Below are 110,113 nucleotides of genomic sequence, written 5' to 3'. Positions count from 1 at the left end.
GGCCGGCGGAAAACAGGTCGGTGAGGAAGTGGTCGGCGAAGGCGTTCATCGCGTAGGCCAGTTCCAGCTGCTTGTCGTCCGCGGTTTTGCCGGCCAGAGCGGCTTGCTGCAGGGCTGCGGTGTGCCCGGCGACATAGGCTGCCAGGGCCCATTCGCCAAAGTGGTCGGCGTTGTTGGCCGCCAGTTTCAGGTAGCGGCCCAGGGGAAACAGGGCGGACACCACGCTGCCGCCACCGGTTATCCGGTTCCACTCTTCGGACAAGGTATCGCCCAGGGCGTCGTAGGCTTCATGGGGCTGTTTGCCATCGCGGATCGCCTGATTGGCGGCGAGGACTTCCTTCTGCATCACGGCCAGGATCTGCCGGGCCTCGTCCCTGGACGCCGGCAGCACCGCGAGGGAATTGAAGGCGGCGTTGAAACGCTGCACCCGCTCGGCGGCGGTGGCGCCTTCGCAGATGGGTTGCTCGGGAATGCCGTAGAAGTCGCCCCCCAGGGCCACCACCTGGCCGTAGGTCAGGGCCAGGCCGTTGGGCAGGTGCAGTTCCACCTGCCAGGCCGGAATGGCCGGGCCATCCTTGACGAAGCGCAGCAAGGTGCTGTCACCGATGGCGGTGTGTTCGCCTCCCTCGAAGCGCAATTGAGGCAAGGCCTTGCGGGCGTTGGGCGTCGGCTGGGGAGGGTCTTGTGGGCGGTGGTACTTGACGGTGTGGTGGCCGTCGGCTGTCAGTACCAGGGTGTCGCCATCGCCGTTGATGGCGATGCCCTGTTCGCTGAACAGGCGATCCAGGTCGGCAATGATCTGGCCCGCCGGTTGTGATTGTTGCTGCATCTGTGCAGAGATTCCTGACATTTCTAGCTCCTTGATATGTCATGGTTATGCTTGGATTGACTGTATGTATATACAGTTGTTTTTCAGCATAATTGAAAATCATCGGGCGTCAAGAAGCCCATTGCGACGGCGTTGCTCGATTGGATTATCATTAGCGCCCTAACGACAGGCTCAAGGTCCCCCCGCGCATGCTGGCAATCTTCTTCGAAACCTTGAGCATCACTGCGCCGGTCTTTGCCATGTTGTTTCTTGGGCTGATGCTCAAGCGGGTCGGCTGGATCAACGACAACTTCATTCATACGGCGTCGGCCCTGGTCTTCAATGTCACCATGCCGGCGTTGCTGTTTCTCGGCATCGTTCACGCCGACCTGCATGCCTCGCTAAAACCCGGGGTGCTGATCTACTTTTGTGTGGCCACCCTGGTCTGTTTCGTCCTGGCCTGGTGCTGGGCCATCTGGCGCTGTCCCAAGGAGGATCGGGGGATCTATACCCAGGGGGCATTTCGCGGCAATAACGCGATCATCGGCCTGGCCCTGGCGGCCAGCATGTACGGGGATTACGGGATTTCCCTGGGGGCGTTGCTCGCGGCGCTGGTGATTCTGTTCTACAACACCCTGTCGACCGTTGTCCTGGCGGTCTACAGCCCGGTGATCAAGTCCGATCCCTGGAGCATCTGCAAGAGCGTGTTCAGCAATCCGTTGATTGTCAGCGTGCTGGTGGCCGCGCCGTTCGCCTATTGGCAGATCGGCCTGCCCGGCTGGCTGGAAACCTCGGGCCGCTATCTGGCGCAGATGTCACTGCCGCTGGCGTTGATCTGCATTGGCGGCACCCTGTCCCTGGCGGCCTTGCGCAACAGCGGGCGGATGGCCATGAGTTCGAGTTTGCTGAAGATGGTCAGCCTGCCGACGCTGGCCACCTTCGGTGCGTGGCTGTGCGGTTTTCGCGGCGCGGAGCTGGGGATTCTGTTTCTGTATTTTGGCAGCCCCACCGCGGCGGCGAGCTTTGTCATGGCCCGGGCGGCCAATGGCAATCATGAGCTGGCGGCGGCCATTATCGTGATCACCACAGTGATGGCGGCGGTGACCACCAACATCGGGATCTTTGTCTTGCAGTGGGGCGGTTGGATCTGAGGCTGTTCGCCGCCAAGCCGGCGCCTACTGGGCGGGGGTAGGAGCCGGCTTGGCGGCGAATAGCGGGTTCACTGCGCTTGCTGATAGGTGTCTATCACTTCCTGGGCCGCGCGAAACGCATCGATGGCCGCCGGCACTCCGGCGTACACCGCGCAATGCAGCAAGGCTTCACGGATCTCTTCCACGCTGCAACCATTGTTCAAGGCCCCGCGTACATGGCCTTTCAACTCCTGCGGACACTTCAAGGCGGTCAGGGTGGCCAGGGTGATCAGGCTGCGGGTTTTCAGCGGCAGTCCTTCACGATTCCACACCCCACCCCAGGCATGCTCGTTGACGAAGTCCTGCAGTGGTTGGGTGAACTCGGTGGCATTGCCCAGGGCGCGATCGACGAAGGCATCGCCCATCACCTGGCGACGCATTTGCAGTCCGCTTTTCTTGTTCTCGCTCATGGCGCTTCTCTCTTGTGTTGGCGGCGCCAGGCCCGTAGCGAACTGAACAGCAGAAACGCTACCAGCGCTGGCAGGACGAAAAACAGCATCAAGTGTTCCAGCTTGCCGGCCAGGGGCATGCCGGTGGTGAAGGACACCACGTGCAGCCCGTAGGCGAGGTACAGCCCGAGAAACAGCAGGCCTTCGGCGCGGGTGATGCGATACCCCGAATAGAACACCGGCAGGCACAGCACGGCCACGGCGAGCAGCACCGGCAGGTCGAAGTCCAGGGCATTGGGCGAAACCGAGAGCGGGCTCGGCGCGACCAGCGCCGTGAAGCCCAGTACGCCCAGCAGATTGAACAGGTTGCTGCCGATCACGTTGCCCACGGCAATGTCCCGCTGGCCCCGCAGGGCGGCGAGCAGCGAGGTGGCCAGTTGCGGCAGGGAGGTGCTGACCGCGATCACGGTCAGTCCCATGACCCGTTCCGACAAGCCAAGGTCGTCGGCTACGGTGACCGCAGCCCCCAGGAGCAAGTGACCGGCGAACACCAGCAGCCCCAGACCGAGCAGCACCAGCAGCATGCTGCTCAGGCGCGGGGCGCTACCGCGGCGGTTGGTGGCGCAAGGCAACGGCGGGCGAGCCGGGTGCCTGGATTGGCGCAGCAGCAGAACCAGGTAAAGCAGCAGGGCCGCCAGCAGGATCAGGCCGTCGGAGGGGGTGAGGCGTTCGTTATAGGCCAGGACGAACACCAGCACACTGGCACCGATCATCAGCGGGATATCCAGGCGCACCAGCTGTCGCGACACCCGCAGGGGAATGATCAAGGCCGAGAGGCCAAGGATCACCAGGATGTTGAAGATGCTGCTGCCGATCACGCTGCCGACGGCGATATCGGTGTTGTCGGCCAGGGTCGCCTGCAGGCTGATGGCCATTTGCGGCGCGCTGCTGCCGAAGGCGACGATGCTCAGGCCCATGATCAGCGGGCGCACCCGCAGGCGTGCCGACAAGCGCACGGCGGCGCGTACCAGCAGTTCGGCTCCGGCGATCAGCATCACCAGGCCGCTGATGAGCTGGATCAGGCTGAGCAGGGGCAATTCGGCAAAGGCGGTAATGGCTTGGGCTCCGTCGGTCAGTCGCTGAGGGCCTGGACCCGTACTTTGGCGGTACCGCTGCGCAGCATGTCCAGCTGTTGCGCGGCAGCGCGGGATAGGTCGATCAGGCGGCCGCGGGTGTGCGGGCCACGATCGTTGATACGGACCACGACGCTCTTGTCGTTGCTCAGGTTGGTGACTTGCACCCGGGTGCCGAAGGGCAGTTCGCGGTGGGCGGCGCTCAGGCCGTTCTGGTCGAAGGGTTCGCCGCTGGCGGTGCGATTGCCGTGGTGGCGAGCGCCGTAATAGGAGGCCGTGCCGGTTTCGTCATAGCCCCGAGGGTCGATGACGTGGCTGGTGGCGCAGCCGGTGAGCAGAGCGAGCAGGGCGCTAGTGGCAACCAGACGCTTCATTCGGGGGCTCCGATGGTTGATGTGGCGAGGGAGCGGGCTCGCGCCGGTCTGTTTGGCAGACCGCAAGCCGGCGGCGATGTTCCTTGGGGGAATGGCGCCGGCCGGTATGCCGTTGCTGCGCGACCGAGCGGGAGCCCGCTCCCTCGTCACACGCAAGCGGCCCGAGCCGCTTGCGGTTGAACCGCGATCAGCCTTCGAGCTTGCTTTTCAGCAGTTCGTTGACTTGTTGCGGGTTGGCCTTGCCTTTGGATGCCTTCATCGCCTGACCGACGAAGAAGCCGAACATCTTGCCGCGCTTGGCCTCATCGGCGGCGCGGTATTGTTCGACTTGCTCGGCGTTGGCCGCGAGCATTTCATCCAGCACCGCGGAGATCGCGCCGCTGTCGGTGACCTGCTTGAGGCCGCGCTGGTCGATGATCTCGTCCGCCGTGCCTTCGCCATTGGCCATGGCTTCGAACACGGTCTTGGCGATCTTGCCGGAGATGGTGTTGTCCTTGATCCGCAGCAGCATGCCGCCCAGCTGTTCGGCCGAGACCGGGGCTTCGTCGATTTCCAGGCCCTGCTTGTTCAGCAGGCTGCCCAGCTCGACCATGACCCAGTTGGCGGCGAGCTTGGCGTCACCGGCGATGCTGGCGACCTTCTCGAAGTAGTCCGCCTGCTCGCGGCTGGTGGCCAGGACGTTGGCGTCGTAGGCCGACAGGCCGAACTGCGCCTGGAAGCGCTCGCGTTTCTGCGGTGGCAGTTCTGGCAGGGTGGCGCGTACCTGGTCGAGGAAGGAATCCTCGATAACCACCGGCAGCAGGTCCGGGTCGGGGAAGTAACGGTAGTCGTTGGCTTCTTCCTTGCTGCGCATCGGACGAGTTTCGTCCTTGTTCGGGTCGTACAGGCGGGTCTGCTGGATCACCTTGCCGCCGTCTTCGATCAGCTCGATCTGGCGCTGGATCTCGGAGTTGATGGCCTTCTCGATGAAACGGAACGAGTTGACGTTCTTGATCTCGCAGCGGGTGCCGAACTCGACCTGGCCCTTGGGCCGGACCGAGACGTTGCAGTCGCAACGCAGCGAGCCTTCGGCCATGTTGCCGTCGCAGATGCCCAGGTAGCGCACCAGGGCGTGGATCGACTTGACGTAGGCCACGGCCTCCTTGGCGCTGCGCATGTCCGGCTCGGAGACGATTTCCAGCAGCGGCGTGCCGGCGCGGTTCAGGTCGATGCCGGTGGCACCGTTGAACTCTTCGTGCAGGCTCTTGCCGGCGTCTTCTTCCAGGTGCGCACGGGTGATGCCGACGCGTTTCACGGTGCCGTCTTCCAGAGGGATGTCCAGGTGGCCCTTGCCGACGATCGGCAGCTCCATCTGGCTGATCTGGTAGCCCTTGGGCAGGTCCGGGTAGAAGTAGTTCTTGCGGGCGAACACGTTGTGCTGGCCGATCTCGGCGTCTACCGCGAGGCCGAACATCACCGCCATGCGCACCGCTTCCTGGTTCAGCACTGGCAGCACGCCGGGCATGCCCAGGTCGATCAGGCTGGCCTGGGTGTTGGGCTCGGCACCGAAGGCGGTGGAGCTACCGGAGAAAATCTTCGATTGAGTGGTGAGCTGGGTATGAATCTCCAGCCCGATCACGACTTCCCATTGCATGTGTGTCTCCTCAGAAGCCGGTTGGGGTGCGGGTGTGCCAGTCAGTGTTCAACTGATACTGGTGCGCAACGTTGAGCAAGCGGCCTTCCTGGAAATACGGGGCGAGCAGTTGCACGCCGACCGGCAAGCCGTCGACGAAACCGGCCGGCATCGACAGGCCCGGCAGGCCGGCGAGGTTGGCGGTGATGGTGTAGACGTCTTCCAGGTACGCAGCGACCGGATCGCTGCTCTTGGCGCCGAGCTTCCAGGCCGGGTTGGGCGTGGTCGGGCCGAGGATGATGTCGACTTCGTTGAACGCGCTCATGAAGTCGTTCTTCACCAGGCGACGGATTTTCTGCGCCTTGAGGTAGTACGCATCGTAGTAGCCGGCGGACAGCGCGTAGGCACCGACCATAATCCGGCGCTGCACTTCGCTGCCGAAGCCTTCGCCACGGGAGCGCTTGTACAGGTCTTCAAGGTTGGCCGGGTTCTCGCAACGGTAGCCGAAGCGCACGCCGTCGAAACGCGACAGGTTGGAGGAGGCTTCCGCCGGGGCAATCACGTAGTACGCAGGGATGGCGTGCTGCATGTTCGGCAGGCTGATTTCCTTGATCACCGCGCCGAGCTTTTCCAGCTCCTTGATGCTGTTGTGGATCAGTTCGGCGATGCGTGGGTCGAGGCCGGCGCTGAAGTATTCCTTCGGCACGCCGATGCGCAGGCCCTGCAGCGAGCCGTTGAGGCCGGCGCTGTAGTCCGGCACCGGTTCATCGATGCTGGTGGAATCGTTCGGGTCGAAGCCGGCCATGCCTTGCAGCAGGATTGCGCAGTCTTCGGCGGTACGGGCCAACGGGCCACCCTGATCGAGGCTGGAGGCGTAGGCGATCATGCCCCAGCGGGAAACGCGACCGTAGGTCGGCTTCAGGCCGGTGAGGTTGGTGAAGGCGGCCGGTTGGCGGATCGAGCCGCCGGTGTCGGTGGCAGTGGCGGCTGGCAGCAGGCGCGCAGCGACCGCCGCGGCGGAACCACCGGACGAACCGCCGGGCACGTGTTCCAGGTTCCACGGGTTTTTCACCGCGCCGTACCAGCTCGACTCGTTGGCCGAGCCCATGGCGAATTCGTCCATGTTGGTCTTGCCCAGGGTCACGGCCCCGGCTGCGGCCAGCTTGGCGACCACGGTGGCGTCGTAGGGCGCCTTGAAATTGTCGAGCATCTTCGAGCCGCAGCTGGTGCGGATGCCCTGGGTGCAGAACAGATCCTTGTGGGCGATCGGCGCGCCCAGCAGGGCACCGCTCTCACCGTTGGCGCGACGCGCGTCGGCGGCCTGGGCCTGGCTCAGGGCCAGGTCCTGGGTGAGGCTGATGAAGCTGTTGATCTTGGGATCCAGCTGGGCGATGCGCGCCAGCAGGGTCTGGGTCAGTTCTACGGAAGAGAATTTCTTGTCGGCGAGTCCGCGGGCGATCTCGGCCAGAGTCATGTGATGCATTGCAGGCTCTTTCCCTTTAGTCGATGACTTTCGGAACCAGATACAGGCCGTTTTCGACCGCTGGTGCGATGGACTGATAAGCCTCGCGATGATTGGACTCGGTCACAACGTCTGCGCGCAGGCGCTGGCTGGCTTCCAGAGGGTGGGCCAGGGGCTCGATACCGTCGGTATCGACTGCCTGCATTTCATCCACCAGCCCGAGAATGCTGTTCAGGGCGGAGGTGATGTGTGGAAGATCGCCTTCATTGAGCTTGATGCTGGCCAAATGGGCGATTTTTTCCACGTCGGAGCGTTCAAGCGCCATGGGATTCTCCAGTGGAAAACAAAAACGGATTTCGTCCGCGTGTTAGATTGTCGGAACACTACCGCATTTCTACGGTCTTATGGCCGCGATTGTGGGGTTTGGTGCACAGAAAAGCGGCCAATTTAACATATTGGCGCCTTGCCCAAAATCCCTGTCGTTGTTAGAGTTTGCCGCACTTTTTTACCCACGCGTTGCCTAGGGTCCCTTTCCCATGTTCAAGAAACTGCGTGGCATGTTTTCCAGCGATCTTTCCATTGACCTGGGCACTGCCAACACCCTTATTTACGTGCGCGAGCGCGGTATTGTCCTGAATGAACCATCGGTTGTGGCCATTCGGACCCACGGTAATCAGAAAAGTGTTGTTGCGGTTGGTACCGAGGCCAAGCGCATGCTCGGTCGTACTCCGGGCAACATTGCCGCCATTCGTCCGATGAAGGACGGCGTGATCGCCGACTTCAGCGTCTGCGAAAAGATGCTGCAGTACTTCATCAACAAGGTTCATGAAAACAGCTTTCTGCAGCCCAGCCCTCGTGTGCTGATCTGCGTTCCATGCAAGTCCACCCAGGTTGAGCGTCGCGCCATCCGTGAATCGGCCCTTGGTGCCGGTGCCCGTGAAGTGTTCCTGATCGAAGAGCCCATGGCCGCTGCCATTGGCGCTGGCCTGCCGGTTGAAGAAGCCCGCGGTTCGATGGTCGTGGACATCGGTGGCGGTACCACTGAAATCGCCCTGATCTCCCTGAACGGCGTGGTCTATGCCGAATCCGTGCGGGTTGGCGGCGACCGCTTCGACGAAGCGATCATCACCTACGTGCGTCGCAACTACGGCAGCCTGATCGGCGAATCCACCGCCGAGCGCATCAAGCAGGAAATCGGCACCGCCTACCCGGGCGGCGAAGTGCGCGAAGTCGATGTGCGCGGCCGTAACCTGGCCGAAGGCGTGCCACGTGCCTTCACCCTGAACTCCAACGAAGTGCTGGAAGCTCTGCAAGAGTCCCTGGCGACCATCGTTCAGGCGGTGAAAAGCGCCCTGGAGCAATCGCCGCCGGAACTGGCTTCGGACATCGCCGAGCGTGGCCTGGTGCTGACCGGTGGTGGCGCCCTGCTGCGTGATCTGGACAAGCTGCTGGCCCAGGAAACCGGTCTGCCGGTGATCGTCGCCGAAGACCCGCTGACCTGTGTCGCTCGCGGCGGTGGCCGTGCATTGGAAATGATGGACAAACACACCATGGACCTGCTCTCCAGCGAATAACGTCGCGGCGGGCATCTATGCTGTTGCGCTCACAGGCAGCACTTTGCAGTGCTGCCTGTGGCGTTTATCTTCTGTCAATCTGCATCCAGGCCGGTTTGATGCCGTATGAATAAACACAACATTTGCCTGGGAGGAGCGGCTTATTAAACCGCTTTTCGCCAAAGGCCCCTCATTAGGCGTGCGCCTCCTGGTGCTGGTCGTGCTGTCGGTCGCACTGATGGTGGTCGATGCCCGCTTCACACTGCTCAAGCCAGTGCGTAGCCAGATGTCGCTGGTGCTGATGCAGTCCTACTGGATCACCGACCTGCCGCAGCGGCTATGGCAGGGCGTGGCCAGTCAGTTCGGCAGCCGTACCGAGCTGGTCGCTGAAAACGAAAAACTCAAGACCGAGAACCTGCTGCTGCAGGGGCGCCTGCAAAAGCTCGCGGCCCTGACCGAGCAGAACGTGCGCCTGCGCGAACTGCTCAACTCCTCGGCACTGGTCAACGAGAAGGTCGAAGTGGCCGAGTTGATCGGCATGGACCCGAACCCCTTCACCCACCGCATCATCATCAATAAAGGTGAGCGCGATGGCGTCTTTCTCGGTCAGCCGGTGCTCGATGCCCGTGGCCTGATGGGCCAGGTGGTGGAGTTGATGCCCTACACCTCCCGCGTCCTGCTGCTCACCGACACCACCCATAGCATTCCGGTACAGGTCAATCGCAACGGTCTGCGCGCCATTGCCAGCGGCACCGGCAATCCGGAGCGGCTGGAACTGCGCCATGTCGCCGACACCGCGGATATAAAGGAAGGCGACCTGCTGGTCAGCTCCGGCCTCGGCCAGCGTTTCCCGGCCGGCTACCCGGTGGCCACGGTCAAGGAAGTGATCCACGACTCCGGCCAGCCATTCGCCATTGTGCGGGCGGTGCCCACGGCCGCGTTGAACCGCAGCCGCTACCTGCTGCTGGTGTTCAGCGATCCGCGTACCGCCGAGGAGCGGGCCAACGATGCCGCCCAGGCCCAGGAAGCCCAGGATCAGCAAGGTGGCAACGCGGCGCCGGCGGTGCCGGCCACGGTGCCCAAGCCTGCGGCGAACGCTGCTGCTCCCGCCAGCGCTGCTCCTGCTGCGCCTGTGACTCCGGCCAAGCCTGCGGCCCATGCTCCGGCCAAGCCGGTCCATAAACCTGTGGTGAAGCCGGCGGCGACCAAGCCTGCGGCCACAGCACCGGCCACCACCGGAGGAAGAGAATAATGGCGGGCACTCCCTATTCACAAAACGGCTGGATCGTCTGGCTGACGTTCCTGATCGGCATGTTGCTCAGCGTGTCGCCACTGCCTCAGTTCATGGAAGTCCTGCGCCCGTTGTGGCTGGCCCTGTTGCTGGCTTTCTGGGCCCTGGCCCTGCCGCACAAGGTCGGTATGGTCACCGCTTGGTGCCTGGGGCTCGCGGAAGACGTGCTGTACGGCACGCTGCTGGGACAGAACGCGCTGATTCTGACCCTGATCACGTTCCTCGTGCTGTCCTTGCAGCAGCGCCTGCGGATGTTCCCGATGTGGCAGCAAAGCCTGGTGATCCTGGTGATCTTCGGCCTGGCGCAGCTGGTCCAGCTCTGGCTCAGCGCCCTGACCGGCAATCGCCAGCCAACCCTGGCGCTGGTGCTGCCGGCCCTGGTCAGCGCCTTGTTGTGGCCTTGGGTCAGCTTCGGCCTGCGTGGCTTGCGTCGACGTTTCAAAATCAATTAATTCGGTCAGGCATTGGCCCGCACCTCGACAGGGAGATGTCTTGATGAATCCGCTTTACCTCGCCTCCGGTTCGCCCCGCCGACGTGAGCTGCTCACCCAGATCGGTGTGCCGTTCACCGCCATCAGCGCTGACATCGATGAAACGCCGCTGGCCGACGAATCCCCGGCCGCCTATGTCGAGCGCCTGGCTCGGGGCAAGGCGGCTGCCGGCCGTGCCCTGATCACCAGCAGCGAATCCCAGGCTCCGGCCTGCGTGCTGGGTGCCGATACCGCCGTGGTGCTCGATGGACGGATCCTGGGCAAGCCCCGGGACCAGGCCGACGCCCAGGAAATGCTCATGGCGCTGTCCGACCGCGAGCATGAAGTGTTGACCGCCATAGCCCTGCTCGACGGCGAGCGCTGCGAATCGCGAGTGGTGCGCAGCCTGGTGCGTTTTCGCCCCATTTCGGCGGCGGAAGCGGCGCTCTACTGGGCCAGCGGCGAGCCTCGGGACAAAGCCGGCGGCTATGCTATCCAAGGGCTTGCGGCGGTATTTGTCGCCGGGCTCAATGGCAGTTATTCCGCCGTGGTCGGCTTGCCGGTATGCGAAACCGCAGAATTGCTCGGCCATTTCGGCATACCCTGTTGGCAAAACCTTCCAGTGCGCTAAAGCGCCGTGTAAGACAGCTGCGGCCTTCTATGAACACGCCTGAACGAGACACTGCCATGAGTGAAGAGATTCTGATCAACATCACGCCGATGGAATCGCGGGTGGCGGTGGTCGAAAACGGAGTGCTGCAAGAGGTTCACGTCGAGCGCACCCAGCGCCGTGGCATTGTCGGCAACATTTACAAAGGCAAGGTGGTACGGGTCCTGCCCGGCATGCAGGCGGCCTTCGTCGACATTGGCCTGGATCGCGCGGCCTTTATCCATGCGTCGGAAATCTCCACCCGTGAAGGCACGGCGGTGGAGAGCATCAGCGCCCTGGTCCATGAAGGGCAGAGCCTGGTGGTGCAGGTCACCAAGGATCCCATCGGCACCAAGGGCGCGCGCCTGACCACCCAGCTGTCGATTCCGTCGCGTTATCTGGTGTACATGCCGCGCACCGCCCATGTCGGCATTTCGCTGAAGATCGAGGACGAGGCCGAGCGCGAGCGCCTGAAACAGGTGGTCAGCGACTGCGTGGCCCAGGAAGGCATCAAGGAAGCCGGCGGTTTCATTCTGCGCACCGCCGCCGAGGGCGCCGGGGCCGACGAGATCCTCATGGACATCCGCTACCTGCGCCGGCTGTGGGATCAGATTGGCGCGCAGATCAAGACCATCGGCGCGCCCAATGTGATCTACGAAGACCTGGGCCTGGCCTTGCGCACCCTGCGCGACCTGGTGAACCCGAAGATCGAGAAGATCCGCATCGACTCCCGGGAAACCTTCCAGAAGACCACGCAATTCGTGGCTGAACTGATGCCGGAAATTGCCGATCGCCTGGAACACTATCCCGGCGAGCGGCCGATCTTTGACCTGTACGGGGTCGAGGATGAAGTGCAAAGGGCGCTCGAACGCAAGGTGCCGCTCAAGTCCGGCGGCTATCTGGTGGTGGACCCGGCAGAAGCCATGACCACCATCGACGTCAATACCGGTGCCTTCGTCGGTCATCGCAATCTTGAGGAAACCATCTTCAAGACCAACCTCGAAGCCGCCACCGCCATTGCCCGGCAACTGCGCCTGCGCAACCTGGGCGGGATCATCATCATCGACTTCATCGACATGGAAGACGAAGAACACCAGCGCCAGGTGCTGCGGACCCTGGAAAAACAGCTGGAGCGCGATCACGCCAAGACCAACATCATCGGCATCACCGAGCTGGGCCTGGTGCAGATGACCCGCAAGCGCACCCGGGAAAGCCTGGAACAAGTGCTTTGCGAGCCCTGCAGCAGTTGCCAGGGACGGGGCAAGCTGAAGACCCCGGAAACCATCTGTTACGAAATATTCCGCGAAATTCTCCGTGAGGCCCGGGCTTATCAGGCAGAAGGGTACCGAGTGCTGGCCAATCAGAAAGTGGTGGATCGCCTGCTGGACGAAGAGTCGGGCAACGTCGCGGAGTTGGAAGCTTTTATCGGCCGGACCATCAGGTTCCAGGTCGAAACCATGTATTCCCAGGAACAATACGACGTGGTGCTGCTCTGATTCCCCGTGTCTTACCTCAGTGGAAACGGCTGGCTTCAGCTTTCTGCATGACTTTTGCCGTGGGAGCCAACTGAAATGGAGCGGCTGATCCGTCTATTCGCCACGCTGACTCGCTGGGGCTTGGGCCTCTGCGCCTTGCTGCTGGTGGTGATTGCCTTGTACGTCAGTCTGGGCCGGGAGCTGACGCCACTGGTGGCCGAGTACCAGGCCGAGGTCGAGGCCAAGGTGCAGCAGGCCGTCGGCTTGCCGGTGCAGATCGGCAGCCTGGAGGGCCGCTGGAGCGGCTTGTCACCGATCCTGCTGGCCCACGATGTGACGGTGGGCGAGGGGGCCAATGCCCTGCGCCTGGATCAGGTCAGCGTGGCCCCGGACATGCTCGGCAGTCTGTTGGCCCGGGACCTGCGCATAGGACGCCTGGAACTCAGTGGCCTGAGCCTGAGCCTCAAGGAAGGCGCGGACGGCCAGTGGCAATTGCAAGGCCTGCCGATGCAGCAGGACCAGCCCATGGACCCGGAGCAACTGCTGACCCGCTTGCAGCAAGTCGCCGAATTCTCCCTGCTGGACAGCCAGGTCACCTTGCTGCCGCAGGATCACTCGCCGCTGGCCCTGACCTATGTCGGCCTCAACCTGCGCACCGGCCCCAGCCGCCAGCGCCTTGACCTGCGCCTGACCCTGCCGGACGGGCAGCCCCTGGCCGTCAACCTGCGCACGCGGATCCAGGCGCAGGCATGGCGCGACGCCCAGGCCGAGCTGTACCTGAGCCTGCCGCAGAGCGACTGGTCACGCTGGCTGCCGGCGCGTGTCACTCAGCAATGGAAACTCTCCGAACTCAAGGCCGGCGGCGAGCTGTGGCTGAATTGGGCCAAGGGCGACGTGCAAAGCGCGGCGTTGCGCCTGAATGCGCCCCAGCTCACGGGCGCCTATGCCGAGCGCACGCCGGTCACCCTGAAGAACCTGGCGTTGAACGCTTTCTTCCAGCGCAGCGATCAGGGCCTGCAGGTGCAACTCGACTCCCTGGCGCTGAGCCTTGGCGAAACCCGCTGGGAATCGCGCCTGCAACTGCAGCAAACCCAGGCCGGCGACAACCGCGAAGAACTCTGGCATCTGCAGGCCGATCGCCTGGACCTGACGCCGCTCACGCCGATCCTCAACGCCCTGGCCCCTTTGCCCGAAGGCCTGGCCACCACCATCGAACGCCTGAAGGTCACGGGTGGGCTGCGCAATGTGCTGCTCGACTACTGCCCGCAGAACAGCGGCGACCAGCGCCTGAGCTTTGCCGCCAACCTTGATCGGGTCGGCTTCGACGCCTATCACGGCGCTCCGGCGGCGCGCAATGTCAGCGGCAGCATCAGCGGCGACCTGGGCCAGGGCGAGCTGCGCATGGACAGCAAGGATTTCTCCCTGCACCTGTTCCCGATCTTCGCCAAGCCCTGGCAGTACATCCAGGCCAACGCCACCCTGACCTGGAAACTGGACAAGCAGGGTTTCACCCTGATCGCTCCGTATCTCAAGGTGCTGGGGGAAGAGGGCAAGATTGCCGGCGATTTCCTGATCCGGCTGCACTTCGACCACAGCCAGGAAGACTACATGGACCTGCGGGTCGGCCTGGTGGAGGGCGATGGCCGCTACACCGCCAAGTACCTGCCCCAGGTGCTCAGTCCGGCGCTGGATGAATGGCTGCGCACGGCGATTCTCAAGGGCGCGGTGGATGAGGGCTTCTTCCAGTACCAGGGCTCGCTGAACCATGACGCCATCGAAGCGGCCCGTAGCATCAGCCTGTTTTTCAAGGTGCATGACGCCGAACTGGCGTTCCAGCCGGGCTGGCCGCACCTGAGCAAGATCAGTGGCGATGTGTTCGTCGAAGACAGTGGCGTGCGCATCGTCGCCAGCAAGGGCCAGCTGCTGGACACCAAGGTGCGGGATGTTTTCGTCAACATTCCCCATGTGGCCAGCGGGCAAAGCAGCCACATGTTGATCGACGGCGGTTTTGCCGGCGGCCTGGGCGACGGGGTGAAGATTCTGCAGGAGGCGCCGATCGGCACCGCCTCGACCTTTGCCGGCTGGCAGGGCGAGGGCGATTTGCAAGGCAAGCTGAATCTGGACATCCCTCTGGTCAAGGGCGAAGAGCCGAAGATCGTGGTGGATTTCAAGACCGACAAGGCACGCCTCAAGCTCAGTGAGCCGTCACTGGAGCTGAGTCAGCTCAAGGGCGACTTCCGCTTTGACAGCAGCAAGGGGCTCAGTGGCGAAGGCATCAGTGCCCAGGCTTTTGACCGGCCGGTGACCGCGCAGATCTTTGCCGATGGCAAGCCCGGCAAGCCCAATACGCGGGTGGTGGCCAAGGGGCAGGTGGCGATCAAGAAACTCACCGACTGGCTGCAAGTCAGCCAGCCGCTGCCGGTATCCGGCGAGTTGCCTTATCAGTTGCAGCTGAACCTCGATGGCGCCGACAGCCAGTTGATGGTCAGTTCCAGTCTCAAGGGGGTGGCGGTGGACCTGCCGGCGCCGTTCGGCATGAGCGCCAGCACCGGCCGCAACAGTGTGTTCCGCATGACCCTGCAAGGGGCCGAGCGCCGCTACTGGTTCGATTACGGCGAGCTGGCCGACTTCACCTTCGCCGCCCCCAGCGGCAAGCTCGCCGAAGGCCGTGGCGAACTGTTTCTCGGTGACGGTGCGGCCTTGCTGCCCACCAGCAAAGGGCTGCGGGTGCGGGGGATCTTGTCCGAGCTGGATGTCGAGCCCTGGAAAAACCTGGTGGACCGCTATGCCGGGAAGGACCCGGGCGGCAGCGCCAAGCAGTTGCTCAGCAGCGCTGACTTCAAGGTCGGGACGCTCAGCGCCTTTGGCACCCGTCTGGATCAGGTCAACCTGCAGCTGACCCGGCAGTCCGCCGCCTGGGCATTGCAGATTGACAGTCAGCAGGCCAAGGGCAATGTCGCCATCCCCGATGCCAAGGCGGCGCCGATGGCGATCAATATGCAGTACGTGCGCTTGCCGGCCGCGGACCCTACGGCGCAAGCCGACGACAATGCTCCCGATCCGCTGGCTTCGGTGGACCCCAAGAATGTGCCGCCGCTGGACATCGCCATCGAGCAGCTGTTCCAGGGCCCGGACCTGATCGGCCGCTGGGCGCTCAAGGTGCGTCCTACCGCCAAGGGCATGAGCTTCAATAGCCTGGACCTGGGGCTCAAGGGCATGCAGCTGCAAGGCGAGGGCGGTTGGGAAGGCCAGGCCGGTGCCAGCAACAGCTGGTACCGCGGGCGCATTGGCGGCAAGAACCTGGCCGACGTGCTCAAGGGCTGGGGCTTTGCGCCCACGGTCACCAGTGAGGACTTTCACCTGGATGTCGACGGTCGCTGGCCGGGCTCGCCGGCCTGGGTCGGTCTCAAGCGCTACTCCGGCAGCCTGGACGCCACGTTGCGCAAGGGCCAGTTCGTGGAAGTCGAGGGCGGCGCCCAGGCGCTGCGGGTGTTCGGTCTGCTGAACTTCAACTCCATTGGCCGGCGCCTGCGCCTGGACTTCTCCGATCTGTTCGGCAAGGGGCTGAGCTACGACCGGGTGCGTGGCGTGCTGGTGGCGAGCAATGGTGTCTATGTCACCCGCGAACCCATCACGCTGACCGGGCCGTCGAGCAATCTGGAGCTCAATGGCACCCTGGACATGGTGGCCGACCAGGTGGACGCCAAGTTGCTGGTGACCTTGCCGGTGACCAACAACTTGCCGATCGCCGCGCTGATTGTCGGCGCACCGGCAGTGGGTGGGGCGCTGTTTTTGATCGACAAGCTGATCGGTGACCGCGTGGCGCGCTTCGCCAGCGTCAAGTACAACGTCAAGGGCCCGTGGAAAGAGCCGAAAATCACCTTCGACAAGCCGTTTTGAGAATCCTCGATTCGTGCCTTTGGAGTAGCATGGCGGCCTACCCAACACGGAGTACGCCATGTCTCTTGCGGTGATTCAAATGGTCAGCCAGAGCGACGTTCTGGCCAATCTGCAGCAGGCCCGCAGCCTGCTCGAGCGCGCCGCCGAGGGTGGCGCCAGGCTGGCGGTGCTGCCGGAAAACTTCGCCGCCATGGGCCGGCGCGACATGGCCGCCATCGGTCGCGCCGAGGCTTTGGGCGAGGGACCGATCCTGCCGTGGTTGAAACAGACCGCCCGCGACCTCAGGTTATGGATTGTCGCCGGCACCCTGCCGCTGCCACCCGAGCATGAGCCCGATGCCAAGTCCAACGCCTGTTCGTTGCTGGTGGATGACCAGGGACAGTGCGTGGCGCGCTACGACAAGTTGCATCTGTTCGACGTCGACGTGGCCGACAATCGCGGCCGCTATCGCGAATCCGATGACTATGCTCATGGAAACCGCGTGGTGGTGGCGGATACGCCGGTGGGTCGCCTGGGGCTGACGGTCTGTTATGACTTGCGCTTTCCCGAGCTGTACAGCGAGTTGCGCGCCGCCGGCGCTGAATTGATTACCGCGCCCTCGGCGTTTACCGCGGTGACCGGTGCCGCGCACTGGGAGGTGCTGATCCGGGCCCGGGCCATCGAGACTCAGTGCTATGTGCTGGCGGCGGCCCAGGGTGGCGTGCACCCGGGCCCGCGGGAAACCTACGGCCACGCCGCGATCGTCGACCCTTGGGGGCGAGTGCTGGCGCAGCAGGATCAAGGTGAGGGTGTGCTGCTGGCCGAGCGCGACAGCAGTGAACAGGCGTCCATCCGGGCGCGGATGCCGGTGTTCAGTCACCGGCGCATTTTCTCGCAAGGCGTTCAACGGCTTGCATAAGTACGACGAATTTAAGGCCAAAGCATATGAGCGGGTTGTTGTCCTCAGTCAGTGAACATCTTCTAGCCCCTGGCGGCGTGACCATCGAAAGCCTGCAGGGCGTGCTGGGGGATCTGGCCGGCCCGGGCATCGATGCCGCCGACCTGTATTTCCAGGGGCAGATTTCCGAGTCCTGGTCCCTGGAAGACGGGATCGTCAAGGAAGGCAGTTTCAACCTCGACCAAGGGGTCGGGGTGCGCGCGCAGTCGGGTGAGAAGACCGGCTTTGCCTACAGCAACGCCATCACCCTGGAAGCCCTGGGCCTTGCCGCCCGAGCGGCGCGTTCGATCTCCCGGGCCGGGCAGAACGGCACGGTGCAGGCGTTCTCGACTCAGGACGTGGCGCAACTGTATGCGCCGGACAACCCTCTGGAAGTCATCAGCCGCGCCGAGAAGGTCGAGCTGCTCAAGCGCGTTGACGCGGCGACTCGCGCCCTGGACCCGCGTATCCAGCAGGTCAGCGTGAGCATGGCCGGGGTCTGGGAGCGAATCCTGGTGGCCTCCACCGACGGTGGCCTGGCCGCCGATGTGCGGCCGTTGGTGCGCTTCAATGTCAGCGTCATCGTCGAGCAGAACGGGCGCCGCGAGCGCGGTGGCCACGGCGGTGGCGGGCGCACCGACTACCGGTATTTCCTCAGCGAGGACCGGGCCATGGGCTATGCCCGTGAAGCGCTGCGCCAGGCCCTGGTCAACCTGGAGGCGATTCCGGCACCGGCGGGCACTTTGCCTGTGGTGCTGGGTTCCGGCTGGTCCGGGGTGCTGCTGCACGAAGCCGTGGGCCATGGCCTGGAAGGCGACTTCAACCGCAAGGGCAGCTCGGCCTACAGCGGCCGCATGGGCGAGATGGTGGCTTCCAAGCTTTGCACCATCGTCGACGACGGCACCCTGGCTGGGCGTCGCGGTTCCCTGAGTGTGGACGACGAAGGCACGCCGACCGAATGCACCACCCTGATCGAGAACGGCGTGCTCAAGGGCTATATGCAGGACAAGCTCAATGCCCGCCTGATGGGCGTGGCCCGCACCGGCAACGGGCGTCGCGAGTCCTATGCGCACCTGCCGATGCCGCGCATGACCAACACCTACATGCTCGGTGGTGAAAGCGATCCGGCGGAAATCATCGCCTCGGTGAAGAAGGGCATCTACTGCGCCAACCTCGGCGGTGGCCAGGTGGATATCACCAGCGGCAAGTTCGTGTTCTCCACCAGCGAGGCCTACCTGATCGAAGACGGCAAGATCACCGCCCCGGTCAAGGGCGCGACCCTGATTGGCAACGGCCCCGAGGCCATGAGCCGGGTGTCGATGGTGGGCAATGACCTGTCCCTGGACAGCGGTGTTGGCACCTGTGGCAAGGATGGGCAATCGGTGCCGGTGGGCGTCGGCCAGCCGACCCTGAAGATCGATGCGATCACCGTGGGTGGCACTGGGGCATAAGGAAGGAGGGCGTCGGGTGAGCTGCCGGGCAGCTCACCCCGTGGAGGGCTCAGCGCAGGCCGCGTTGAGTCTCGTCCAGTTCGCGGATGTACTTGAAGATTTTACGGCTGGAGGCCGGCGCCTTGTTATGGGCCACCTCATGCTGGGCCTGACGGATCAGGGAGCGCAGCTGTTGGCGATCGGCATCCGGGTACTCGTTGACGAACTTTTCCAGCACGTCATCGCCGCCGCCGATCAGGCGGTCACGCCAACGCTCCAGGTTATGGAAGCGTTCGTTGTACTGCCGGGTGGAGGCATCGAGTTGATCAAGCAGTTGCAGAATCGCGTCGGTGTCCTGGTCCCGCATCAGCTTGCCGATGAATTGCAGGTGGCGTTTGCGGGCGATATGGGCGACGTGCTTGGGCGCATCCGCCAGGGCCCGGCGCAAGGCGTCGGTCAGAGGCAGTTTGTTCAGCAGGTCGGGCTTGAGGGTGGTAAGGCGCTCGCCGAGATCAACCAGAGCATGCAGCTCGCGTTTGACCTGGGATTTGCTTTTCTCCCCATCGAGGGAGTCGTCGTAAGAATCAACCATGGTGGCAGTCCGCAAAGAAACGCCGCCATGATAACCAGTCGAGGGCCGCTTGTCCGGCTCGGTCGCTCGCCGGCCTTAATCGAAAGCAGAATTTGAGTGGAGAACAGCATGAGTGCAGCACAAAGCGTCGGCCCACAGGCTTTGCCGGCCCTGCAGGAGCAAGTCGAGCAGATCGTCGCCGAGGCCAAGCGCCAGGGGGCCAGTGCCTGCGAAGTGGCGGTGTCCCTGGAGCAGGGGCTGTCGACCTCGGTGCGCCAGCGGGAAGTGGAAACCGTCGAGTTCAACCGCGACCAGGGCTTTGGCATCACCCTTTATGTGGGCCAGCGCAAGGGTTCGGCCAGCACTTCCGCCAGCGGCCCGGAGGCCATTCGTGAAACCGTGGCCGCGGCTCTGGCGATTGCCAAGCACACTTCAGAAGATGAAGCTTCGGGCCTGGCCGATGCCTCCCTGATGGCCAAGGACCTGCAGGATTTCGATCTGTTCCATGCCTGGGACATCACCCCCGAGCAAGCCATCGAGCAGGCCCTGGCCTGTGAAGCGGCAGCCTTTGCCGCCGACAGCAGAATCAAGAATGCCGACGGCACTACCCTGAGCACCCACCAGGGCTGCCGGGTGTATGGCAACAGCCACGGTTTCATCGGCGGTTACGCGTCCACCCGCCACAGCCTGAGTTGCGTGATGATCGCCGAGGCCAATGGCCAGATGCAGCGTGACTACTGGTACGACGTCAATCGCCAGGGCCAGTTGCTGGCGGATCCGGCGAGCATTGGTCAGCGTGCCGCCCAGCGCGCAGCCAGCCGGCTGGGTGCCCGTCCGGTGCCGACCTGCGAAGTGCCGGTGCTGTTTTCCGCGGAGCTGGCTGGTGGCCTGTTCGGCAGTTTTCTCGGCGCGATTTCCGGCGGCAATCTGTACCGCAAGTCATCCTTCCTTGAAGGTGCCTTGGGCCAGCAGTTGTTTCCCCAGTGGCTGACCATCGACGAGCGGCCGCACCTGATGCGCGCCATGGGCAGTTCGGCGTTCGATGGTGACGGCCTGGCCACTTACGCCAAGCCTTTCGTCAAGGACGGCGAGTTGGTGTCCTATGTGCTGGGCACCTATTCCGGGCGCAAGCTGGGCATGCCGAGCACCGCCAACGCCGGTGGCGTGCACAACCTGTTCGTCACCCATGGCGACGAAGACCAGGCCGCGCTGTTGCGGCGCATGGGGCGTGGCCTGCTGGTGACCGAGTTGATGGGCCATGGCCTGAACATGGTCACTGGTGACTACTCCCGTGGTGCGGCAGGCTTCTGGGTCGAGAACGGCGAGATCCAGTTCCCGGTGCAGGAAGTGACCATTGCCGGCAATTTGCGCGACATGTTCAAGCAGATCGTGGCCGTGGGTAATGACCTGGAACTGCGCAGCAACATCCGCACCGGCTCGGTGCTGATCGAGCGCATGACCGTCGCCGGCAGCTGACCGCCGTCCTGAGTCACCCCAACGCGCCACCTCCCCGGGTGGCGCGTTTTTTTATGCCTGGCGCTTTATAGGAGCTGGCTGGCCAGCGAAGGCGTCCGGACGCCCGGCATAAGGCTCAAGGGCTCATTCGCCGGCAAGGCGGCTCCTACGAGAGCTGGGCAAAAATCGTACAAGTCAGATTGATTTGATTCTCAATATCATTTAATAATGAAAATCATTATTCAATGAGCCCAGGTCATGAGTTCTGCCTTGCACGAGCAGCCCTACCTCGAAAGCTGGCGCTGGATGAGTCGCCAGATCCGTTGCGCACTGGAGCCGGATGAACCGCGTCTGATTGAGCACTACTTGGCCGAAGGGTGCTATCTGGCGTGCTGCACGTCCATGTCGGCCTGGACCGTTGCTGAAACTTCCTTCCGTTTATTGCTCGATACCGCTACCGATACCGCGTTGCCCTGGCACTGGCGCAGCCTGTGCCTGGATCAGGCCTGGCGCCCATTGCGCGACATGGAGCGGTTGTCGTTGTGCAAGTGTCGGCTCAAGCGCTGGCAAAGCCATGCCTGGCGGTTGGCGACCGTGTCGCTGCTGCCTTCCATTCCTCTGATTGAACTGGTGCAAGGATTTCCCGATGAGTAACTTCCGTATCGAACGCGACAGCATGGGCGAACTGCAGGTCCCGGAGCAGGCGTTGTATGGCGCGCAGACCCAGCGCGCGGTGGATAACTTTCCCATCAGCGGCCAGCGCATGCCGGCGGCCTTTATCCGTGCGCTGATCCTGGCCAAGGCCGCCGCGGCCAGGGCCAACGTCGAGCTGCAGCAGATCAGCGCCGCCCAGGGCAAGGCCATTGTCGATGCTGCTCAGGGCCTTCTTGAAGGCGATTTCATGCAGCACTTCCCGGTGGATATCTTCCAGACCGGTTCCGGCACCAGTTCCAACATGAACGCCAACGAAGTGCTGGCGACCCTGGCCAGTCGCTTGTTGGGCGAGCCGGTCAATCCCAACGACCACGTCAACTGTGGCCAGAGCAGCAACGACATCATTCCCACCACCATTCATGTCAGCGCCGCCCTGACCCTGCACGAGCGCTTGTTGCCGGCACTGGTGCATCTGGTGGAGGTCATCGAACGCAAGGCGGTAGAGGTGCATCCCTTCATCAAGACCGGGCGTACCCACCTGATGGATGCCATGCCGGTACGCATGAGCCAGGTGCTGGAGGGCTGGGCACAACAGCTCAAGGCCAACATCGCTCACTTGCAGGACCTGCTGCCGAGCCTGCAAGCCCTGGCCCAGGGCGGCACCGCGGTGGGCACCGGGATCAACGCCCACCCCGAGTTCGCCGCGCGCTTTTGCCAGCAGTTGAGCCACCTGACCCAGGTGCAGTTCACCCCGGGCAAGAACCTGTTCGCCCTGATCGGCTCCCAGGACACCGCGGTCACGGTATCCGGCCAACTCAAGGCCACCGCGGTGTCGTTGATGAAGATCGCCAACGACCTGCGCTGGATGAACTCCGGCCCGCTGGCGGGGCTTGGCGAGATCGAGCTGCAAGGGTTGCAGCCGGGTTCGTCGATCATGCCGGGCAAGGTCAATCCGGTGATTCCGGAGGCGGTGGCGATGGTTGCCGCCCAAGTCATTGGCAACGACAGCACCATCACCGTGGCCGGCCAGTCGGGCAACTTCGAGCTCAACGTGATGCTGCCGATCATCGCCCAGAACCTGCTGGGCAGTATCGAGCTGCTGGCCAACTCCAGCCGCTTGCTGGCTGACAAGGCCATTGCCAGCTTCAAGGTCAACGAAGCCAAGCTCAAGGAAGCGCTGTCACGCAACCCGATCCTGGTTACCGCCCTGAACCCGATCATCGGTTACCAGAAGGCCGCGGAAATTGCCAAGACCGCCTACCGGCAGGGACGGCCGGTGATCGATGTGGCGTTGGAACTCACCGATCTGCCGCGTAGCCAGCTGGAAACTCTGCTGGATCCGGAAAAACTCACCGCCGGCGGCGTGTAACCCTCGACACCGTTTTGGAGGCGCACCATGGAGCACTGGAAACGCACGATCGAAAGGGCCAATCGCCTCTTTATGCAGGGCGAACTGGTGGATGCTCGCGAGTTCTACCTACAGGCGCTGGCGCTGGCCCAGGTGTTGTTCGAGCGCTGGGCGGATGCCGACGAAGCGGTGGCGGCCTGCGTGATTTCCCATCACAACCTGGCGGACCTGCATCTACACCTGAACCAGCCTGAGGAGAGCGCGGAATACCTCTGCGCGATCCATCAGCGCCTGCTGCAGACCATGCAGGACGGTCGCCTGGCCCCGGCCTTGCGCGAGGCGGCCTGGCGCCAGAGCAGCAAGACCTACGTCGAGCTGCTGAATTTCATCGGCGAGCACGGTGAATATCCCCGCACTCATCGCTTGCTGGGCGGCAACGTCACGGGGCTGTCGAGCGATAGCCCGCGCGCCGACGGCGCCCTTTTCGGAGTTCATTGATATGTCCTTTAACTTGCCTGCACTGCCTTACGCCTACGACGCCCTGGAGCCGCACATCGATGCGCAGACCATGGAGATTCACTACAGCAAGCACCACCAGACCTACATCAACAACCTCAATGCCGCAGTGGAGGGCACCGAATGGGCCGGTTGGGAGATCGAGAAGCTGGTGGCCAGCGTCCAGCAACTGCCTGAGCAGCTTCGTGCTGCCGTGATCAACCAGGGCGGCGGTCATGCCAACCATTCCCTGTTCTGGGCCGTCATGACCCCGACAGGCGGCGGCAGGCCCGACGGTGCCCTGGGGCAGGCCATCGAGCAGCAACTGGGCGGTTTCGAACGCTTCAAGGAGGCCTTCACCAAGGCCGCGCTGAGCCGTTTCGGCAGCGGCTGGGCCTGGCTCAGCGTGACCCCGGAGAAAAGACTGGTGGTGGAAAGCAGCGCCAATCAGGACAGCCCGCTGATGAACGGCAATACGCCCATTCTTGGTCTGGACGTGTGGGAGCATGCCTATTACCTGCGTTATCAGAACCGGCGGCCGGAATACATCAACGCCTTCTACAACGTGATCAACTGGCCGGAAGTGGCTCAGCGCTACCGGGCGGCGATGGCTTGATCCCTTCTCCTGCAAACAAGATCTAAGGCCGACTATGGGCACGGAAACACTGGCGATCAGCAGCGGACGAATGTTTCGCTATGCCTTCGGTTCGTTGTTGCTGTTGGCGGGTACGGCTTTGCTGGTGGCTCAAGGGTTGAGCTGGCTGAACCTGGAGCCGCGCTTGCTGCGTGCCTTGCAGGGCGGTTCCATTTGCGCGCTTGGCACGGCATTGGGGGCGGTCCCGGTGCTGGTGATCCGGCAAATGCCGGTGGCCGTAAGCGACACCCTGCTGGGTTTTGGTGCCGGAGTGATGCTGGCGGCAACGGCGTTTTCACTGATTGTCCCCGGGATTGCCGCGGCCCAGGACCTGGGCTTGTCTGCCTGGGGCTCCAGCGGCCTGATCTGCGCCGGCATCATGCTGGGGGCCTGTGTTCTGTTTTTGGTGGATCGCAAGATTTCCGGGGGCAGCCCGGAGCTGCTGGTGGGTACGTCGGAGCATCCGGTGATTGCCCCGCGTATCTGGCTGTTCGTCTTCGCGATCATTGCCCACAACATTCCTGAAGGGATGGCGGTGGGGGTGTCGGCCGGAGGTGGCATGCCGGATGCGGACAGCCTGGCCATGGGCATTGCCCTGCAGGATGTACCGGAAGGACTGGTGATTGCCCTGGTGTTGGCAGGGGCGGGGATGTCGCGGGTCAAGGCGTTCCTGATCGGCGCCGCTTCAGGCCTGGTGGAGCCGGTCTTTGCCTTGCTCTGTGCCTGGCTGGTGAGCCTGGCGCAGGTGCTGCTGCCCTTGGGGCTGGCCCTGGCGGCGGGGGCGATGCTGTTGGTAGTCACTCATGAAGTGATTCCCGAGTCGCGTCGCAATGGCCATGACAAGCTTGCCAGCCTCGGGCTGTGTATCGGTTTTTGCCTGATGATGGTGATGGACACGGCACTCGCCTGATTGCCGTGTGGCTCGCTCGTGCTTACTCGCCTTCGTCGAAGTAGTTGTTGATCAGGGCAACCAGTGCATCCAGTGCTTCCTGTTCCTGCTCGCCTTCGGTCTTGAGGTGGATCTTGGTGCCCTTGCCGGCGGCGAGCATCATCATGGCCATGATGCTTTTGCCGTCGACCATGGAGTCCGGGGTCCTGCCGGCGCGGATCTGGCAGGGGAACTGGCCGGCCACGCCGACGAACTTGGCCGAGGCACGGGCGTGCAAGCCCAGTTTGTTGATGATCTCGATTTCCAGAGCTGGCATCGCGGGGTAGATCCTTTCAGCTAAGGTCGCGGTGGCGAACCTGGACGTTCTTCAGGGTTTTTTGCAACACCTTGCCCAGGCGCTCGGTCAGGTACACGGAGCGGTGGTGCCCGCCGGTGCAGCCAATGGCAATGGTTACGTAGGCGCGGTTGCTGGCGGCGAAGCGCGGCAGCCACTTGAGCAGATAGCTTTCGATGTCCTGAAACATCTCCTCGACATCGGGTTGCGCGGCCAGGTATTCCGCCACCGGGGCGTCCAGTCCGGATTGGGCGCGCAGTTCGGGCTTCCAATACGGGTTGGGCAGGCAGCGAACGTCAAACACCAGATCGGCGTCCACCGGCATGCCGCGCTTGAAACCAAAGGACTCCACCAGAAACGCGGTGCCGGGTTCCGGCTGGTTCAACAGGCGCAGCTTGATGGTGTCCCGCAGTTGGTAGAGGTTCAGATTGGTGGTGTTGACCTTGAGGTCGGCCAGATCGACGATCGGGCCCAGCAGTTGGGTTTCATCGTGGATGGCTTCGGCCAGCGAGCGATTGGCACTGCTCAGCGGGTGACGACGACGAGTTTCCGAGAAGCGCTTGAGCAGGGTTTCCTCGTCGGCATCCAGATACAGCACATCGCACTGGATATGCCGGCTGCGCACTTCTTCCAGCAGCTCGGGAAAGCGTGACAGATGGCTGGGCAGGTTGCGGGCGTCGATGGACACCGCCACCAGCGGTTGCGCCAGTTCAGTGTGAATCAATGCACGTTCGGCCAGCTCGGGCAGCAAGCCTGCGGGCAGGTTGTCGATGCAGTAGTAGCCGTGGTCCTCGAGAACATCGAGGGCGGTGCTTTTACCTGAGCCGGAACGGCCGCTGACGATGATCAAGCGCATGATTACTGACCGTTTTGCTCGTCCAGGACAACCTGATACAAGGCTTCGTTGCTGGAGGCACTGCGCAGGCGATCACGGACTTCCTTGCGATCGAGCATGCTGGCGATCTGCCGCAGCAGTTCCAGGTGAGCATCGGTGGCGGCTTCCGGGACCAGCAGGACAAACAGCAGGTCGACCGGGGCGCCGTCGATGGCGTCGAAATCGATGGGGGCGTCCAAGTGCATCAGTGCACTGATGGGCGACTCACAGCCTTTGAGGCGGCAGTGGGGAATAGCGATGCCGTTGCCAAAACCGGTGGAGCCGAGTTTCTCGCGGGCGATCAGGCTCTCGAAGACGTCCTGCATCTCCAGATCAGGCACTTCACGGCTGATCAGGTTGGCAATTTGTTCGAGGGCGCGTTTTTTACTGCCGCCCGGCACGTTCACCAGGGAACGGCCGGGGGTCAGGATGCTTTCAAGTCGGATCATGGGAGGGGAGTGTTAGCGACCCGTGCCTTGGAGAAGGTGGAGTTGCTTTTCCTTATGCTTTTTCAGTTGGCGGTCAAGCTTGTCCGTGAGCAGGTCGATTGCGGCATACATATCGTCATGTTCTGCATTGGCGACGACCTCCCCACCGTGGATGTGCAGCGTGGCTTCGATTTTCTGCTTCAGTTTTTCGACGGCCATGGTGACCTGCACATTGGTAATCTTGTCGAAATGCCGCTCCAGCCGGTCGAGTTTTTCGCCGATGTAAGCGCGCAGAGGTTCAGTCACTTCGAGTTGGTGTCCACTGATGTTGACTTGCATACAGCTTCTCCTTCGTTGCCAGTGCATAACGCGGCAGGCTGAGGTGCCTGCCACCTAGACCATGCCTGCAATCACTGGCTCAGCCAGCTTGCAGGCACGCTCTGAAACGCTGTGGCCGGCCCGGCGGTTACATCAACCGCTTCCGTTCGCTGGAAGGCGCGATCCCAAGGGATTCGCGGTATTTGGCGACGGTCCGACGGGCTACCTGAATGCCTTGTGCCTCCAGTAAACCAGCGATCTTGCTGTCACTCAACGGCTTTTTCTGATTTTCCGCGGCCACCAGTTTTTTGATGATCGCGCGGATTGCCGTGGACGAGCATTCGCCGCCTTCCGAGGTGCTGACGTGGCTGGAGAAAAAGTATTTCAGTTCATATATGCCCCGAGGGGTATGCATGAATTTTTGCGTGGTCACCCGGGAAATCGTTGATTCGTGCATGCCTACCGCTTCGGCAATGTCATGCAGAACCAGGGGTTTCATGGCTTCGTCGCCGTACTCTAGGAAGCCCCGTTGGTGCTCGACGATCTGGGTGGCGACTTTCATCAGGGTTTCGTTGCGGCTCTGCAGGCTCTTGATGAACCAGCGGGCTTCCTGCAACTGATTGCGCATGAAGGTGTTGTCGGCGCTGGTGTCGGCGCGGCGAACAAAGCCGGCGTACTGTGCGTTGACCCGCAGGCGTGGCACGGATTCCTGGTTCAACTCCACCAGCCAGCGCTCGTTGTCCTTGCGCACGATGACGTCCGGGACCACGTACTCGGCTTCGCTGGATTCGATCTGCGAGCCGGGACGCGGATTGAGACTTTGCACCAGTTCGATGACCTGGCGCAGTTCGTCTTCCTTGAGCTTCATGCGGCGCATCAATTGGCTGTAGTCGCGACTGCCCAGAAGGTCGATGTAATCGCTGACCAGGCGCTGGGCCTCGCTAAGCCAAGGGGTTTTCGCCGGCAGTTGGCGCAGTTGCAGGAGCAGGCATTCACCCAGGTTGCGTGCACCGATACCGGCAGGTTCGAATTGCTGGATGCGATGCAGGACGGCTTCGATCTCGTCCAGCTCGATGTCCAGCTCCGGATCGAAGGCCTCGAGGATTTCCTCAAGGGTTTCGTCCAGGTAGCCCTGATTGTTGATGCAATCGATCAGGGTCACGGCGATCAGGCGATCGGTGTCCGACATCGGGGCCAGGTTCAGTTGCCAGAGCAGGTGGCTCTGCAGGCTTTCACCGGCCGATGTGCGAGTGGTGAAGTCCCACTCGTCGTCATCGCTGCTGGGCAGGCTGCTGGCGCTGGTCTGGTAGACGTCTTCCCAGGCGGTGTCCACGGGCAGTTCGTTGGGGATGCGTTCGTTCCACTCGCCTTCCTCGAGGTTGTCCACCGTGGGGGCGGTTTCCTGATAGGAGGGTTCCTGGATTTCGGTATTGGGTTTGGACTCGGTGTTGTCGGCCAGGGGGTCACTGTTGTCGAAGTCGTCGCCGTCTTCCTGGCGTTCGAGCATCGGGTTGGACTCCAGGGCTTCCTGGATTTCCTGTTGCAGGTCCAGGGTCGACAATTGGAGCAGGCGGATGGCCTGTTGCAGCTGCGGTGTCATCGTCAGCTGCTGGCCCATTCTCAGGACTAGCGATGGTTTCATGGCAGGGGCTTAACACCTTATTTGCCGGCGCACATGCGCCATCCACTACAGGGCGCCGGAGCGCCAAACATAAGCAAATTATATGCCTGAAACTGAAGTGTTTGCCTAGAGCGCTGTAACAATAAAGTTTGTGGGGATTTATCGTTTCCGGCGCTCTGGCGTCTGGCCCGACACCTCAGCCGTTACAGGCGGAACTCATGGCCCAGATAGACTTCCTTGACCAGTTCATTGGCCAGGATAGTCTCGGAGTCGCCTTCGGCGATCAGTTGCCCGTCGTTGACGATATAGGCGGTCTCACAGATGTCCAGGGTTTCCCGGACGTTGTGGTCAGTGATCAGCACACCGATGCCTTTGGCCTTCAGGTGATGGATGATCTGCTTGATATCGCCGACCGAGATCGGGTCCACACCGGCGAAGGGTTCGTCCAGCAGGATGAACTTGGGGGCGGTAGCCAGCGCTCGGGCGATTTCCACGCGGCGGCGCTCACCACCGGACAGGCTCATGCCGAGGTTGTCGCGGATGTGGTTGATGTGGAATTCCTGCAGCAGGCTTTCCAGCTCCTGGCGACGGCCGGCCTTGTCGAGCTCCTTGCGGGTCTCGAGGATGGCCATGATGTTGTCGGCCACCGACAGCTTGCGAAAGATCGAGGCTTCCTGGGGCAGGTAGCCGATACCGGCGCGGGCGCGACCGTGCATCGGTTGGTGGCTGACGTCCAGATCATCGATCAGCACGCGGCCCTGATCGGCCTGGACCAGGCCGACGATCATGTAGAAGCAGGTGGTCTTGCCGGCGCCGTTGGGGCCGAGCAGGCCGACGATCTGACCGCTGTCGATGGACAGGCTGACATCACGCACGACCTGGCGGCTATTGTAGCTCTTGGCCAGGTGCTGAGCTTTCAGAGTTGCCATTACTGGGCCTTTTGCTCGTCGGTTTTCTTTTTCGGCTGGATGACCATGTCGATCCGCGGACGTGGCGCGGTGACCGAGCTGCCATTGGCGCGACCGGCGTTAGCCACTTGCTTGACGGTGTCGTAGACGATTTTCTCGCCTTCGGTGGTGTTGCCGTCGTTGATCACCTTGGCCTTGTCGATCAGCACGATGCGGTTCTGCTGGGCATGGTACTGGATGGTCACGGCGTAGGCCTGGACCGGTTTCGGGTCGGTCTGCTTCTGCAGCTGCTCGAAGTAGGCCAGGTTGCCCACCGAAGTCACGACATCGATTTCGCCAGTCTTGGATCGGGTGATGGTCACGGTGTTGCCGGTGATCTTCATCGAGCCCTGGGTGATGATCACATCGCCCTTGTAGGTGGCCACGCCGTTCTTGTCGTCCAACTGGGCGTCGTCGGCCTGAATGCGGATCGGCTGTTGGCTATCGTTCGGCAGAGCCCAGGCGCTCACGCTTCCCAGTGCTGCGCCCAGACTGAGCAAAATAGGGAGGGTTTTAACGAGCCTCATACTGTCCTCTTACGTTCGATAGCAGGTTCATCCTGCCGTCTTTCAAATACGCTTTCATTCCCTTGGCAGTGGTCACGCCGTCGGCGCCGTCGATTCTAACGGCTTGCTCGGTCTGCGCATATTGCTTCTGCGGGAATACTGTCATGCGGCTGGTGGTGATCAGCAGGTTGCGGTTGTGCTCATCGGTGCGGGAAACCCGGACCGAATCGATCAGCTCGACCTCGGTGCCGTCCGGATTGACTTCGCCGCGCTCGCTCTGGACGTGCCAGGGATAAGTGGTGCCGCGGTACATCTGCAGGTCGGGCTTGGTCAGCAGCGTCACTTCGCTGGCCTTGATGTGCTCGACCTTGTCCGAGGTCATTTCGTACTGCAGTTTGCCGTCGGGCAGGTACTGCACGCTGCGGGCGTTGATCGCGTAATAGTCGATGGCGCTCTCGTCGACCTGCACCACAGGCTTGTCGAGGAAGCGTTCCGGGCTGATGTTCCAGTAGCCGACCGCCGCGAACAGCAGGGCGATGGTCCCGAAGATCAGGATGGTGCGAATCTTTTTACTCAGCATGGGAGGGCTCTATAAATAAGCGGCATTGGCTGCTTCAAGGCGATCCTGGGCGCGCAGGATCAGCTCGCAGAACTCCCGTGCGGCGCCTTCGCCGCCACGGGCGAGGGTAATGCCGTGGGCGTGTTCGCGGACAAAGCCGGCGGCGTTGGCCACCGCCATGCCCAGGCCGACACGGCGGATCACCGGCAGGTCGGGCAGGTCGTCACCCAGGTAGGCGACCTGTTCATAGCTTAGGCCCAGTTGGCCAAGAAGTTCGTCCAGTACCACCAGCTTGTCTTCGCGGCCCTGGTACAGGTGGGGAATCCCCAGGTTCTTGGCCCGACGCTCCACCACCGGGGTCTTGCGCCCGCTGATGATCGCGGTCTGCACCCCGGCGGCCATGAGCATCTTGATGCCTTGGCCGTCGAGGGTGTTGAAGGTCTTGAACTCGCTGCCGTCTTCAAGGAAGTACAGGCGACCGTCGGTCAGGACTCCGTCGACGTCGAAGACCGCCAGCTTGATGTGTTTACCGCGTTGCAGCAGGTCGGCACTCATTTACATCACTCCCGCGCGCAGCAGGTCGTGCATGTTCAAGGCGCCGATCGGCCGGTCTTCCTTGTCCACCACCACCAGGGCGCTGATTTTATGGTCTTCCATGATCTTCAGGGCTTCGGCGGCCAGCATATCGGCACAGGCGGTCTTGCCATGAGGGGTCATGACCGAATCGATGGTGGCGTGGTGGATATCGATGGCGCGATCCAGGGTGCGGCGCAGGTCGCCGTCGGTGAAGATCCCGGCCAGGCGACCGTCGGCTTCCAGGATCACGGTCATGCCCAGGCCCTTGCGGGTCATTTCCATGAGCGCATCCTTGAGCAGGGTGCCCCGTTGCACCTGTGGCAGGTCGCTGCCTTCGTGCATCACGTTCTCGACCTTGAGCAGCAGGCGGCGGCCCAAGGCGCCTCCGGGATGGGAGAACGCGAAGTCTTCGGCGGTGAACCCGCGAGCTTCCAGCAGGGCCACGGCCAGGGCATCGCCCATGACCAGGGCGGCAGTGGTCGAGGAGGTCGGCGCCAGGTTCAGCGGGCAGGCCTCGTGTTCGACATGCACATTCAGGTTGACGTCGGCGGCCTTGGCCAGCGGCGACTCGGGGTTGCCGGTGAGGCTGATCAGCTGGATGCCCAGGCGCTTGATCAGCGGCAGCAGGGTGACGATTTCGTTGGTGGAGCCGGAGTTGGAGAGGGCCAGGATCACGTCGTCGCGGGTGATCATGCCCATGTCGCCATGACTGGCTTCGGCCGGATGGACAAAGAAAGCCGTGGTTCCGGTGCTGGCCAGAGTCGCCGCGATCTTGTTGCCGACGTGCCCGGACTTGCCCATGCCCACCACGACCACGCGGCCTTTGCTGGCCAGAATCATCTCGCAAGCGCGTACGAAATCTGCGTCGATATGGGGCAGCAAGCCTTCTACGGCCTGAAGTTCGAGGCGGATGGTGCGTTGTGCTGATTGAATCAGGTCGCTGGATTGGCTCATGTCTGAAATCGTATAGCCCGATGAAAAGGCGGCGATTATAGCGGTAATGAACAAATCCCTCACGCAAGTTCGTCAGCCTTTGTCCGTCCGGTATCAGGATTCCTCCGATTTCGCCTGTCCTGGACCTGAACGTTGACGGCTTCGGCCTTGGGGGCGCCGTATCAGCAGTGATATAGTTCGCCGCCAGTTCGGCCTGCCCAGGGGCACGTACTCCCGGCAGGGAGCCAAGCGTCCGAGTGATAGGCTGCATCGCAAGGAGTTTAGATGAGTGCCGATAACGCCTACGCGGTCGAGCTGAAGGGACTGTCCTTCAAGCGCGGTGCGCGCAGCATTTTCAATAACGTGGATATCCGTATTCCGCGGGGCAAGGTCACCGGCATCATGGGGCCTTCCGGCTGCGGAAAAACCACCCTGTTGCGCTTGATGGGCATGCAGTTGCGGCCCAGCAGCGGCGAAGTGTGGGTCAACGGCCAGAATCTGCCGACCCTCTCGCGCAGCGATCTGTTCGATGCACGCAAGCAGATGGGCGTGCTGTTTCAGAGTGGCGCGCTGTTCACCGATCTGGATGTGTTCGAGAACGTGGCCTTTCCGCTGCGGGTGCATACCGAGCTGCCGGACGAGATGATTCGCGACATTGTCCTGCTCAAGCTGCAGGCGGTGGGCCTGCGCGGTGCCGTCGACCTGATGCCCGACGAGCTGTCCGGCGGCATGAAGCGTCGGGTCGCCCTGGCCCGGGCCATCGCCCTGGACCCGCAGATTCTCATGTACGACGAGCCCTTCGTGGGGCAGGACCCGATTGCCATGGGCGTCCTGGTGCGCTTGATTCGCCTGCTCAACGATGCCCTGGGCATTACCAGCATCGTGGTGTCCCACGATCTTGCGGAAACCGCGAGCATTGCCGATTACCTCTATGTGGTTGGCGATGGCCAGGTATTGGGGCAGGGAACTCCTGACGAACTGATGGACTCCGACAATCCGCGTATCCGTCAATTCATGAAGGGCGATCCCGACGGCCCGGTGCCGTTTCACTTTCCAGCGACGGATTACCGCGCAGATCTTCTGGGGAAGCGCTGATGCGCAAAATATCGCTAATCGAGAGGGTTCGCCTCTTCGGTCGCTCAGGCATCGATGTCCTGGCGGTACTGGGGCGTTCCACCCTGTTCCTGTTTCACGCGCTGCTGGGACGCGGCGGCATCGGCGGCAGTTTCGGCCTGCTGATCAAGCAACTGCACTCCGTGGGCGTGATGTCCCTGGTGATCATCGTCGTGTCCGGGGTCTTTATCGGCATGGTGCTGGCGCTGCAGGGCTTCAACATTCTCTCCAGCTACGGTTCGGAGCAGGCGGTAGGGCAGATGGTCGCCCTGACCCTGTTGCGCGAGCTGGGGCCGGTGGTCACCGCGCTGCTGTTCGCCGGTCGCGCCGGTTCGGCGCTGACGGCCGAGATCGGCAACATGAAATCCACCGAGCAGCTCTCCAGCCTGGAGATGATCGGGGTCGACCCGCTCAAGTACATCATCGCGCCGCGCCTGTGGGCCGGCTTCATTTCCCTGCCGCTGCTGGCGATGATTTTCAGTGTGGTGGGGATTTGGGGCGGTTCCTGGGTTGCCGTGGACTGGCTGGGGGTCTATGAAGGTTCCTACTGGTCGAACATGCAGAACAGCGTGACCTTCAGCGGTGACGTACTCAACGGTGTGATCAAAAGTATCGTTTTTGCGTTTGTAGTGACCTGGATCGCCGTATTCCAAGGCTACGACTGTGAGCCCACTTCAGAGGGGATCAGCCGTGCCACTACCAAGACCGTGGTGTACGCCTCGTTGGCCGTACTGGGCTTGGACTTTATTCTGACCGCCTTGATGTTTGGAGATTTCTGATGCAAAACCGCACCCTGGAAATCGGTGTCGGCCTTTTCCTGCTGGCCGGCATTCTGGCTTTGCTGTTGCTTGCCCTGCGAGTCAGTGGCTTGTCTCCGAGCGCAAGCACCGATACCTACAAGCTTTACGCCTACTTCGACAATATCGCCGGTTTGACGGTCAGAGCTAAGGTGACCATGGCCGGGGTAACCATCGGCAAGGTCACGGCGATCGATCTGGACCGTGACAGCTTCACCGGTCGGGTGACGATGCAACTGGAAAAACGTGTGGATAATCTGCCGACCGACTCCACTGCATCTATTCTGACGGCTGGCCTGTTGGGTGAGAAATACATCGGTATCAGCGTGGGCGGGGAAGAAGCCTTGCTCAAGGATGGTGGAACCATCCACGACACCCAGTCGTCGCTGGTGCTGGAGGACCTGATCGGTAAATTCCTGCTCAATACCGTTAGCAAAGACGCCAAATGAGGAGTTTTTCGATGATCTCTATCTTGCGACGTGGCCTGTTGGTGCTGCTGGCGGCCCTGCCGTTGCTGGCTAACGCGGCCGCTGCACCTTCCGCCCACGATCTGGTGCAGGACACCACCACCCGCCTGCTGGCGGATCTGGCGGCCAACAAGGAAAAGTACAAGCAAAGCCCGAACGACTTCTACAACGCCCTGAACGGCATTGTCGGTCCGGTGGTGGACGCCGACGGCATCTCCCGCAGCATCATGACCGTGAAGTATTCGCGCAAGGCCACGCCGGAGCAGATGGCGCGCTTCCAGGAAAACTTCAAGCGCAGCCTGATGCAGTTCTATGGCAACGCCTTGCTCGAGTACAACAACCAGGGCATCACCGTTTCTCCGGCCAAGGATGAAAGCGGCACCCGTACCAGCGTGGACATGCAGGTCAAAGGCAACAACGGCGCGATCTATCCAGTGTCCTACACCCTGGAAAAGATCAACGACGAGTGGAAAGTACGCAACGTGATCATCAACGGCATCAACATCGGCAAGCTGTTCCGTGATCAGTTCGCCGACGCCATGCAGCGCAACGGCAACAACCTGGACAAGACCATCGACGGCTGGGCCGGCGAAGTGGCCAAGGCCAAGGAAGTCACCGAAGACGCTGCCCATAAGGCGGCACAATGAGCGAGTCGGCCGTGCGCCTGGGTGACGCCGGGGAGCTGCTGATCAGCGGCGTGCTGGACTACCGCAGCGGCCCGAGCCTGCGCAAGCAGGGCCTGGCGCTGATCAAGTCGAGTCCGGGCACGGCCCTGGTACTCGACTGCTCGGCGGTGGAAAAGTCCAGTAGCGTCGGTCTGGCCCTGTTGCTGGCCTTCATTCGCGACGGTCAGGGCCTTGGCAAGACCGTGAGCGTTCGTGCCCTGCCCGACGACATGCGAGAAATCGCCGAGGTATCCGGGGTCACCGAGATCCTCCTCCATCCGTAGTCACCCACATCCATAGAGAAGCCCCCCGTCAGAGTCCTGCTATGCGGGGTTCGCAGGCGCGGGGCTTTTTTGTATGATGTCCGACCCGCGCGCACAGGGCGCCGATTGAGGTTGAGCATGCAGGCCAACGAAGTGAAGAGCTTTCTTGAGGGAAAGCTGCCCGGAGCTCAGGTAGAAGTTGAGGGCGAAGGCTGCAACTTTCAGCTGAACGTGATTAGCGACGAACTGGTGGCCTTGAGCCCGGTCAAGCGTCAGCAGAGCATCTATGCCCATTTGAATCCATGGATTGCCGATGGCAGCATCCATGCGATCACCATGAAATTTTTCAGCCGCGCGGCCTGGGCCGAGCGCACCTGAGCCCAAGGGCGTCGAGACTGTTATGGATAAATTGATTATTACCGGCGGCGTTCGCCTTGATGGCGAGATCCGCATTTCCGGGGCCAAGAACTCCGCGCTGCCGATTCTGGCGGCAACCCTGCTGTGTGATGGCCCGGTCACCGTGGCCAACCTGCCGCACCTGCACGACATCACCACCATGATCGAGCTGTTCGGCCGCATGGGCATCGAACCGGTGATCGACGAGAAGCTCAGTGTCGAAATCGACCCGCGCACCATCAAGACCCTGGTAGCGCCCTACGAGCTGGTGAAAACCATGCGCGCCTCGATCCTGGTACTGGGCCCGATGGTTGCCCGCTTCGGTGAGGCCGAAGTGGCCCTGCCAGGCGGTTGCGCCATCGGCTCGCGTCCGGTCGACCTGCACATCCGCGGCCTGGAAGCCATGGGCGCGGTGATCGACGTCGAAGGCGGCTACATCAAGGCCAAGGCCCCTGAAGGCGGCCTGCGCGGCGCGAATTTCTTCTTCGATACCGTGAGCGTGACCGGTACCGAGAACATCATGATGGCCGCGGCCCTGGCCCGTGGCCGCAGCGTGCTGCAGAACGCCGCCCGCGAACCGGAAGTCGTCGACCTGGCGAACTTCCTGATCGCCATGGGCGCGAAGATTTCCGGCGCCGGCACCGACACCATCACCATCGATGGCGTCGAGCGCCTGCATTCGGCGACCTACAAGGTCATGCCCGACCGTATCGAAACCGGCACCTACCTGGTGGCGGCTGCCGTCACTGGCGGCCGGGTCAAGGTCAAGGACACCGATCCGACCATCCTTGAAGCCGTACTGGAAAAACTCAAGGAAGCCGGCGCTGAAGTCACCACCGGCAGCGACTGGATCGAGCTCAACATGCACGGCAAGCGCCCCAAGGCGGTCAACGTGCGTACCGCTCCGTACCCGGCTTTCCCGACCGACATGCAGGCGCAGTTCATTTCCCTGAACGCGATTGCCGAAGGCACGGGCGCGGTCATCGAGACCATCTTCGAAAACCGCTTCATGCACGTGTACGAGCTGCACCGCATGGGCGCCAAGATCCAGGTCGAAGGCAACACCGCGATCGTTACCGGCACCGAGATCCTCAAGGGCGCGCCGGTCATGGCCACCGACCTGCGGGCCTCGGCCAGCCTGGTGATCTCGGCCCTGATGGCCGAAGGCGACACCCTGATCGACCGCATCTACCACATCGACCGTGGTTACGAGTGCATCGAAGAGAAGCTGCAGATGCTCGGCGCCAAGATCCGCCGCGTACCGGGCTAGTTGCATGACGGGCACAGGGAGGTGCCCACTGCCGAATCTGTTCCACGTCGAGCCTGTCTTCAGGCTCGACGCATGTCTGGCGCCGTTTGCGTCCGGGCATCAGTCGCCGCATAAGGACTTACGTTACTCATGTTGACCATCGCACTGTCCAAGGGCCGTATCCTCGACGACACGCTGCCGCTTCTGGCTGAAGCGGGCATCGTGCCAACCGAGAATCCGGACAAGAGCCGCAAACTGATCATCCCCACGACCCAGGACGATGTTCGCCTGCTGATCGTGCGCGCCACCGATGTGCCGACCTATGTCGAACATGGCGCCGCCGACCTTGGGGTGGCTGGCAAGGACGTCCTCATGGAGTACTCCGGCCAGGGCCTGTACGAACCGCTGGACCTGCAGATTGCCCAGTGCAAGCTGATGACCGCCGGTGCGATTGGCGCCGTCGAACCCAAGGGCCGCCTGCGCGTGGCCACCAAGTTCGTCAACGTGGCCAAGCGTTACTACGCCGAGCAGGGCCGTCAGGTCGACATCATCAAGCTCTACGGCTCGATGGAACTGGCGCCGCTGATCGGTCTGGCGGACAAGATCATCGACGTGGTCGACACCGGCAACACCCTGCGGGCCAACGGTCTGGAGCCCCAGGAACTGATCGCCACCATCAGCTCCCGTCTGGTGGTCAACAAGGCATCGATGAAGATGCAGCACGCCCGTATCCAGGCGTTGATCGACACCCTGCGCAAGGCAGTGGAATCGCGACACCGCGGCTGATTCACATGCGTGGCCTTGAGCCGCGCCCATCTATCCGCGTCATAGCCAGAATGCTCAGGTGCCCACGCGGATGGCTTGGTAGTCTTGCGGCGCCTGAGCTTTGCAAATCCAAGCTTGCCCTTTTGTGCACTCGCCAATCATTGAGGCCTTCGCTATGACCGCTCCGACTGCAATTCGCCGACTCAACGCTGCCGACCCGGATTTCGCCCGTCATCTGGATCATCTGCTGAGCTGGGAAAGTGTCTCTGACGATTCGGTCAATCAGCGGGTGCTGGACATCATCAAGGCCGTGCGCGAGCGCGGTGATGCGGCGCTGGTGGAATTCACCCAGCGTTTCGACGGCCTGCAAGTGGCCTCCATGGCCGACCTGATCCTGCCGCGCGAGCGCCTGGAGCTGGCTCTGACCCGAATCACCGTGGCCCAGCGCGAAGCCCTGGAAAAGGCCGCGGCGCGGGTGCGCAGCTATCACGAGAAACAGAAGCAGGATTCCTGGAGCTACACCGAGGCCGACGGCACGGTGCTGGGCCAGAAGGTCACGCCGCTGGACCGCGCCGGCCTGTATGTTCCGGGGGGCAAGGCGTCTTACCCGTCGTCGGTGCTGATGAACGCGATCCCGGCCAAGGTGGCGGGCGTGACCGAGGTGGTGATGGTGGTGCCGACCCCACGTGGCGAGGTCAACGAACTGGTGCTGGCCGCCGCCTGCATTGCCGGGGTCGACCGGGTGTTCACCATCGGTGGCGCCCAGGCTGTCGCGGCGCTGGCCTACGGCACCGAAAGCGTGCCCCAGGTGGACAAGGTGGTCGGCCCGGGCAACATCTATGTGGCCACCGCCAAGCGCCACGTGTTCGGCCAGGTGGGGATCGACATGATCGCCGGCCCGTCGGAGATCCTGGTGGTCTGCGACGGCCAGACCGATCCGGACTGGATCGCCATGGACCTGTTCTCCCAGGCTGAGCACGACGAAGACGCCCAGGCGATCCTGGTCAGCCCGGACGCCGAGTTCCTCGACCAGGTGGCGGCAAGCATTGCCAAGCTGCTGCCAACCATGGAGCGCGCAGAGATCATCAACACCTCGATCAATGGCCGTGGCGCGCTGATCCAGGTTCGCGACATGCAGCAAGCCATGGACGTGGCCAACCGCATTGCCCCCGAGCACTTGGAGCTGTCGGTGGCCGACCCGCAAGCCTGGCTGCCGCAGATCCGCCACGCCGGGGCGATCTTCATGGGCCGTCACACCTCCGAGGCCCTGGGCGATTACTGCGCCGGGCCGAACCACGTGCTGCCGACGTCCGGCACCGCGCGTTTCTCTTCGCCGCTGGGGGTGTATGACTTCCAGAAACGCTCGTCGATCATCTTCTGTTCCGAGCAGGGCGCGTCCGAGCTGGGCCGCACCGCCTCGGTGCTGGCCCGTGGTGAGTCGCTGACCGCCCACGCCCGCAGCGCCGAATACCGCATCGTCGACGACCAAGATCAGGGGCAATGAACATGAGCAAATTCTGGAGTCCGTTCGTCAAGAACCTGGTGCCCTACGTGCCGGGCGAACAACCCAAGCTGACCAAGTTGGTCAAGCTCAACACCAATGAAAACCCCTATGGTCCGTCGCCCAAGGCCCTGGCGGCGATGCAGGCCGAACTCAACGACAACCTGCGCCTGTACCCGGACCCCAACAGCGACCTGCTCAAGCAGGCGGTGGCCGGTTACTACGGCGTGCAGGGCAACCAGGTGTTCCTCGGCAACGGTTCCGACGAAGTCCTGGCGCACATTTTCCACGGCCTGTTGCAGCAGGATAAGCCGCTGCTGTTCCCGGACATCAGCTACAGCTTCTACCCGGTGTACTGCGGCCTGTACGGCATCGATTACCAGGCGGTGCCCCTGGACGAGCAGTTCCAGATCCGTGTGGCCGACTACGCCCAACCCAACGGCGGGATCATCTTCCCCAACCCGAACGCGCCCACCGGCTGCCTGCTGGCCCTGGACGCGGTGGAGCAGATCCTCCAGGCCAGCCCGGATTCGGTGGTGGTCGTGGATGAAGCCTATATCGACTTTGGCGGCCAGACCGCCATCAGCCTGGTGGACCGCTACCCCAACCTGCTGGTGACCCAGACCCTGTCCAAGTCGCGCTCCCTGGCCGGCTTGCGGGTGGGCCTGGCGGTGGGCCATCCGGACCTGATCGAGGCCCTGGAGCGGATCAAGAACAGCTTCAACTCCTACCCGCTGGATCGCCTGGCGATCGTCGGCGCGGCGGCGGCCTTCGAGGACCGCGAGTACTTCGCCAAGACCTGCCAGTTGGTGATCGACAGTCGCGAGTGGGTGGTGGCGCAGTTGCAGGCCAAGGGTTTCGAAGTGCTGCCGTCGGCGGCCAACTTCATCTTTGCCCGCCACCCGCAGCACGATGCGGCGGGGCTGGCGGCCAAGCTGCGCGAGCAAGGGGTGATCGTGCGTCACTTCAAACAGCAGCGGATCGCCCAGTTCCTGCGGATCAGCATCGGCACCCCGGAGCAGAACCAGGCACTTATCGACGGGTTGGGGCCGCTCTAAGCCACGAGCGGCAAGCTGCAAGTCAGAAGCCCGGAGCAATGCTTGGCGCCTCTCGCTTGCAGCTACAAGCTTGCCGCTTGTAGCTGCAGCCCCCGGCTGCTCTTACTCGTGGTGCGGGTTGCCGAGGAAGGTCAGGGAGCTGAACAGGCCGCGTGAAGCCACATCCGGGTCGTTCTTGAGCGGCACTTCAAGCTCTGCGGCAATCACGTTCAAGCCTTCATTTCTCACCAACACTTGCGCGCGTCCCTGGGCATCGGTCTCGGTGCTCAGGGTGCTTGGTGCGTTGCGATAATCGCCGATCAACTTGACTCCAGCCACGGGCTGCCCATCCAGCAGTACCCGCACCGGCAGGCTGTTGCCCTGGCCCACGGTCAGCGGGTCGACTTCCGGCAGGATCAGCAGTTTGAGCTGTTCCAGCTTGGGCAGCTTCGCCCCTGCTTGATAGATCGCCAGGCTGTACTTGAAGGTGTGGGTCGAGGCGATGGCCCCCGGGACTTGGCTGCGCCCCTGGTTGACCCAGCCTTTGTCCGCCGTTTGCGACCACGGGCCGTTGTCCAGCGCCACGGCCAGCACCGCCGGTGGCTTGAGTGGTTGCAGGCGCGCATGGTCAGCCAGGCGTTGCACGGTCACTGGAATCATCCTGGCCGCGGCGTCGTAGGCCCAGGCACCGCTGACCTTCTTGGATTTGAAGGCATCGTCTTCGGCGCCGTGGCCGTAGATCACTTCGATATTTCCGCGGCGCTGCTCGGTCCATAGACCGTGGGCCGTGGCCTGGGTTGTGCCCAGCGTGATGAGCAGGCCCAGCAGCGTGATTGACTTGAGGTGGTGCATGGCGATTCTCGGCTACAGGTTGAGTGTCAGGCTGACGGTGAAGTTGCGCGGCTCGCCTGGAGTGACCCAGTAGTTGCTGTAGGAGCGCTCGTAGTACTTCTCGTCGAACAGGTTGTTCAGGTTCAGGCCCAGGGTCAGGTTGTCGCTGGCCTTGTAATGGGCCAGCAGATCCAGGGTGCGATAGGCGGGCAACTCGAAACTGCCGCCAGCCTCGCCGGAGCGATCGCCGACATAGGTCAGGGCGGCGCCGATGTCCGAGCCTTTGAGCCGGCCGTCCTGGAACTCATAGACGCCCAGCAGGCTGCCACTGTGCTTGGCCACGCCGAGGATGCGGCTGCCGGCGGGGATCGCCCGATCACCCTTGGTGACCTCGGCATCGATCAGCGCATAGGCACCGATCACCCGCACCGCGTCGGTCAACTGGCCGCTCACTTGCGCATCGAAGCCCTGACTGCGGGCCTTGCCCACGGCGCGGCTGGCGTCGCTGCCGGGGTCCAGGGCCAGGACGTTTTCCTTGTCGATATGGAAGGCGGCCAGGGTCGCGCTCAGGCGTTCGTCGAACAGCTCGCTCTTGATCCCCACTTCATAACCGACCCCTTCCTCGGGCTTGAAGGTCTTGCCGGCCGCATCCAGCCCGTTGTTGGGCTTGAACGAGGTGGAGGCGTTGGCGAACAGGCCCACTTGCGGAGTCAGTTGATAGAGTAGGCCGGCGCGCTGGGTCAGGGCGTCGTGAGTCTGGCGGCTGCGCTTGCCGGTGGTGTGGTCGTCGATCTTTTGCTCGAAGTGTTCAAAGCGGGCGCCGAGCATGCCGCGCAGGCGGTCAGTGAAGACGATCTGGTCCTGCAGGTTGAGGGCCCGGCTTTCGACATGCTCGAAAAAGTCCGTGCCGGAACGCTTGCCGTTGGGCTTGGCCTGGCCGTAGATCGGGTCGTAGATATCAATGGCGTAAGGGCCGCCGGCGAGGGTGGTGACCCGCTCGTTCTTGCGGTAGTTCTCGTATTCGCTGCCGATCAGCAGCTCGTGCTGCCAACTGCCGATGTCGAACAGGCCGCGCAGTTCCAGCTGGGTGATGCTGTCGTGCCAGTTGTTGTCCCGTTCGCGGTAGCGCCGATTAACCGTGTGCTGGTCGGCATTCAGCGGGCGGGTTTCCGATGCGAAGCCCCACAACTGGCCTTCCTTGTAGTGGCTGGCCAGGCGCAGCTTCCAGCTGTCGTTGAGGTGATGTTCCAGGGCGGCCTGGAGCATGTTGTTGTGGTTGTCGATGTTGCCGTCGTTGGGTTCACCGAGGAAGGTCGAGCGCGAGACGCCGCTCCAGCGGTTGTTGGGGGCGACGATGCCGCGGTCGAAGGTCGAGCTGTGGCGCACCAATTCGCCTTCCACCAGCAGGCTGGTGTCCGGGTTCAGTTGCCAGCTGAAGGAGGGGGCGACGAACACCCGGCGGCTGTCGACGTGGTCGCGAAAGCTGCGGTTGTCCTCCACCGCCAGATTGACCCGGGACAGCAGGTCGCCTTGAGCATCCAGCGGGGTGTTGATATCCAGGGCGGTGCGGTAGCGGTCCCAGCTGCCGGCGCTGGTCTGCAGGGTGGTGAAGGCTTCGGGCTGGGGCTTTTTGGTCACGATGTTCACCGTGCCGCCGGGGTCGCCGCGGCCATAGAGGCTGGCGGCCGGGCCCTTGAGCACCTCGATGCGCTCGATATTGGCCGCGTCCGGGGTGCTGGGGTAACCGCGATTGGCGCTGAAGCCGTCCTTGTAAAACTCCGAGGTGGTGAAGCCGCGCACGCTGTATTCATACAGGGTCAGGCCACCGAAATTGTTCTGCTTGGAGACGCCGCCGGCAAACTCCAGGGCGCGTTCGACATTGCTGCTGCCCAGGTCCTTGAGCACGCTGGCGGGGATCACGCTGATGGATTGCGGGATATCGCGGATCGCCGTGTCAGTCTTGGTGGCGCTGGCCGAGCGCGTGGCCCGGTAGCCTTTGACCGGACCGTTGGCGGACTCGTATTCGCTGGTGATGCGGGTGGCTTCGAGCTCCAGGGGCTGGGGTTCTTCGGCGAGCAGGGGATCGGCCAGCAGGCCCAGGGCCAGGCCGGCCAGGGGGAGGATTTTTCGGGACGTCATGGGGCTGTTCCAATAGCAATATTGAAACAATATAACATGACCGATGAGAATGTATGCTGTTAGCCCGGCATCGCCGGGCGCAGCGTTACTCTTCTTCCTTGACCGGCGCGGGTGGTGGGCGCAGGCCGATTTCCGCCGTCAGCTTGATTTCCTTGCCGTTGCGCATCACCAGGATTGCGACTTTCTCCATCGGCTTGATGCGCGCCACCTGGTTCATCGAGCGGCGGCCGTCACCGGCAGGTTCGCCGTCGATGCTGAGGATCACGTCACCCAGCTGCATGCCGGCTTTCTGTGCCGGGCCATCGCGGAAGATCCCCGCCACCACGATCCCGGGACGTCCGGCCAGGCCGAAGGACTCCGCCAGTTCCTGGGTCAGCGGTTGCACTTCGATCCCCAGCCAGCCACGGATGACCTGGCCGTGTTCGATGATCGACTTCATCACTTCCATGGCCAGCTTGATCGGAATGGCAAAGCCGATGCCCTGGGAGCCGCCGGACTTGGAGAAGATCGCGGTGTTGATCCCGGTCAGGTTGCCATTGGCGTCCACCAGGGCGCCGCCGGAGTTGCCCGGGTTGATCGCGGCGTCGGTCTGGATGAAGTCTTCGTAGTTGTTCAGGCCCAACTGGTTGCGCCCGGTGGCGCTGATGATGCCCATGGTCACGGTCTGGCCGACCCCGAACGGGTTGCCGATGGCCAGGGCGACGTCGCCGACGCGGACGTTTTCCGAGCGGCCGACAGTGATCGAAGGCAGGTTCTTCAGGTCGATCTTGAGCACCGCCAGATCGGTTTCCGGATCGCTGCCGATGACCCGGGCCAGGGTTTCCCGCCCATCCTTGAGCGCCACCACGATCTGTTCGGCGCCGGAGGTCACGTGGTTGTTGGTCAGCAGGTAGCCTTCGGGGCTCATGATCACCCCGGAACCCAGGCTCGACTCCATGCGTTGCTGCTTGGGCAGGTTGTCGCCGAAGAAGCGGCGGAACTGCGGGTCTTCAAACAGTGGGTGGGCCGGTTTGTTGATCACTTTGGTGGTGTACAGGTTGACCACCGCCGGCGCGGCGATCAGCACCGCATCGGCATAGGACACCGGTCCCTGCCGGGTGCTGGTGGTTTGTGGCGCTTGCTGCAGGTTGACGTCCAGGCTGGGCAGGCCGACCCACTGGGGGTAGCGCTGAATAATCAGCAACGCGATGAGCACGCCGGCCAGAAGCGGCCAGCCAAAAAAACGCAGAGCCTTGAGCATTGAGCAAGTCCTGGGTGGTTACGAAGGGCTGCGCACGGCCCATAATGTCGCGCATTATACGAGGCCGCGCGCGCCTCTGAACGGGATATTTAGGAGTCATTTATGGCCGTTGCTCTGAGCACATTGGTGGAAGAAGCGGACCGCTATCTGGGCAGTTCCCGCATCGCCGACTACTGCCCCAATGGCCTGCAGGTCGAAGGGCGCCCGCAGGTGATGCGTATCGTCAGTGGCGTGACCGCCAGCCAGGCTTTGCTGGACGCTGCGGTGGAGGCCAAGGCCGATCTGGTGCTGGTGCATCACGGCTATTTCTGGAAAGGCGAGAACCCCTGCATCACCGGCATGAAGCAGCGTAGGTTGAAAACCCTGCTCAAGCACGACATCAGCCTCTTGGCCTATCACCTGCCCCTGGACCTGCATCCTGAGGTGGGCAACAACGTGCAGTTGGCCCGGCAGTTGGATATCACCGTGGAAGGCCCATTGGACCCGGAGAACCCCAAGGTTGTCGGTCTGGTCGGTTCCCTCGGCGAACCCATGACGGCGCGGGACTTTGCCCGGCGGGTGCAGGAAGTGATGGGTCGCGAACCCTTGCTGATCGAAGGCAGCGAGATGATCCGCCGGGTCGGCTGGTGCACCGGCGGCGGCCAGGGCTACATCGACCAGGCGGTGCAGGCCGGTGTCGACCTGTACCTGAGTGGCGAGGCCTCGGAGCAGACCTTCCACAGTGCCCGGGAAAACGACATCAGCTTCATCGCCGCCGGCCATCACGCCACCGAGCGTTACGGCGTCCAGGCCCTGGGCGACTACCTGGCCCGGCGCTTTGCCCTGGAGCACCTGTTCATCGACTGCCCCAACCCGATCTGATCCCGTGCAGGAGCCGGCTTGTCGGCAAAAAGATCTTCAGCCCGAAGGTGCGCCTGAAAGCGCCTTCGCTGGCAAGCCAGCTCCTGCACAGGGGCGTTTGCGGGCTAACGGAGCGGTATATTCATATACCGTTTCGTTCTAGTTGGCTCCCTGATTAGAAGCAGGTCGCTGTGCTAGCATGCCCCGCTCGAACACGGCCCGATGGCCGTCCATAAGAAAGCTTTCGTGAGTAGCCATGGTCGACAAACTGACGCATCTGAAACAGCTGGAGGCGGAAAGCATCCACATCATCCGCGAGGTGGCCGCCGAGTTCGACAACCCGGTGATGCTGTACTCCATCGGTAAAGACTCCGCCGTGATGTTGCATCTGGCCCGCAAGGCGTTCTTCCCCGGCAAGTTGCCGTTCCCGGTGATGCACGTCGATACCCAGTGGAAATTCCAGGAAATGTACAAGTTCCGCGACCGCATGGTCGAAGAACTGGGTCTGGAGCTGATCACCCACGTCAACCCGGATGGCGTGGCCCAGGGCATCAACCCGTTCACCCACGGCAGTGCCAAGCACACCGACATCATGAAGACCGAGGGCCTCAAGCAGGCCCTGGACAAGCACGGTTTCGACGCCGCTTTCGGCGGTGCCCGTCGCGATGAAGAGAAGTCCCGCGCCAAGGAGCGCGTCTACTCGTTCCGTGACAGCAAGCACCGCTGGGACCCGAAGAACCAGCGCCCCGAGCTGTGGAACGTCTACAACGGCAAGGTCAACAAGGGCGAGTCGATCCGCGTGTTCCCGCTGTCCAACTGGACCGAGCTGGACATCTGGCAATACATCTACCTGGAAGGCATCCCGATCGTGCCGCTGTACTTCGCCGCCGAGCGTGAAGTGATCGAGAAGAACGGCACCCTGATCATGATCGATGACGAGCGCATCCTCGAGCATCTGTCCGATGAAGAGAAAGCCCGCATCGTCAAGAAGAAAGTGCGTTTCCGTACCCTTGGCTGCTACCCGTTGACGGGCGCGGTGGAGTCCGAGGCCGAGAGCCTGACGGACATCATCCAGGAAATGCTCCTGACGCGAACTTCCGAGCGCCAGGGCCGGGTCATCGACCACGATGGCGCCGGCTCAATGGAAGATAAAAAACGTCAGGGTTATTTCTAAGGGGCTGTCATGTCGCATCAATCTGATTTGATCAGCGAGGACATCCTCGCTTACCTGGGCCAGCACGAACGCAAAGAGCTGCTGCGCTTTCTCACCTGCGGCAACGTCGATGACGGCAAGAGCACCCTGATCGGGCGCCTGCTGCACGACTCGAAGATGATCTACGAAGACCATCTGGAAGCCATCACCCGGGATTCGAAGAAGGTCGGCACCACCGGTGACGATATCGACCTGGCGTTGCTGGTGGACGGTCTGCAGGCCGAGCGCGAGCAGGGCATCACCATCGATGTCGCCTATCGCTATTTCTCCACCGCCAAGCGCAAGTTCATCATCGCCGACACCCCCGGTCATGAGCAGTACACCCGCAACATGGCCACCGGTGCGTCCACCTGTGACCTGGCGATCATCCTGGTGGACGCCCGCTACGGCGTGCAGACCCAGACCCGTCGCCACAGCTTCATCGCCTCGCTGCTGGGCATCAAGCACATCGTCGTGGCCATCAACAAGATGGACCTCAAGGGCTTCGATGAAGGCGTGTTCGAGTCGATCAAGGCCGACTACCTGAAGTTCGCCCAGGGCCTGAAGCTGCAGCCCACCAGCCTGCACTTCGTGCCGATGTCGGCGCTCAAGGGCGACAACGTGGTGAACAAGAGCGAGCGTTCGCCCTGGTACACCGGGCAGTCGCTGATGGAGATCCTCGAAACCGTGGAAGTGGCCGGTGACCGCAACTTCACCGATCTGCGTTTCCCGGTGCAGTACGTCAACCGTCCGAACCTGAACTTCCGTGGTTTTGCCGGCACCCTGGCCAGCGGCATCGTGCACAAGGGTGACGAAGTCGTGGTGCTGCCGTCGGGCAAGAGCAGCCGGGTCAAGTCCATCGTCACCTTCGAGGGCGAGCTGGAGCAGGCCGGTCCAGGCCAGGCCGTAACCCTGACCATGGAAGACGAGATCGACATCTCCCGTGGCGACCTGCTGGTGCATGCCGACAACGTGCCGCCGGTCACCGACAGCTTCGAAGCCATGCTGGTGTGGATGGCCGAAGAGCCGATGCTGCCGGGCAAGAAATACGACATCAAGCGGGCTACCAGCTACGTGCCGGGCTCGATTGCCAGCATCATCCACAAGGTCGATGTGAACACCCTGGAAGAGGGCGCGGCCAGCGCGCTGCAACTGAACGAGATCGGCAAGGTCAAGATCAGCCTCGACGCGCCGATTGCCCTGGATGGCTATGAAAGCAACCGCACCACCGGGGCTTTCATCGTCATCGACCGCTTGACCAACGGCACCGTCGGCGCCGGCATGATCATCGCCCAGCCGGTGGCCCATGGCAGCGCCACCCACCATGGCAAGCTGGCCCATGTCGCCACCGAAGAGCGTGCCCAGCGCTTCGGCCAGCAACCGGCCACCGTGCTGTTCAGCGGCCTGTCGGGCGCGGGCAAGAGCACCCTGGCCTACGCCGTGGAGCGCAAGCTGTTCGACATGGGGCGTGCGGTGTATGTGCTCGATGGCCAGAACCTGCGTCATGACCTGAACAAGGGCCTGCCACAGGATCGTGCCGGACGTACCGAGAACTGGCGTCGTGCGGCTCACGTGGCCCGTCAGTTCAACGAAGCCGGCCTGCTGACCCTGGCCGCGTTCGTGGCGCCAAGTGCCGAAGGGCGCGAGCAGGCCAAGGACCTGATCGGCAGGGATCGTCTGCTGACGGTCTACGTCCAGGCATCGCCTGCGGTGTGCGCCGAGCGCGATCCGCAAGGCCTGTACGCGGCTGGCGGGGACAACATCCCGGGCGAATCCTTCCCCTATGACGTACCGCTGAATGCCGATCTGGTGATCGACACCCAGGCGCTGTCGGTGGAAGAAGGCGTCAAGCAGGTGCTGGATCTGTTGCGTAAACACGGCGCGATCTAAGCCGTAAGAAAAAGCCCGCAGTCGAGTGATCGGCTGCGGGCTTTTTTGTGCGCTTGAATTAGCCTTCCCCGGCCAGGACGGTACAGCTCCGTAGGAGCTGGCTTGCCAGCGAAGAGGCCCTCAGGGTTTTGCCGGATACTCTCGATGCAGCACTTCCAGCAGCGCATCCTTGGCCAGCCACTGCTGGTTGATCCAGCCCTGGAATTCCTGGCGATAGGCCGTGTCCTGTTCATAGTTCTTGCCAATGAACTGCGGCGGAATCCGTACCTCTTCAAAGCGCACCACCACATCCTTGACCCTGCCGCACAACAGGTCCCAGAAACCGGGCCGGCCAGCGGGGTAGTGCAGCGTCACATCGATGATCGATTGCAGTTGCTCGCCCATGGCGTCCAGGACAAAGGCGATACCACCGGCCTTGGGCTTGAGCAGGTAGCGGAACGGCGATTGCTGCTGGGAGTGCTTGGCTTCGGTAAAGCGCGTGCCTTCGACGAAGTTGAAGATGCCCACCGGGTTGTTGCGAAACTTCGCACAGGTCTTGCGCGTGGTTTCCAGGTCCTTGCCTTTCTTCTCCGGGTGCTTTTCCAGGTAGGCCTTGGAGTAGCGCTTCATGAACGGAAAGCCCAGTGCCCACCAGGCCAGGCCAATCACCGGCACCCAGATCAGTTCCTGCTTGAGGAAGAACTTCAGCGGCCGGATGCGCCGGTTGAACACGTACTGCAGGACCATGATGTCGACCCAGCTCTGGTGGTTGCTGGTGACCAGGTAGGAGTGCTGATAATCCAGGCCTTGAAGGTCCTGCACGTGCCAGCGGGTGCGGCACACCAGCTGCATCCAGGCCTTGTTGTTGCTGATCCAGGCTTCGTGGGTGTGGTTCATCAGCCAGTGAGTCAAGCGCTGGGTGAGGGCGAAGGGCAGGGCCTTGCAGATCGCCACGCAGAACAGGAACGAGCACAGCAGGATAGTGTTCAGCGCCAGCAGGATCGAGGCGATGATCCCGCGCACGGCGGCAGGTAGAAATTCCAGCATTTAGACATCCATGGGTCGGTTGGCGGCTTGAATCGCGGTCAGGGCGATGGTGTAGACGATGTCGTCCACCTGGGCGCCCCGAGGCAGGTCGTTCACGGGTTTGCGCAGGCCTTGCAGCATTGGGCCCAGGCTCACGCAATCGGCGCTGCGCTGCACGGCCTTGTGGGTGGTGTTGCCGGTGTTCAGGTCGGGGAACACGAACACCGTGGCCTTGCCCGCCACCTGGCTGTTGGGGGCCAGCTGCCGGGCGACGTTTTCGTTGGCCGCGGCGTCGTATTGCAGCGGGCCGTCGATCAGCAGCGAACGCTGGGCTTCGTGGGCCAGCAGGGTCGCCTCGCGGACTTTCTCCACTTCTTCGCCACTGGCCGAATCGCCGCTGGAGTAGCTGATCATGGCCACCCGCGGGGTGATGCCGAAGGCCGCCGCCGAGTCAGCGCTCTGCAAGGCGATTTCCGCCAGCTCGCTGGCGCTGGGGTGCGGGTTCATCACGCAGTCGCCGTAGACCAGCACCTGCTCGGGGAACAGCATGAAGAACACCGAAGACACCAGGGTGCAGCCCGGGGCGGTCTTGATCAGTTGCAGGGCCGGACGGATGGTGTTGGCGGTGGAGTGGATGACTCCGGACACCAGGCCGTCCACTTCATCCAGGGCCAGCATCACGGTGCCGATCACCACCGGGTCTTCCAGTTGCTGCTCGGCCATGGGCGCATTCAGGCTCTTGCTCTTGCGCAGGGCCACCATGGGCTCCACGTAGCGCTGGCGAATCAGGTCCGGGTCGAGAATCTCCAGGCCTTCGGGCAGCTCGATGCCCTGGGCCCGGGCCACCGCATGCACTTCCTCCGGCTTGGCCAGCAGCACGCAGCGGGCAATGCCGCGAGCCTGACAGATGGCGGCGGCCTGTACGGTCAGCGGCTCGCTGCCTTCGGGCAGGACGATGCGCTTGTTGGCCTGCTGCGCGCGCTGGATCAACTGGTAGCGGAATACCGCCGGCGACAGGCGCATTTCCCGCGGGGTGCCGCAGCGCTGGTGCAGCCAGTTGGCGTCCAGGTGGCTGGCGACGAAATCGGTGATGATCTCCGCGCGCTCGCGGTCATCGATGGGGATTTCCTTGTTCAGGCCATTGAGCTGGTTGGCGGTGTCGTAGGACCCGGTGCTGACCGACAGCACCGGCAGGCCGGCATTCAGGGCGCCACGGCACAGCTCCATGATCCGCGGGTCGGGCAGGGTGTCGCTGGTCAGCAGCAGGCCGGCCAGGGGCACGCCGTTGATCGCCGCCAGGCTCACGGCGAGGATGATGTCGTCGCGGTCCCCTGGCGTCACCACCAGCACGCCGGGCTTGAGCAGCTCCACGGTGTTGCGCATGGTGCGGGCGCAAATGATGATCTTGGTCATGCGCCGGCTTTCGTAGTCGCCGGCATTGAGCACCTGGGCGCCCATCAGCTCCGCCACGTCGCGGGTGCGTGGGGCGTTGAGTTCCGGCTGGAAGGGAATGCAGCCCAGCAGACGGAAGTCGCCGCTGCGCAGCAACGGCGAATGCTCCTTCAAGCGCGCGGAGAAGGCCTCCATGCTTTCATCGGTGCGCACCTTGTTGAGGATCACCCCCAGCACTTTCGGGTCCCGTGGGCCGCCGAACAGCTGGGCCTGCAGTTCGACCCGGCCGGACAGCTCGGTGAGCACTTCGTTTTCCGGGGCGGACACCAGGATCACCTCGGCATCCAGGCTTTTGGCCAGGTGCAGGTTGACCCGGGCGGCGTAGCTGGCGCTGCGGGTCGGCACCATGCCTTCGACGATCAGCACGTCCTTGCCGATGGCGGCCTGCTGGTAGAGGGTGATGATTTCTTCCAGCAGTTCATCGAGCTGGCCGTCGCCGAGCATCCGCTCGACATGGGCCAGGCCCAGGGGTTGCGGCGGTTTCAGGCCGTGGGTGCGGGCTACCAGCTCGGTGGAACGCTCGGGCCCGGTATCACCGGGGTGCGGCTGGGCAATGGGCTTGAAAAAGCCGACCTTGAGGCCGGCCCGTTCCAGGGTACGCACCAGCCCGAGGCTGATGGAGGTCAGACCCACACCAAAATCGGTGGGCGCGATAAAAAAAGTTTGCATGCGAATTCTCGGAAGGTGCATGGCAAGGGCGACGGTCTAAGGCCGTCTGCCGAATCGTCAGGCGCTAAGGTTATCGCTTCCCGGGGCTTGAGCACACCAGCCGCAGGCAAAGGGCTGGCCTATTTTTTCTGCCCGCTGCTGTGGGTCGAGGACCCAGGCCCGGGATTGCCAGGGCGGCTGGTGGCGCAGGTGCTGGGTATGGCCGCAGGACAGCTGCGCCACCCAATGGCCGTCTTCATCCTGATGAAATCCACGAATTGTCGACGGGGTTTTCCCGTTCCGTTGGTCCGGGTTCCGTTCGCTTTCGAGCGATTGCTTCGCTAAACTTCGACCCTCTTCATTCTTATGCAAAAGGTCCCACCCCATGCTGATCGCCGCCAATAAGGCTGTCTCCATCGACTATACCCTCACCAATGACGCTGGTGAGGTCATCGACAGCTCTGCCGGCGGCGCCCCGCTGGTTTACCTGCAAGGCGCAGGTAACATCATTCCTGGTCTGGAAAAGGCTCTGGAAGGCAAGCAAGTCGGTGACGAGCTGAACGTGTCCGTAGAACCTGAAGATGCCTACGGCGAATACGCTGCCGAACTGGTCAGCACCCTGAGCCGCAGCATGTTCGAAGGCGTCGACGAGCTGGAAGTGGGCATGCAGTTCCACGCTTCCGCTCCGGACGGCCAGATGCAGATCGTGACCATCCGTGACCTGGACGGCGACGACGTCACCGTCGACGGCAACCACCCGCTGGCCGGCCAGCGCCTGAACTTCCAGGTCAAGATCGTGGCCATCCGTGACGCCAGCCAGGAAGAAATCGCCCATGGCCACGTCCATGGCGAAGGTGGTCATCACCACTGATTTTCTGCGCTAAGCTCAAGTTTGCTGGAGAGGCGCCCGAGGGCGCCTTTTTAGTCCGCGGCTTTTGGCTGTACTGTCGAGAGGCTGTTTTCTGTAAGAACACAGGAATTTGGAGTTCGTCATGAGTGCTTTTCACGACCTTAAATTGAAAGCCCTGGATGGTCAGGAGCTACCGCTCGCGCCCTTCAAGGGGCAAGTCGTGCTGGTGGTCAACGTCGCCTCCAAATGTGGTCTGACACCACAATATGCGGCGTTGGAAAATCTCTACCAGCAATACAAGGGCCAAGGGTTCAGCGTACTGGGCCTGCCCTGCAATCAGTTCGCCGGGCAGGAGCCGGGCACCGAGCAGCAGATCCAGGAGTTTTGCAGCCTCAACTACGGGGTGACCTTTCCCCTGAGCAGCAAGCTCGAGGTCAACGGTCCCGAGCGTCATCAGCTGTACCGCCTGCTGGCGGGCGAGGGCGCCGAGTTTCCCGGGGATATCACTTGGAATTTCGAGAAATTCCTCCTCGGCAAGGACGGTCGGGTGCTGGCGCGTTTTTCGCCGCGCACCGCGCCGGATGATCCCACCGTGGTCCAGGCTATCGAGAAGGCCTTGAGCTGACGCGGCCAGCCGGGTCCATCCGCCCGGCCCATTGTTCCTGCCTGCCCCGCGCCGCTCTCATGCGGCGTTTTTGCATCTAAATCACTTAAATCAATAATGCTGTGCAGGGCTTGGGGTGATGAATATTATCCCCATCATAAGTGCGCTGGAGCGGGTAACCGGCGCAGTCTTGTGGGTCGACTATCGACTCAAGCCTTTTTGTCGGAGTGCAGCATGCCTGTTCAAGCCTTGTTCAAACCCTTCCAACTCGGCGCGCTGGAGCTGCCGACCCGCGTGGTGATGGCGCCCATGACCCGGTCGTTTTCCCCGGGTGGGGTGCCCAACTCCAAGGTCATCGAGTATTACCGGCGCCGCGCCGCCGCCGGCGTGGGCCTGATCATCACCGAAGGCACCACGGTCGGACACAAGGCCGCCAACGGTTATCCCAACGTGCCGCAGTTCTATGGCGAAGCGGCCCTGGCCGGCTGGAAGAAGGTGGTGGACGCGGTTCATGCCGAGGGCGGCAAGATCGTCCCGCAGCTGTGGCATGTGGGCAATGTGCGGCGCCTGGGCACCGAGCCGGATGCCAGCGTGCCCGGCTACGGCCCCAGCGAGAAGCTCAAGGATGGCAAGGTGGTGGTGCATGGCATGACCCACGAGGATATCCGGGAGGTGATCGCCGCTTTCGCCCAGGCCGCCAAGGATGCCCAGAGCATCGGCATGGATGGCGTGGAAATCCACGGCGCCCACGGTTACCTGGTGGACCAGTTCTTCTGGGAAGGCAGCAACCAGCGCAGCGACGAATACGGTGGCGACCTGGCCCAGCGTTCGCGTTTCGCCATCGAGCTGATCCAGGCCGTGCGTGCCGTCGTTGGCCCGGATTTCCCGATCATCCTGCGTTTCTCCCAATGGAAGCAGCAGGACTACAGCGCTCGCCTGGTGCAGACCCCGCAAGCCCTGGGCGCCTTCCTCAAGCCGCTGGCGGAGGCCGGTGTGGATATCTTCCATTGCTCGACCCGGCGCTTCTGGGAGCCGGAGTTCGAAGGTTCCGACCTCAACCTGGCGGGCTGGACCCGCAAGCTCACCGGCAAGCCGACCATCACCGTGGGCAGCGTCGGCCTGGACGGCGAGTTCCTGCAATTCATGGTCAACACCGACAAGGTGGCGCAGCCGGCCAGTCTGGAGAACCTGTTGCAGCGCCTGAACAATGACGAGTTCGATCTGGTGGCGGTGGGCCGGGCCCTGCTGGTGGATCCGGATTGGGCGCAGAAAGTCCGTGAAGGTCGTGAGCAGGACATTCTGCCGTTCAGCCGCGAAGCCCTGATGACCCTGGTCTAACGTCCGGCTCCAGGCGGTGAGGGGGGCAGCCCTCTCACCGCCTGGAGTGTCTTGACCGTACCTGGCGTTTTTTGCAGCGCCGCTTCGATCATTGCCTCGTAGTCCCCGGCCGGAGCCGGCTGGCAGGCGTTGCGCAACTGATCTTCAAACTGCTCGATCACCGCGGGCCATCCTTGGCGGCTGGCGTGTTGCCGGGCGTTGAGGCGCACCCGGCGCAGGGTTTCCGCCTCCTCCAGCAGCCAGCCGGCGGCCTCACAGAACGCGCCTTCATCCCCGGGCATGGCCAGCACGCCGTTGTAGCCATGGCGGATATGCTGGGCTGCAGCGGCCTGATCGTAAGCCACCACCGCCAACCCTGACGCCAGGGCTTCCAGCACCACATTGCCGAAGGTTTCGGTCAGGCTGGGAAACAGGAACACATCCCCCGAGGCGTAATGGGCCGCCAGTGCCTCGCCGCGTTGGCAGCCGCAGAACAGGGCCTCGGGCAGGCTTTTTTCCAGGGCGGCGCGTTGTGGGCCGTCACCCACCACGATCAACTTCATCCGACGCTGTGGATAAGTGGCCTGGAGCCGTTCGAAGCAGCGCTTGAGCAGCCCCAGATTCTTCTCCGGTGCCAGGCGTCCGACATGGATCACCGCCAGATCATCGTTGCCCAGGCCCCAACCGCTGCGCAGCTCATTGAGGCGCTTGGCCGGATGGAACAACTGGCTGTCGACGCCTCGGGACAGCAGGGCCAGACGTTCGAAGTGGCGGCGTTCCAGCTCCAGGCGCTGACTGACACTGGGCACCAGGGTCAGCTTCGAACGGTTGTGGAACCAGCGCAGGTAATGGGTCAGCAGGCGGGTCAGTAAACCCAGGCCGTATTGGCTGGAATACTGCTGGAAGTTGGTATGGAAGCCGCTGACCACCGAGATCCCCAGGCGCTTGGCAGCCCGCAGTGCAGACAGCCCCAGGGGGCCTTCGGTGGCGATGTAGAGCACGTCCGGGCGCTGGCGTTTCCAGCGCCGCAGCAGTTTGTGCATCGACGACTGGCCCCATTGCAGCCCCGGATAACCCGGCAGCGGCCAGCCGCGGCACAGCAGCAGGGCTTCATCGCTGGGCCGACTCTGATCGCAGCCCTGGCGCGGGCGCACCAGTTCCACCTGATGCCCGCGAGCACGCAGGCCATCGCACAGGCGGCCAAGGGTATTGGCCACGCCATTGATTTCCGGTGGGAAGGTTTCCGTGATGAGGGTGATATGCAGAGCGGTCGTCATGGCCTCAGTGTCGACTGAGGCCATGTCGCCATTGTGACGTGCGGATGATGGATTTATGACGCCGGGGTCCTATTGGCCCGGCAGCTTCTCCACCCCGCGTTCACGCACCCAGAACAGCGTGGCCCCGGCCACGGCGGCCGGCATCATCAGGATGTTGACGAAGGGGATCATCAGCGCCAGGTAGACGATGCCGCCAAAGCCCAGGCTCTGCCAGCGCTTCTGCCGCAGCCAGGCGAGCATGTCCTGCCAGCTCATCTTGTGGTTGTCCGCCGGGTAGTCGATGTACTGGATGGCCATCATCCAGATGCCGAACAGCAGCCACAGCGGCGCGGCCACCAGGTTGACCACCGGGATCAGCGAGAGGATGAACAGGCCGATGGCCCGGGGCAGGAAGTAGCCGAGCTTGCGCATTTCCCGGGACAGGGTGCGGGGGATCATGGCGATCAGTTCGCCCCAGCTGAAGGGCGGGAAATCGTCGGTGCCACGGACCACGGTTTCGACCTTTTCCGATAGAAAGCCGTTGAAGGGCGCGGCGATGATGTTGGCCAGCATGGTGAAGGTGAAAAACACCATCAGCGCCACCAGCACCATGAACAGTGGCCAGAGGATGTAACTGAGAAAACTCAGCCAGTCCGGCAGGGTTGGCATCAGGCTGTCGATCCACAGGCTGAACTGGTGGCCGGCGAAATAGATCAATCCGACGAACAGTATCAGGTTGATCGCCAGGGGCAGGAGCACGAACAGGCGCAGGCCAGGGCTGAGGACCAGCTTCAGGCCTTCGCGCAGGTATTGCGGTCCGGACAGTACGGGGGCGGGCATAGAACGCTCCGAGCAGATGGAAAACGCGCCGACCTTACCGGCTTTGCCCAAGGGGCGAAAGCAGCACCATCAGGTCGACATCAACGGTAACAAAGACCCTTTCAAATGAGTCCGCTGGGGATAGAGACCGCCTATGAGCTGGATTGTTAAACCGTATTTCCTTAATCTTCGCCCCCTCTATACGCTTCACCCATTATTTTTGGGACGGACGAGTCAAAGCCTTCCCCGAGGTTTCGCCGTCCTTTTTTATTCCAGCCGGCAATCCGGCGTTCCGTGCCAGGTCACCCGGGCCGGTCGATAGGAGTGAGTCATGTCTGAAGTACGTCATTCGCGTGTGATTATTCTCGGTTCCGGCCCTGCCGGTTACAGCGCCGCCGTCTATGCCGCCCGGGCCAACCTGAAGCCGCTGCTGATCACCGGCATGCAGGCCGGCGGCCAGCTGACCACCACCACTGAAGTCGACAACTGGCCTGGCGACGTGCACGGCCTGACCGGTCCGGCACTGATGGAGCGGATGCGCGAGCACGCCGAGCGTTTCGAAACCGAAATCGTCTTCGACCACATCAATGCCGTGGATTTTGCCGCCAAGCCTTACACCCTGACCGGCGACAGCGCGACCTACACCTGCGACGCCCTGATCATCGCCACCGGCGCCAGCGCCCGTTACCTGGGCCTGCCTTCGGAAGAAGCCTTCATGGGCAAGGGCGTTTCCGCCTGCGCCACTTGCGACGGTTTCTTCTATCGCAACAAGCCGGTGGCCGTGGTCGGCGGTGGCAACACTGCCGTTGAAGAGGCCCTGTACCTGGCCAACATCGCCAGCACCGTGACCCTGATCCACCGTCGCGAAACCTTCCGCGCCGAGAAGATCCTGATCGACAAGCTCAACGCCCGCGTGGCCGAAGGCAAGATCATCCTCAAGCTCAATGCCAACCTCGACGAAGTCCTGGGCGACAACATGGGCGTGACCGGTGCCCGCCTGAAGAACAACGACGGCAGCTTCGAAGAGCTGAAGGTCGACGGCGTGTTCATCGCCATCGGCCACACCCCGAACACCTCGCTGTTCGAAGGCCAACTGACCCTCAAGGACGGTTACCTGGTGGTGCAGGGCGGTCGTGACGGCAACGCGACCGCGACCAGCGTCGAAGGCATCTTTGCCGCCGGTGACGTGGCCGACCACGTGTACCGCCAGGCCATCACCTCGGCCGGCGCCGGCTGCATGGCGGCACTGGACACCGAACGTTACCTGGACGGTCTGCAGAACGCTGCACACTGATCCCCAGGCAATAAAAAAACCGGCGCAAGCCGGTTTTTTTATGGGTGTTGCACACCAGGAGCAGGCTTGCTGGCGAACAGGCCTTCGAGCCTTGCGCCGCCTGTGCTGACGCCTTCGCTGGCGAGCCAGCTCCTACAGAGTACGGGTCAGCGGCTGGGCGGCGAACTTGACCCCGGCCAGACCGTGGGCGATCAGCGCGCGGATGTTGCCGTGATCGCTGCCTTCGGGCGTGGCCAGTACCGAGCGGTAGTGTTCGCCAAAGGCCAGCAGCGCCTCTTGGTCGCTCAGGCCTTCCAGCAGGGCCAGGCCCAGGGTCTTGCACGAACCTTCGTTCTGCCCGGCAGCGTTTTCCACGCCGCCATTGTTGAACGCCTGGGGCTGGTAGTCGTAACCGGCGGCGACAAAGGCCAGGGTGTCGGCAAAAGCATGTTCACCGCTGTTCAGGCTGGCGCGCAGGGTGTTCAGGTCAGTCATGGGTTTTTCCTTTGGCAAACGCCGCTTGCTGCTCGGCGCTGGCTTCTTTCTGGTAGAGATTTTTCCATTCGGCGTAGGGCATGCCGTACACCACTTCACGGGCCTCATCGAGGCTGACCTCGATCTGGCGCTCGTCGGCCTCGGCCTTGTACCACTTGGACAGGCAGTTGCGGCAGAACCCGGCCAGGTTCATCAGGTCGATGTTCTGCACGTCCTTGCGGCTGTCCAGATGGGCCACCAGGCGGCGAAAGGCCGCGGCTTCCAGTTCCAGGCGTTGTTGAGGGGACATAAGACTCACTGCACATAAAAGGATGGGAACAGCGGCAAGCGACAAGCTGCCAGCGGCAAGTCAAAGCTCGATCGCCTCGACTTGCCGCCTGGCGCTAGCGACTTGCCGCCAACGTGATGGATACCGATTCGGCAAAGCGCAGGGCGTGGGGTTTGTCGACCTCGACCTCGGCGTAATGCACCGAGTCGTTGCTCATCACCAGATCCAGCAGTTCCTGGGTCAGGCGCTCCAGCAGGGCGAAGCGGTTTCCTTCGACGTGGGCAATGATCGCCTTGGTGATGGTGCGATAGTTCAGCGCATGATCGATATCGTTGTCACGCACCGCCTCCTGGGCGGGGTACAGGATGGTCAGGTTGATCAGCACATTCTGCTTGTTGAGGATTTCTTCCTCGTTGATTCCGATGTAGGTCCGCAGGAGCAGGTCCTTGACCCGGATGCGAGCCATTCCTGGCTGAAGTTGTGGCATTGCTACTTGCTCCGTCCAATCAATTGCAGGAATTCCTGGCGAGTGGTGCTCGAATCGCGAAAGGCGCCGAGCATCACCGAGGTGTGCATGGTGGAATTCTGTTTCTCGACGCCGCGCATCATCATGCACATGTGCTTGGCCTCGATCACTACCGCGACGCCGGCGGCCTGGGTCACGCTCTGCACCGCCTCGGCGATTTCCCGGGTGAGGTTTTCCTGGATCTGCAGGCGCCTGGCGAACATATCGACGATGCGGGCGATCTTCGACAGCCCCAGTACCTTGCCGGTGGGAATATAAGCCACATGGGCCTTGCCGATGAAGGGCAGCAGGTGATGTTCGCACAGGGAATACAGTTCGATGTCGGCGACGATCACCATTTCATCGCTGTTGGAGGCGAACAGTGCGCCATTGACGATGTCCTCCAGCGACTGACTGTAGCCGTGACACAGGTACTGCATGGCTTTGGCTGCGCGCTTGGGGGTGTCGAGCAAACCTTCGCGTTCGGGGTCTTCGCCCAGATCCTTGAGGATCTCGCGGTAGTGCTGGGGCAGGGAAAGAGTCATGCAAGGTCCTCACGGGGCCGGCTTACTTGATGTGTCGCCCGCCGTTTACGGTCAGGGTGGTGCCGGTGACATAGGGGTTGTCCAGCAGGTAGCGCAGGCTCTGGTAGATCACTTCGCTGCCGGGTTCGATGCCCAGCGCGGATTTGGCCAGGGTCTTGGCGCGGTACGCCGCGTCGTCGTCGGGATTGAACAATAGCAGGGCCGGAGCGATGCCGTTGACCTTGATTGTCGGGGCGTATTTCGCCGCGAAAGACAGGGTCAGGCTGTCCAGCCCGGCTTTGCTGGCGCAGTAGCCAATGTGCTTGCTGCTGCCCTTGCGGGTCACGTCGTCGCTGATGTGGATGATGTCCGCCGGGGTTGAACGCTGCAGCAATTCTGCGCAATGCAGGTTGATCAGGTAGGGCGCGAGCATGTGCACGCTGAACATCCGGGCAAAGGCGGCGCTTTCCTCGCCGGGGCTTTCTTCCAGCCATTCCGAGGCGTTGTGGACGATGGCCCGCAAGCGCTCGGTGTGGTTTTTCAGCTCGCTGATCAGGGCCAGGATTCCGGCTTCGCTGGACAGGTCGGCGAACAGCAGGGTGGCGCCTTTTTCACGCAGGGTTTCAAGGCCCGGGCGCTGGCTGCGATAAGTGACGATCACCGGCTGCCCGTCTTCCAGCAGGCGCAGGGCGCAATGCAGGCCGACACGCTGGCTGGCACCAGTGATCAGGATCGGGGCGGGGGAAGCGTTCATGGAGGGCTCGCGTCGCGGGTAGGGGGAAAACTATACCAGCGGGGGAGAACCTGTGCCTGCAGGCAACGGGCTGGCCAGCTCCTGCGGTCGGCGCGAAGCGCTGCAGGAGCCGGCTTGCCGGCGAATCACGGATTCTGCGTCGAGGGGGCGCTCGGCAATACGCGCGCCGGTGTGCTGTTGAGCCAGTTGGCCAGCAGGCGGGTGGACAGCGGAATGAAGAAATAGACCATCAGCGGGGTCAGCGCCAGGGTGCTGACAAACACCCGGGGCAGCAGGCTCAGATCACTGAGCAAGGGGCCGAGGACGAAGTTGAACAGCAGCGATACCGGGAAGAACGCCAGCCAGATGGCCACGGCCTGCTTCCAGCGTGGCGGTCGCTGTCCGGCCGCGCCGAACCAGCCATCGATACCGCTGACCCGGTGCTCAGACGGGTGGGCAAACAGATCGCTGCCCCGGGCCAGCCAGGCGGTACGCGAGGCGGAGTGCTCCCAGGTGTGCAGGGTGTGTTCGTCGGCAAAGCGGAAGATGATCTGGAATTCGTCATCGTCGGGCGGGGGTGCAAGGACACCGGAACCCAGGTAGCCGGGAAAGTCGGTGGCCAGTTGTTCGCCTTCGCGCAGCCAGGCGATCAGGTCCTGGTAACGGCCGTCGGCAACGCGCCGGGCAACCATCAGGGTGACGGGTGAGGTAGACATTATGTATCTCCGTAAAACCAATGCGCCGCCTGGATAAGGCAGGCGCTTGACGTGGCACCGGGGTAGTGGGCCGCGTCTGGAACAAGCAAGGATTATTCCCGATTGCCGGCGCTGGACCAACGACGCTGGTCGGTTTTTCTCGGGCTTGAGGCATTGGCGCTGAGGAAGAGTAGAATGAGCGCCACTTTGTTTATCGGTGTGTTCTCCCCCAGATGCCCGTCATGACTGAACTTGTCCCTGTCACGCCTGCCCCTGACTCCGTCCCTCAGGACGAGTTGTTTCCGATTCGTGAGGTGGCGCGCCTGACCGGCATCAATCCGGTGACCCTGCGGGCCTGGGAGCGACGCTACGGCCTGATTCAACCCACGCGCACCGAAAGCGGGCATCGCCTGTATTCGATGCACGATGTTGAGGCGGTGCGGGAGATTCTCGGCTGGATCGAGCGCGGCGTGGCGGTGAGCAAGGTGGGCAAGATCATGGCCAAGAACCGCGCGGCCCAGGTTCAGGTCAAGGCACCGCTGGACGATCCTCAGCAAGGCGAGTACGGCCAGTGGCGCGATCAGTTGAAGCTGGCGGTGAGCGCCTTCGATGAAGAGCTGCTGGAGCGTCTGTATGGGCAGATCTTTTCCAGTTATGCCCTGCCGGTGGTGTTCCAGGACATCTTCCTGCCGTTCTGGAAGCAACTGCTGCAGGTTCGGGACGATTTCGGCCAGACCAGCGAGTGGCTGTTTCTGGACGGTTTCTTGCGCGCGCGGATCACTCAGCGCCTGTTGCTGCAGCGGGCCGGCCAGAGTCGGCAATTGTTGCTGACGGCGTTCAACGAGCAGTGTCGCGAGCTGGAGCTGCTGGTGGCGGCGCTGATGCTCGGGCATGACCAGATCGGTGTCCGTCTGCTGGGGCCGGGGGCGCCCCTGGAGGAGCTGACCCTGGTCTGCGAGAAGCTCCAGCCCGTGGCCCTGGTGGTGTTTTCCAATCATGCGCCGACGGCGGAACTGCCCAAGCGTCTTCAGCGTCTGGCGCTGACCCTGGATTGTCCGCTGATGCTGGCCGGAGATGCGGCGGACCTGGCGCAGGACCGTCTCAGCGGTTCGCCGGTGGCCTGCCTGGGTAATGACGGACGCCTGATGCAGAAGCGCCTGCGGCAGTTCCTCAGTGGGCGCCTGGATACCTGAAAGCGTCGTCGGACCGGCTCAAGCGTGCAGGGCCGGATGGCTGTGGCGGTGCTGCTGGAGGATGAACTGGCGCAGGCGCTCGGTTTCTTCCGCATCACGCTGATCCAGGCGGTAGGCGTAGAAACCGGCTTCGGTCTGGCGCTCGAAGCGCCCATGCAGGGCAATCCGCTCATACCCCGAGGGGCTGAACCACTGGGCGAACTGCTTGGGTGGGCGGGTCCGGTTGCGGATCTCCAGCAACACGCCCTTGAACGACACTTCCCGCACCCACAGGCGTCCCGGCTGGCCTTTGGCGTTTTCCAGGGCAACCGGTTCTTCCAGCGTCAGGCGCCAGGGCCGGACCATGGGGCCGTCTTCGAAGATGCTCGGCACCCCCAGGCGCAGATGCAGGGCATGGAACTCGTCTTCCACCAGTTGCAGGGGAAAGGTCATCTGCTGATTGTCGAAGTGCGCCTGGAGAGTGACCTTTTCGTTGGCCGCCAGGCGGGTAAGCAAGTCACGGACCTGTGCGCCGCCATTGACCAGCAGGCTGGATGTGCTTTCGCGCACATTGAGCTGCGGGTTGTGCTGCATGGTCCGGATGAAGTCCAGTTCATCCTGGGTGAGGAGGGCGTCACGCTGCATGATGTTGCTCGAAGGGTGGATGGCTGATCGGCGGGGAATATCCCTACAGACCACCAAAGATGAATTTTATTAGTGCCCGTCGGTCGCCTTGAGCGCGGCCAGTTCGGCCTCGGCGGCGGCCAGCTGTTGTTCCAGCTGCTGCAGGCGCTGCTGACTCTTGATCTGGGCGCTGACATCCTTTTGCACGCCGATGAAGTAGGTCAGTTGGTCGCTGTCGTTGAACACCGGAGTGATCGACAGCTCGTTCCAGAAGTGGCTGCCGTCCTTGCGGTAGTTGCGCAGCACCTCGCGGCACGGCTGGCCCTTGCTCAGGGCCTGGCGAATCCGCTCCAGGCCCGGCTGGTCGCGGTCCCCGGATTGCAGGAAGCGACAGTCCTGGTAAAGCACCTCATCGGCGCTGTAGCCCGTCAATCGCTCGAAAGCCGGGTTCACGTAAATCACGATGTTGTCTTCGCCTTCCTGTTCCGCGACCACAATCCCGTCGTTGGAGGCGTCGATCATCCGTTGCAGAAGATGCGCGTTGATCATCCCGAAGTTCCGCTATCGATCAGTTGGTGCTGGATTCTAAGACATGCTGGCACGCTGTCCACTGGGGCTATCCAGAGGCGCGGCATGCCAGGAAAGGGATTTTACTCCGTAGCTGGTAATATCCCAGTCTTTTAGTCAGCTTCAGGAACAGATTGATGAAAGTCGCCATCCTTTCCGGCTCGGTCTACGGCACGGCTGAAGAAGTCGCCCGGCACGCCGCCAAACTCCTCAATGCCGCCGGTTTCGAGGCCTGGCACAACCCGCGCGCCAGCTTGGCCGAGGTCCAGGCCTTCGCGCCCCAGGCGTTGCTGGCGGTCACCTCGACCACCGGCATGGGTGAACTGCCGGACAACCTGCTGCCGCTGTATTCGAGCATTCGCGATCAGTTGCCCGCCGCCTGGCGCGGGCTGCCGGGGGCGGTGATCGGCCTCGGCGACTCCAGCTACGGCGATACCTTTTGCGGTGGCGGTGAGCAGATGCGCGAGTTGTTCGCCGAACTGGGCGTGCGCGAAGTGCTGCCGATGCTGCGTCTGGACGCCAGCGAGAGCGTGACCCCGAAAACCGACGCCGAGCCCTGGCTGGCCGAGCTGATCAGCGCCCTGCGGGGCTGACCGGCTGTTCCCGCAGCAGCGCCAGCCAGGCTTGCGCTGCCTTGGACAGATAAGCGCCCTGGCGCCAGATGAAGGCGATATCCCAACGCAGGTAGTCCGGCGCCTTGAGTGTCAGGCGCACCACCCCCGGCCGCACCAGGCCGCGGGCCACCACACTGGGCAGTAACACTACGCCTTGTCCCGCGGCCACCAGCGCCGCGAGAAAATCCGCCTGACCACTGCGCCCGCCCTCCTTGGGGGTGAAGCCCACTTGCTGGCAGGCCTGGAGCAGGCGGTCGTTGAGCACAAAGCTGCGCTGATAGAGGAGGAAGGGGGTATCCGCCAGTTCTTCCAGGCGCACCTGGGCGTTCATCGCCAGGGGATGATCGGCGGGCAGCAAGGCATCCAGAGGCTCATCGCAAAAAGGCTGATAGGCGAACGCCGGGTCCTTGGGGGTCAGGCTGCCGCCCAGTTCCAGCTCGCCATTGCGCACCGCCTGCTCGACATTCAGGCTGCCGCCTTCGAGCAGTGACACCTGGATGTTCGGATAGCGCCGGCGGTATTCGGCAAAGCGGCTGGCGAACAGTGCGTCGCTGCCCAGCAACGGCAGGCCCAGGCGCAGTTCGCCCCGGGCCAGTTGACTCAGGTCGTCCAGTTCGCTGAGCAGTTCCTGGCGCAGGCGCAGCATGCCCTCGGCCCGTTGCAGGACCACGCTGCCGGCGGCAGTCAGATGAATGTGCGAGCCCTGGCGCTCCAGCAGGGGCGTGCCCAGGCTCTGTTCCAGCTGGGCGATCTGCTTGCTGACGGCCGACTGGCTGATGTGCAGGGTCTTGGCCGCCTGGGTAAAACCGCCCTGGCGCATCACTTCGACGAAGCTGCGCAGTTGTTTGAAATCCATGGTGGTAATTCCAGATTGGAATGGTTTCGAGTCTAACAATTCGCTTCGGTGATGCGGGGGCTTTTCATAAAATGGGCCCCTGAGAGGACCTGACCCCATGAACATTTCCACCTGTAAACGCCTGAGCCGCCTGATTGGCGAACTGGCGGTGCTGCTGGCCATCTATTTTCTCGGTTGCCAACTGGCCACCTGGCTGCCCTGGCCGATTCCCGGCGGGGTCATCGGCCTTGGGCTGTTGCTGCTGGCCTTCGCCCTGGGCTGGGTCAAGCCGGCCACGCTGCAACTGGGGGCCGGCCTGCTGATGGCGGAGATGCTGCTGTTTTTCATTCCGGCGCTGATGAGCCTGCTGGATTACGGCAGCCTGCTGCGCGAGGAGGGCTGGCGGATCCTGCTGGTGATCGGCATCAGCACCTTGCTGGTGATGCTGGTGACCGCGCTGACCGTGGAATGGGTGTGCCGCTGGAGAATGCGCCATGAAGCTTGAGCTGATGCCGATGTTCTGGCTGGCCCTGACCCTGGGGGCCTATCTGTTCAGCCGCTGGATCTATCGGCGCACCGGGCGCTACCTGCTGTCGCCGCTGATCCTGGTGCCGGCCCTGTTGCTAGCGATTGCCGTGCCGCTGCACACCGCCTACGCCGAATATGCCGCCAACACCCACTGGCTGATGCTGGTGCTGGGGCCGGTGACCGTGGCCTTTGCGATTCCCATCTGGCAGCAGCGGCACCTGCTGATGCGCCACTGGTCGGCCCTGCTGCTGGGCATGCTGGCGGGCAGCGCCGCGTCCATCGGCAGTTCCTTCGGCCTGGCGAAGATGCTGGCCCTGGACAGCTCGGTGACGCTGTCCCTGGTGCCCCGTTCCATTACCACGCCGTTCGCCATGCCCCTGGCCCATGACCTGGGCGGCGTGCCCGAACTGACGGCGGTGTTCGTGATGTTCACCGGGGTGTTCGGCGCCATGCTTGGCGGTGTGCTGCTGCGCTGGCTGCCCCTGCGCAGTGCCCTGGCCCGGGGCGCCTTGTTTGGGGTGGGGGCCCACGGAGCTGGGGTCAGCCGGGCCCATGAAGTCGGCGGCGAGGAGGGCTCGGTGGCCGGTCTGGTCATGGTCCTGACCGGGCTGTTGAACCTGTTCGCCGCCCCTTTGCTGGCGTCGGTGCTTTGACGTGAAACCCTCGCGCCAGAGCCTTTTTTCCGGCTGACCCGCTCGGTCATCAAGCTGGCTGGCAATGCAACTCCGCCCGCGCTTCGGGCTGTCTAGACTCTGAGGGTCCTCTCCTCCAATAAGAACCGTCACCGAGGTCCTTGCCGTGAGCTCAGCCCCCGTTCAATCGACAGCGAGTGTGAAAAACCAGGTCAGCGCCATCGAGTGGCAAACCCGCCTGGACCTGGCCGCCTGCTACCGCCTGGTGGCGATGCATGGCTGGGACGACCTGATCTTCACTCACATCTCCGCCAAGGTGCCGGGCACCGAAGACTTTCTGATCAACCCGTTCGGCATGATGTTCCACGAGATCACCGCCTCCAGCCTGGTGAAGGTCGATCAGGCCGGCAACAAGCTGATGGACAGCCCCTACGAGATCAACCCGGCCGGCTACACCATCCACAGTGCCGTGCATGCGGTGCGCCACGATGTGCTCTGTGTGCTGCATACCCATACCGCCGCCGGGGTTGCCGTGTCGGCGCAGAAGCAGGGGGTGCTGCCCATCAGTCAGCAGTCGCTGTTTGTCCTGTCGAGCCTGGGCCATCACCCCTATGAAGGGGTGGCCCTGAACCCCGAGGAGAAGGTGCGGCTGCAGGCCGATCTGGGGGACAACAACTTTCTGCTGCTGCACAACCATGGCTTGCTGACCTGCGGGGCCAGCATCGCCGACACCTTTCTGATGATGTTCATCTTCCAGCGCGCCTGCGAGATCCAGGTGCTGGCGCAGGGCGGCGGCGCCGAGCTGATGGCCATTGCCCCATCCATCCTGAGCGGGGCCAAGGCGATGATCGCCGGGGTCACCCGCAGTGCCCAGGGCATGGGCGGGGTGCTGGCCTGGCCGGCCCTGCTGCGCAAACTCGATCAACTCGACCCGGGTTATAAACTCTGATGCCTATTGCCGAGATTCCTCTTTGTGTCTGGCGCAAGCGCGGCAAGGACTTCGAGTTCCGCGGCCGGCGCATTCGTTACTGGGTGGCGGGGCATGGCGAGCCGCTGCTGTTGATCCATGGTTTTCCCACGGCCAGCTGGGACTGGCATTACCTGTGGCAACCCCTGGCGCGGCGTTATCAGGTGATCGCCTGCGACATGCTCGGCTTCGGCGACTCGGACAAGCCCCTGGAGCACGAGTACAGCCTGCTGGAGCAGGCGGACTTGCAGCAGGCGCTGCTGGCTCAGGTGCAGGTCCGCCAGCCGGTGCACCTGCTGGCCCATGACTACGGCGACAGCGTCGCCCAGGAGCTGCTGGCCCGGCACTATGAACAGCGGATCGCGATTGCCAGCTGCGTGTTTCTCAATGGCGGCCTGTTTCCGGAAACCCATCGCCCGGTGCTGACCCAGAAGCTCCTGCTCAGTCCGCTGGGCTGGATGCTTGGGCGGGCCTTCAGCCGCCACGGCCTGGCGAACAGCTTCCGACAGATCTTCGGCCCCCAGACCCGGCCCAGCGAGTCGGTCCTGGACGATTTCTGGAGCCTGGTGCACAGCAACAACGGGCCGCGCATCCTGCACAAGTTGATCGCCTACATCCCCGAGCGGCGCGCCCAGCGCGAGCGTTGGGTCAGTGCCATGCAACGCGGCGAGGTGCCGCTGCGGGTGATCGACGGCGCCCAGGACCCGATCTCCGGGGCGCACATGGTGGAGCGCTACTGCCAGTTGATCCCCGAGCCGGACACCGTGCTGCTGCCGGGCATCGGCCATTACCCGCAGATCGAGGCGCCGCTGCCGGTGCTCAAGCATTACCTGGGCTTTCGCGACAGGCTGCCATCGCCATCGCGTCAGGCCGTGGGCTCCTGAACGCCGGGGCCACGCCGTGGCCCCCAGCAGGAGCCCGCCCTTGAGCGCTCGGGGCGATTATCCCGCTGTCTTATTGCGCACCATTCAGGTCCGGACGTTTTTATTGTGACCGCCGCCCGGCTGCCCGACACTCGACCCATTGTCCATTGGCCCTGCGGGAGTTCGGTATGAGTGAGTCTGTGCGCTTGGAAGACAAAGTAGTGATCATCACCGGAGCCGGCGGCGGCCTGGGCCGGGCCCATGCGCTGCTGTTCGCCAGGCACGGGGCCAAGGTGCTGGTCAACGACCTGGGGGGCTCGGCCCAGGGGGAAGGCGCCAGCGCCACGGCGGCCGATCGGGTGGTGGCACAGATCCGTGAGGCCGGAGGCATCGCCGAGGCCAACCACGACTCGGTCACCGACGGCGACAAGATCGTGCAGAACGCGCTGGATGTGTTCGGCCGGGTCGACGTGGTGGTCAACAACGCCGGCATCCTGCGGGACAAGACCTTCCACAAGATGGACGACAGCGATTGGGACCTGGTGTACCGGGTGCATGTCGAAGGGGCCTACAAGGTCACTCGCGCCGCCTGGCCGCACCTGCGGGACCAGGCCTACGGCCGGGTGATCTTCACCGCTTCGACATCCGGTATCTACGGCAACTTCGGCCAGTCCAACTACGGCATGGCCAAGCTCGGCCTGTACGGCCTGACCCGGACCCTGGCCATCGAAGGGCGCAAGAACAACATCCTGGTCAACGCCATTGCCCCCACCGGTGGCACGCGGATGACCGAGGGGCTGATCCCGCCGCAAGTGTTCGAGCAGCTCAAGCCGGAACTGGTGAGCCCGCTGGTGGTGTACCTGGGTAGCGAGCAATGCCAGGAAACCTCCGGCCTGTTCGAAGTGGGCGGCGGCTGGATCGGCAAGGTGCGTTGGGAGCGCAGCCTGGGCGCCGGTTTCGATCCACACCAGGGCTTTTCGCCTGACGATGTGGCAGCGCACTGGCAGCAGATCTGCGATTTCGAGGGGGCGGCCCATCCCAAGGACAACATCGAGGCGCTGAAGGAGATGATGCAGAATCTGCAAAAATACGCCCTCTGACGCTCCGTGGGGAAGCCTTGTCCGGCGCTGATCGGCAGGCACTTTTTCCAGGCTTGAAAGCCGCCAGGCAATGACCCGCCGCAGCCTGGGCCGCGGCGGTTTTACTCCTGTGGCGTTCGTCTCTATGCTCGACGGCTGGCGAACGCACAAGGAGCGCTTGAGATGTATGAATCAAAGGATCAGCCGGTACTGTCGCGACTGCTGTTTATCCGGCGTCTATGTGTTCACGGCCTGGTGGTTCTGGCCCTGATCAGCTTTTCGGTGTTGCTGGGTATCAGCGGTCTGCTGTACTTCGAGCAGGACATTTCCTTTCACGACGCCCTGTATGACGCGGCCATGATTCTCGGCGGCATCGGGCCCATCAACATGCCGCAAACCCCTGGCGGCAAACTGTTTTTTGCCACTTACGGGCTTTACACCAACCTGGTGTTCGCCGCCACGCTGGGCTTGATCCTGTCACCGGTGGCGCATCGTCTGTTGCACAAGTTTCATTACGACGAAGGCGATGACGACAAGTTGTAAGTTCAACGCGGCCGTGGTCTTGCGCGCATAAAAAAGGCCGCTGCAAGAGCAGCGGCCAAAGTAAGACGTTAGATCAAGGAGCTACAAAATCAACGTCGGTGAACCGGGTGTCGCGACCTGAACCCAAACCCTTCAAGCCGCCTGGAAACTGATTCGGGGAACCCGGGTACCGGGTACTTCCCTTGGCAGTGGCGTGGTGCTGTTTGCCGTGACTGCGGGGCAAGAATAAGCCCTGGCCCGCCTTGGAAAAATAGCGATTCAGGACAAGGACTGTTACAGCCTGAGCAACAGTTCGAGGTGGCCGCCCGAGAACCGCATCGACGCCCCTGATGGGGCCGTATCCAGCCCGTGGATAGGCCGCTGAAGCGCCCCTGAGGCAAGGGCATTCATCCTTTCGAGCGACAACGCGAATACCTCCTTGGTGCGCTTATCGACCGTGCTACCCCGGCAGTAGGGTGAGTTCTCCTGTCACTCACCGGGGAAGACGCATGACAAGAACAACAATGCGCGCCATCTTCACACCGCAGGCGCTGGCCGCCGCGGTAGCACTGGGCTGCTGCAGCCAGGTGCAAGCGGTTTCGTTCAACATCGGGGAAATCGAAGGGCAGTTCGACTCGTCGCTGTCGGTCGGCGCCAGCTGGGGCATGCGCGATGCCGACCGCAAGTTCGTCGGTACGGTCAACGGCGGCACCGCGCAGTCTTCCACCGGTGACGATGGCCGCCTGAACTTCAAGAAGGGCGAGACGTTCTCGAAGATCTTCAAGGGCCTGCATGACCTGGAGCTCAAGTACGGCGACACCGGGGTCTTCGTGCGCGGCAAGTACTGGTACGACTTCGAACTCAAGGACGAAGACCGCGAGTTCAAGCCCATCAGCGATCACAACCGCAAGGAAGGCGCCAAGTCCTCAGGCGCGCAGATTCTCGACGCCTTCGTCTACCACAACTACTCCATCGCCGACCTGCCGGGCACCGTGCGCGCCGGCAAGCAGGTGGTCAGCTGGGGCGAGAGCACCTTCATCGGCAACTCCATCAACAGCATCAACCCGGTGGACGTCTCGGCCTTTCGCCGCCCGGGCGCCGAGATCAAGGAAGGCCTGGTGCCGGTGAACATGCTGTTCGCCTCCCAGGGCCTGACCAACCAGCTGACCGTGGAAGGCTTCTATCAACTGGAATGGGACCAGACCGTGGTGGACAACTGCGGCACCTTCTTCGGCAACGATGTGGTGGCCGATGGTTGCACCACCGGCTACACCGTCGGCAGCCCGGCGATCGCGCCCCTGCAACCGGTCGCCGCGGCGTTCGGCCAGGGCTTTCAGGTGTCCCGTGAAGGGGTGATCCTGCCCCGCGGCGGCGACCGCGATGCCCGTGATTCCGGGCAGTGGGGCGCCGCCTTGCGCTGGCTCGGCGACGACACCGAGTACGGCCTGTATTTCATGAACTACCACGCCCGCAGCCCGGTGGTCAGTACCACCACCGCCAATGTGAGTCCGGCGACCCTGGGGGCGATTGCCGGGGCTGCCAACGGCATCGTTCCCGGTTCCGGCAGTGGCCTGGTGCAAAGCGTGATGCTCGGCCGTGGCCAGTACTACCTCGAATACCCCGAAGACATCCGCCTGTACGGCGCCAGCTTCTCCACCACGCTGCCCACCGGCACCGCCTGGACCGGCGAGATCAGCTACCGCCCCAACGCCCCGGTGCAGGTCAACACCAACGACCTGACCCTGGCCCTGCTCAATCCGATTGCCGGCGGCGCGGCGTCGCCGATCAAGACCGCCCTGGGCGCCGACAACACCGGCTACCGGCGCAAGGAAATCACCCAGATCCAGAGCTCCATGACCCAGTTCTTCGATCAGGTGCTGGGGGCCGATCGCCTGACCCTGGTGGGCGAGGCGGCGATCGTCCGGGTCGGCGGCCTGGAGGACAAGAGCAAGCTGCGCTACGGCCGTGACTCGGTCTATGGCCAGTACGGCTATGGCGGCGATACCGGCGGTTTCGTCACCGCCACCTCCTGGGGCTATCGCGCCCGGGCGATCCTCGACTACAGCAACGTGATCGCCGGGATCAACTTCAAGCCCAACCTGTCCTGGTCCCATGACGTCAACGGCTACGGTCCCAACGGCCTGTTCAACCAGGGGGCCAAGGCCCTGAGCGTCGGGGTCGATGCCGACTACCGCAACACCTACACCGCCAGTCTCAGCTACACCGACTTTTTTGGCGGGCGCTACAACACCCTCACCGACCGGGATTTCCTCGCGTTGAGCTTTGGCGTGAACTTCTGAACCGGCACAAGAAGGAGCACTTGAATGCGCAACATGATTCTGCAATGCAGCGCCCTGGCACTGGGTCTGTGGGCGGCCAACCTGATGGCCGCGGTGAGCCCGGAAGAGGCCGCCAAGCTGGGCACCAGCCTGACTCCCGTGGGCGCGGAGAAGGCCGGCAACGCCGATGGCTCGATTCCGGCCTGGACCGGCGGCATCCCGAAGAACGCCGGCGCGGTGGACAGCAAGGGCTTTCTCGCCGACCCGTTCGCCAATGAAAAGCCGCTGTTCATCATCACCGCGGCCACCGCGGACAAGTACAAGGACAAGCTGTCCGCAGGGCAGTTGGCGATGTTCAAGCGTTACCCGGACAGCTACCGGATTCCGGTCTACCCGACCCATCGCAGCTTCGGCCTGCCACCGGAGATCTACGAGTCGGCCAAGCGTAGCGCGCTGAACGTGACCACCACCAACGACGGCAACGGCCTGGCCAACTTCACCGGCAACCGCTACTACGCCTTCCCGATTCCGAAGAACGGCATCGAGGTGCTGTGGAACCACCTGACCCGCTATCACGGTGGCAACCAGAAACGCATCATCACTCAGGTCACCCCGCAGACCAACGGCAGCTATACCTCGATCCGTTTCGAGGAAGAGATCGCGGCGCCGCCGATGATCCCTGATCTGGAGCCGGCCAAAGCGGCCAACGTGCTGAACTTCTTCAAGCAGTCGGTGACCGCCCCGGCGCGGCTGGCGGGCAACGTGCTGCTGGTTCATGAAACCCTGGACCAGGTCAAGGAGCCGCGTTCGGCGTGGATCTACAACGCCGGCCAGCGCCGCGTGCGCCGGGCCCCGCAAGTGGCCTACGACGGTCCGGGCACCGCCGCCGACGGCCTGCGCACCTCGGACAACTTCGACATGTTCTCCGGCGCTCCCGATCGTTACGACTGGAAGCTGGTGGGCAAGAAGGAGATGTACATCCCCTACAACAGCTACAAGCTGGACTCGCCGAGCCTCAAGTACGACGACATCGTCAAGGCCGGGCATATCAACCAGGACCTGACCCGCTACGAGCTGCACCGGGTCTGGGAGGTGGTGGGCACGGTCAAGCCGAACCAGCGGCATATCTACGCCACCCGGCACATGTACATCGACGAGGACAGCTGGCAGGTGGCCCTGGTGGATCACTACGACGGTCGTGGCCAGCTGTGGCGGGTCGCCGAAGGTCACGCGCAGTACTACTACGACCATCAGGTCCCGGCCTACACCCTGGAAGCCCTGTATGACCTCAACGCTGGTCGCTACCTGGCCCTGGGCATGAAGAACGAGGAAAAGCACAGCCTGGAGTTCGGCTTTGCCGCCAAGGCCGCCGACTACACCCCGGCCGCCTTGCGCGCCGGCGGGGTGCGCTAGGCGCGAGTGACGCACGAGGTTGAAAGGCGACCGTCCGGTCGCCTTTTTTATGGCGGGGGATCAGCCCGCTGAATACTTCTTCAACAGGTCGAGAGGTCGGGGCTAGGGTGGGGGCACGCTGGCTAAAACTATAAAAAAGGCTTGCCGCAATGACTGCCATGACTCGTTGTCCAGAGCGTCCCGGGTTCATGCCCCGTTTGTCCTCCCATCATGCTCCACGCCGCCACCTGAGTGAGCCCCTGCTGCTCTCCAGCGCGCGGGTCAAGTTGTTGTGCGCCCCCGCCGGCAGCGGCAAGACCGCGCTGCTCAGCGAATGCCTGCAGCAGGCCCCCGAGGGCTGCCGGGTCATCTGGTTGCCCCTGGGCGGCGCGCGGCAGACCCCCGAGGAGCTGTGTCGCGCCCTGGCCTCGGCCTTGGGCCTGGCCATGGCCGAACCGGCAGCGCTGCTGGCCCATCTGGCGCAGCTGTCGGGCCCGGCCTGGCTGTGTATCGATGACTATTGCCGGCTGCCGGCGGCCGATCTGGACCTGCTGCTGGACCGCTTGCTGAGCGTCGACAACCCCGTACTCACCTGGTGGATCGGCAGCCGCCGCCGACCTCAATGCAACTGGCCACGACTGTTGCTGGACGACCAGCTCTACGAACTGGACGGCAGCGCCCTGGCGTTCAGCCAGAACGATATCGAGGGTTTGCTGCAACGCCTGCCGCAACCCTTGTGTACGCAAACCGCCAGCCGCGTCCTGCAACGCAGCGGCGGCTGGTGCGCGGGGGTGCGTATCGCCTTGCTCGACGGCAGCGAGCGGGTCACCCAGCCCTGCAAGCCCGGGCGCCCCAACACCTTGCTCGAATACCTGGAGCACGAGCTGTTCAGCGTGTTGCCCGCGGAACTGGCGGAAGTCTGGCAAGTGCTGGCCCATATGCCGCGGTTCAATGCCGAGCTGTGCGAGCACCTGTTTGGCGCCGGAGAAGGGGCCCAGTACCTGCGCACCCTGCAGGACCTGGGCTGCTTTATCGAACCCTGGGAAGGCGGTGCCGACTGGCTGCAGGTGTTTGCGCCCCTGGCCCGGCTGATGCGCGATGAAGCCTGGCCCACGGCGCGCTCCTGGCATCGCCGGGCCTGTCAGTGGTTTACCGCTCAGGAGGATTGGCAGTCGGCTTTTGAGCAGGCGCTGCTGGCCGAGGAATATGAAGTGGCGGTCAGCCTGCTGGAGCATTTCAATATCGAGTTCCTGTTCCAGCGCCTCAATGGCTTGCTGTTGTTGCAACTGCACGAGCGCCAGGGCGCCGAGCTGTTGCTGGGCAGTCCGCAGTTACTGGGGCTCTTGGCGGCGGCCATGCTGTTTGCCGGACGCTTCGAACAGGCCGAGCAGTGCATGGCCCAGATGGCCCGTTTCACGCCGCAACCGTCGGCCGCCGAACAGCGTCAGCTACTGGCCCGCTGGCAGGCGCAGCAGGGCTGGCTGTTGCACCTGGGCGGGCGCATGGAGGCCGCGCGGCAGCATTTTCGCGAAGCCTTGAACGCCTTGGACGACAGCGCCTGGACCACCCGCCTGCTGTGCCTGTCCGGGCTGACTCAGCAAGCCTTGCTGTGTGGCGAGCTGGACGTGGCCCAGTCCCTCAATCGGCAAGCCCTGTGCCTGGCCCGGGCCCAGGATGCGCTGCTGTTCGAAGGCCTGCTGGAGCTCGACCATGCCCAACTGCTGGAACAGCGCGGCGCGCCGCATCGGGCGCAGAGCCTGCTGGAACAGGTGATCGAGCGCTTGTCCGGGCAAGCACTGCGGGCCACGCCCTTGCTGGGGCGCCTGGCCTTGCGCCTGGGGCGTCTGGCCCTGCGTCAGGGACAGGATCAGCAAGCAGCCGGGTATTTTCGCCGTGGCCTTGAGGATTGCCTGATCAGTCATGACAAGCGCGCCTTGTACGGCTTTCTCGGTGAGGCCCAGTTGGCGGCCAACCAGGGCGACTACGCCCAGGCCTTCGTCCGCCTGCGAGACGCCGAGCGACTGATGCAGCAACGGCAGATTCCGGACAGCGTCTACCGTGGCGTGCTGTTGCAGGTCAGCAGCCAACTCTGGCTGCAGCAGGGGCGGGCGGATCTGGCTCACGAAGCCCTGAGCCGGGTACTCCGGCATTATCGCGGGCCCCAGGCACTGCAGGCGCCTCCGGCCAGTCTGGAACTGATCCCGAGTATCGAATGCCTGCTGGTGCTGGCCGAGGTGCATCTGGGACGGGCCCAGGCGCCGGTGGCCACCTTGCAGGGGCTGCTGGCCCGGGCTCGGCGCCACGGCATGCTGGGGCTGGAGGTCCAGGTGCAACTGGTCCTGGCCGAGGTGGCCTTCAGGCTCGACGATCAGGCTCTGGCGGCCCAGGCCCTGGAGGCCGGGCAGGCCCTGGCGGCGCGGTGCAATCTGCCCCACGCCCTGCACGAGTTGCGCCTGCGGCAACCGGGCTTGCTGCCGCCAGCCGACAGCTCGCCCGCCCTGGCGGCCCAGGCGCCGCCAGAGCATCACGAGAGCCTGCTCAGCCTGCGGGAGTTGCAGGTGCTGCAATTGATAGCCCAGGGCTGCTCCAACCAGCAGATTGCCGAGCAGTTGTTCATCTCTCTGCACACGGTGAAGACCCACGGTCGCAGGATCCACAGCAAGCTGGGGGTGGAGCGGCGCACCCAGGCCGTGGCCAAGGCCCAGGCCCTGGGGCTGATGAGCTGAGGGGCGCTGGTTACTCGGGCTGCGCCTGATAGCCCATGCGCCAGCTCACGGCGGCGCTGGCCGCCAGCAGGCGCTGGGCCGCCGGCCCATGTTCATCGGCGTGAAACAGCGAAGTCGGCCCCACCACGGTCAGCACGGCGGCAATCTTGCCGGTGGCATCGAACACCGGCGCCGACAGCGCATCGACCCCGGGCATGAGCAGGCCGTGGACATGGTGCAGGCCGCGCTGGCGAATCTGCTCCGCCAGTGCATCGTGGACCTGCGGGTCGGCCAGGGCATGGGGCGCGCCGCTGGCCAGTTCCTGCTGGCGCAGATCGAGGGTTTCCCGGTGTGGCAGGTAGGCGTTGAACACCAGCCCGGTGGATGAACTGAGCAGCGGCAGCACCGAGCCCAGTTGGGTGACCACGGTCACCGCGCGCACCGCCGGCTCGATGTGCACCACGGTCGCGCCCTGGTTGCCCCATACCGCGAGGAAACAGGTTTCGTTCAATTCATCGCGCAGCTCCGCCAGGGGCAGGGCGCCGACTTTCAACACATCCATGCTGCCCAGGGCCGCCAGGCCCACGCGCAGGGCTTCGCGGCCCAGGCCGTAATGATTGGTGGCGCTGTTCTGCTCGGCAAAGCCGCTGGCGATCAGCGCCTGCAGGTAGCGGTGCACTTTGCTTGCGGGCATTTGCACATGTTCGGCCAGGCGCGAAAGCGACGTGGCCGGTGACAGTTCGGCCAGGGCCTTGAGGATGTCGGTGCCGACTTCGGCCGAGCGGACTTTCTGTTTACCGGTGCTGTCGCTGGTGCTGCGCGGCTTTTCCATGGAGGTGTCGGGGTCCCGTGACAAGTGGCGGTCTTTATAGCTTGACGCTCCTAGGCAATCAAATTACGTTATGCGTAATTGGATTACGATAAAAACAACCCAGGCGTGCCGATAACTCTTGCGAAGGAGTGGTGGGCCCCTGCCTATTCCAACTTCCAGGAGGCTCCATGAACCTCGATTCTTCGGCGTCGGCCCTCAGCTACCAATCGGGCTTCGGCAATGAATTCGCCAGCGAAGCCCTGCCGGGCGCACTGCCCATCGGTCAGAACTCCCCGCAAAAAGCCCCCTACGGCCTTTACGCCGAACTGTTTTCCGGCACCGCCTTCACCATGACCCGCAGCGAAGCCCGGCGCACCTGGATGTACCGCATCCAGCCTTCGGCCAAGCACCCGGCCTTCGCCAAGCTGGCGCGGCAACTGGCGGGCGGCCCGTTGGGTGAGGTGACCCCCAACCGCCTGCGCTGGAACCCGTTGCCGATTCCAAGCGAGCCCACCGACTTCATCGATGGCCTGGTGGCCATGGTGGCCAACTCCGCGGCGCAGCATCCGGCGGGTATCAGCGTCTATCACTACCGCGCCAACCGTTCCATGGAGCGGGTGTTCTTCAACGCCGATGGCGAACTGCTGCTGGTGCCGGAACTGGGCCGCTTGCGCATCGTCACCGAGTTGGGCGTGCTGGCGCTGGAGCCGCTGGAAATCGCCGTGCTGCCGCGCGGCCTGAAATTCCGCATCGAGCTGCTGGACCCGCAAGCCCGTGGCTACGTCGCCGAGAACCACGGTGCGCCACTGCGCCTGCCGGACCTCGGGCCGATTGGCAGCAACGGCCTGGCCAACCCCCGTGACTTCCTGGCGCCGGTGGCTCATTACGAAGACCTGCGCCAGCCCACCACGCTGGTCCAGAAGTACCTTGGCGAACTCTGGGGCTGCGAGCTCGACCACTCGCCGCTGAACGTCGTCGCCTGGCACGGCAACAACGTGCCGTACAAATACGACCTGCGCCGTTTCAACACCATCGGCACGGTCAGCTTCGACCACCCGGACCCGTCGATCTTCACCGTATTGACCTCGCCCACCAGCGTGCCGGGCCTGGCCAACCTGGATTTCGTGATCTTCCCGCCACGCTGGATGGTGGCCGAGAACACCTTCCGTCCACCGTGGTTCCACCGCAACCTGATGAACGAGTTCATGGGCCTGATCCAGGGCGCCTACGATGCCAAGGCCGAAGGCTTCCTGCCCGGCGGGGCGTCGCTGCACAGCTGCATGAGCGCCCACGGCCCGGACGGCGAAACCTGCACCAAGGCGATCAACGTCGAGCTGCAACCGGCCAAGATCGACAACACCATGGCCTTCATGTTCGAAACCAGCCAGGTGCTGCGCCCGAGCCAGTTCGCCCTGGAGTGCCCGCAGCTGCAGAACGACTACGATGCTTGCTGGGCCTCGCTGCCCGTCACCTTCAACCCGAATCGGAGATAACCCATGACCTTGCCCACCATCACCCGTAGCTGGGTCGAGTCCGCCAACGGTCACCCCGACTTCCCGTTGCAGAACCTGCCCCTGGGCGTTTTCAGCACCCAGGGTTCGGCACCCCGCAGCGGGGTCGCCATCGGCGAACAGATTTTCGACCTGGAAGCGGCGCTGGACGCCGGCCTGTTCGAAGGCCAGGCCAAGGCCGCGGTGCAAGCCGCCCGTGGTGGTCAGTTGAACGCGTTCTTCCAGCTTGGCCGCCCGGCCCGGGTCGCCCTGCGTGAGCGCCTGCTGGAACTGCTCGGCGAAGGCAGCAGCCTGTGCAGCAAGATCGAGGCACTGGGCGCGAAACTGCTGCCCCTGGCGGCCGATTGCCAGATGCACCTGCCGGCCAAGATCAATGACTACACCGACTTCTATGTCGGCATCGAACACGCGCAGAACGTCGGCAAGCTGTTCCGCCCCGACAACCCCCTGTTGCCCAACTACAAGTACGTGCCCATCGGCTACCACGGCCGGGCCTCGACCATCCGGGTTTCCGGTGCCGACGTGCGCCGGCCCAAGGGCCAGACCCTGCCGGCCGGGCAGAGCGAGCCGACCTTCGGCCCCTGCGCGCGCCTGGACTATGAACTGGAGCTGGGCATCTGGATCGGCCAGGGCAACGAGATGGGCGAGCCGATCGCGATTGGCGACGCCGCCGAGCACATCGCCGGTTTCTGCCTGCTCAACGACTGGTCGGCGCGGGATATCCAGGCCTGGGAATACCAGCCGCTGGGCCCGTTCCTGTCGAAAAGCTTCATCACCAGCATTTCGCCCTGGGTGGTGACCGCCGAAGCCCTGGAGCCGTTCCGCCAGGCCCAGGCGCCGCGCCCGGAAGGCGATCCGCAACCCTTGCCTTATCTGCTGGACAAGCGCGACCAGGCCGCTGGCGGCTTCGACATCGAGCTGGAAGTGCTGCTGATCACCCAGGCCATGCGCGAGCAGGGCTTGCCGGCCCACCGCCTGACCCTGAGCAACACCCAGTACATGTACTGGACCGTGGCGCAGATGGTCGCGCATCACAGCGTCAACGGCTGCCAGTTGCAGGCCGGTGACCTGTTTGGTTCAGGCACCTTGTCCGGTCCGCAAAGCGGCCAGTTCGGCAGCCTGCTGGAGATCACCGAAGGCGGCAAGAAACCCATCGAGCTGGCCTCCGGCGAGGTGCGCAAGTTCCTCGAAGACGGCGATGAAATCATCCTGCGCGGGCGTTGCCGCCGCGAAGGTTTCGCCTCCATCGGCTTCGGCGAATGCCGTGGCACGGTCCAACCGGCACGTTAAGGGAGAGCCCCATGCAGCTCTATACCTACTACCGTTCCACCGCCTCCTATCGGGTGCGGATTGCCCTGGCCCTCAAGGGCCTGGAGTTCCAGGCGATTCCGGTCAACCTGCTGGTGCCCAAGGGCGGCGCCAACCGCCAGCCGGAATACCTGGGCATCAACCCCCAGGGCCGGGTGCCGGCGCTGCGCACCGACGACGGCGACCTGCTGATCCAGTCGCTGGCGATCATCGAGTACCTGGAGGAGCGTTATCCACAGGTGCCGCTGCTGTCCGAGGACCTGGCCAGCCGTGCTCGGGAACGGGCCGTGGCGGCGATCATCGGTTGCGACGTCCATCCGCTGCACAACTCCAGCACCCTCAACCTGCTGCGCGAGTGGGGCCATGAAGAAGAGCAGTTGCAGGTGTGGATCGCTCACTGGATCAGCCAGGGTCTGGCGGCCCTGGAGCAACTGATCGGCGATCAGGGCTTCTGCTTTGGCGAGCAGCCGGGGCTGGCCGATGTGTTCTTGATTCCCCAGCTGTACGCGGCCGAGCGTTTCAAGGTGCCGCTGGACGCCTATCCGCGGATTCTTCGGGTCGCGGCCCTGGCCGCTGCGCATCCGGCGTTCCAGGCCGCGCACCCGGCCAATCAGCCCGACACCCCGGCCTGACCTGCGCGCGGCCCCGGCATCCGGGGCCGCGCGGCATCTGCATCACCCGGGCCCCGCAATGGGGCCTGAGCGGTCACTACCGGTGATCGGCGCAACAGCGTTGCCCATAACCATAAAAACCGAACAGGTACCTTGCGATGCAAAATCAGATTGCCAGCTTTCGCGCGGCGCTCGACGCCCGCCCGGTGTCCCGCTACCAGTGGTTGCTCCTGTTGCTTCTTGCCTTGCTGTTGGTCACCGATGGCTACGATGCCCAGGTCCTGGGGTATGTGGTGCCGGCCCTGGCTCAGGACTGGGGCCTGGAAAAGGCCGCCTTCGGCCCGGTGTTCAGCGCCAACCTGCTGGGCCTGACCCTGGGCTCCCTGGCGGTGACGCCCCTGGCGGACCGTTTTGGCGTGCGCCGGATCCTGCTCTGTTGCGTGCTGATCTACGCCAGCCTGACGGTGCTGATGGTGTTCACCCGTTCCCTGGAAAGCCTGATGGCGGCGCGCTTTATCTGCGGCATCGGCATGGGTGGGGCGATGCCCAGCGCCATGGCGCTGATGTCCGAATATTCGCCGCCGCGCTTGCGCACCCTGATGGTCACCCTGGCCGCCTGCGGTTTCTCCTTTGGCGGCGCGGCGGGTGGTTTTGTCGCCGCCGGGTTTATCGAGCGCTTTGGTTGGCAGGTGGTGTTCCTCGCCGGTGGCATCACGCCGTTGCTGCTGTTTCCGTTTTTGCTCTGGCGCCTGCCCGAGTCCCTGCCGCGCCTGCTGCGGGACGCGCCGCCCTATGCGCGACTGCGCAAGCTCAGCGCGCAGATGCTCCCGGGTTGGCAGCCGCCGGTTGCCGTGAGCGGCGATGAGGCGCAGGCGGACAGCAAGCTCACGGTGCTGGAGCTGTTTCGCCACGGCTATGCGCGGCCGACCCTGCTGCTCTGGTCGACCTTTTTCGTCAGCCTGATCCTGCTGTATTTCATGATCAGCTGGCTGCCGACGTTGCTGCTGGAGAGCGGCCTGGCGTTGAAGCAGGCCAACCTGGTGACCTCGATGTTTCTTTTTGCCGGCACCCTGGGCGCGATTTGCATGGCCTGGTTCGCCGACCGCTTGAAACGCAAGGTGCGCTTGCTGGCGGCGGTACTCGCGGCGGCTGCGCTGTGCACCGTGTTGCTGGGGCTGAACCATGACAACCCGCGCTACCTGGTGCTGTTCGTGTTCGCCGCGGGCTTTTGCATCATCGGCGGCCAGCTGACCCTGAACGCCTTTGCCAGCAACTTCTACCCGGCCCAGGTGCGCGCTACCGGCACCGGCTGGGCCTTGGGTGTCGGGCGTTTCGGTTCGATCCTCGGTCCGCTGTTCGGCAGCCTGCTGCTGGCGATGCACATTCCGGTGCAGCAGATTTTCTTCTTCTGTGGGATTCCGGCTCTGCTCGCGGCGTTGCTGATCATTCAGGTGCGTTCGCCGCTGGCGGCCGCCTCCGGCGAGGCGGGGCCTGCCGCGCAAGGGGCTGCGCCCCTGAAGTCCTGAAGCCGCTCAGCGGGCCAGGTGCTTGAGCATCGGCACGCACGCCAGGGTCAGGCCCCGGGGCGACTGGTACTGGGCGATGCGCTCACCGACGAAACCGCAGCGGCGATAGAAGTCGGCGGCGTTCAGGGTCGAGTCCAGGATCAGGTGGGGCAACCCGGCCTGCAGCGCCTGTTCTTCGAGGTAGTCCATCATCCGGCGGCCAATGCCGCGCCCCATGTAGGCCGGGTCGACGAACACCGCGTCGACCTGGCCGGTCTCCAGGTCGAGCAGGCCGCTGGCGGTCACCTGGTTGTCGACGACGGCGACATGGCCGGTGTTCGCCACCAGCTCGATGAAATAGTCCGACAGTTCGCCATCGGTCCAGATCTTCAGGTCGGCCTCGGGATAGTGACCGGCGCACTGGTGGTTGATGGCCCGGTTGCGAATGTCGAAGACCCGCTGCGCGTCGCCGCTGTGAGCTTTTCTGATGAGCATGCTGAATCCGTTCCTTGGCGTGAGCCGCCCATCCTGCCAGAGCGCCGGCGTGGCTGTCATGCGGCCCTGGCCTGGATCCGCAACAGGCCCCAGCCGCTTGGCCATGTGCCGTTCAGGCGTTGCAGGTGTCGGGTGGTGTCCTGCAGTTGGTGTTTCATCCGGTCGCGGCGGGCGCGGGTGCAGCCGGGGTTCAGTGCACGATGGTGTTGGGCGGCAGGTGCCCCAGGCGCTCGGTCAGGCGCAGGCGCTGGATCGGATCGTCGCTGAGCAGCAGGGCGTGTTCCAGGTCAAAGCGCTCGGCGTTCGGGCATTCCAGGCGCTGGTAGAGGCTGGCCCGGGCCAGGTAGTCGGCGGCGCTGCCATTGCCCAGCTCCAGCACGCGTTCGGCGTTGATCAGGGCGCCCAGGTGGTCGTCGTAGGACAGGTGCAACTGGCGCAGGTTGCGCGACAGGCGCTGGAACATCTGCGTGGGCTCGGCGCTGACCAGGTGTTCGGCACTGAGCTTGATATGGGCGCCGTATTGGCGCTGCAGCAGTTCCCGGCAGTCGGCGGGGTACAGCCGGCGTCCGCCGCAAGGATCGAGCAAATGGTCGGCGCCGGGCACCCGCAGCAGGAAGTGCCCGGGGAAGTTCACGCCCACCAGGGGAATCTGCAAGCGATGCGCCAGCTCCAGGGCGATCAGCGCCAGGGCCAGGGGCTGCCCGCGGCGCGACTCCAGGACCTTGTCCATCAGCGCCGCCTGGGGCCGCAGGGGCAGGTGTTCGTCTTGTTGAAAGCCCAGGTCGTTCATCCGCCGCAACAGCGGCTGGCCCAACTCGTTCGCCGGCAACGGGGGCAGGCTGTTGCCGATCTGCAGCTGGATATCCTTGAAGGCTTCCAGCTGGCGTTCGGGGACCAGTTGCGGTGCATGTTCGGCGGCGATCCACAGCGCCGCCTCCAGCAGAGCGGGTGGCGAGCGGTGCAGGCAGGCGAAAAAGGCTTGGCGCGGGTTCATCTCAACCTCCGACGGATGCCTCGTTTTAGCCTCGTGGCGCCGCTTCGTCCAGTGCTGACACAGGTGGTTGCAGGTTATTTCCCAATGCCAGGAAAGGCTCCCGGCTTATTCCTGCGCGGCGCAGCAAATTCCAGGCGCAAGCCTATACTGGCGACTACCAGACGTGATTCGGGAGCCCGTCGATGTTCGCTCTCATGCACAGTACCCGCCTTGAATCGCTGCACCTCAGCGTCGACCCCGGCACCGGGTTGAAGGCAGTGATCGCCATCCACAACAACCGCCTGGGCCCCGCCCTGGGCGGTTGCCGTTATCTGGCCTATCCCGATGCCACCAGCGCCGTGGAAGACGCCGCGCGCCTGGCCCGGGGCATGAGCTACAAGGCCGCCCTGGCCGGGCTGCCGCAAGGTGGCGGCACGGCGGTGATCATCCGTCCGGCCCATGTGGAGAATCGCGCCGCGCTGTTCGAGGCCTTCGGCCGTTGCGTCGAGCAACTGGACGGCCGCTACATCACCGCCATCGACAGCGGCACCTCGGTGGCCGACATGGACTGCATCGCCCAGCAGACTCGCTACGTCACCAGCACCAGCGCTGCCGGCGATCCTTCGCCCCACGCCGCCATGGGGGTGTTCGCCGGCATCCGCAGCACCGCCATGGCGCGCCTGGGCAGCGACAACCTGGAAGGCCTGCGAGTGGCGATCCAAGGTCTGGGCAACGTCGGCTTTGCCCTGGCCGAACAGCTGCATGCAGTCGGGGCCGAGCTGCTGGTCAGTGACATCGATGCGGGCAAGGTGCAGCTGGCCATGGAGCAACTGGGCGCCCATCCGATTGCCAACGATGCGCTGCTCAGTACCCCCTGCGACATCCTTGCGCCTTGCGGCCTGGGGGCCGTGCTCAACAGTCATAGCGTGGCGCAATTGCGTTGCGCGGCGGTGGCGGGATCGGCCAACAACCAACTGACCAACCTGGAAGTGGCCGACCAGCTTGAACGCCGCGGCATCCTTTATGCGCCGGATTACGTGATCAATGCCGGCGGGCTAATTTATGTCTCGCTCAAGCACCGTGGCGAGGAGCTGTCGACCATCACCGCCCACCTTTCGAAGATCAGTTCACGGCTGACCGAAGTCTTCGCTCATGCCCAGGCCGAAAAGCGCTCCCCGGCGCGGGTGGCCGATGAACTGGCGGAGCGGGTGCTGTATCGCTAGGCGTCCCTGTCTTAACTCTGGGTCCTGCCCTCTGTAGTATCTGGGCCCGGGAAAGGTTGCAGTGCCGAGCCCTGTCCCTCTTGGCCCAATTGACAAGGAATGCATTCGACGATGCCGCAAGTGCTCGATAGTGACCTGGATGAGCAGTTGTCTTCGCTGTTGCGCTCAGGTGCGGATATTCAATCGATACGCCAGCTTCTTGTGCGGTACCGCGATAGGGGCTTTGGCGCGCAGGCTGTGTACAACTATCTGGCCTCGCTCAGGCATGACGCACCTGAAGAATTTGAAGACCGAGTCCTGGACGCCATGGATATAGCCTGCGGGTACTGCTCGCCAGGCTGCAGGGTATGGGAGGTCGCGCCATGACAGCGGCTAACACGGACAAGCAATTGATCGGGTGTTCCGTCAGCGACCTGCAGTTGTACGCTGCGGCGTGTCTGGAGGCTTACTGCCTGAAACAAGGTATTGCTCATCCTGCTGTAGATGACTTGATAAAACACCTTGAGGGCTACCCGGAAAAAGATCGTTTACTGGCCTGGGAGAGGGCCGGAGCGCAACTGGCATTGAATGGGCGAGGGGATGATTTGCCTGCGAGCCTTGTCGCCTTGATAGCGCCTGAGGATATCGAGACGTTCTCCAGCATCGTTGACAGCGCGGTTGAGGTTGGAATGGTCGACCTGTATGGAGGCGCAACCGATTTGCCGGTGATCTTCATGGACAAGATCATTGCGATATTGCGTCGCAACCTTATCGATTTGCCCGAGCTGAAGGGCGCGGCAATCGTTTGACCGGCGGCTGCATAACGGGCGCTTCTTGATCGGCAAGCATGAAAAAAGCCCTGTGCCATCGACACAGGGCTTATTCAATTCGCGTGCTGCCTATTTTGCCGCCTTGGCGGCTTTCGCCGGTTTGTTCGGCGCCTCGACTTCAGCAGGTTGCTGCGCTTCAACCACCTCCACCGCGGGAGCGGGGGCGCTGAGCAACTCGGACAACGCATCCGGCTGGCTCTTGAAGGCCTTGGCAAATACATCGCGATTTTTCGCCATGTAGATCCCGGCTTCTTCCACTTGCTGCTCGCTCAACGATGGCACAGCTTTGTGCAACACTTGCGCCAGCAATTCAGCCAGTTCGAGCATTTTGTCATGACGGTCAGCTTCGGCTTTATCCATGAACAAGCGCTCCAGATCTCGGCTGCTGCGGTATACCACTTCGACGGCCATTCACCACCTCACATGCCTTCACGATAATGGGTCTGTATAAACACTGTATCTATATACAGGTCGAGAGAATAGGCGAATCCTTTTCCCTTGGATAGTGGCTTTTTAATGTAGACGGAATTTTTTTCCCGGGCCGATTGCTACGGGGCCGTGCCTCGTTGCGGGCGGCCACCATCTCACTGACGGCTCCTGGCCTTTTTTCTGCATGCAGAACAACCGTCACGTCCAATCCGCATCATCCGGTCGAACCGACCTAAGGAAGAACCATCGTGAAAATCAATTGGGCCGAGAACCTGCGGCAGAACGTGCACCAGCTGGCCGAGTCCCTGGGCAACCTGTTCGTCGAGACATTCCACTACCTGGCGCTGTTCGCCATTGGCGCGGTGACTGCCTGGGCGGCAGTGATGGAATTTCTGCAGATGATCGAGGCGGGCCACATCAAGATCGATGACATCCTGCTGCTGTTCATCTACCTGGAGTTGGGGGCGATGGTCGGCATCTACTTCAAGACCAACCACATGCCGGTGCGTTTCCTGATCTACGTGGCGATCACCGCGCTGACCCGGCTGCTGATCTCCAACGTCTCGCACCACAACCCGCCGGACCTGGGGATCATCTACCTGTGCGGCGGCATCCTGCTGCTGGCCTTCGCCATCCTGGTGGTGCGCTACGCCTCGTCGCAGTTTCCCTCGGTGAAGATCGAGCATCCGCAGCGCAAGCTCGGCGCCGGTTCCGGCGAACACCCGGAAGTGGAGAAGGGCGAGCTCTAGAACCGCAGGGCCGGAGGCGCGAGCGTCTGGCCCTTGGGCGGCGGCAGGCCCAGGCTGTCGCCGTTGGTCATGGCTTCGAGAATGGCCACGGCACTGTGGCCCTGCTCGATGGCGATACCGAACTGAATGCTTTGCACCAGGCGCTTGATGCGCTGCGGGTCATTGCGCTGGGCCGCGCTGATCATGCGCTTGGCCACCACCCGGCCACCTTCGGACAGGGTCAGCATGATGCTGCCGTCCAGGCCCTGGATGCTCAGGTTGACCTGGTATTGCGGGGTGAAGGTGTCGGTAATCAGTTGCAAAGGGTTGTCCATGATGCGTCACCGCCTGATTGGATCGTGCAGTCATTGACCGGCAGGGCGCGGAATTAGTTCGCGATTCCAGACCACTGGCCAGCCGTTCGCCGAGGGTAGTCAACGTCCGTATTGCTCCCCCGGGACAAAGCAAGGGACATGCCGGGAAACGCGCGGGGCAATGAATACGGGGACAAAAAAAGCGGACCATCAGGTCCGCTTTTTTATCCCGGCCCGTTTCAGGGCAGGAACGAGTAAATGATCGCAGACAGTGCGATCAGGCCGATCAGCACCACGAACAGGTTCGACAGCTGGCCCGAATACTGGCGCAGTGAAGGCACCCGCTGGATCGCGTACATCGGCATCAGGAACAGCAGGCAGGCGATCACCGGGCCGCCGAGGGTCTCGATCATGCCGAGGATGCTCGGGTTGAAGGTGGCCACGGCCCAGCAGGTGAGGACCATGAACAGCGCGGTGATCTTTTCCAGCTTGCCGGCCGACAGCACGCGACCACGGCTGCGCAGGCTTTTCACGATCAGCCCCTGGAAGCCTTCGCTGGCGCCGATGTAGTGGCCCAGGAACGACTTGGTAATAGCCACCAGGGCGATCAGCGGCGCGGCGTAGGCGATTACCGGGGTCTGGAAGTGGTTGGCCAGGTACGACAGGATCGAAATGTTCTGCTCCTTGGCCGCCACCAGGTCCGCCGGCGACAGGGCCAGCACACAGCTGAAGCAGAAGAACATCACCGTCAGCACCATCATGCCGTGGGCCGTGGCCAGGATGCCGTTGCTCTTGCGCTCGGCCTGGGCTCCGTACTGGCGCTTCTGGTCCACCGCGAAGGCCGAGATGATCGGCGAGTGGTTGAAGGAAAACACCATCACCGGAATTGCCAGCCACAGGGTCTTGAACAACAGCTGCAGGGGCATGCCCTCGCTGGCCGAAGCGAAGAACGCGCCGTTCCAGTTGGGGATCAGGCTCAGGGCCAGGAGCAGCAAGGCGGCGACGAACGGATAGACCAGCAGGCTCATGGCCCGCACGATCACGCCCTGGCCGCAGCGCACGATGGCCATCAGGCCGAGGATCAGCAGCAGCGACAGCAGCGCCCGGGGCGGTGGCGTCATGTGCAACTGGTGTTCCATGAAGCTGCCCAGGGTGTTGGTCAGGGCCACGCTGTACACCAGCAGGATCGGGAAGATGGCAAAGAAGTACAGCAGGGTGATCAGCTTGCCGGCGCCGATCCCGAAATGCTCCTCGACCACTTCGGTGATGTCCCCGGAGCGTCCGGAAAGGACGAAACGGGTCAGGCCGCGGTGGGCGAAGAAGGTCATGGGGAAGGCCAGCAGCGCCAGCACGATCAGCGGCCAGAAGCCCCCGACCCCGGCGTTGATCGGCAGGAACAGGGTGCCGGCGCCGATGGCGGTGCCATACAGGCCGAGCATCCAGGTGGTGTCGTGCTTGCTCCAGCCCGAGTGGGCTGTCGCGGTGTCGCGGGGTGTGGCTACAGCAGGGTGTTCGGCAGCAGGTGTGGGTACATCGGTCATCGGTATCGCCTCGTTATTATTTTTGCTCGGGCTCACGTTTTACGGACGGTCAGGCAAGGCTCCTCAGCATTCCACCCAGCTCACTGCCAGGCCGCCCCGTGAAGTTTCTTTGTATTTGTCGTGCATGTCGGCGCCGGTATCGCGCATGGTGCGGATCACCCGGTCCAGGGAAATGAAGTGCTTGCCGTCGCCGCGCAGGGCCATCTGGGTGGCGTTGATCGCCTTCACCGCGGCAATCGCGTTGCGTTCGATGCACGGCACCTGCACCAGCCCGCCCACCGGGTCGCAGGTCAGGCCGAGGTTGTGTTCCAGGCCGATTTCGGCGGCGTTCTCCAGTTGCTCGGGCGTGGCGCCGAGAACTTCCGCCAGACCGGCGGCGGCCATGGCGCAGGCCGAGCCCACTTCGCCCTGGCAGCCGACTTCGGCGCCGGAGATCGAGGCGTTCTTCTTGCACAGGATGCCCACGGCCGCGGCACCGAGGAAAAAGTTCACGACGTCGTCGTCACAGGCCTGGGGATTGAACTTCATGTAGTAGTGCAGCACCGCCGGGATGATCCCCGCCGCACCGTTGGTGGGGGCGGTGACCATGCGTCCGCCGGCGGCGTTTTCCTCGTTCACCGCCAGGGCGTAGAGGTTGACCCACTCCATGGCCGACAGGGTCGAGGTGATGACATTCGGCTTGCCGATCTCCAGCAGGCTGCGGTGCAGCTTGGCCGCGCGGCGTGGGACGTCGAGGCCGCCGGGCAGGGTGCCTTCGTGGCGCAGGCCCTGTTCGACGCACTCGCGCATCACCGACCAGATATGCAGCAGGCCGCTGCGGATTTCGGCGTCGCTGCGCCAGGCCCGTTCGTTGGCCAGCATCAGCTCGCCGACCCGCAGCTTGTGGGTTTTGCACAGGGCCAGCAGTTCGGCGGCGCTGTTGAAGTCGTAAGGCAATTCGACACTGGCGCCGGCTTCAGCTCCGGCCTCGACCTGGGCGGCTTCGATGATGAAGCCGCCGCCCACCGAGTAGTAGGTCTGCTCCAGCACGATGCCCTGCTCGCCGTGGGCGGTCAGGGACATGGCGTTGGGGTGGTAGGGCAGGCTTTGGTCCAGCAGCAGCAAATCCTGCTGCCAGTCGAAGGCGATGGGCTTGCGTCCGCCCAGCAGCAGCTGGCCGCTGTCGCGCAGTTGCTGGATGCGAGGGTTGATGCTGCCCGGATCGATGCTGTCGGGCCATTCGCCCATCAGGCCCATGACACTGGCGCGGTCGGTGGCATGGCCGACGCCGGTGGCCGACAGCGAACCGTACAGGCGGATCTGCACCCGCTGCACCTGCTGCTCCAGGCCTTGCTCGAACAGCGCCTGGGCGAAGGTCGCGGCGGCGCGCATCGGGCCCACGGTGTGGGAACTGGAGGGGCCGATACCGACTTTGAAAAGATCGAAAACACTGATAGCCATGCTAAAGCCTTACAAGCAATGGAAGGTGGATCGCTGCCATTTTTTGTAGGCCAAGCGCAATGTCGGCGATACTGCCCGGGTCGGTCGCGGCTGACCAACGAAAATTCCTAAGAGATTCTTTAGCAGGACTAAACGATGAGTCGTCAGTTTCATGCCCAGACCTATGTCTGGCTGCATGTGTTTTCCTGTGCCGCGCGGCACCTGTCCTTTACCCGCTGTGCCGAAGAACTGCACATCACTCCCGGTGCGGTCAGCCAGCAGATCCGCCAGTTGGAGGAGCGCCTGGGCCTGCGCCTGTTTCACCGCCGGCCCCGGGGCGTCGAGCTGAGTGCCGAGGGCCAGCGCCTGGCGCTGACGGTGAGCGAGGCCTACGGCAGCATCGATGCGGAATTGCGGCGCCTGGACGCGGGAATGATCAGCGGCACCTTGCGTCTGCGGTCGATCCCTTCATTTCTCGGCAAATGGCTGACCCCGCGTCTGCCGCGCCTGCAACAGCGTTATCCGGAGATCCAGCTGCGGCTGGTGGCCGAAGACAGCAGCGTGGCCCTGCACGAAGGTGACTTCGACCTGGCCATCGACCTGAACGACGGCAGTTATCCGGGCTTGCAGTCCACCGCGCTATTGGACGAGCAGATTTTCCCCGTGTGCGCGCCGAGCCTGCTGCGGGGCCGGCCGCCGCTGCATGGTCCGGCGGATCTGGCGCACTTTGCGCTGCTGCACGACATCACCGCCTGGCGTGGCAGCTACGAATACGCCGAGTGGGAGTTCTACCTCAATGCCATCGGCTTCGAAGGCGCGGATGTGCGTCGTGGTCATACCTTCAACCGCAACCACCTGACCATCGAGGCGGCGATCGCCGGCATGGGCGTGGCGATTGCCCGGCGCACCCTGCTCAACGACGAGCTGGAGCGCGGCACCCTGATCGTGCCTTTCGGCCTGGCGGTGCCCAATCACAAGCGCTATGTGCTGCTTTATGCGCCGGGCGCGCTGAGTCATCCGGGCGTGCGCGCGGTGCATGACTGGCTGGTGGAAGAGGCGGAGATTTTTCGCGGTCTGCACCCCCTGGGAGAGGGGCAGTTGTGAGGGTTTGAGCGAGGAAGCCGAATCGAGCTAACTCCCGACAGTAACAGCGCTTTTGCAGTTTGTCCGGGTTTATTTGCGTATGAATATTTATCTTTTTTTAGGGGTTGAAATGTTCCTCGCCGTGCCTAATTGTGTAATCAAGAGGTCACGAAAAGCAGGTCCAAACGCCCTGCCTTGACCCTCTTACGAGCAAGCTGAAATAAGGGAAGAACTATGCAAATCCAAGTCCATAGCGATAACCATATTCAAAGCAGCCTTCGGATGGAGGAGTGGGTGCGCAGCACCGTTGAAAGCACGCTCGAACGCTACGAAGAAGATTTGACCCGGGTCGTGGTCCACCTGCGCGACGAGAACGGCGGCAAGTCCGGTCCAGACGATATGCGCTGCCAGCTGGAAGCCCGTCCGAAAGGTCACCAACCGATTTCCGTGACCCACAAGGCCGATACTTTGGAACAGGCCATCGATGGCGCCACCGTCAAGCTGGAAAGCGCCCTGGAGCACATGTTCGGCAAACTGCGCGGCAAACGTGCGGCCGCCGTGCCCAGCAGCGATGGCAGCGAGGCCGATGCCCTGCTTGAAGAAGAATTCCTGGAAAACCAACAGGCCGCGCTCAATAGCTGACGGCCAAGCGTCCCCCCCAAAGAAGGGCCTGCATTGCAGGCCCTTTTTTTTCACTGCCAGGTGCGTTTGTGTGGCGCGGGGCGGGGTTTAGAAGGCGACGGATGTCTGCACATACAGGGTGCGCGGTTCGCCCACGTATTTGCCCTTGTTGTTGTCGTCGAAAGAGCGCGTGAAGTACTGGTGATTGAAGATGTTCTTCACCCCCACCGCGACATTCAGGTCTGACAGCTGCGGGCCGAAGTCATAGCCGGCGCGGGTGCTGAACAGCATGTAGCCGGGAATTCGACCGTTGCTGCCATCGGCGCTTTCGCGCGAGGTGTTGGCATTGTCGGCGAACTGGCTGCTCTGGTAGCTGCTGTCGAGATTGAGCTTCCACGGGCCTTCGGTGTAGCTCACGCCCAGGGTGCCCTTGTGCTTGGAGGAGAAGGGCACACGGTTGCCCTTGTTCGGACCGTCCTCACGAATCGTGGCATCGACGTAGGCGTAGGTGGCGTAAACATTGAAACCGGCCAACGCCGGATCCAGGCCATCCAGGGCGTAGTTGAGGCTGCCCTCGATCCCCTGATGGCGGGTCTCGCCACGAGCGATCACGCTGTCGTTGGTCTGGTTGCTGTCGTACTGGTTGTCGAAGTTGATCAGGAACGCACCGAGCTCCGCCCGCAGGGTGCCGTCGTCATAGCGGGTGCCCAGTTCCCAGGTGCGGGCCTTTTCCGGTTTGACCTCGCCGCTGGCCACACGGTTGGGCATCTGGCTGTACTGCACGCTGCCGAAGGAGCCTTCGGTATTGGCGTAGAGGTTCCAGTTCTCGTTGAGGTGATACATCACGTTCAGCGCCGGCAGCGCGGTGTTGTAGTCGCCCTGGTATTTGACGTGGGTGAGGTTGTTGCTTTGCTGGGACTCGATCATCTCGTAGCGGATGCCCGGGGTCAGGGTCCACTTGCCGATATCGATCCGGTCGTCGACGAAGAACGCATGGGCCTCGGTGCCGCCGCGGGTGTCGCGGTCGTTGCGGCTGTTGCTGGTGGGCAGTTGCTGATTGGCGGTCAGCGGTGTGCGATAGCGCAGTTCATGCCCGGCCTCGTTGATGTAGCGATAACCGACCCCCACCTCGTGGCTGCTGGCGCCCAGGTCGAAGCCCTGGGCGAAGCGGGTTTCCAGGCCGCGCACCCAATATTCCCGGGGTGACAGAGAAAGGAAGCTGCCCTGGTCCAGGTAACCGCTGCGCAGGGTCTTGGTGAAGAAGCTGTTGACGGTGAATTCACGACGGTCTTCCTGGTAGCGGTAGCCGACGTTGAACATCGTGCGCCGGCCCCAGAACTTGTCGTAAGGGCGGGTCGACTGGTACGGGTTGGCCTTGTAGTCCGCTACGTTCAGGCCCCCCGGCATGTCCGCCTGACCTTCGTAGTACTGGGCCATGGCGTTGAAGCTGTTGGCCTCATCGAGCTGGTACTTGCCCTTGAGGATCAGGTCGTCGATCTGCGTGTCGCTGTGTTCGCGCCAGTCGCCGCCGCGGGTGCCGGAGTACAGCAGGGCGCCACCCAGGCCGTTGTCGGCGGTACCGCCGGCCAGCAGGTTGCCGGTGGTCTTGAAGCCGTCATGGCTGGAGGAGGGGCTGGTCTCGGTCTGAAAACCGCCCTTGACCGTTGGCGTATCGGGAATCGCCCGGGTCACGAAGTTGACGATGCCGCCGACGTTCTGCGGGCCATAGCGCACCGCACCGCCGCCGCGTACCACGTCCACCGCGTCCATGTTGCCCATGCTGATGGGGGCAAACGACAGTTGCGGCTGACCGTAGGGGGCGAAAGGCACCGGAATGCCATCCATCAATACCGTGGAACGCGAGGCCAGGCGCGGATTGAGGCCACGGATAGCGAAGTTCAGCGCCATGTCGTGGCTGCCGGTGCCGTTGTTGTCCGGTGCATTGACCCCGGGAATCCGATTGAGCACGTCCCGCGCCTGGGTTGCACCTTGGCGTTCGAATTCTTCCCGGCGGATCACGTCGCGGGCGCCGGCGTGCTCGAACACATCGTTCTGCTGGGCATCACCGAGCCAGTCGCCCACCACGTTGGAGGCCTCCAGGTGCAGCGTTTGTGGGGCTTTGTCCGGGCTGGCCGGTTGCAGGCTGAAGGCATTGTTGCCTTCGGCGCGGGCTTGCAGGCCGGTGCCTTGCAGCAGGGCATCAAGGCCTTCCTGCGCAGCGTATTGCCCTTCCAGGCCACGGCTTTGCACGCCACGGGTGAGCTGTGAACCGAAGGAAATCAGCACCCCGGACTCCCGGCCGAACTGGTTCAGCGCGTCCTCCAGGGTGGTGGGGGCAATGTGATAACTCTTGGCTGCCTCGGCGGCCTGAGCCAGGGGCAGACCGCCGAGAGTCAGGCTGGCGCCCAGCAGCAAGTGGCGCAACGCGCGGGCCAAGGGAGTGAGACGGGTGGGTTGCTCGGTCATGAACGGAGGTCCTGAGAAGGGGGAATCAAGGTGGCTTTCCTTCTCTGTCACCCGAGCCTTTGCAAACGGCTCACCTGATCGGACATTTTTTTCGGCGGCAAAGACCCCTGTGCGAATGAACGGGCCGCTTCTACGCCCGTGCTTCAACAGTGACCCAATACCGGGTAAAGCACCGCACCTTGACCGGCAGGCTGATTTCCAGAAGATCCAGAATCCGTTCGCTGTCATCCAGCGGATAGCTGCCGGAAATCAGCAAGTCGGCCACTTGCCCATCGCAGTTCAATTGGCCAGGGCGGTAGCGTCCCAGTTCATCGAGAAAGTCCGCCAGGCGCATGTGCGCCGCCACCAGCATGCCTTCGCTCCAGGCGCCGCTGCCGGCATCCAGGGCGCGGGGCGTTGCCCCGTGGTGACGGTCGAAACTCACCTGTTGCCCGGCCGCCACCTCAAGGGGCGCGGCCGAGTCGCTCAGCGGCTTTACGCTCACGCTTCCCGAGAACACCGCCAGGTGAGCACGCGTGTTGAACTGGCGCAGGTTCAGCCGTGCGCCTTGCAGGTTTAGCCAGCCCTGGGCGGTCTGCACCTGCAAGGGGCGGGCGTCCTGGGCGCTGCTGAGCATGATCTCGCCCTCCAGCAGGCGGATCAGCCGCTGCTGCCCGTCAAAGCGCACGTCCACGGCGCTGCGGGTATTGAGTTGCAGCTGGCTGCCGTCGCTCAGTCGCAGTTGGCGGCGCTGGCCCACCTTGCTTCGATAGTCCGCCAGCAGCGGCGGCAGCGGGTTGTGCTCGCGCAGGCCCCAGGCCGCGACCGAGCCGGCGCCAAGCAGCAGCAACAGCTTCAGCGCCTGGCGTCGACTGGAGGACCTGGGGCCGTTCAGAGCGGCGTGGGCCAGGGGCGACGACACACCGCGCAAGCGCTGGTTGACCCGCTGGATATGCTCCCAGGCCCGTTGATGTTCGCTGTGGGCGTCGTGCCAGTGCTGCCAGGCCTGTTGCTGGCGCGGGCTCAACGGCCCGCCGTGCATTTCCAGTAGCCAGTGCACGGCCTGCTCGGCCACCTGCTGGCTGAAGTCGGGCTGGCCGTTGAGGTGTGGATTCATCAAGGCACTCACAGGGCGAAGTAGCAGCGCATGGCGGCTTTGTTCAGGTGGCGTTTGACCGTGGCGATGGAGATGTTCAATTCCCGGGCGATTTCGCCGTAGCTCATGCCGTCCAGCTGGCACAGCAGGAAGGCCCGCTTGACCGGGCGCGGCAGGCCATCGAGCAAGCTGTCCAGTTCCATCAGGGTCTGCAGGATGATGGCCCGCTCCTCTTCGGAGGGCGCGAACTGTTCCGGGATCTGCGCCAGGGTTTCCTGATAGGCCCGTTCCAGGTCCTGGCGCCGGTAGTGGTTGAACAGCACACGCTTGGCGATGGTGGTGAGAAACGCCCGGGGTTCGATCAGGGCCGGTGTTTCCCGGGCGCCGAGCACTCGGACAAAGGTGTCCTGAGCCAGGTCGGCGGCGCTGTGCGGGCAGCCGAGCCGGCGTCGCAACCAGTTGTTCAGCCAGCTGTGATGGGCGTGGTAGAGGCCTTCGACGGTAGCGGAGTGGGACAAACCGGACGCTCCTGCGCGAACAAGACTTATTAGATAACAAGAATTGTTCGCATTTTAGGGGGTTGATACGGCATTCGGCAATCAGGGGGCGGCCGCGAAGCCAGGAGAAATTCGTCGCGGGCTTTTTGCATATGAGAATATTTATTATTAAAATGCCCGCCTGTTTTCCGGTCCCTGTGCGCGGTGCCGGCTTTCCTCTCGCTTCAAGGTCGAAACATGAAAAGCCAGGTCGGCGCTATCGCCACTTCCTATTGTCTGGCGTTGGCTTCGCGGGTTCTCGCCGTGTTGCTGGCGCACGCCTCCTGCTTCAAGCAGGGGCTCGCTCACCGGGTGCGGCCGCCAGTGCTCGCCCCGGCCTGTTGCTGAGCGAGCCGACGATGATGAGCACCTTGCCACCCAAGCCTTCTGAGTTGGAACACGCCGATCCTCAGGGCAGCCGCGCGCATTTTCTGCAGGTGTTCCTGTCCCAGCGTTCGCAGATGGAGGCCCTGGTCAGCCGCCGGGTCGGTTGCCGGGCCACCGCCGCCGATCTGGTGCAGGACCTGTTCCTGCGCTTCTGGCGCCGGCCGCTGGTGCAGGTCGAAGAACTCAGCACTTACCTGCTGCGCTGCGCCGGCAACATCGCCATCGATCATCTGCGCAGCGAGGGCGCGCGGGTGCGGGTCAGCGAAGGCTGGCTGCCGGAACAGCAGGACCACCAGGGCTGCGAACCCCAGGCCGCCCTGGAAGCCGGCAACGACCTGCGCCACGTCGAGGCCGCCCTGCGCAGCCTGCCGCAGCGTACCCGGCAGATCTTCCTGCTCAACCGCATCCACGGGCGCAAGTACGCCGAGATCGCCCAGGCCATGGGCCTGTCCCAAAGCGCCGTGGAAAAACACATGATGCGCGCCCTCGAAGCCTGCAAGGCCAGCCTGCGGGAACCCTCGACCCCGCGCACGCCAAGGAATGCACCGTGAACCACCGCCCCCGTGTCAGCCCCACGCCCGCCCAGGAACAGGCGGCCCTGGCCTGGCTGAGCCTGCTCCACGACCAGCCCAGCAGCGGCGATCAGGCGACCTTCAGCCAGTGGCTGCAGGCCGACCCCGCCCATGGCGAGGCCTACGCCCAGGCCCAGGTGCTGTGGGAGCTGAGCGAACAGCCAGCGCGGACCCTGGCCGCTGAAGACGCTTTTGCCCTGCAAGGCCTGCTGCGCTCCATGGATGCGGCCAAGGGCCGAGCGCGGCGCCGCGGGTCTGCGGGCCTGGCCCTGGCCGCCAGCGTGCTGCTGGCGGTGGCCCTGGGCGCCGGTTGGCAGCCTGGGCGCTGGGTCGATGACCTGGGGGCCGACTACGTTTCCGCGCCGGGCCAGGTGCGCACCGTGACCCTGGCCGACCAGAGCCAGGTGACCCTGGATGCCGACAGCGCGATTGCCGTGGATTTCAGCGGCGGCGAGCGGCATGTGCAACTGCGCCGCGGCGCCGGGTTCTTCAGTGTCAGCCACACCGGCGCGCCCTTCGTGGTGGCGGCCGGGGAGGGCGAGACGCGGGTCCTGGGCACCCAGTTCGAAGTGCGCCTGCAACCGGCGGGCGCGCAGGTCACGGTGCTGTCCGGACGGGTCGCGGTCACGGCGGCCCAGGGCGCGGCGCAGCAGGTCCTCGGTGCCGGCCAGCAAGTGGCCTACGAGCACGCTGCCGCGACCCCGTTGCACAGCGTCGACAGCGAGGCACAGCTGGCCTGGCGCCAGGGTTGGCTGAACTATTACCACGCGCCCCTGGGCGAGGTGGTGGCCGACCTGCGGCGCTATTTCCCCGGGCGCATTGTGCTGCTCAACGACCAGTTGGCGGCGCGCCGGGTCAGCGGCAGTTTCTCCAGCCAGGACCCGCAAGCGGTCCTCGATTCGTTGCAGGCGGTGCTCGGTTTCCAGCAGCACAAGGTGCTGGGAAGGTTCATCGTCTTGCGCTGAAAGGCCCGTCCCAGAGCTCCCGAACATTCACTGATATCACACCGTTCTGTCACCAAATCGTTACATGGGGCGCGGATGATCTGCGCATTCCTGAGCACATGGTCAGGATCGGCGAGGGTTGTGATTCAGCTCTCACAAGGGAGGGAAGGCTGAAGCGGGAGCAAGACGATGCGCAGCTGGGATGTCGCAAAAAAGAAGAAGGCCCACATCGAAATCATTCCGATGATCGACGTGATGATGTTTCTCCTGGTGTTCTTCGTACTCATCAGTCTCAACGTGATTCCCGCCGTGGGAATCAAGACGCAGTTGCCGGTGGCCAGCACCGCGCAACAGTTGAAGCCGCAAAACAAGGCGGTGATCACCCTGGGCCTGGAGGAACGTCTGCAACTGGACGGTCAGGACCTGGATGAAGGGGCGCTGCTGGCCCAACTCAAAGCGCTGAATAACGGCAGCGAAAAGTTGGTGATCATCATCAACAGCGATCAGGGCGTGGAAGTTAAGCGCCTGGTGTCGGTGATGGACTTGCTCAAGGGCAATGGCTTCTCTTCCGTCTCCATCGCTACACGCAAGTCCTGACGCCATGTTCAGTCTCTATAGAACTCGCAAGTGGCTGGCGTGCCTGCTGCCGGCTGGCCTGTTGTTGCTGGTGATCTATACCAGCCAGTTGCAACAGTTGCAGATCAAGCCGGTGTATGACGAAAGCACCGTGGAAATTGCCCTGGTCGATGCCGCCGAACTGCTGGCGGTCGCCGAGCCAGCGCCGCCGGAACCCGAGCCGCTGCCGGTCGAGCCCGAACCGCCGCAGGTGGTCCCGGAGGAAGAACCGCTGGTGATCGAGCCGCCCAAGCCCAAGCCGGTGGTCAAGCCCAAACCGCCGGTGCCCAAGCCACTGGTGGCCAAGCCGCAGCCGCCTAAGCCGGCCCCGGCCCCGACCGCCGTGGCCCAGAGTGCTCCGGTGGCGCCGCAGCCCGCGGTGGCCGCCGCCAAACCGGTGGCACCCGCGGCCGCCGTACCTGCTCCGGCTCCCGCACCCGCGGCGCCCAGCAGTGCCATCAAGGAAAGCCTGTACACCGCCGCTTTGCGCAAGGAACTGGAAAAGCACAAGCAATACCCCAGCGGCCGTGAGGCCTCGTTGCAACGTCCCCAGGGCGATGTGGTGATCTGGCTGGAAGTCGATCGGGCCGGCAACGTGCTCGACAGTGGCATCGAAAACAAGGCGCCGAACATGTTGCTCAATCGCGCCGCGCAAACCAGTTTGCGCCGCGTGGAGAAAGTTTCACCGTTTCCCTCGGACGCCTTCTCCGGCAAGTCCAAGCAACGTTTTACCGCGACCTTTAGTTACAACGTGGAATAAACCCATCACCTATTAACGAAAGTTGTAAGCAAGGGATTGACCCGTGAAGATCAATAAACTTTATGCCCTGCTACTGGCATCGGGCCTGGGCAGTTTTGCGCCATTGGTTTTGGCCGACGACAGCGTCGACGTCGGAGCGGTGAACGTTGCCGGTAAACAGACCCTGGGTAACGGCCACATGATCAAGGAAGAAAGCGCCAAGGGGCGCTCCACCGTGACCAAGGAAGCCATGGACCAGATGGCCCCCACCGCCAACGCCGTGGACAAGCTCAAGTACACCCCGGGGATCAACGTCTCCAGCACCGACGCCACGGGCCTGAGCGGCACCAACTTCACCATGCGCGGGATGAACTCCGATCAGGTCGGGCTGTCCGCCGATGGCTTCCCGATCAACGATTCCGGGGACTACAGCATCTACCCCAACCTGATGGGCGATCCGGAGAACTTCAGCGAAGTCTTCGTCACCCAGGGTTCATCCGAAGCCGACGGCCCGCACATCGGCTCCAGCGGCGGCAACATCGGCCTGGTGACCATCCGCCCGACCAAGGATTTTGGCGTGTTCGCCAAGCAGTCCATCGGTTCGAACAACGTGCGCAAGAGCTTTGCCCGTCTCAATACCGGTGACCTGGGCGGCTTCAAGACCTGGGTTTCGGCGTCCCACACCGAGGGTGACAAGTGGCGTGGCAAGGGCACCCTGCGCGCCGACAAGGTCGAGTGGAACACCCTGTTCGAAGACGGCAACGGCAACTCCACCAACGCCATCGTCAAGTACAACCTGCAGGAAAACTACAACTACAACAGCCTGAGCAAGGCCCAGTTCCAGACCCAGGGCCGGCGCCTGGACTACTCGGAAAGCACCGTGTTCAAGAACGGCAGCGTGTCCCAGTCCTACAAGCTCAACCGCAACCCCTTCGAGAGCGTGACCGCCTCGCTGACCCAGCGCTTTCAGTTGCGCGACGACCTGAGCCTGACCTTCAACCCGTACTACGTGTGGTCCAACGGCGGCAGCTTCAGCGGCCAGACCGCCACCAGCTTGTCCGCCAGCTCGAACAAGGCCGGCAACTACGACCTGAGCGGCTTGCCCGCCGGCACCTACTACCGGCCGTCGTGGACCGAAACCTGGCGCCCCGGGATGACCACCAAGCTCAAGTGGGACCTCAACGAAGAGCACAGCCTGGACGTCGGCTACTGGTACGAGCGCGCCCGCCAGCGTCAGACCCAGCCCTTCATCGGGATCAAGGGCAACGGCGCACCGGAAAATGTCTGGGGCGACTACAACGGTTCCGACCAACTGGTGGACCGCAACGGCGTCACGGTCCAGGGCCGTCACCAGTACACCGTGACCCCGGCGCAGAAACTCTGGGTGCAGGACACCTGGCAGGCCACCTCGGACCTGACCCTCACCGGGGCCCTGGCCTACCAGTACGTGGAACGCGACGGCAACAACCTCGGCAGCCTCACCGACAAGCCGGAAAAACGCGACGCCAAGTACCACCAGTTCCTGCCCAGCTTCAACGCCAAGTACCAGATCGACCCGAACAACCAGGCCTTCTACAACGTCACCCGCAACATGCGCACGCCGCCCAACTACGTGCTCTACAACAAGGGTGACTCCATCAGCCTGAAACCCGAGCTGAGCTGGAACCAGGAACTGGGCTGGCGCTACAGCGAAGAGAACATGGCCCTGAGCGCGACCCTGTTCTACATCAGCTTCAAGGACCGGCAGATCTCCACCACCGACCTCAACGGCGACTACGTGGTGGCCAACGTCGGCGAAGTGAAGAACCGCGGCCTGGAGCTGGAGTGGAGCGGCAAGCTGCCCCACGACTTCAACTACTACGCCTCCTACACCTACACCAAGTCCGAGCAGATGGACGACCTGACCAACAAGAACGTGCTGCTGCCGACCTCCGGCAAGCAACTGGCCAACGTGCCGGAAAACATGTTCAACCTGAGCCTGGGCTACGACGACTCGCGCTACTACGGCAACGTGGTCGGCAAGTACGTCGGCGCCTTCTACGGCGACCTGACCAACGACGAGAAGATCGCCGGCCGCACCGTGGTCGACCTCAACGCCGGTATCCACCTGCCGGTGGACAAGAAGGTGCTGAAGTCCGCGACCCTGCGCTTCTCCATGCTCAACGTGTTCGACAAGGAATACCTGGCCTCGACCCGCACCGTGTCGTTCAACACCCAGCGCACCAACGGTCTGGCGCCTAGCACGGCCTATTACAACGTCGGTGAGGAACGCACCGCGATGGTCTCCCTGGAAGCCGGGTTCTGATGCCCTTCGGGCCCAAGAGGAAATGACGATGGACATGAATCTGCTGCACGACATCACCTTCTACACCATGTACGGCGCCGCCGCGATTGCCGCCTTTATCGCCGTGGAGCGGGGCATCTACTTCAGCTTCAGCCTGCGTCAGGCGAAGAAACTGGAGAACGTGCTCAACCCGAAGATGCACAGCGTCGACGACTTGCCCGCCGAGCTGCGCCAGCGCAACAGCCTGCCCCTGGAGATGGTCGCCGAGCTGTTCGCCCACAAGCAGGGGCTGGCCAGCCACAAGGACCTGGAAGACCTCAGCGAGTCGATCTACATTGCCACCCGCAGCAAGCTGATGCATGGCCTGTGGCTGCTGGAAACCGTGGTCACCGCCGCGCCCCTGCTGGGCCTCTTGGGCACCATCCTGGGGATCATCGACACCTTCAAGGCCCTGGCCGAGACCGGCGTCAGCGACCCGGGCGAAGTGTCCAAGGGCATCGGCACCGCGCTCTACGCCACCGCCCTGGGGATCGCCATCGCCCTGGGCAGCATGATCTTTCACAACCACTTCCAGGACCGGGTCGAGCGCATCACCGACCACCTGAAGATCCTGCTGCTGCGCGCCGGCATGGGCACCGCGCTGAAGGCCCCCGCGCCCGCAGCCACGATCCAGGGCAACCTGCAACCGGCCTGATGACCTGAAGTGACCTGTGGCCGCTGCCCCAGGCTGCGATCGACGACGAAGCCGGCGCTGTTCCCCAGCGCTCTTCTGCGCCTGATCCAGGCCTGTGCCAGCGGCTTTTTTTTCGCTGATCTGCCAAGGATGTCTTTCATGTCCCGTCTTCGTCCCATGCCCCGGCTGCTGGGTGCACTGACCCTGGCCCTGGTCGCCCTGGCCGGTTGCAGCTCACTGCCGCGCGAACCGCAACCGGTGGCGGTGAACATCGTCGCCATCAACGATTTGCACGGCTACCTGCAAGCCAACCCCTTCAGCTACAAGGACCCGCAGGCCCCGGGCGGGGTGCGCAAGCTTGCGGCCGGCGGCATCGCCACCCTCGGCGGCATGCTCACCCAGCTGCGCCAGCAAGACCCGCAGTTGCTGTTCATCGGCGCCGGCGATCTGGTGGGCGGCAGCCCGCCGCTGTCGGCCATGTGGGCCGACGAGCCGACCCTGGAAGCCCTGCGCCACATGCACATGAAGCTCAGCGCCATCGGCAACCACGAACTGGACAACGGCAAGGCCGAGTTCCTGCGCCAGCTCAATGGCGGCTGCCAGTCGCCCCGACCGGACAAGGCCTGCCAGTTCCGCCCGAACTACCCCGGCAGCGGCTTCCCCTACCTGGCGGCCAACCTGCTGGACAGCGACACCGGCCGGCCGCTGTTGCCGGCCTACCGCATCGAAGAGGTGCGCGGGGTCAAGGTGGCCTTCGTCGGCGCGGTACTGCGGGACGTGGCCTCGGTGGTCAGCGCCAAGGGCATGCGCGGTTTGCAGGTGGCCGATGAAGCCGACTCCATCAACCGGCTGATTCCCGAGCTCAATGCCCAGGGCGTCAACGCCATCGTTGCCGTGGTGCACCAGGGCGGCGCGACCCCGGAGCCGTTCGACAAGCCGGACTGCTCGCAACTGGGCGGCGACATCGTCGACGTGGCCAAGCGCCTGGACCCGGCGGTGGACGTGCTGATCAGCGCCCACTCGCACCAGGGCTACCTGTGCAAGGTCGGGCCACTGCTGGTGACCCAGGGCAATGCCTACGGCCACCTGTTGACCCACCTGACCCTGCAAGTGACCCCGGGCCAGCACCGGGTGGCGAGTATCCAGGCGGTCAACCTGCTGGCCGATCCGGCCCGTTATCCACAGGACCCGGCCCTGGCGCGGCTGCAACAGGAGGTCGAGGCCCGCAGCAATCAGGTGCTGCTCAAACCGGTGGGCGCGATTGCCGCCTCGCCGATTGCCCGGCGCGCCGATGCCGCCGGGGAAATGCCCATCGGCGACCTGATCGCCGACGCCCATCTGGCCGGTGGCCGGGCCAATGGCGCACAGATCGCCTTCATGAACACCGGCGGCATTCGCAGCGACCTGGCCCTGGAGCCCGGGCAGACTCAGGTCAACTACGGGCAATTGGCGACCCTGCAGCCGTTCAACAACAACCTGATCGCCTTCGACCTCACGGGGCGGCAGATCGAACAGGTGCTCAACCAGCAATGGAAGGGCGCTGAGGATGCCAACATCCTGCAAGTGTCCCGGGGCTTCAGCTACCGCTGGGACGCCAAGCGTCCGCTGGACAGCCGCGTGGTGCCCGGCAGCCTGCGCCTCAACGGCCAACCGCTACGGGCCGACGGCAACTACCGGCTGGTGATGAACGGTTTTCTGGCCGATGGCGGCGACCGCTTCAGCCTGTTCAAGAGTGGCCGCAACCGTAGCGACCTCGGGGTCAGCGATCTGGACGCGATGCTGCAGTACCTCAAGGCCATGGACCAGCGGGGCCAGCCGGTGGGCTCCAGCACCAGCGCCGGACGCATCCAGCGCCTCAACTGACGACAGAAGCTTGGCGACCCTTGTAGCCGCTGCCGAGCCTGCGAGGCTGCGAAAAGGTCCGCAGGACCTTGCTTGACGGCCTCCCGCCCAACCTCCAGCGACCTCAAGGCCGCCGCGAGCAGCCCGCGGCAGCGGCTACAGGGAAGGCATCGGCCGGGGAGCGTTGTTGCCGTCGTGAAAATATTTTCAAAAAACCGGTGAGGTCTTTGCGTTCGAGCTACGTGTAGTGCTTGAAAGTGCGACTAATTCGCATTCACGGCTTTTTTACACGCGAGTCTCAAGCATGAAGTCCAGGGCACAATCGGCGGCAAACGCTTCGGTCAAACGGTGGTTCGGCGCTTCGGCGCTGGTGGTTTCAGGGTTGGCGCTGCTGCCGCTGAGCGTGGCCTTGGCGGCCCAGGCCGGCGCTGAACAGCACAGCGCGCTGTTCAACTTTTCCATCGCGGCCAAGCCGCTGCCCCAGGCCCTCAGCGACTTCACCCGGATCACCGGGATCAGCGTGATCTACACCGATGAAGCGCCTTATGCGCTGACGGCGCCGGCCCTCAGCGGCCAGTTCAGCGCCGAACAGGCCTTGCAGCGCCTGCTGGGCAACTCCGGCTTCGGCTACCGTCGCAGCGACGCCCGCACCCTGGTCCTGGAACCCTTGCCGAGCAACGCCGGGCTGAACCTGGAGGCGACCCAAGTCACCACCCAAGGGCCTGACGACAGCACCAGCTACCAGCCGCCGGCCAGTACCTCGGTGGCCCGTTCCCAGGCGCTGAACCAGGAGATCCCGCAGATCATCAACGTGGTCCCGGCCCAGGTACTGCGCGACCAGACCCCGCGCAACCTGGATGACGCCCTGGCCAATGTCAGCGGCATTACCCAGACCAACACCCTGGGTGGCACCCAGGACGCGGTGCTGCTGCGCGGCTTCGGCGACAACCGCAACGGCTCGATCATGCGCGACAGCATGCCGGTGGTGCAGGGCCGGGCCCTGAACGCCACGGCGGAGCGGGTGGAAGTGCTCAAGGGCCCCTCGTCGCTGCTGTATGGCATCCAGGACCCGGGCGGCGTGGTCAACGTGGTCAGCAAGAAGCCCGAACTGCAGTCGTCCACGGCCCTGACCGTGCGTGGCTCGAGCTACGGCTCGGGCAAGAACGGCAGCGGCGGCAGCCTCGACACCACCGGGCCGATTGGTGATTCCGGGCTGGCCTACCGCTTGATCGTCGACCATGAAGACGAGGACTACTGGCGCAACTTCGGCACCCACCGCGAATCCCTGGTGGCGCCGTCCCTGGCCTGGTACGGCGAGCGCACCAAGGTGCTGCTGGCCTATGAGCACCGCGAATTCCTCACCCCCTTCGACCGCGGCACGGCCATCGATCCCAAGACCAACCACCCGCTGAACATTCCGGCCACCCGGCGCCTGGACGAGCCGTTCAACAACATGGAAGGGCGCTCGGACCTGTATCGCTTCGAGGTCGATCATGACCTCAGCGACGACTGGAAAGCCCACTTCGGCTACAGCTGGAACCGCGAAACCTACGACGCCAGCCAGGTGCGCCTGACCGCGGTGAATGCCAACGGCACCCTGACCCGAAGCATGGACGGCACCCAGGGCGCCCTGACCACCGACCGCTACGCCACCGTGAGCCTGGAAGGCAAGGTGCAGCTGGGCGGCATGCAGCACGACCTGGTGTTCGGCCTGGACGACGAATACCGCAAGATCTACCGCGCCGACCTGATCCGGCAGAAAAGCCGGACCACGTTCAACTACCTGAACCCGGTCTATGGCCGCGAAGTGGCCGGCACCACGGTCAGCGCCCCGGACAGCGATCAGACCGACCTGCTGCGCAGCGACTCGCTGTTCTTCCAGGACGCCATCCACCTCACCGACCAGTGGATCCTGGTGGGCGGCGGGCGCTTCCAGGAATACGACCAGTACGCCGGCAAGGGCCGGCCGTTCCACGCCAACACCGACAGCAACGGGCAGAAGTTCGTGCCCCGCGCCGGGCTGGTGTACCGCTACACCGACCAGCTGTCGTTCTACGGCAGCTACACCGAGTCGTTCAAACCCAACTCTAGCATCGCCCAACTGGCCGGTGGCACCGCGGTACTCGACGGCTCCATCGCCCCGGAGGAAGCCAAGTCCTGGGAGCTGGGCGCCAAGCTCGACATCCCCGGGCGCATCACCGCCAGCGCGGCGCTGTTCGACATCACCAAGCGCAATGTGCTGGTGTCCACGGCCACCGCCACCGAGACGGTCACCAGCGTCGCCGGTGAAGTGCATTCCCAGGGCCTGGAACTGGACCTGACCGGGCAGCTCAGCGATCAGTGGAGCCTGATCGGCAGCTACGCCTACACCGACACCGAGGTGACCAAGGACACCCAGTACAAGGGCAAGCAACTGCAGAACGTGGCCAAGAACAGCGGCTCGCTGTCGGCGGTCTACGACTTCGGCAGTCTGCTCGGCGGCGACCGCCTGCGGGTCGGCGCCGGGGCTCGCTATGTTGGCCAGCGCGCCGGGGATGCGCCCAACAGCTTCGACCTGCCGGGCTACACCGTGGCCGATGCCTTCGCCACCTACGACACCCGGATCGAAGGGCAGAAGGTCAAGTTCCAGCTCAACGTGAAGAACCTGTTCGACAAGACCTACTACACCTCGTCGGCCAGCAAGTACTTCGTGTCCATGGGGGATGCCCGTCAGGTGTCCTTGTCCAGCACCCTGGAGTTCTGATGAGAGCCCTGATCCTGAGTGCGTTGCTGGCGTTTTGCGGCGTGGCCCAGGCCGCCGCGCCGGCCGATGAACGCCTGTACCACCGCGAGCAGCACGTGCAGTTGCCGGGGACCGGCAGCAGCTGGGGCTTTATCGCCCTGGACCCGACCCGGCCCTACCTGTTCCTGGCCCGGCGGGAAAACGGCCTGAGCGTGTTCGATGTCGACAAGCAGCGTCTGCTGCGCACCGTCGAGCAATCGCAGGGGGCCAACGGCGTGGTGGCGGTGCCCGAACTCAACCGCCTGCTGGTGCTCAATACCGACGGCAGCCTGGGGCTGGTGGAGTTATCCACACTCAAGCCGCTCAAACGCATCGCCGTGGCTCAGAGCAACCTCAATAGCGCGGTGTACGAGCCGCACACCGGGCAGGTGATCATCGTCAGCGGGCGCCGGGCCGATCGTTCGACCCTGTTCGTGTTCGATCCCAAGGAAGAACGGATCACCGCGGCCCACGAGCTGGCGGTGAAGAAGATCGACCCCTTGCTGCTCAAGGGCGATGGCAGTTTCTTTCTGCCAATGCGCGATGAGGGCATCGTTGCGCGGTTGTCCTCCAGCAGCTTCAAGGTCCTGGATCGCTGGCAGTATCCCGACTGTCAGCGGCCCAGCGCCCTGGCCCAGGATGAACAGCGCGGGCGGCTGTTCGTCGCCTGCCGCGGTGAGCGGCCGCTGCTGCTGGTGCTCGACCGCGACAGCGGTGCGCTGAAGGCCCGCCTGCCGATCACCCGCGACGTCAACGCCCTGGCCTACGACCCGCAGGCCCAGCGCTTGCTGATCGCCAGCGGGGTGGACGCCAACCTCAGCGTCATCGCCCAGCTCGATGCCGACCGCTACCAGCTCCTGGGCAGCGTCAGTACCCAGCCCATGGCCTATAACATGGCGTTCGACCCGCGCAGTCGGCGGGTCTATCTGGCGGCCATGGACTTCACCCAGCCAGCCGCGAGCCCGGCCGAACCCAAGCCGGATCCGCTGTTTCACGCCAATACCTTCAGGGTCATCACCCTGGCGCCCTAGTCGACGCCCAGTGCCAGGGCTTGCGCTTGCGCCGCACAGTCGCCGCTGGCGGTCAGGCCCTTGGCGCGAACGGCCAGCAGCTCTTGCCGGGCGACGGCGAAGTCGGCCTGGAAGGTCGGGTCGGTGTGCAAGCGTGCCACGGTGGCCGCGCCCATTTCGCGGCCCTCACGCACGTCGCTGTACCAATGCACGTTGCACACCATGCGGCTTTCCGAATAGGCCCGGCCACGGGCCCAGAGCGCGTTGCCGTGCTCGGGGGCCAGTTCGCTCAACAGCAGCGCCCAGGCCCAGCCGATGGCGCTGTGGCCCGATGGGTAGGAACCATCCGCGGCCAGCTTGGCCTCATCTTCCGGGGTGCAGCTGGGCTGCTGGTTGTAGACGAAGGGCCGGGTGCGCTGGTAGCGCTGCTTTGCGCCATAGGTGGCCAGCCCGGCATCGGTCAGGGTCCGGCGCAAGAGTCTGTACAGCGCAGGTGTTTGCTGTTCGCTGATGGGCGCATCCAGGGCGCAGGAAAACGTCTCCGCGGCGGCGGGGAACTTCAGGTTGGCGTCGCTGATGGCCAAGACCCAGCGTTTGCCGCCACGCAAGGCCTGGCTTTTTTCAGCCATGTGCTGGTCCAGCGCGAAGGCTGGCGTGCCCACCGCAGGCGGTGGCGGTAACAGCGCCAGGCTATTGGGCAGATCCTGCTGTTTCAGATAGCCGATCAAGTAGCCCGGTCGGAACTCCGGGACGGTTTCCGTCGGCGTGGTTTGTTTGGCTTCGCTGGGGTTGATCAGGCTTAAAAACAACAGGCTGGCCAAACTTTTCGACAATAGACGTTGCATGTGGAAAGCACCTCTGGGCGGTTGAACCGTTATATCGGCTCTTGTTGTTGTGTTACTTGATATTCCAGGAGTAGCTGAGCATCAGCCGCGTATCATCAGTGTCGCGAATGAAGTTCTTGGTGTAGTTGGAGCGATATACGGCACTGCGCAGGCGCACGTTTAAATCTTTCAAAGGTCCTTGTTGCACGACATATCGAAGTTCATTATCCAGTTCCCAAGACTTGCCAACTTTCCGGGTGCCGGTAATTTCGGCATGGCTGCCGGATATATAGCGGCTGTTGATACTCAGGCCCGGCAAACCCAAGCTGGCGAAGTCATAGCCATAACGAAGTGCCCAGGAACGTTCCTTGGCATTGGCGAAGTCACCCAGTACCGACAAGTTGATCAAGTTGGCATCGGCGCCCAGGATGTTGGCATAACCGGTGTCTCCCAACATTCGCTGATAAGCCAGGCCAAGGTTGTGGCCCTGATAGGCATAGCCAATGAGTCCCTGCAGGGCGCGGTTGTCGATCTTGCCGCCCTTGGCATTGCCGTAGTCGTTCATCAGGCTCAAGCGCAGATCGCTGCTGAACGTCCCCGCGCCCCAGGGACTCTTGTTGACCAGGGTGAAGACCTGCTGGCGGTAGATGTCCTCCAGTTGCGCGACATGCACCCGCGCCAGCCATTGCTTGTGGAACCGATAGTCGACGCCCGCCATGTCGAAGTGATCCGCCGTTGCCCCCTGGCCCTGAAAGCGCCGGTTCAAGGGGCTCAAGGTCAGTGGCGTGTACTGCGTGGCGTTGCGCTGCATGACCCGGCTCAGGCGCCCGGCGGTCAACTCCAGGTTGTCGATTTCATTCGAGGTCAGCAGCCCGCCTTCGAAAACCTGCGGAAACAGGCGGCCGTCGTTGGGTTTCAAGGTTGGCAGCACCGGTGGCACCAGTGCGCCGAACTTGAACAGGGTCTTGCTGGCCTTGAGCTTCCCGGCCAGGGCCAGCTTCCAATAGTCATCCTCTGCCCGGCCATCGCGCGCCACCTTCAGCAGCCCGGTGCCGGTCCGGCCAGGCGCGGAGTCCAGCTTGATGCCGAGCATGCCGATGGCGTCGGCACCGACACCCAGGGCGCCCTCGGTAAACCCCGAGTCCAGGCGCAAGAGCAGACCTTGTGCCCATTCTTCACGGGGGGGCGCGGAGCCTTCGCGATAGTCCCGGTTGAAGTAATAGTTGCGCAGATCCAGGCGCGCGCTGCTGTCGTCCAGCAGTTCGGCCTTTACCGGAATGGCCAGCATCAAGGCACACAATAGGCTGGAGCGGTTGATCCATTGTCGTTGCAAGTGTCTTGAAGGCATTTCATCGTCCTCTGTTTTTGTTGTTTTAGGAACAAGGCGATTGGGGGCTGATATGTTGAGTCTTTGCCGCTTTTTTTAAATCTGCTGAGTGGTGGTTGGACGTGGTGGATGTGTTTGGCGGCGTGTTGGAACTTTGTGTCATGCCTGGGCTTTCAGGTCTAAAGACTAAGTTAGGCTGAACGTTAAGCAAGAACCATCAGCTCTGTGAATGAGGCAGTAACTGAAGTTTTAAAATAATTACCCGTTTATGTTTTGGGTTGTCATATAAGAACTTATTGGAAGTGCTCTTTTGTGGGTGTTTATGTAGGGTTTATTTAATTGATTTGTAAGAATCGTCCTGTTTGATTCAGGAACTTGAGTCGTATTACTGATAGAGGCGTGCCAGTGTGGGTTTTGGCATCGGGAGGGGCGTACAGAGTCGGGTTGGGGCTGGTCCGGACCTCAGCGCAGGAACGCCAGGCGGTAGTCCCCCGGTGTTCCACCCAGGGCCTGGCGAAAGCGGTTGGTGAAGTGGCTGGCGCTGGAGAAGCCGCAGGCCAGGGCGATTTCCCCCAGGGGCAGGGCGCTGTGGCGCAACAGATAGCGGGCCCGGACCAGGCGCCGGGCCAGGACGTACTGATGGGGCGGCAGGCCGAAGCTTGCGCGGAACATGCGGGCGAAGTGGTATTCGGAAAGGCTGCACAACCCCGCCAGTTGGCCCAGGCTCAGGGGCGCGTCCAGCTGGCTGTCGATGTAGTCCACCAGCAGGCGGCGCTGGTGCGCGGCCAGGCCGCCCTTGAGCCGGGCACCCTGGCGCAGGCCCACTTGATTGAGCAGGGCGTGGCTGAGCATCTCGTGGGCCAGGCTGCTGGTGAGCAGGCGCTCGCCGGGCTCGTTCCAGTTCAGGCGGACCAGTTGCGCAAAGCGCCGGGTCTGCTCGGGGTCGTCGACAAAGGTGCTTTCGCGCAGTTGCATGGCCCGCGGCTCGCGGTCCAGCAGGGTGACGCAACCCAGGGCGAACTGCTCAGGGCTGAAATACACATGGGCCAGGCGGATATCGCCGTTGATCACCCAGGCCGACTGGTGCTCGGCGGGCAGGATGCACAGCTTGCCCGGGCCGCCCTTGCTGCCCGGCTGGTCGCGGCGAAAGGTGCCGGTGCCACCCGCCAGGTAGCAGGACAGGGTGTGGTGGCCGGGCGCCTCATATTCCTGGGCGTCGTGATGGTTGCTCCACAAGGCTGCGGACAAGCCGTCACCGAGCTCGGCGCTGTGCTC

At 63.4% G+C, this 110,113-nt stretch carries 108 protein-coding genes and 1 pseudogene (2 of these 109 cut by a window edge); 61 read left to right on the top strand and 48 right to left on the bottom strand.

Going from position 1 to position 110,113, the window contains the following annotated elements:
- A protein-coding gene (locus tag GGI48_RS10325) for a phospholipase (RefSeq protein WP_179598149.1) crosses the window boundary here: on the bottom strand, positions 1–850 show its 5' portion. 791 nt of this gene lie to the left of the window's left edge; 850 of the gene's 1,641 nt are visible here — the first part of the coding sequence; the start codon lies at positions 848–850; the stop codon falls past the left edge of the window.
- Positions 851–1,017: 167 nt separating this feature from the next.
- On the opposite strand from GGI48_RS10325, the gene GGI48_RS10320 reads away from it, so the two are divergent.
- Positions 1,018–1,959 carry an AEC family transporter gene (locus GGI48_RS10320; RefSeq protein WP_179598147.1) on the top strand — a complete coding sequence of 314 codons (942 nt, stop codon included), beginning with the start codon at positions 1,018–1,020 and terminating at the stop codon, positions 1,957–1,959.
- Positions 1,960–2,027: 68 nt separating this feature from the next.
- On the opposite strand, the gene GGI48_RS10315 is transcribed toward GGI48_RS10320, so the two are convergent.
- The 6 genes from GGI48_RS10315 to gatC all read right to left on the bottom strand — a co-directional run bounded on the left by GGI48_RS10315 (position 2,028) and on the right by gatC (position 7,293).
- Positions 2,028–2,408 carry a carboxymuconolactone decarboxylase family protein gene (locus GGI48_RS10315; RefSeq protein ID WP_047301762.1) on the bottom strand — a complete coding sequence of 127 codons (381 nt, stop codon included), beginning with the start codon at positions 2,406–2,408 and terminating at the stop codon, positions 2,028–2,030.
- Positions 2,405–3,469, bottom strand: a complete 1,065-nt coding sequence (locus GGI48_RS10310) for a calcium/sodium antiporter (RefSeq protein WP_080962994.1) — start codon at positions 3,467–3,469, stop codon at positions 2,405–2,407. Before GGI48_RS10310 ends, GGI48_RS10315 begins: the two co-directional genes overlap by 4 nt.
- Positions 3,470–3,519: 50 nt before the next feature.
- Entirely contained in the window at positions 3,520–3,894 is a 375-nt protein-coding gene (locus GGI48_RS10305; protein WP_016963430.1) for a septal ring lytic transglycosylase RlpA family protein, read from the bottom strand.
- Between the two features lie 187 nt (positions 3,895–4,081).
- Positions 4,082–5,527: an Asp-tRNA(Asn)/Glu-tRNA(Gln) amidotransferase subunit GatB gene (gatB, locus tag GGI48_RS10300; protein WP_016963429.1), complete on the bottom strand. Its 1,446-nt coding sequence runs from the start codon at positions 5,525–5,527 to the stop codon at positions 4,082–4,084.
- A gap of 10 nt (positions 5,528–5,537) precedes the next feature.
- Positions 5,538–6,989, bottom strand: coding sequence for an Asp-tRNA(Asn)/Glu-tRNA(Gln) amidotransferase subunit GatA (gatA, locus tag GGI48_RS10295; RefSeq protein WP_016963428.1), 1,452 nt, complete (start codon positions 6,987–6,989; stop codon positions 5,538–5,540).
- 16 nt (positions 6,990–7,005) lie between these two features.
- Positions 7,006–7,293 carry an Asp-tRNA(Asn)/Glu-tRNA(Gln) amidotransferase subunit GatC gene (gatC, locus tag GGI48_RS10290; protein ID WP_022642307.1) on the bottom strand — a complete coding sequence of 96 codons (288 nt, stop codon included), beginning with the start codon at positions 7,291–7,293 and terminating at the stop codon, positions 7,006–7,008.
- A 211-nt stretch (positions 7,294–7,504) separates the two neighbouring features.
- Between gatC and mreB the strand changes: the two genes are divergently transcribed.
- The 8 genes from mreB to tldD all read left to right on the top strand — a co-directional run bounded on the left by mreB (position 7,505) and on the right by tldD (position 18,673).
- Positions 7,505–8,542, top strand: a complete 1,038-nt coding sequence (gene mreB, locus GGI48_RS10285; protein ID WP_002555108.1) for a rod shape-determining protein MreB — start codon at positions 7,505–7,507, stop codon at positions 8,540–8,542.
- Positions 8,543–8,732: 190 nt separating this feature from the next.
- Positions 8,733–9,773 (top strand): rod shape-determining protein MreC, encoded by a 1,041-nt coding sequence (mreC, locus tag GGI48_RS10280; RefSeq protein ID WP_409565399.1) that lies wholly within the window; start codon positions 8,733–8,735, stop codon positions 9,771–9,773.
- Complete coding sequence (gene mreD / locus GGI48_RS10275; RefSeq protein WP_016963426.1) at positions 9,773–10,264, top strand: rod shape-determining protein MreD; 492 nt, start codon at positions 9,773–9,775, stop codon at positions 10,262–10,264. The genes mreC and mreD overlap by 1 nt, the downstream gene beginning before the upstream one ends.
- A gap of 43 nt (positions 10,265–10,307) precedes the next feature.
- On the top strand, positions 10,308–10,913 hold the full coding sequence (locus GGI48_RS10270) for a nucleoside triphosphate pyrophosphatase (RefSeq protein WP_179598145.1): 606 nt from the start codon (positions 10,308–10,310) through the stop codon (positions 10,911–10,913).
- 56 nt (positions 10,914–10,969) lie between these two features.
- Entirely contained in the window at positions 10,970–12,427 is a 1,458-nt protein-coding gene (gene rng / locus GGI48_RS10265) for a ribonuclease G (RefSeq protein WP_016963424.1), read from the top strand.
- Between the two features lie 75 nt (positions 12,428–12,502).
- Positions 12,503–16,306, top strand: coding sequence for a YhdP family protein (locus GGI48_RS10260; RefSeq protein WP_179598143.1), 3,804 nt, complete (start codon positions 12,503–12,505; stop codon positions 16,304–16,306).
- Positions 16,307–16,364: 58 nt separating this feature from the next.
- Positions 16,365–17,204, top strand: a complete 840-nt coding sequence (locus tag GGI48_RS10255; protein ID WP_103740920.1) for a carbon-nitrogen hydrolase family protein — start codon at positions 16,365–16,367, stop codon at positions 17,202–17,204.
- 26 nt (positions 17,205–17,230) lie between these two features.
- The gene (gene tldD / locus GGI48_RS10250; protein WP_011059257.1) at positions 17,231–18,673 is read left to right on the top strand and encodes a metalloprotease TldD; all 1,443 of its coding nucleotides are present in this window, start codon (positions 17,231–17,233) and stop codon (positions 18,671–18,673) included.
- Positions 18,674–18,722: 49 nt separating this feature from the next.
- Here the strand turns inward: tldD and yjgA are convergent, their stop codons facing one another.
- Positions 18,723–19,244 (bottom strand): ribosome biogenesis factor YjgA, encoded by a 522-nt coding sequence (gene yjgA, locus GGI48_RS10245; protein ID WP_016966626.1) that lies wholly within the window; start codon positions 19,242–19,244, stop codon positions 18,723–18,725.
- A 108-nt stretch (positions 19,245–19,352) separates the two neighbouring features.
- Between yjgA and pmbA the strand changes: the two genes are divergently transcribed.
- From pmbA to GGI48_RS10215, 6 genes are all read left to right on the top strand, one after another.
- Positions 19,353–20,699: a metalloprotease PmbA gene (gene pmbA / locus GGI48_RS10240; protein ID WP_016966628.1), complete on the top strand. Its 1,347-nt coding sequence runs from the start codon at positions 19,353–19,355 to the stop codon at positions 20,697–20,699.
- A gap of 237 nt (positions 20,700–20,936) precedes the next feature.
- Positions 20,937–21,332: a FagA protein gene (locus GGI48_RS10235; protein ID WP_179598141.1), complete on the top strand. Its 396-nt coding sequence runs from the start codon at positions 20,937–20,939 to the stop codon at positions 21,330–21,332.
- Positions 21,325–22,701 carry an aspartate ammonia-lyase gene (locus GGI48_RS10230; RefSeq protein WP_179598139.1) on the top strand — a complete coding sequence of 459 codons (1,377 nt, stop codon included), beginning with the start codon at positions 21,325–21,327 and terminating at the stop codon, positions 22,699–22,701. Before GGI48_RS10235 ends, GGI48_RS10230 begins: the two co-directional genes overlap by 8 nt.
- 27 nt (positions 22,702–22,728) lie before the next feature.
- Positions 22,729–23,178, top strand: a complete 450-nt coding sequence (locus tag GGI48_RS10225; RefSeq protein ID WP_179598137.1) for a hypothetical protein — start codon at positions 22,729–22,731, stop codon at positions 23,176–23,178.
- Position 23,179: 1 nt separating this feature from the next.
- Positions 23,180–23,791 carry a superoxide dismutase gene (locus tag GGI48_RS10220; RefSeq protein WP_179598135.1) on the top strand — a complete coding sequence of 204 codons (612 nt, stop codon included), beginning with the start codon at positions 23,180–23,182 and terminating at the stop codon, positions 23,789–23,791.
- A gap of 34 nt (positions 23,792–23,825) precedes the next feature.
- A complete protein-coding gene (locus GGI48_RS10215; protein WP_016966638.1) occupies positions 23,826–24,719 on the top strand; it encodes a ZIP family metal transporter in 894 nt (297 codons plus the stop codon).
- A 22-nt stretch (positions 24,720–24,741) separates the two neighbouring features.
- Here GGI48_RS10215 and GGI48_RS10210 read toward each other — a convergent pair whose 3' ends face one another.
- The 10 genes from GGI48_RS10210 to GGI48_RS10165 all read right to left on the bottom strand — a co-directional run bounded on the left by GGI48_RS10210 (position 24,742) and on the right by GGI48_RS10165 (position 31,815).
- Positions 24,742–25,014, bottom strand: coding sequence for an HPr family phosphocarrier protein (locus GGI48_RS10210; RefSeq protein WP_016966639.1), 273 nt, complete (start codon positions 25,012–25,014; stop codon positions 24,742–24,744).
- 16 nt (positions 25,015–25,030) lie between these two features.
- Positions 25,031–25,888, bottom strand: a complete 858-nt coding sequence (gene rapZ, locus GGI48_RS10205; protein WP_016966640.1) for an RNase adapter RapZ — start codon at positions 25,886–25,888, stop codon at positions 25,031–25,033.
- A gap of 2 nt (positions 25,889–25,890) precedes the next feature.
- On the bottom strand, positions 25,891–26,355 hold the full coding sequence (gene ptsN / locus GGI48_RS10200; protein ID WP_016966641.1) for a PTS IIA-like nitrogen regulatory protein PtsN: 465 nt from the start codon (positions 26,353–26,355) through the stop codon (positions 25,891–25,893).
- Positions 26,356–26,367: 12 nt separating this feature from the next.
- On the bottom strand, positions 26,368–26,673 hold the full coding sequence (gene hpf / locus GGI48_RS10195; RefSeq protein ID WP_016966642.1) for a ribosome hibernation-promoting factor, HPF/YfiA family: 306 nt from the start codon (positions 26,671–26,673) through the stop codon (positions 26,368–26,370).
- 127 nt (positions 26,674–26,800) lie between these two features.
- Positions 26,801–28,294, bottom strand: a complete 1,494-nt coding sequence (locus GGI48_RS10190) for an RNA polymerase factor sigma-54 (protein ID WP_016966643.1) — start codon at positions 28,292–28,294, stop codon at positions 26,801–26,803.
- A 182-nt stretch (positions 28,295–28,476) separates the two neighbouring features.
- Entirely contained in the window at positions 28,477–29,202 is a 726-nt protein-coding gene (lptB, locus tag GGI48_RS10185) for an LPS export ABC transporter ATP-binding protein (RefSeq protein ID WP_179598133.1), read from the bottom strand.
- Positions 29,202–29,747 (bottom strand): lipopolysaccharide transport periplasmic protein LptA, encoded by a 546-nt coding sequence (lptA, locus tag GGI48_RS10180; protein ID WP_011059271.1) that lies wholly within the window; start codon positions 29,745–29,747, stop codon positions 29,202–29,204. Before lptA ends, lptB begins: the two co-directional genes overlap by 1 nt.
- Complete coding sequence (lptC, locus tag GGI48_RS10175; protein ID WP_016966644.1) at positions 29,734–30,306, bottom strand: LPS export ABC transporter periplasmic protein LptC; 573 nt, start codon at positions 30,304–30,306, stop codon at positions 29,734–29,736. The genes lptA and lptC overlap by 14 nt, the downstream gene beginning before the upstream one ends.
- 9 nt (positions 30,307–30,315) lie before the next feature.
- Complete coding sequence (locus tag GGI48_RS10170) at positions 30,316–30,840, bottom strand: KdsC family phosphatase (RefSeq protein WP_016966645.1); 525 nt, start codon at positions 30,838–30,840, stop codon at positions 30,316–30,318.
- The gene (locus GGI48_RS10165) at positions 30,841–31,815 is read right to left on the bottom strand and encodes a KpsF/GutQ family sugar-phosphate isomerase (RefSeq protein WP_179598131.1); all 975 of its coding nucleotides are present in this window, start codon (positions 31,813–31,815) and stop codon (positions 30,841–30,843) included.
- Between the two features lie 264 nt (positions 31,816–32,079).
- On the opposite strand from GGI48_RS10165, the gene GGI48_RS10160 reads away from it, so the two are divergent.
- The 10 genes from GGI48_RS10160 to hisC all read left to right on the top strand — a co-directional run bounded on the left by GGI48_RS10160 (position 32,080) and on the right by hisC (position 40,068).
- A complete protein-coding gene (locus GGI48_RS10160) occupies positions 32,080–32,889 on the top strand; it encodes an ATP-binding cassette domain-containing protein (RefSeq protein ID WP_016966646.1) in 810 nt (269 codons plus the stop codon).
- Complete coding sequence (gene mlaE / locus GGI48_RS10155) at positions 32,889–33,686, top strand: lipid asymmetry maintenance ABC transporter permease subunit MlaE (protein WP_016966647.1); 798 nt, start codon at positions 32,889–32,891, stop codon at positions 33,684–33,686. Before GGI48_RS10160 ends, mlaE begins: the two co-directional genes overlap by 1 nt.
- Positions 33,686–34,153 carry an outer membrane lipid asymmetry maintenance protein MlaD gene (mlaD, locus tag GGI48_RS10150; RefSeq protein WP_016966648.1) on the top strand — a complete coding sequence of 156 codons (468 nt, stop codon included), beginning with the start codon at positions 33,686–33,688 and terminating at the stop codon, positions 34,151–34,153. Before mlaE ends, mlaD begins: the two co-directional genes overlap by 1 nt.
- 11 nt (positions 34,154–34,164) lie before the next feature.
- Positions 34,165–34,818 (top strand): phospholipid-binding protein MlaC, encoded by a 654-nt coding sequence (locus GGI48_RS10145; RefSeq protein WP_016966649.1) that lies wholly within the window; start codon positions 34,165–34,167, stop codon positions 34,816–34,818.
- Complete coding sequence (locus GGI48_RS10140) at positions 34,815–35,120, top strand: lipid asymmetry maintenance protein MlaB (RefSeq protein WP_179598129.1); 306 nt, start codon at positions 34,815–34,817, stop codon at positions 35,118–35,120. The genes GGI48_RS10145 and GGI48_RS10140 overlap by 4 nt, the downstream gene beginning before the upstream one ends.
- Positions 35,121–35,237: 117 nt before the next feature.
- Positions 35,238–35,477, top strand: coding sequence for a BolA family protein (locus GGI48_RS10135; protein WP_016966651.1), 240 nt, complete (start codon positions 35,238–35,240; stop codon positions 35,475–35,477).
- Between the two features lie 22 nt (positions 35,478–35,499).
- The gene (murA, locus tag GGI48_RS10130) at positions 35,500–36,765 is read left to right on the top strand and encodes a UDP-N-acetylglucosamine 1-carboxyvinyltransferase (protein ID WP_047301786.1); all 1,266 of its coding nucleotides are present in this window, start codon (positions 35,500–35,502) and stop codon (positions 36,763–36,765) included.
- A 129-nt stretch (positions 36,766–36,894) separates the two neighbouring features.
- Positions 36,895–37,530 carry an ATP phosphoribosyltransferase gene (hisG, locus tag GGI48_RS10125; protein ID WP_016968619.1) on the top strand — a complete coding sequence of 212 codons (636 nt, stop codon included), beginning with the start codon at positions 36,895–36,897 and terminating at the stop codon, positions 37,528–37,530.
- A gap of 154 nt (positions 37,531–37,684) precedes the next feature.
- Positions 37,685–39,013: a histidinol dehydrogenase gene (hisD, locus tag GGI48_RS10120; protein WP_179598127.1), complete on the top strand. Its 1,329-nt coding sequence runs from the start codon at positions 37,685–37,687 to the stop codon at positions 39,011–39,013.
- 2 nt (positions 39,014–39,015) lie between these two features.
- A complete protein-coding gene (gene hisC / locus GGI48_RS10115) occupies positions 39,016–40,068 on the top strand; it encodes a histidinol-phosphate transaminase (RefSeq protein WP_179598125.1) in 1,053 nt (350 codons plus the stop codon).
- Positions 40,069–40,170: 102 nt separating this feature from the next.
- Here hisC and GGI48_RS10110 read toward each other — a convergent pair whose 3' ends face one another.
- From GGI48_RS10110 to algW, 3 genes are all read right to left on the bottom strand, one after another.
- Positions 40,171–40,899 (bottom strand): DUF4198 domain-containing protein, encoded by a 729-nt coding sequence (locus tag GGI48_RS10110; protein ID WP_179598123.1) that lies wholly within the window; start codon positions 40,897–40,899, stop codon positions 40,171–40,173.
- 12 nt (positions 40,900–40,911) lie between these two features.
- Complete coding sequence (locus GGI48_RS10105; protein ID WP_179598121.1) at positions 40,912–43,017, bottom strand: TonB-dependent siderophore receptor; 2,106 nt, start codon at positions 43,015–43,017, stop codon at positions 40,912–40,914.
- An 85-nt stretch (positions 43,018–43,102) separates the two neighbouring features.
- A complete protein-coding gene (gene algW / locus GGI48_RS10100; RefSeq protein WP_047301789.1) occupies positions 43,103–44,257 on the bottom strand; it encodes a Do family serine endopeptidase AlgW in 1,155 nt (384 codons plus the stop codon).
- Between the two features lie 102 nt (positions 44,258–44,359).
- Here algW and GGI48_RS10095 point away from each other — a divergent pair, with 102 nt between their 5' ends.
- The 3 genes from GGI48_RS10095 (at position 44,360) to cysN (ending at position 48,179) form a co-directional block, all read left to right on the top strand.
- A complete protein-coding gene (locus GGI48_RS10095; RefSeq protein ID WP_179598119.1) occupies positions 44,360–45,118 on the top strand; it encodes a Nif3-like dinuclear metal center hexameric protein in 759 nt (252 codons plus the stop codon).
- 235 nt (positions 45,119–45,353) lie between these two features.
- Positions 45,354–46,271 (top strand): sulfate adenylyltransferase subunit CysD, encoded by a 918-nt coding sequence (cysD, locus tag GGI48_RS10090; protein ID WP_103740931.1) that lies wholly within the window; start codon positions 45,354–45,356, stop codon positions 46,269–46,271.
- 9 nt (positions 46,272–46,280) lie between these two features.
- Positions 46,281–48,179 (top strand): sulfate adenylyltransferase subunit CysN, encoded by a 1,899-nt coding sequence (cysN, locus tag GGI48_RS10085; RefSeq protein ID WP_047301794.1) that lies wholly within the window; start codon positions 46,281–46,283, stop codon positions 48,177–48,179.
- A 120-nt stretch (positions 48,180–48,299) separates the two neighbouring features.
- On the opposite strand, the gene GGI48_RS10080 is transcribed toward cysN, so the two are convergent.
- The 3 genes from GGI48_RS10080 to GGI48_RS10070 are packed head-to-tail and all read right to left on the bottom strand — an operon-like array spanning position 48,300 to position 51,701.
- On the bottom strand, positions 48,300–49,205 hold the full coding sequence (locus GGI48_RS10080; protein WP_179598111.1) for an acyltransferase: 906 nt from the start codon (positions 49,203–49,205) through the stop codon (positions 48,300–48,302).
- Complete coding sequence (gene pta / locus GGI48_RS10075; RefSeq protein WP_016964801.1) at positions 49,206–51,305, bottom strand: phosphate acetyltransferase; 2,100 nt, start codon at positions 51,303–51,305, stop codon at positions 49,206–49,208.
- A gap of 57 nt (positions 51,306–51,362) precedes the next feature.
- Entirely contained in the window at positions 51,363–51,701 is a 339-nt protein-coding gene (locus tag GGI48_RS10070; protein WP_016964808.1) for a DUF3565 domain-containing protein, read from the bottom strand.
- Here GGI48_RS10070 and GGI48_RS10065 point away from each other — a divergent pair.
- The 3 genes from GGI48_RS10065 (at position 51,670) to GGI48_RS10055 (ending at position 54,076) form a co-directional block, all read left to right on the top strand.
- Complete coding sequence (locus GGI48_RS10065) at positions 51,670–52,155, top strand: peptidylprolyl isomerase (protein ID WP_016964800.1); 486 nt, start codon at positions 51,670–51,672, stop codon at positions 52,153–52,155. The two genes, GGI48_RS10070 and GGI48_RS10065, sit on opposite strands and share 32 nt — an antisense overlap.
- Before the next feature lie 121 nt (positions 52,156–52,276).
- Positions 52,277–52,759 (top strand): glutathione peroxidase, encoded by a 483-nt coding sequence (locus GGI48_RS10060; protein WP_016964799.1) that lies wholly within the window; start codon positions 52,277–52,279, stop codon positions 52,757–52,759.
- 213 nt (positions 52,760–52,972) lie between these two features.
- Entirely contained in the window at positions 52,973–54,076 is a 1,104-nt protein-coding gene (locus GGI48_RS10055; RefSeq protein WP_179598109.1) for an NADH:flavin oxidoreductase, read from the top strand.
- Here GGI48_RS10055 and GGI48_RS10050 read toward each other — a convergent pair.
- Together GGI48_RS10050 and cysZ are read right to left on the bottom strand one after the other, a co-directional pair.
- Positions 54,073–55,356, bottom strand: coding sequence for a glycosyltransferase family 4 protein (locus tag GGI48_RS10050; protein WP_179598107.1), 1,284 nt, complete (start codon positions 55,354–55,356; stop codon positions 54,073–54,075). The genes GGI48_RS10055 and GGI48_RS10050 overlap by 4 nt on opposite strands.
- A 45-nt stretch (positions 55,357–55,401) precedes the next feature.
- Entirely contained in the window at positions 55,402–56,151 is a 750-nt protein-coding gene (cysZ, locus tag GGI48_RS10045; protein ID WP_179598105.1) for a sulfate transporter CysZ, read from the bottom strand.
- Positions 56,152–56,461: 310 nt separating this feature from the next.
- Here cysZ and trxB point away from each other — a divergent pair, with 310 nt between their 5' ends.
- Positions 56,462–57,424: a thioredoxin-disulfide reductase gene (gene trxB / locus GGI48_RS10040; RefSeq protein ID WP_016964795.1), complete on the top strand. Its 963-nt coding sequence runs from the start codon at positions 56,462–56,464 to the stop codon at positions 57,422–57,424.
- A gap of 132 nt (positions 57,425–57,556) precedes the next feature.
- On the opposite strand, the gene GGI48_RS10035 is transcribed toward trxB, so the two are convergent.
- The 6 genes from GGI48_RS10035 to GGI48_RS10010 form a co-directional block, all read right to left on the bottom strand.
- Positions 57,557–57,898 carry a HopJ type III effector protein gene (locus tag GGI48_RS10035; RefSeq protein WP_179598103.1) on the bottom strand — a complete coding sequence of 114 codons (342 nt, stop codon included), beginning with the start codon at positions 57,896–57,898 and terminating at the stop codon, positions 57,557–57,559.
- A complete protein-coding gene (locus GGI48_RS10030; protein ID WP_179598101.1) occupies positions 57,891–58,187 on the bottom strand; it encodes a DUF1244 domain-containing protein in 297 nt (98 codons plus the stop codon). The genes GGI48_RS10035 and GGI48_RS10030 overlap by 8 nt, the downstream gene beginning before the upstream one ends.
- 94 nt (positions 58,188–58,281) lie before the next feature.
- Positions 58,282–58,653 carry a dihydroneopterin triphosphate 2'-epimerase gene (gene folX, locus GGI48_RS10025; protein ID WP_016964751.1) on the bottom strand — a complete coding sequence of 124 codons (372 nt, stop codon included), beginning with the start codon at positions 58,651–58,653 and terminating at the stop codon, positions 58,282–58,284.
- Between the two features lie 2 nt (positions 58,654–58,655).
- On the bottom strand, positions 58,656–59,216 hold the full coding sequence (folE, locus tag GGI48_RS10020; RefSeq protein ID WP_016964752.1) for a GTP cyclohydrolase I FolE: 561 nt from the start codon (positions 59,214–59,216) through the stop codon (positions 58,656–58,658).
- A 22-nt stretch (positions 59,217–59,238) separates the two neighbouring features.
- Positions 59,239–59,949: a dihydromonapterin reductase gene (gene folM, locus GGI48_RS10015; RefSeq protein WP_016964753.1), complete on the bottom strand. Its 711-nt coding sequence runs from the start codon at positions 59,947–59,949 to the stop codon at positions 59,239–59,241.
- A 125-nt stretch (positions 59,950–60,074) separates the two neighbouring features.
- Complete coding sequence (locus GGI48_RS10010) at positions 60,075–60,644, bottom strand: antibiotic biosynthesis monooxygenase (RefSeq protein ID WP_016964754.1); 570 nt, start codon at positions 60,642–60,644, stop codon at positions 60,075–60,077.
- Between the two features lie 212 nt (positions 60,645–60,856).
- Here GGI48_RS10010 and GGI48_RS10005 point away from each other — a divergent pair, with 212 nt between their 5' ends.
- Complete coding sequence (locus tag GGI48_RS10005; protein ID WP_016964755.1) at positions 60,857–61,816, top strand: MerR family transcriptional regulator; 960 nt, start codon at positions 60,857–60,859, stop codon at positions 61,814–61,816.
- A gap of 18 nt (positions 61,817–61,834) precedes the next feature.
- Here GGI48_RS10005 and GGI48_RS10000 read toward each other — a convergent pair whose 3' ends face one another.
- Together GGI48_RS10000 and GGI48_RS09995 are read right to left on the bottom strand one after the other, a co-directional pair.
- Entirely contained in the window at positions 61,835–62,440 is a 606-nt protein-coding gene (locus GGI48_RS10000) for a hypothetical protein (RefSeq protein ID WP_016964756.1), read from the bottom strand.
- Between the two features lie 69 nt (positions 62,441–62,509).
- Complete coding sequence (locus GGI48_RS09995) at positions 62,510–62,968, bottom strand: PAS domain-containing protein (protein WP_016964757.1); 459 nt, start codon at positions 62,966–62,968, stop codon at positions 62,510–62,512.
- A gap of 155 nt (positions 62,969–63,123) precedes the next feature.
- Here GGI48_RS09995 and GGI48_RS09990 point away from each other — a divergent pair, with 155 nt between their 5' ends.
- Positions 63,124–63,579 (top strand): flavodoxin, encoded by a 456-nt coding sequence (locus tag GGI48_RS09990; protein ID WP_179598099.1) that lies wholly within the window; start codon positions 63,124–63,126, stop codon positions 63,577–63,579.
- Here the strand turns inward: GGI48_RS09990 and GGI48_RS09985 are convergent.
- Positions 63,560–64,456, bottom strand: coding sequence for a LysR family transcriptional regulator (locus tag GGI48_RS09985; RefSeq protein WP_016964759.1), 897 nt, complete (start codon positions 64,454–64,456; stop codon positions 63,560–63,562). The genes GGI48_RS09990 and GGI48_RS09985 overlap by 20 nt on opposite strands.
- Positions 64,457–64,553: 97 nt before the next feature.
- On the opposite strand from GGI48_RS09985, the gene GGI48_RS09980 reads away from it, so the two are divergent.
- From GGI48_RS09980 to GGI48_RS09940, 9 genes are all read left to right on the top strand, one after another.
- Positions 64,554–64,940: a CidA/LrgA family protein gene (locus GGI48_RS09980; protein ID WP_016964760.1), complete on the top strand. Its 387-nt coding sequence runs from the start codon at positions 64,554–64,556 to the stop codon at positions 64,938–64,940.
- On the top strand, positions 64,930–65,616 hold the full coding sequence (locus tag GGI48_RS09975) for an LrgB family protein (RefSeq protein WP_047301809.1): 687 nt from the start codon (positions 64,930–64,932) through the stop codon (positions 65,614–65,616). The genes GGI48_RS09980 and GGI48_RS09975 overlap by 11 nt, the downstream gene beginning before the upstream one ends.
- 145 nt (positions 65,617–65,761) lie before the next feature.
- A complete protein-coding gene (locus tag GGI48_RS09970) occupies positions 65,762–66,544 on the top strand; it encodes a class II aldolase/adducin family protein (protein WP_016965845.1) in 783 nt (260 codons plus the stop codon).
- A complete protein-coding gene (locus tag GGI48_RS09965) occupies positions 66,544–67,446 on the top strand; it encodes an alpha/beta fold hydrolase (protein WP_016965844.1) in 903 nt (300 codons plus the stop codon). The genes GGI48_RS09970 and GGI48_RS09965 overlap by 1 nt, the downstream gene beginning before the upstream one ends.
- Before the next feature lie 167 nt (positions 67,447–67,613).
- Entirely contained in the window at positions 67,614–68,525 is a 912-nt protein-coding gene (locus GGI48_RS09960) for an SDR family oxidoreductase (RefSeq protein WP_016965843.1), read from the top strand.
- 162 nt (positions 68,526–68,687) lie between these two features.
- Positions 68,688–69,047, top strand: a complete 360-nt coding sequence (locus GGI48_RS09955) for a hypothetical protein (RefSeq protein ID WP_016965842.1) — start codon at positions 68,688–68,690, stop codon at positions 69,045–69,047.
- Between the two features lie 488 nt (positions 69,048–69,535).
- Entirely contained in the window at positions 69,536–71,326 is a 1,791-nt protein-coding gene (locus tag GGI48_RS09950) for a DUF1302 domain-containing protein (RefSeq protein WP_047301813.1), read from the top strand.
- A 24-nt stretch (positions 71,327–71,350) separates the two neighbouring features.
- Positions 71,351–72,718, top strand: coding sequence for a DUF1329 domain-containing protein (locus GGI48_RS09945; RefSeq protein WP_179598084.1), 1,368 nt, complete (start codon positions 71,351–71,353; stop codon positions 72,716–72,718).
- A gap of 149 nt (positions 72,719–72,867) precedes the next feature.
- Positions 72,868–75,423, top strand: a complete 2,556-nt coding sequence (locus GGI48_RS09940) for a LuxR C-terminal-related transcriptional regulator (protein WP_179598082.1) — start codon at positions 72,868–72,870, stop codon at positions 75,421–75,423.
- Positions 75,424–75,433: 10 nt separating this feature from the next.
- On the opposite strand, the gene GGI48_RS09935 is transcribed toward GGI48_RS09940, so the two are convergent.
- Positions 75,434–76,234, bottom strand: coding sequence for an IclR family transcriptional regulator (locus GGI48_RS09935; RefSeq protein ID WP_179601964.1), 801 nt, complete (start codon positions 76,232–76,234; stop codon positions 75,434–75,436).
- Positions 76,235–76,401: 167 nt separating this feature from the next.
- On the opposite strand from GGI48_RS09935, the gene hmgA reads away from it, so the two are divergent.
- The 4 genes from hmgA to GGI48_RS09915 all read left to right on the top strand — a co-directional run bounded on the left by hmgA (position 76,402) and on the right by GGI48_RS09915 (position 81,169).
- A complete protein-coding gene (hmgA, locus tag GGI48_RS09930) occupies positions 76,402–77,706 on the top strand; it encodes a homogentisate 1,2-dioxygenase (RefSeq protein ID WP_179598080.1) in 1,305 nt (434 codons plus the stop codon).
- Between the two features lie 3 nt (positions 77,707–77,709).
- Entirely contained in the window at positions 77,710–79,014 is a 1,305-nt protein-coding gene (gene fahA / locus GGI48_RS09925) for a fumarylacetoacetase (RefSeq protein WP_179598078.1), read from the top strand.
- Between the two features lie 11 nt (positions 79,015–79,025).
- Positions 79,026–79,664 carry a maleylacetoacetate isomerase gene (gene maiA, locus GGI48_RS09920; RefSeq protein ID WP_016968016.1) on the top strand — a complete coding sequence of 213 codons (639 nt, stop codon included), beginning with the start codon at positions 79,026–79,028 and terminating at the stop codon, positions 79,662–79,664.
- A gap of 137 nt (positions 79,665–79,801) precedes the next feature.
- Complete coding sequence (locus GGI48_RS09915) at positions 79,802–81,169, top strand: MFS transporter (RefSeq protein WP_179598077.1); 1,368 nt, start codon at positions 79,802–79,804, stop codon at positions 81,167–81,169.
- Positions 81,170–81,175: 6 nt separating this feature from the next.
- Here GGI48_RS09915 and GGI48_RS09910 read toward each other — a convergent pair whose 3' ends face one another.
- Together GGI48_RS09910 and GGI48_RS09905 are read right to left on the bottom strand one after the other, a co-directional pair.
- A complete protein-coding gene (locus GGI48_RS09910; RefSeq protein ID WP_047301823.1) occupies positions 81,176–81,643 on the bottom strand; it encodes a GNAT family N-acetyltransferase in 468 nt (155 codons plus the stop codon).
- A gap of 190 nt (positions 81,644–81,833) precedes the next feature.
- Complete coding sequence (locus GGI48_RS09905) at positions 81,834–82,637, bottom strand: SirB1 family protein (RefSeq protein WP_016968022.1); 804 nt, start codon at positions 82,635–82,637, stop codon at positions 81,834–81,836.
- A 182-nt stretch (positions 82,638–82,819) separates the two neighbouring features.
- Here GGI48_RS09905 and GGI48_RS09900 point away from each other — a divergent pair, with 182 nt between their 5' ends.
- Together GGI48_RS09900 and GGI48_RS09895 are read left to right on the top strand one after the other, a co-directional pair.
- A complete protein-coding gene (locus GGI48_RS09900; RefSeq protein WP_016968023.1) occupies positions 82,820–83,839 on the top strand; it encodes a Leu/Phe/Val dehydrogenase in 1,020 nt (339 codons plus the stop codon).
- A gap of 362 nt (positions 83,840–84,201) precedes the next feature.
- On the top strand, positions 84,202–84,627 hold the full coding sequence (locus GGI48_RS09895) for a hypothetical protein (protein ID WP_179598075.1): 426 nt from the start codon (positions 84,202–84,204) through the stop codon (positions 84,625–84,627).
- A gap of 177 nt (positions 84,628–84,804) precedes the next feature.
- Here the strand turns inward: GGI48_RS09895 and GGI48_RS09890 are convergent.
- A pseudogene (locus GGI48_RS09890) lies at positions 84,805–85,059 on the bottom strand (YebG family protein); the annotation flags it as partial.
- Positions 85,060–85,325: 266 nt separating this feature from the next.
- On the opposite strand from GGI48_RS09890, the gene GGI48_RS09885 reads away from it, so the two are divergent.
- Positions 85,326–85,826 (top strand): phosphate-starvation-inducible protein PsiE, encoded by a 501-nt coding sequence (locus tag GGI48_RS09885; protein WP_016968029.1) that lies wholly within the window; start codon positions 85,326–85,328, stop codon positions 85,824–85,826.
- Here the strand turns inward: GGI48_RS09885 and GGI48_RS09880 are convergent.
- The 3 genes from GGI48_RS09880 to GGI48_RS09870 all read right to left on the bottom strand — a co-directional run bounded on the left by GGI48_RS09880 (position 85,823) and on the right by GGI48_RS09870 (position 89,100).
- Positions 85,823–86,140 (bottom strand): DUF3509 domain-containing protein, encoded by a 318-nt coding sequence (locus GGI48_RS09880; protein ID WP_016968031.1) that lies wholly within the window; start codon positions 86,138–86,140, stop codon positions 85,823–85,825. The genes GGI48_RS09885 and GGI48_RS09880 overlap by 4 nt on opposite strands.
- Positions 86,141–86,358: 218 nt before the next feature.
- Positions 86,359–87,660 (bottom strand): serine/threonine transporter, encoded by a 1,302-nt coding sequence (locus GGI48_RS09875; RefSeq protein WP_179598072.1) that lies wholly within the window; start codon positions 87,658–87,660, stop codon positions 86,359–86,361.
- A 63-nt stretch (positions 87,661–87,723) separates the two neighbouring features.
- The gene (locus GGI48_RS09870; protein WP_179598070.1) at positions 87,724–89,100 is read right to left on the bottom strand and encodes an L-serine ammonia-lyase; all 1,377 of its coding nucleotides are present in this window, start codon (positions 89,098–89,100) and stop codon (positions 87,724–87,726) included.
- 135 nt (positions 89,101–89,235) lie between these two features.
- Between GGI48_RS09870 and GGI48_RS09865 the strand changes: the two genes are divergently transcribed.
- Together GGI48_RS09865 and GGI48_RS09860 are read left to right on the top strand one after the other, a co-directional pair.
- Positions 89,236–90,183 carry a LysR substrate-binding domain-containing protein gene (locus GGI48_RS09865; protein ID WP_103740957.1) on the top strand — a complete coding sequence of 316 codons (948 nt, stop codon included), beginning with the start codon at positions 89,236–89,238 and terminating at the stop codon, positions 90,181–90,183.
- A gap of 213 nt (positions 90,184–90,396) precedes the next feature.
- Complete coding sequence (locus GGI48_RS09860) at positions 90,397–90,804, top strand: HPF/RaiA family ribosome-associated protein (RefSeq protein ID WP_016962913.1); 408 nt, start codon at positions 90,397–90,399, stop codon at positions 90,802–90,804.
- 87 nt (positions 90,805–90,891) lie between these two features.
- Here GGI48_RS09860 and fecA read toward each other — a convergent pair whose 3' ends face one another.
- The 3 genes from fecA to GGI48_RS09845 form a co-directional block, all read right to left on the bottom strand.
- Positions 90,892–93,249 (bottom strand): TonB-dependent Fe(3+) dicitrate receptor FecA, encoded by a 2,358-nt coding sequence (gene fecA, locus GGI48_RS09855; protein ID WP_179598068.1) that lies wholly within the window; start codon positions 93,247–93,249, stop codon positions 90,892–90,894.
- Between the two features lie 130 nt (positions 93,250–93,379).
- Positions 93,380–94,345, bottom strand: a complete 966-nt coding sequence (locus tag GGI48_RS09850) for a FecR domain-containing protein (protein ID WP_179598066.1) — start codon at positions 94,343–94,345, stop codon at positions 93,380–93,382.
- A gap of 8 nt (positions 94,346–94,353) precedes the next feature.
- Positions 94,354–94,842: a sigma-70 family RNA polymerase sigma factor gene (locus GGI48_RS09845; RefSeq protein WP_179598064.1), complete on the bottom strand. Its 489-nt coding sequence runs from the start codon at positions 94,840–94,842 to the stop codon at positions 94,354–94,356.
- A 377-nt stretch (positions 94,843–95,219) separates the two neighbouring features.
- On the opposite strand from GGI48_RS09845, the gene GGI48_RS09840 reads away from it, so the two are divergent.
- The 9 genes from GGI48_RS09840 (at position 95,220) to GGI48_RS09800 (ending at position 106,708) form a co-directional block, all read left to right on the top strand.
- Positions 95,220–95,798 carry an RNA polymerase sigma factor gene (locus GGI48_RS09840; RefSeq protein ID WP_016962917.1) on the top strand — a complete coding sequence of 193 codons (579 nt, stop codon included), beginning with the start codon at positions 95,220–95,222 and terminating at the stop codon, positions 95,796–95,798.
- Positions 95,795–96,784, top strand: a complete 990-nt coding sequence (locus tag GGI48_RS09835; protein WP_179598062.1) for a FecR family protein — start codon at positions 95,795–95,797, stop codon at positions 96,782–96,784. The genes GGI48_RS09840 and GGI48_RS09835 overlap by 4 nt, the downstream gene beginning before the upstream one ends.
- 168 nt (positions 96,785–96,952) lie before the next feature.
- A complete protein-coding gene (locus GGI48_RS09830) occupies positions 96,953–97,360 on the top strand; it encodes an ExbD/TolR family protein (RefSeq protein ID WP_016962919.1) in 408 nt (135 codons plus the stop codon).
- Positions 97,361–97,364: 4 nt separating this feature from the next.
- A complete protein-coding gene (locus GGI48_RS09825; RefSeq protein WP_179598060.1) occupies positions 97,365–98,138 on the top strand; it encodes an energy transducer TonB in 774 nt (257 codons plus the stop codon).
- Positions 98,139–98,181: 43 nt separating this feature from the next.
- A complete protein-coding gene (locus GGI48_RS09820; RefSeq protein WP_052960027.1) occupies positions 98,182–100,422 on the top strand; it encodes a TonB-dependent receptor family protein in 2,241 nt (746 codons plus the stop codon).
- A 28-nt stretch (positions 100,423–100,450) separates the two neighbouring features.
- A complete protein-coding gene (locus tag GGI48_RS09815) occupies positions 100,451–101,095 on the top strand; it encodes a MotA/TolQ/ExbB proton channel family protein (protein ID WP_179598058.1) in 645 nt (214 codons plus the stop codon).
- 138 nt (positions 101,096–101,233) lie between these two features.
- On the top strand, positions 101,234–102,937 hold the full coding sequence (locus GGI48_RS09810; RefSeq protein ID WP_179598056.1) for a bifunctional UDP-sugar hydrolase/5'-nucleotidase: 1,704 nt from the start codon (positions 101,234–101,236) through the stop codon (positions 102,935–102,937).
- A 283-nt stretch (positions 102,938–103,220) separates the two neighbouring features.
- Positions 103,221–105,659 (top strand): TonB-dependent siderophore receptor, encoded by a 2,439-nt coding sequence (locus tag GGI48_RS09805; protein ID WP_179598054.1) that lies wholly within the window; start codon positions 103,221–103,223, stop codon positions 105,657–105,659.
- The gene (locus GGI48_RS09800) at positions 105,659–106,708 is read left to right on the top strand and encodes a hypothetical protein (protein WP_179598052.1); all 1,050 of its coding nucleotides are present in this window, start codon (positions 105,659–105,661) and stop codon (positions 106,706–106,708) included. The genes GGI48_RS09805 and GGI48_RS09800 overlap by 1 nt, the downstream gene beginning before the upstream one ends.
- Here GGI48_RS09800 and GGI48_RS09795 read toward each other — a convergent pair.
- The 3 genes from GGI48_RS09795 to GGI48_RS09785 form a co-directional block, all read right to left on the bottom strand.
- A complete protein-coding gene (locus GGI48_RS09795) occupies positions 106,705–107,532 on the bottom strand; it encodes a phosphatase PAP2 family protein (RefSeq protein WP_179598050.1) in 828 nt (275 codons plus the stop codon). The genes GGI48_RS09800 and GGI48_RS09795 overlap by 4 nt on opposite strands.
- A gap of 52 nt (positions 107,533–107,584) precedes the next feature.
- Positions 107,585–108,859 (bottom strand): OprD family porin, encoded by a 1,275-nt coding sequence (locus GGI48_RS09790; protein ID WP_179598048.1) that lies wholly within the window; start codon positions 108,857–108,859, stop codon positions 107,585–107,587.
- Positions 108,860–109,300: 441 nt separating this feature from the next.
- Positions 109,301–110,113: the 3' portion of a helix-turn-helix transcriptional regulator gene (locus GGI48_RS09785; protein ID WP_016968498.1), read on the bottom strand. It continues 63 nt past the right edge of the window; the window shows 813 of its 876 coding nt (coding positions 64–876); the start codon falls outside the window, past its right edge; its stop codon occupies positions 109,301–109,303.

The sequence above is a fragment of the Pseudomonas protegens genome (assembly GCF_013407925.2).
In the GTDB taxonomy this organism is placed as follows: domain Bacteria; phylum Pseudomonadota; class Gammaproteobacteria; order Pseudomonadales; family Pseudomonadaceae; genus Aquipseudomonas; species Aquipseudomonas fluorescens_AP.
This window is presented reverse-complemented; position numbering and strand designations above follow the sequence as displayed.

What these genes read in the sequence shown, in the direction of transcription:
- GGI48_RS09995 (WP_016964757.1), bottom strand. Translation starts at nt 62,968, where the DNA reads ATGATCAACGCGCATCTTCTGCAACGGATGATCGACGCCTCCAACGAC.
- GGI48_RS10220 (WP_179598135.1), top strand. Translation starts at nt 23,180, where the DNA reads ATGTCCTTTAACTTGCCTGCACTGCCTTACGCCTACGACGCCCTGGAG.
- GGI48_RS09915 (WP_179598077.1), top strand. Translation starts at nt 79,802, where the DNA reads ATGCAAAATCAGATTGCCAGCTTTCGCGCGGCGCTCGACGCCCGCCCG.
- GGI48_RS09850 (WP_179598066.1), bottom strand. Translation starts at nt 94,345, where the DNA reads ATGAATCCACACCTCAACGGCCAGCCCGACTTCAGCCAGCAGGTGGCC.
- pmbA (WP_016966628.1), top strand. Translation starts at nt 19,353, where the DNA reads ATGAGTGCAGCACAAAGCGTCGGCCCACAGGCTTTGCCGGCCCTGCAG.
- GGI48_RS09945 (WP_179598084.1), top strand. Translation starts at nt 71,351, where the DNA reads ATGCGCAACATGATTCTGCAATGCAGCGCCCTGGCACTGGGTCTGTGG.
- rng (WP_016963424.1), top strand. Translation starts at nt 10,970, where the DNA reads ATGAGTGAAGAGATTCTGATCAACATCACGCCGATGGAATCGCGGGTG.
- GGI48_RS10145 (WP_016966649.1), top strand. Translation starts at nt 34,165, where the DNA reads ATGATCTCTATCTTGCGACGTGGCCTGTTGGTGCTGCTGGCGGCCCTG.
- GGI48_RS10165 (WP_179598131.1), bottom strand. Translation starts at nt 31,815, where the DNA reads ATGAGCCAATCCAGCGACCTGATTCAATCAGCACAACGCACCATCCGC.
- GGI48_RS09800 (WP_179598052.1), top strand. Translation starts at nt 105,659, where the DNA reads ATGAGAGCCCTGATCCTGAGTGCGTTGCTGGCGTTTTGCGGCGTGGCC.
- GGI48_RS09810 (WP_179598056.1), top strand. Translation starts at nt 101,234, where the DNA reads ATGTCCCGTCTTCGTCCCATGCCCCGGCTGCTGGGTGCACTGACCCTG.
- GGI48_RS09815 (WP_179598058.1), top strand. Translation starts at nt 100,451, where the DNA reads ATGGACATGAATCTGCTGCACGACATCACCTTCTACACCATGTACGGC.
- gatA (WP_016963428.1), bottom strand. Translation starts at nt 6,989, where the DNA reads ATGCATCACATGACTCTGGCCGAGATCGCCCGCGGACTCGCCGACAAG.
- cysZ (WP_179598105.1), bottom strand. Translation starts at nt 56,151, where the DNA reads ATGCCCGCCCCCGTACTGTCCGGACCGCAATACCTGCGCGAAGGCCTG.
- folX (WP_016964751.1), bottom strand. Translation starts at nt 58,653, where the DNA reads ATGCCACAACTTCAGCCAGGAATGGCTCGCATCCGGGTCAAGGACCTG.
- GGI48_RS10110 (WP_179598123.1), bottom strand. Translation starts at nt 40,899, where the DNA reads ATGCACCACCTCAAGTCAATCACGCTGCTGGGCCTGCTCATCACGCTG.
- GGI48_RS10140 (WP_179598129.1), top strand. Translation starts at nt 34,815, where the DNA reads ATGAGCGAGTCGGCCGTGCGCCTGGGTGACGCCGGGGAGCTGCTGATC.
- gatB (WP_016963429.1), bottom strand. Translation starts at nt 5,527, where the DNA reads ATGCAATGGGAAGTCGTGATCGGGCTGGAGATTCATACCCAGCTCACC.
- GGI48_RS09860 (WP_016962913.1), top strand. Translation starts at nt 90,397, where the DNA reads ATGCAAATCCAAGTCCATAGCGATAACCATATTCAAAGCAGCCTTCGG.
- folM (WP_016964753.1), bottom strand. Translation starts at nt 59,949, where the DNA reads ATGAACGCTTCCCCCGCCCCGATCCTGATCACTGGTGCCAGCCAGCGT.
- GGI48_RS10170 (WP_016966645.1), bottom strand. Translation starts at nt 30,840, where the DNA reads ATGAGTGCCGACCTGCTGCAACGCGGTAAACACATCAAGCTGGCGGTC.
- GGI48_RS10070 (WP_016964808.1), bottom strand. Translation starts at nt 51,701, where the DNA reads ATGGAGACAGCCTTATTGGCGGCGATCAGCATGGGGTGGGACCTTTTG.
- mreD (WP_016963426.1), top strand. Translation starts at nt 9,773, where the DNA reads ATGGCGGGCACTCCCTATTCACAAAACGGCTGGATCGTCTGGCTGACG.
- GGI48_RS10105 (WP_179598121.1), bottom strand. Translation starts at nt 43,017, where the DNA reads ATGACGTCCCGAAAAATCCTCCCCCTGGCCGGCCTGGCCCTGGGCCTG.
- yjgA (WP_016966626.1), bottom strand. Translation starts at nt 19,244, where the DNA reads ATGGTTGATTCTTACGACGACTCCCTCGATGGGGAGAAAAGCAAATCC.
- GGI48_RS10055 (WP_179598109.1), top strand. Translation starts at nt 52,973, where the DNA reads ATGCCTGTTCAAGCCTTGTTCAAACCCTTCCAACTCGGCGCGCTGGAG.
- lptA (WP_011059271.1), bottom strand. Translation starts at nt 29,747, where the DNA reads ATGAGGCTCGTTAAAACCCTCCCTATTTTGCTCAGTCTGGGCGCAGCA.
- lptB (WP_179598133.1), bottom strand. Translation starts at nt 29,202, where the DNA reads ATGGCAACTCTGAAAGCTCAGCACCTGGCCAAGAGCTACAATAGCCGC.
- GGI48_RS09895 (WP_179598075.1), top strand. Translation starts at nt 84,202, where the DNA reads ATGACAGCGGCTAACACGGACAAGCAATTGATCGGGTGTTCCGTCAGC.
- GGI48_RS09905 (WP_016968022.1), bottom strand. Translation starts at nt 82,637, where the DNA reads ATGAACCCGCGCCAAGCCTTTTTCGCCTGCCTGCACCGCTCGCCACCC.
- GGI48_RS09935 (WP_179601964.1), bottom strand. Translation starts at nt 76,234, where the DNA reads ATGGAAAAGCCGCGCAGCACCAGCGACAGCACCGGTAAACAGAAAGTC.
- GGI48_RS10060 (WP_016964799.1), top strand. Translation starts at nt 52,277, where the DNA reads ATGAGTGCTTTTCACGACCTTAAATTGAAAGCCCTGGATGGTCAGGAG.
- gatC (WP_022642307.1), bottom strand. Translation starts at nt 7,293, where the DNA reads ATGGCGCTTGAACGCTCCGACGTGGAAAAAATCGCCCATTTGGCCAGC.
- hisG (WP_016968619.1), top strand. Translation starts at nt 36,895, where the DNA reads ATGTTGACCATCGCACTGTCCAAGGGCCGTATCCTCGACGACACGCTG.
- GGI48_RS10215 (WP_016966638.1), top strand. Translation starts at nt 23,826, where the DNA reads ATGGGCACGGAAACACTGGCGATCAGCAGCGGACGAATGTTTCGCTAT.
- ptsN (WP_016966641.1), bottom strand. Translation starts at nt 26,355, where the DNA reads ATGATCCGACTTGAAAGCATCCTGACCCCCGGCCGTTCCCTGGTGAAC.
- GGI48_RS10315 (WP_047301762.1), bottom strand. Translation starts at nt 2,408, where the DNA reads ATGAGCGAGAACAAGAAAAGCGGACTGCAAATGCGTCGCCAGGTGATG.
- GGI48_RS09875 (WP_179598072.1), bottom strand. Translation starts at nt 87,660, where the DNA reads ATGACCGATGTACCCACACCTGCTGCCGAACACCCTGCTGTAGCCACA.
- GGI48_RS10190 (WP_016966643.1), bottom strand. Translation starts at nt 28,294, where the DNA reads ATGAAACCATCGCTAGTCCTGAGAATGGGCCAGCAGCTGACGATGACA.
- algW (WP_047301789.1), bottom strand. Translation starts at nt 44,257, where the DNA reads ATGCTCAAGGCTCTGCGTTTTTTTGGCTGGCCGCTTCTGGCCGGCGTG.
- GGI48_RS10160 (WP_016966646.1), top strand. Translation starts at nt 32,080, where the DNA reads ATGAGTGCCGATAACGCCTACGCGGTCGAGCTGAAGGGACTGTCCTTC.
- pta (WP_016964801.1), bottom strand. Translation starts at nt 51,305, where the DNA reads ATGCAAACTTTTTTTATCGCGCCCACCGATTTTGGTGTGGGTCTGACC.
- rapZ (WP_016966640.1), bottom strand. Translation starts at nt 25,888, where the DNA reads ATGCGCTTGATCATCGTCAGCGGCCGTTCCGGCTCAGGTAAAAGCACC.
- GGI48_RS10225 (WP_179598137.1), top strand. Translation starts at nt 22,729, where the DNA reads ATGGAGCACTGGAAACGCACGATCGAAAGGGCCAATCGCCTCTTTATG.
- hmgA (WP_179598080.1), top strand. Translation starts at nt 76,402, where the DNA reads ATGAACCTCGATTCTTCGGCGTCGGCCCTCAGCTACCAATCGGGCTTC.
- GGI48_RS09975 (WP_047301809.1), top strand. Translation starts at nt 64,930, where the DNA reads ATGAAGCTTGAGCTGATGCCGATGTTCTGGCTGGCCCTGACCCTGGGG.
- trxB (WP_016964795.1), top strand. Translation starts at nt 56,462, where the DNA reads ATGTCTGAAGTACGTCATTCGCGTGTGATTATTCTCGGTTCCGGCCCT.
- GGI48_RS10095 (WP_179598119.1), top strand. Translation starts at nt 44,360, where the DNA reads ATGGCCGTTGCTCTGAGCACATTGGTGGAAGAAGCGGACCGCTATCTG.
- hisC (WP_179598125.1), top strand. Translation starts at nt 39,016, where the DNA reads ATGAGCAAATTCTGGAGTCCGTTCGTCAAGAACCTGGTGCCCTACGTG.
- GGI48_RS10065 (WP_016964800.1), top strand. Translation starts at nt 51,670, where the DNA reads ATGCTGATCGCCGCCAATAAGGCTGTCTCCATCGACTATACCCTCACC.
- GGI48_RS10005 (WP_016964755.1), top strand. Translation starts at nt 60,857, where the DNA reads ATGCCCGTCATGACTGAACTTGTCCCTGTCACGCCTGCCCCTGACTCC.
- GGI48_RS09960 (WP_016965843.1), top strand. Translation starts at nt 67,614, where the DNA reads ATGAGTGAGTCTGTGCGCTTGGAAGACAAAGTAGTGATCATCACCGGA.
- mlaE (WP_016966647.1), top strand. Translation starts at nt 32,889, where the DNA reads ATGCGCAAAATATCGCTAATCGAGAGGGTTCGCCTCTTCGGTCGCTCA.
- GGI48_RS10305 (WP_016963430.1), bottom strand. Translation starts at nt 3,894, where the DNA reads ATGAAGCGTCTGGTTGCCACTAGCGCCCTGCTCGCTCTGCTCACCGGC.
- GGI48_RS10010 (WP_016964754.1), bottom strand. Translation starts at nt 60,644, where the DNA reads ATGTCTACCTCACCCGTCACCCTGATGGTTGCCCGGCGCGTTGCCGAC.
- GGI48_RS10260 (WP_179598143.1), top strand. Translation starts at nt 12,503, where the DNA reads ATGGAGCGGCTGATCCGTCTATTCGCCACGCTGACTCGCTGGGGCTTG.
- GGI48_RS09870 (WP_179598070.1), bottom strand. Translation starts at nt 89,100, where the DNA reads ATGGCTATCAGTGTTTTCGATCTTTTCAAAGTCGGTATCGGCCCCTCC.
- cysN (WP_047301794.1), top strand. Translation starts at nt 46,281, where the DNA reads ATGTCGCATCAATCTGATTTGATCAGCGAGGACATCCTCGCTTACCTG.
- GGI48_RS09805 (WP_179598054.1), top strand. Translation starts at nt 103,221, where the DNA reads ATGAAGTCCAGGGCACAATCGGCGGCAAACGCTTCGGTCAAACGGTGG.
- GGI48_RS10320 (WP_179598147.1), top strand. Translation starts at nt 1,018, where the DNA reads ATGCTGGCAATCTTCTTCGAAACCTTGAGCATCACTGCGCCGGTCTTT.
- fahA (WP_179598078.1), top strand. Translation starts at nt 77,710, where the DNA reads ATGACCTTGCCCACCATCACCCGTAGCTGGGTCGAGTCCGCCAACGGT.
- GGI48_RS09940 (WP_179598082.1), top strand. Translation starts at nt 72,868, where the DNA reads ATGACTGCCATGACTCGTTGTCCAGAGCGTCCCGGGTTCATGCCCCGT.
- GGI48_RS09825 (WP_179598060.1), top strand. Translation starts at nt 97,365, where the DNA reads ATGTTCAGTCTCTATAGAACTCGCAAGTGGCTGGCGTGCCTGCTGCCG.
- GGI48_RS09955 (WP_016965842.1), top strand. Translation starts at nt 68,688, where the DNA reads ATGTATGAATCAAAGGATCAGCCGGTACTGTCGCGACTGCTGTTTATC.
- GGI48_RS09830 (WP_016962919.1), top strand. Translation starts at nt 96,953, where the DNA reads ATGCGCAGCTGGGATGTCGCAAAAAAGAAGAAGGCCCACATCGAAATC.
- GGI48_RS09990 (WP_179598099.1), top strand. Translation starts at nt 63,124, where the DNA reads ATGAAAGTCGCCATCCTTTCCGGCTCGGTCTACGGCACGGCTGAAGAA.
- tldD (WP_011059257.1), top strand. Translation starts at nt 17,231, where the DNA reads ATGAGCGGGTTGTTGTCCTCAGTCAGTGAACATCTTCTAGCCCCTGGC.
- GGI48_RS10135 (WP_016966651.1), top strand. Translation starts at nt 35,238, where the DNA reads ATGCAGGCCAACGAAGTGAAGAGCTTTCTTGAGGGAAAGCTGCCCGGA.
- murA (WP_047301786.1), top strand. Translation starts at nt 35,500, where the DNA reads ATGGATAAATTGATTATTACCGGCGGCGTTCGCCTTGATGGCGAGATC.
- hpf (WP_016966642.1), bottom strand. Translation starts at nt 26,673, where the DNA reads ATGCAAGTCAACATCAGTGGACACCAACTCGAAGTGACTGAACCTCTG.
- GGI48_RS09840 (WP_016962917.1), top strand. Translation starts at nt 95,220, where the DNA reads ATGATGAGCACCTTGCCACCCAAGCCTTCTGAGTTGGAACACGCCGAT.
- lptC (WP_016966644.1), bottom strand. Translation starts at nt 30,306, where the DNA reads ATGCTGAGTAAAAAGATTCGCACCATCCTGATCTTCGGGACCATCGCC.
- GGI48_RS10050 (WP_179598107.1), bottom strand. Translation starts at nt 55,356, where the DNA reads ATGGCCTCAGTCGACACTGAGGCCATGACGACCGCTCTGCATATCACC.
- GGI48_RS09910 (WP_047301823.1), bottom strand. Translation starts at nt 81,643, where the DNA reads ATGCTCATCAGAAAAGCTCACAGCGGCGACGCGCAGCGGGTCTTCGAC.
- GGI48_RS09965 (WP_016965844.1), top strand. Translation starts at nt 66,544, where the DNA reads ATGCCTATTGCCGAGATTCCTCTTTGTGTCTGGCGCAAGCGCGGCAAG.
- GGI48_RS10080 (WP_179598111.1), bottom strand. Translation starts at nt 49,205, where the DNA reads ATGCTGGAATTTCTACCTGCCGCCGTGCGCGGGATCATCGCCTCGATC.
- GGI48_RS10035 (WP_179598103.1), bottom strand. Translation starts at nt 57,898, where the DNA reads ATGACTGACCTGAACACCCTGCGCGCCAGCCTGAACAGCGGTGAACAT.
- GGI48_RS10270 (WP_179598145.1), top strand. Translation starts at nt 10,308, where the DNA reads ATGAATCCGCTTTACCTCGCCTCCGGTTCGCCCCGCCGACGTGAGCTG.
- GGI48_RS09985 (WP_016964759.1), bottom strand. Translation starts at nt 64,456, where the DNA reads ATGGATTTCAAACAACTGCGCAGCTTCGTCGAAGTGATGCGCCAGGGC.
- GGI48_RS09900 (WP_016968023.1), top strand. Translation starts at nt 82,820, where the DNA reads ATGTTCGCTCTCATGCACAGTACCCGCCTTGAATCGCTGCACCTCAGC.
- GGI48_RS10210 (WP_016966639.1), bottom strand. Translation starts at nt 25,014, where the DNA reads ATGCCAGCTCTGGAAATCGAGATCATCAACAAACTGGGCTTGCACGCC.
- GGI48_RS10030 (WP_179598101.1), bottom strand. Translation starts at nt 58,187, where the DNA reads ATGTCCCCTCAACAACGCCTGGAACTGGAAGCCGCGGCCTTTCGCCGC.
- GGI48_RS09790 (WP_179598048.1), bottom strand. Translation starts at nt 108,859, where the DNA reads ATGCCTTCAAGACACTTGCAACGACAATGGATCAACCGCTCCAGCCTA.
- GGI48_RS10230 (WP_179598139.1), top strand. Translation starts at nt 21,325, where the DNA reads ATGAGTAACTTCCGTATCGAACGCGACAGCATGGGCGAACTGCAGGTC.
- cysD (WP_103740931.1), top strand. Translation starts at nt 45,354, where the DNA reads ATGGTCGACAAACTGACGCATCTGAAACAGCTGGAGGCGGAAAGCATC.
- mlaD (WP_016966648.1), top strand. Translation starts at nt 33,686, where the DNA reads ATGCAAAACCGCACCCTGGAAATCGGTGTCGGCCTTTTCCTGCTGGCC.
- hisD (WP_179598127.1), top strand. Translation starts at nt 37,685, where the DNA reads ATGACCGCTCCGACTGCAATTCGCCGACTCAACGCTGCCGACCCGGAT.
- GGI48_RS09980 (WP_016964760.1), top strand. Translation starts at nt 64,554, where the DNA reads ATGAACATTTCCACCTGTAAACGCCTGAGCCGCCTGATTGGCGAACTG.
- fecA (WP_179598068.1), bottom strand. Translation starts at nt 93,249, where the DNA reads ATGACCGAGCAACCCACCCGTCTCACTCCCTTGGCCCGCGCGTTGCGC.
- GGI48_RS10000 (WP_016964756.1), bottom strand. Translation starts at nt 62,440, where the DNA reads ATGCAGCGTGACGCCCTCCTCACCCAGGATGAACTGGACTTCATCCGG.
- GGI48_RS10255 (WP_103740920.1), top strand. Translation starts at nt 16,365, where the DNA reads ATGTCTCTTGCGGTGATTCAAATGGTCAGCCAGAGCGACGTTCTGGCC.
- maiA (WP_016968016.1), top strand. Translation starts at nt 79,026, where the DNA reads ATGCAGCTCTATACCTACTACCGTTCCACCGCCTCCTATCGGGTGCGG.
- mreB (WP_002555108.1), top strand. Translation starts at nt 7,505, where the DNA reads ATGTTCAAGAAACTGCGTGGCATGTTTTCCAGCGATCTTTCCATTGAC.
- GGI48_RS09865 (WP_103740957.1), top strand. Translation starts at nt 89,236, where the DNA reads ATGAGTCGTCAGTTTCATGCCCAGACCTATGTCTGGCTGCATGTGTTT.
- GGI48_RS10235 (WP_179598141.1), top strand. Translation starts at nt 20,937, where the DNA reads ATGAGTTCTGCCTTGCACGAGCAGCCCTACCTCGAAAGCTGGCGCTGG.
- folE (WP_016964752.1), bottom strand. Translation starts at nt 59,216, where the DNA reads ATGACTCTTTCCCTGCCCCAGCACTACCGCGAGATCCTCAAGGATCTG.
- GGI48_RS09950 (WP_047301813.1), top strand. Translation starts at nt 69,536, where the DNA reads ATGACAAGAACAACAATGCGCGCCATCTTCACACCGCAGGCGCTGGCC.
- GGI48_RS09795 (WP_179598050.1), bottom strand. Translation starts at nt 107,532, where the DNA reads ATGCAACGTCTATTGTCGAAAAGTTTGGCCAGCCTGTTGTTTTTAAGC.
- GGI48_RS09880 (WP_016968031.1), bottom strand. Translation starts at nt 86,140, where the DNA reads ATGGACAACCCTTTGCAACTGATTACCGACACCTTCACCCCGCAATAC.